The sequence below is a fragment of the Actinomadura meridiana genome (genome assembly GCF_039537545.1).
GTDB lineage: Bacteria > Actinomycetota > Actinomycetes > Streptosporangiales > Streptosporangiaceae > Spirillospora > Spirillospora meridiana.
The window spans coordinates 115,344-200,914 of record NZ_BAABAS010000012.1 but is presented as its reverse complement, the minus strand read 5'-3'; the positions used below and the strand labels follow the sequence as shown (position 1 = coordinate 200,914).

Here is an 85,571-nt window from a genome sequence, read left to right as displayed (position 1 = left end):
ACACCTCGCCAAAGCCATCCACGTCCTACAAGCCCACGAAACTCACGCCTCCTGAAAAAGGCTCACTGATCGCACTTTGCTGAGCCCACCGGCTACCACAACATAGGCGTCCATGGTCAGCAGGGCCTTGAAGACTTTTGGACGCAACCGGCCGTCATCGAAACCGAGGCCGGCGTTCTCCATCATCGCGTGGATCGCCTTCGCCGTCATCGGCCCGTAGGTTCCGGAGATGTCTCCGGGGTTGTAGCCCTTGCAGTAGCACGCGCTTTGGGCGATCTTGACCATGTTAAGGTTCTGCTCGGTGCCGGTGATCTCTCCGTGCGCGGTGAGCGCCGCCAGCGTGGCGGGACCGAAGGAGTCGGAAAGCGGCGCCACGCCCAACTCGTGCTGAAGGGCACGCGTTAGAGCGTACATCGTGGACCAGCCGGTTATCCCGTCCTCATCAACGGGATTGTAACCGGCGACCCCCTTGTAGGCAGAGTTCACCCATTTCTGGGCTCTCAGGACCATCTCATCCACTGTTCATGACCTCCCTGTTGCCTTGTAGGTCGCCTTCTTGAGGCCGATTGTGCAGCACGGATTGTATAAGTGATGTAGATCACTCATTGCGTCGGACTGCGCCGTAAATCCAATGAACCATGGGGCCCACGGACCATGTCATCGACCATTTCGGTTCTCCTTCTGGGCTACTGCCGGAGGGCTTCCTGGGGTTCGATTCGCGCCGCGCGCATCGCCGGATACATGCCCGCGAGGAGCCCGACGGCGGCGCCAATGAGGGGGGCGGGGAAGACCGACACCGGCTCCAGCACGGCCGTCCACTGCTTGGCGAGGGCGACGGCTACGACGGTGATGATCGCGAGGGCCGTGCCGATCAGCCCGCCGAGGAGCCCGAGGGCGGTCGATTCGACGAGGAACTGAACGGCGATGTGCCGGGGCCGCGCGCCGAGCGCTCGCCGCAACCCGATCTCGCCGGTCCGTTCGAACACCGCCACGATCGTGGTGTTGGCGATGCCGATGGCTCCAATCACCAGGCAGATGGTCGCGAGCAGCAGAAACAGGCCGGTGAGCTCGTCGGTCACTTTGCCGCGCAGGACCTTGGGGGCGGGCGGGGGGATCGCGGTCAGCAGGTCCGGCCGGTCGGGCCGCAGGGCACGTGGTGCCAGCCCGGCGATGACCTCGGCCGCGCCGAGCCGCGTCCTGATGATCATCTGGCCCTGGCCATCGACGGGCGGCGGGCCGAAGACACGCCTGGCCGTCTGGCGCGGGACGACGACGCCGGCCACCAGCTCCGGAAGCTGCTCGGTGTCGCCGATGATGCCGATCACGGTGAACGCGCGGTTGTTGATGAACACCGCGGGACCGGCGTCCAGCCTGCTGATGCCGAGTCGCTTGGCGGCCGTGGCGCCGAGCATGGCGACCGGCTCGGCCCGTCCCTCGTGGAAGGCGTTGAACGGCACGCCCTGGCTGATGGTCGCCTCGGCCGCGCCCAGGGTTCCGGCGGAGGCCGCGAAGACGGGAACGATCCCGCCCATGTCGGCTTCGGATCCCGGCCGGACGATGGGCGACGCGCTGATGAGGGGGTCGGCACCGAACCGGATCTGCCGCCAGGTGCCCGCCGTGACCACGCCGTTGAGGCGGCGCACCCGGCGGTCGCTGTCGGCTGGGATCGTCTCGACGGCGGCGCCGTCCGTACCTCCGCCGGCGGCGAGGTCCGGGCCGGCCTGCCCGTCGACGGCCGTGACGGTGACTGTAGTGGCGGTCAGGGAGTTGAACTGCTTGCCGATCTGCCCCGACGCCGTTGCCGTCAGGCCGAGAATCGCGACGAACGCGCCCACGCCGAGGACCGTCCCCAGCATGGTCAGCACCGATCTGCCCGGTCGCTGGGTGAGGCCGGCGCCCGCCTCGGCGACGAGGTCCCGCCAGCCGAGCCGGGGCGGTGGGACGGGCGCCCGCCAGGGTGTCCGGGACCTTCTCACCGCGCCCCCTCGTCGGTGAGCCGCCCGTCCCTGATCGTCACGACCCGTCCGGCCCGCCCCGCCACGGCGGGGTCGTGGGTGATGGTGAGCACGGTCTGGCCGGCGGTGTGGAGGTCTTCGAGTAGCCCGAGGATGGTGGCCGCGGTCGCGGTATCGAGGTTGCCGGTCGGTTCGTCGCAGAGCAACAGGCGTGGCCTGTTCACCAGTGCCCGGGCGATCGCGACGCGCTGCCGCTCGCCGCCGGAGAGCGTGGTCGGCGGGGCGTCTGTGCGGTGTTCCAGTCCGACTTGGCGCAGCGCCGACCTCGCCGCGTCCAGGCGGCGTGCGCGCGGTGTCCCGCCGTACAACTGGGCCAGCAGGACGTTCTCCAGCGCACTGCGGTGCGGGAGCAGATGGAACGACTGGAAGACGAACCCGATCCGCTGGCCGCGGACGGCGGCCCGTTCGGCGTCGCGAAGTTCCGCCACGTCCAGCCCGTCGAGTCCGTAACTGCCGTCCGTGGGTCGGTCCAGCAGGCCGAGCAGGTTGAGCAGGGTCGACTTCCCGGAGCCGGATGGGCCGACGATCACCACGTACTCGCCCCTGGCGACCGTCAGGTTCACGTCGTGAAGCGCGGTGACCGGCGGTGGGCCGGGATAGGTTCGGCCGACCCCGCGCAGGAGGATCGCCGGGGTCACCGGCCCACCACGACCAAGTCGCCCGCGCCGAGCGCCGCACCGTCGGGGGTGACCTCGACGAACCCGTCCGCCGACAGTCCGGTGGTGACGGGGACGCGGCGCCGTTCTCCCGCCGCGGTCACCACCGTCACCGATGTCCGCCCGTCGGCGGCGGCGCTGATCGCGGCCTCCGGGACCGCGAGCACCTTGTCGTCGGTGGCGGTGACGGTGACGGTGATCCGCGCCTCCTCGCCGTCGGACTCGGCGGTCCAGCCGGACGGCGCCTTGAGATACACCGGCACGTAGGGGGCGCTGCGGTCCTTGTCGCCCTTCGGGGTGACGACCTTGCCGACGGCCGAGACCGTGGCGCGGTACTGCTTGCCGGTCTCCTCGGCGAACACCTCGGCCCGCTGCCCGACCTTCACCATTCCCGAGGTCGACAGGTCCATCTTGCCGACCAGCCGGAGCCCGCCAATCGTGACGGTCAGCAACGCGCCCGATACCCGGCCGCCGACGTGCCCGGCCACGCGGGAGATCCGCGCAGGGAAGGCGGGAACGGGGCCGGGGATGCCTGCCGCCGCGCGAACCGGGGACGACCCGTCGCCGTAGCGGCCGCTGCGGTCCCGCCTCCGGCCTCGCTCGGGCGCGTGACGTCTGTCGCGTCAGCCACCGTACTGCTTCACTAGTTCCTGAAGCCGGCGCGCCCGGGAGGCGTTCTGCTTCTTCTCGCCTTCCAGGGACTCGGCGTTTTTCTCTATCTCCATGTTCTGTAGTTCGGATTCGACGGCGAACACCTTGCCGAGGAAGTTGGTCTTGTAGTTGCAGTCGACCGAGGCGCGCGCGGCCTTGATCTCCGGCGCGCTCGCTTTCTGGTCGGTGTCGTCCTCCTTGACGAACTCCAGGCCCGCATGCCACGGATCGACGTAGCGGTATCCCTGCTCCCGCACGCATGTGGACCAGGCAGAGGAGGCCGCGAGGACCCGCGGTTCGTTCTTCAGGCGGAGGAAGGTCGCGGAGGAGAGCCGGTTGGCGAGACCGCCCTGCCTTCTGGTCTCGTTCTTGACGGCTCGGTCGGCTTCTCCCATGCACCCCCCGGCGGGTATCTGCATGCCCCGGTAGCTCACACCTTGACCTCCGGCCCGGCTGCCTTGCAGGACCGTGCGCTCCTCCGGAGGAACATCGTCCAGTGACTGGGGCTCGGCGGCGCCCATGGTCCAGTCCGGCATGCCGAATCCGGCCCGCTCCGCCACCGCGCGGTCCGTAATTCCGTACCGCCGGGTGAACGAATGCCGGTTGAAGCGGATCCGCATCTGGATCGATCCGGTGATGTCGCCCGACGACTCCTGCGGAAATCCGAACCTCTTCATACAGGCGTTGGTGAGCAGAATGCCCAGCGCTCCCTGCTGCGCGGTAAGAGTGTCGGACGGCATATACGCCTCAAGGGGAAGGTGTAGCTGGGCCATGCCGGTCGGCGTGGGCGTCGGGACGGGCTTCGCCTCGACCTCCGCCTCCGGTGAGGTGCCGCAGGCGGTGAGCACCAGGCATGCCAGCACGACGGTGCCGAAGACTCGCGACGACGGAGAGCCGAACATGTCTTTCACGGAACTCCAAATCAACTCGTGCACAGGGGAAGATCGACCGCCTCCCCGCTCCCGCCGGAACGGGGCGGGAACGGGGAGACCAGAGGCTAACTGCAGGAGTTGATCGTGATGGACGCCTCGTTGTTCCGGAGGTGGTAATAGGAGTTACCCTCAGTGAGGTTTCCCGCGTATCCCCGGTTCAGGTAGTTTCCGTCACCTGTCAGGTGGGGGTAGATGTAGGTGGTCACCTGGCAGTTCGAGGTGTGGTTCCCCATTGACGCCGCGTTGTTGCGGACGACCTTTCCGTCGCCGGCCGAGCCGAAACTCCCGCTGTCGGAGAACTTGTTGCCCCCGAGATCATTGTCCACCTTGGAGGAGGGCCGCCAGCTGGCGTTCCACAGGCCCTGCGAGTAGTAAAGGCAGTAGTACTTTCCGCATGGCTGCCCCCATGACCCCCACGTGTCGATCTTGAGGGAGTATCCGGCGTAGGCCGGGGCCGCGGTCAACAGCGATCCTGCCGCGGATAAGGCGATGGCCGCACCGGCAGCGGCGCACTTCTGTGCGAACTTCACGAGTCTCTCTCCTGTCGGGCATGCGGTCAGACAGCATTTAACCTGCTGCGATGACCGGATAGCTGATAGCGGAGCAGACCACGAACTCTTGCCCGGCGGGGTACGACCTAGAAATTCTGTGGTTTTGATCACTCAGAGAGAATGAAAGCAGAGAGTTGGAGGCGTTGTCCACCACGAATCTGCCCACCTGCGGTCAGGGCGGTTAAGTACCTGGTCAGAAGCCTTTTCCCAGAGCGGCCACGGAACCGCCCTGCACTCCTGCGTGACGGTGACACTCGCGAGCGCCGCACGTCGGACATGTCAGAGGAACAGGTCCTCATCACCCCTGCGAGGGGTCGCAACACCTGCTGACCATCTTCCGAAGTCCCGCGCAAGTATCGGGGTGTGATCGGTATGCGCGAATGGTTGTGATCTGCCAACAACGCGGCCGCCGGGTTACAGGATTGGGAAGCGGGACGGGATTGTTAGTTGGCAGCGGTGGGTGGTGGGGTTGTGGGTGCAGCCATGCGCATGGTTCCCCGTAGGGGGTACCACGCGCATGGCTGCACGATCACCGTCCGATCCGGAGCCGTCCGATCCGGAGTCATCCCAAACGCTCGTTGCGTTCGCGGTCCAGAGTTGTGTGTCCGGCGTTGCAGGCGTGATCGTGACCTGGATCGTGACCTGGTTGTTTTCCTTGTTGTGACACATCTGGACGGCGAAGGCGTCCAGCAGGCGCCGCAAGGTCGGCTCAGGTAGCAGGTCGAAGTCGACCGTGCCGGTCGGGCAGCGGTCCAGCAACTCCGGGCACGGCGCCACCGGGGTCGCGTCCCGTAGTTCGCGCAGTGCCGCTTGTTTGGCCTCCAGGTCCGCGCCGATGCTCGTGGTGCGTTCGTTGATGGAATTGACGAAGGCCGGTGAGGGATCGTCGGCGGCCTCCAGCGAGTCCAGGACACGCTCTTTGCGGCGTTTCAACTCCGCGATCTGTCGCTCGACCGCCACCAGCCGTTCCCGGTGCTCGTGAATATGGGTGTCATCGAGCCGGGCGAGCAGGACGCGCAAGCGCTCGCGACGGTGGGGCCCGAAGATCTCACGGTTGAAGAACTCGGTCAGGCCCGCCATGAGCGGCTCCTCACGAACCCAGATGCTCGCCGGATGCCCTTCAGGACGGTAAGCACGAGCGGGACGGCAGATGTAGTAGATCCGCCCCCGGCTTTCCTTGCCGAACATCCGGCGCCCGCACAATCCGCAGGTCATATAGGAGCGGAAAGCATACGAGCGACGGGTGCCGGTGTGCGCGGTGTTGGGCCCCGGACGGCTACGTGACCCCTCCCTGTCACGGGCGACCCTCTGGGCGGCAGTGAAGGTCTCGATACTCACCAACTCGGGGTGAGTGGGTGCGCTGGACCAGATCCACGCCTCGGGCGGGTTGTTGCGGCCCCCGGCCGAGGTGGTCGCCTTGCGGTTCCACACCATGTAGCCGGTGTACTTGGGATTGGTCAGCACCTCCCGGACCGAGGAGTAGGTCCACCTGCCCACCGTGCGATGCTTCGCGGTCGCCACAGGCGGCGGATACCGATCCAGATCCAAGTTGAGTCGGTCGGCGATGGCCTGATAGCCCAAACGCTCACCGGCGCGGATCTCGAAAATGGTCCGCACCACCGGGCCCCGCACCGGGTCGGGAGCCAGCACATGCTTGGTCGCTCCCTGCTCCCGGCGAGCAGCGACCGGGTGCGGAACCTTGTCGGCCAGGTACCCGTACGGAGGGCGCCCGACGTTGAAGCCTTGCTCGGTGTGGGCCTCGAACCCGCCCCAGGATTTCTCCAGCATCTCCAGGACGTACCACTCGGCCACACCCTGCTTCACCCGCCGCGTGAGCACCTGAGACGAGCGCTTCCCGTTCAGGGCTATCGGCTCGTCGGACGCCCACAGCGGTATGCCGAGCTTCTCCAGGGTGTTCTCGATCTGGGTGCCGACGTAGGTGCGGCGCGCGATCCGGTCGACCGACTCACAGATCACCGCGTCGAACCGCCGGTCGACCTGGGTCGCTTCCAGCAGGAGGTCTTGAATGCCGCCGTCACGTGGAACCGGGATGTTGAACCGCTCGTGCCCTCGTCCGAACCCGCGGGCGGCAAGGTCCTCCCCCCGCATGCGCGGGGCCGACTGCTTCAGGTGCACCGTGCAGGGCGATCCGGGGACCATCGCCGCGTGCGCGGGGCCGACGTCGCGGTCGGCGTCGGCCCGTGCCCGGTCGAGGGGCCATCTCCGCGCGGGGATGGTTCCCGCAACGTGTTCGGCCCGTTGCAGGTCCCCAGGCGGCCCCGCGCACGCGGGGATGGTTCGTTCAAGTGCTGGGAGACCAACGCCCACACGTTGTCGGCCCAGCGCACGCAGGGATGGTCGGTCAGGCCGTAGGTGACACGCTTCCCGATCGCCAGGGTGTGCACGATCTGGAGACGCTCGAACAGCGCCAGCGTCCGGCCGACAGATCCATGGCGCCCGCGGCGGCGGCACGTTCATGGACCACGTCGGCGGTCAGGTGACCGTCCGCCTCGGCGAGCACGGTCAGGATGAGGGCGCGGCCGGAACGACACGCGAACCGGGATCGATGGACGAGGCGACACGTTCTGACCATGGCCGAGCGCTATGGGACCCGTGGGAGGGTTGTTCTCCGGATGGCCGAGGCGGCAGGCTGTGAGCCGAGGAGAGGGGGCGGCGATGGAGCGAGCCGACGCGATGGTGCTGTTCGGGATCACCGGGAATCTGGCGTACAAGATGCTGCTGCCGGCGTTGTACCAGCTGACGGCGGACGGGGTGCTGGACGAGCCTATCGTGGGGGTCGCCAAGACCGACCTCGACCTGGCCGGGCTGCGGAGTCGGGCCCGTGAGGCCTGTGAGGCCAAGCACGACAAGGTGGACGACGCGGCGTTCGAGAAGTTCGCCGGGAACCTCCGGCTCGTCGCGGGCGACTACACCGACGGCGCCACCTTCGATGCGATCCGTGGCGAGGTCGGCGACGCGGGGTTCCTCACTCACTATCTTGCGGTTCCTCCTTCGCTGTTCGCGACGGTCGCCGAGGGCCTGGCCAAGGTCGACCTGAACCGGAACGCCCGGATGGTCGTCGAGAAGCCGTTCGGCAACGACCTGGAGTCGGCGCGGGCGTTGAACACCGAGTTGCTGAAGTTCTTCGACGAGGACCATCTGAGGCGCGTCGACCACTTCCTCGGCAAGGAGCCGATCGAGGACCTGCTGATGTTCCGGTTCGAGAACATGCTCCTGGAGCCGATCTGGAACCGTCACTACGTCGACAACGTGCAGATCACGATGGCCGAGGACTTCGACGTCGCCGACCGTGGCTCGTTCTACGACGCCAACGGCACGATCCGCGATGTCGTCCAGAACCACCTTCTGCAGATCCTCGCGCTCCTGGCCATGGACACGCCGCCGTCGATCGACGCACGCGCCTTCATCGACGAGAAGTGGCGGGTGCTGCGCGCCGTCGAGGCCGTCGCGCCCGGCGATGTCGTCCGCGGTCAGTACGACGGCTACCTCGCCACCGAAGGCGTCCGCGAGGGTTCGACCACCGAGACCTACGCCGCGCTGCGCCTGCGCATCAACAACTGGCGCTGGGCCGACGTCCCGTTCTACATCCGCTCCGGTAAGGCACTGGGCACCACCGACCTGGAAGTGGTCGCCCAACTCCGCACCCCGCCCATCAGCTTCTTCGACGGCGCCCCGGAGCCCAATCTGATCCGCTTCCGCATCCAGCCCGATGCCGGGGTCACATTCGACCTGCTCGCCAAGGTCCCCGGGCGCGACAGCACCCGGCAAGTCCCGCTCAGCGTGGACTTCACCAAGGTCCTGGGCCCGATGGAAGCGGCCTACCAGCGCATCCTTACCGACGCTATGACCGGCGACCCCCGCCGCTTCGTCCGATTCGACCTGGCCGAAGAGTCCTGGCGCATCATCCAGCCCGTCCTCGACCTCCCCACCCAGCCCCTCCCCTACGCCAAAGGAACCTGGGGGCCGGACGAAGCCACCACCTTCGTTCCCGGCGGCTGGCACGAAATCTCCACCACCTTCGACTGATGCGTACGGGGGCTGGATATGGGCCCGAGGCCGACGACAACGATGATGTCGAGAAGCCGCAGACCGCCTCCCTCACCCGCGCCCAGTCAAACGCCGTGGCACGGGTTCCCCCCGACCAGCCAAGCACCACCCGAGATGTTGCCGTTCTCCCGGTCCAGCGCCTCGAAGAACCTCGGCCACGGATTCAGACGATCAGAAGACTGTGAACCGGCACGGGATCGTTAGGCGGGCGGCCGATGGGGCGACCGTGAGCGCCGGACTGGGGCGGACCCGTAGGGGGTACATCACAAATCGGTGCGCGTGTCCATCGTGTTCGCTCCCACCGCGGAACAGCCGCCGCGCTAGGTCGGGGTCGCGTCTCAGGTTGGTTGCTTTGGTTGGAGGTGCGGCCCGTGGTTCGGGGCGGGGGGATCAGCGGTGGTGGTTTGTGTCGTGGTCTAGTTCTTTGAATAGGGCCGCTGATCGCGTTGCGGTGGTCTTGGACCAGCGGGTGGTGCTTAGTGTTGCCAAGGCCAGGATGCCGATGCCGAGACCGAGCGTCAGCCACCAGACGGGGTGCTCGGCGTTGGTGTACGCCGAGTCGGCCGCCGCCAGGGACGGTCCGACTAGTGTTCCGGCGATTGCTACGCCCAGTGCGGTGCCGGACTGGCGTCCGACGGAGACCAGGGAGCTTGCGGTCCCGGTCATTGAGCGGGGCATCCCGGACACTGCCGTGTTCGTGATCGGGGGGTTTGCGGTGCCGAGGAACAGGCCGAACAGGAGGTAGATCGCGAGGACGGCGATTAGCGGCGTGTCTGGTGTCAGGCACAGCGATGTGGCGCCGCCGAGGACCAGCGCCGAGCCGGCGGCCAGCAGTGGCAGGCGCGGGCCGCGGGCGCCGACCAGGCGGCCGGTGAACGGTGAGAGCAGCATGATGAGTCCCCCGACGGGCAGCATGCACAGCCCGGCTGTCAGTGCCGACATGCCGTGTACGTCCTGTAGGTACTGGGTCGTCACGAACAGGAACCCGCCGAAGGCGCACAATGCGAACACAGCCATCACGAGCGCCGCGCTGAACGACACGCTGCGGAACAGGCGTAGTTCCAGCAGTGGGTCGCGGCGCCGCGGCTCGTAGACGAGGATGGTCAGCACGCTGAACGCCGCGATGGTGAACAGGCCGATGATGATCGGCGAGCCCCATCCCAGTCGCCTGGACTCGATGACCGCGTAGACCACGCTACCGAGTAGTGCTGTCACCAGGAATTGCCCCACCGGGTCGAAACGGCGGGCCTGGTCGGCCCGCGAGTCGGGGATGAACAGTGCGGTACAGACGATCATTACGGCGACGATCGGGACGTTCACCCAGAACACCGCGCGCCAGCCGACGGCGCTCACCAGCGCGCCGCCCAGGATCGGGCCCAACGCCAGCGACAGGCCCGAGATCGCGTCGAACACGCCGATGACCCGGGCCCGCTCGGCACGGCCGGGAAACGTGTGCACGGTGATCGCCAGCGCGACCGGGTTGAGCATCGTCCCGCCGACGGCCTGCAGCACCCGCGCCGCGACCAGCCAGCCGACGCTCGGCGCCAGGCCGCACAGGAGCGACCCGAGGCCGAAGACGGTCAGCCCGACCTGGAAGACCCGACGGCGGCCGAGCCGGTCGGCGGTGGACCCGCCCAGCACCAGGAATCCCGCCAGGACGAGCGTGTAGGCGTCCAACGTCCATTGCAGGTCGGTCTGCGTGGCATTCAGATCGCGGCGAATCGCAGGTAACGCGACGTTGACGATCGAGATGTCCATGACGACGACGAACACGCTTAGACAGCATGTCGCCAACACGAGCAAACGGCGGCGCTGGCCGAGTTCAGCGTCCGCGGTCGTCGACACCAGATTGGTCATGACTGGCGACGTTAGAATTTAGAGCATGCTCGAAGTCAACCCATCGGAATCCGCGTCCATCCCGCTGGCGGGCTTGAGCATCGCCGAGGCCGCGCGCCGCACCGGGGTCAGCGCGCACACCCTGCGCTACTACGAGCGCGTCGGGCTGGTCGTCACCCCCGTCGACCGCACCGCCGGTGGCCGACGACGCTACCGGCAGATCGACCTCGACTGGATCACCATCTGCACCAGGCTGCGAGCCACCGGCATGCCCATCAAGACCATCCGCCGCTACGCCGAACTGGTCGCCGAGGGTTCCGGCAACGAACGCGAGCGCCTGTCCCTGCTGGAGACCCAGCGCCGCGACGTGCTGGCCAAACTCGCCGAACTACAGGAAAGCCTCGAACTCATAGACCACAAGATCGACGTTTACCAGACCCGCCTGGCCGCCGGTGACGCCGACCGCCTCTGGGCCCCAGGCCTCTGAGCCGCCGCCACCCACATTCCTATTCGGGTCCGAGTACCGCGATGCGCGTTCTGCCTGAACGGAGCATCGGGAGGGGGACGAGCCGGTGCCAAGAGTCAGGGTTACGGATCAGCAGGCTGCCAGGGCGGCTTGGAAATCGGGTAAATCCGTCGAGGGGCTGTCGGGTGGGACGGTCCGAAGGCAGACGTGATCGTGACTTCATGCTCCACGCCGGAGCGCATCCTTGGTGGGAGCGGGGCGTGCGTGTCAGTGCCAGGCTGGGTTTGGTGGGGACTTGGATTCCAGCCACTTGCTGTCTGTTACGGCTTGGACGGTGTGCGGGACGCTGGTCGGGTGGAGCAGGGTCTGGCCGGGGGCGAGGTGGGTCCGCGCGTCGGCGACCGTTCCGACTAGGGAGCCGCTCAGTAGGTAAATGTAGCTGTCGTGCTGGTGCTCGGGTGAGCGGACGCCTGCCGGATAGTAGACCTCCTAGAGCATTCCCTGCCTTCCATGGAGACGGAGGCGGACCAGGCCCCGCCCGCCTATCAGAGGAAGTCCCTCGACATTGGTCAGAGGCTGCCATGTGGCGGTTTCTGTGCTGGGCATCGGGTGTTCCTTAGGCGGCTTGTGGTTGGGGCGGTTGCGGGGTGCCAGCCCAGGGTGGGATTAGGGTTCGGGTGTCGTGGAGGATCTGGCGGTAGTCGTGTTCGTTGAACTCGTAGGGCAGTTCGAGGCGCAGTTCGCTTACTTCGGCCACGGCGACGTCGGCGTGCAGGCGTTCGGCGATTTCGGCGGACGGGCCGACGAGGTCGGGGGCGAAGCGGATGCGGTGCTCGCCGTGCACGGTGAGCGGGCGCTCGTGGCGGCTTGTCTGGTATTCGCGGTAGCGCTTTCGGGTTGGCGCGTCGGCGCTGTCTAAGGGGACGATCACTCTGCCGAACGCGATCCTGCCGGGTCGTCCGGGTGGCAGTAGGTGTCGGTAGAGGGCGATCTGCTCGCGTTGCTGTTCGGCGTGGGCATGGGCTCCAGTGACGGGACGGCTGCCAGGAGTTCCCGCGTGTAGGGGTGCTTCGGTGCGTCGAAGACGGCGTCAGTGTCGGCCAGTTCGACGATCCTGCCGTCTCGCATGACCGCGACACGGTCGCTGACCTGGCGCACGACGGCCAGGTCGTGGGAGACGAAGATCAGGGTCAGGTCGAACTCGGTCTGGAGGTCCGCCAGCAGCTCCAGGACGCGGGCCTGGGTGGAGACGTCCAGGGAGGTGACCGGCTCGTCGCAGACCAGCAGGTGGGGGCGCAGGGCCAGGGCGCGGGCGATGCCGATTCGCTGCCGCTGGCCTCCGGAGAACTCGTGCGGATGGCCGTCGTAGCGCGCCGTGTCCAGTCCGACGCGGGCCATCAGGGCGCGGGCCGCCTTCTCGGGCGCGGCCTCGCCGTGGACGCGCAGCGGCTCGGCGACGCTCTCGCCCACCGTGCGCCGCGGGTTCAGCGACGCGCCAGGGTCCTGGAAGATCATTTGCAGGTCGCGGCGGAGCGGGCGCAGGCGCCGCTCCGGCATCGCGGCCAGGTCGTGACCGCCGAACGCGATGCCGCCGGAGGTCGGTTCCAGCAACCGCACGACCAGCCGCGCCAGCGTGCTCTTGCCGCTGCCGCTCTCGCCCACGACTCCCAGGGTCTCGCCGCGCCGCACGTCGAACGTGACGCCGTCCACGGCCGGGATGTTCCGGCGGCGCAGCGGTGGTCCGAGGACGAAGTCGCGCCGCAGGTCCGTGACGCGCAGCAGCGGCTCGGCCAGTGGCGGGGCTGGTCTGTGCGGCCGTGGCGTGTCGATTCTGGGGACGGCGGCCAGCAGTTCGCGGGTGTGACGGGCCTGCGGCTCGTGCAGGACGCCGCTCACCGGGCCATGCTCGACGGCCCGCCCCTCGTGCAGGACGAGGACCTCGTCCGCGCATCCGGCGATCACCCCGAAGTCGTGGCTGACCAGCACCAACGCCATCCCCGTCTCGGTGCGCAGCTCGTTCAGCAGGGCGAGGATCTGGGCCTGGACGGTCACGTCGAGCGCGGTGGTCGGCTCGTCCGCGACCAGGATCCGCGGTTCCAGGGCGAGGGCCATGGCGATCAGGGCGCGCTGGCGCATGCCGCCGGAGAACTCGTGCGGGTAGGCGCGGGCGCGGCGGGCGGCGTCGGGGATGCCGACCCGGTCGAGCACCGCGACGGCCTTGGCCCGCGCGGCCTTTCGGGTGGCACCGGTGTGGACGCGGTAGACCTCGGCGATCTGGTCGCCGACGCGCAGGTAGGGGTCGAGGGACGACAGCGGGTCCTGGAAGACCATGGCGATCCGGCCGCCGCGCAACCGCCGCAACTCCGGCTCAGGCGCCGCCAGCACGTCGGTCTCGCCGACGACGATCTCGCCGGTCACCTCCGCGCCGTCGTTGAGCCGGAGCAGCGACATCGCCAGGGTGCTCTTGCCCGACCCCGACTCCCCCACCACGCCGAGGGCCCGTCCCGCCGCCAGGTCGAACGAGACGCCCCTGACCGCCTGGAATCCGCCGAATCGCACCCGCAGGTCGCGGACCCGCAGGACCGGGCTCATGCCAGCCTCACCCGCGGGTCGACGAACGCGTGCAGCAGGTCGGCGACGGTGTTGGCGAGGACGACGACGGCTCCGGCGAGCACCGTCACCCCGACCACGACCGGCAGGTCGACCGTGTTGACCGACTCGACGGTGAGCTTGCCGATCCCGGGCAGCCCGAACATCGTCTCGGTGAGCACGGCGGCGGTCATGACCTGCGCGACCTCCACCGCGGTGAGGGTGACGAGCGGGCTCAGGGCGCCGCGCAGCGCGTGCCGTCCGATCACCTGGCGCTCCCGCAGCCCATAGGCGCGGAACGTGCGGATGTGATCCTCCATCAGCGTCTCCAGGACACCGGCCCGGCTGATGCGGGCGTAGACGGCCGCCTGGATGAGGGCGAGCGCCGTCCACGGGAGGACGAGGTCGCGCGCCCACTCCCCCGGGTTCTCGGTCAGCGGCACGTAAGCCGGAAACGGCAGCCACTGAAGATAGGCGCAGAACACCAGGAGCAGCACCAGGCCGATCAGGAACACCGGAGTGGACCATCCGAGCAGGGTCACGCCGGTCAGCAGCCGTTCGGTGAGCCGCCCTCGGCGCAGCGCCGACAGCAACCCGGCCGAGATGCCGAGCAGCAGGGCGAGCATCTCCGCGCCGAAGGCGAGGGACGCCGAGACGGGCAGCCGGTCCGTCAGCATCGTCCTGACGGGCTGGTCGGTCTGGAAGGAGTAGCCGAGGCAGGGGGCGGCGCAGTGGTCCACGTCAGGACCGGCGGAGTAGTCGCGGCCCACGACGAGCCCTTCGAGGAAGTGCCAGTACTGGAGCTGGACGGGGTCGTCCAGGCCGAGCTTCTGCTGCGTCCGCGCCAGCCGTTCGGCGTCGCAGCCCCGGCCGCAGGCGAGCACGGCCGGGTCGCCCGGCGTCAGGTAGAAGAGTCCGTACACGATCGCGGACAGCGCCAGCAGCACCACGACGGCGGCGCCCACCCGGCGCGCCAGGAACCAGATCATCCGGTGCTCCGGTGGATCGTCATGACCTGGCGCTCCAGCGGGGGTCCATGGCCTTGCGGACGCCCTCGGCGAGCACGGTGAAGGCCAGCAGCGTGACGAACAGCAGCGCGCCCGGGACGATCACGTACGCGGGGACGGTGCGGAACCAGGTCGTCGCGGTGGACAGCATCTGCCCCCACGACGGCGTCGGCGGCCGTACCCCCCGCGCCGAGGAACGAGAGCCCGGCCTCGCTGACCATGTTGAGCGGCACCTTGAGCGCGGCGAGCACCAGCAGCGGCGCGGTCAGCCCCGGCAGCACCTCGCGGACGGCGATACGACCCGGCCGCGCGCCGCTGAGCCGGGCCGCGTCCACGTACTCCCGGGTGCGCAGCGACAGCGCCTGGCTCCGGGTGACACGGGCGACGTTCCCCCAGCTGACGGCGGTGATGACGCACGCGAGCAGCAACGGGCGGGGCATCGACTGCGGGACGATCGCCATCAGCGCCAGCGCCAGCAGGAAGGACGGGAACGCCAGCGACAGCTCGATCAGGCGGCTCAGCACGGCGTCGGCCCAGCGTCCGCCGAAACCGGCGGCGAGCCCGACGGCGACGCCGACCAGCAGCTCCAGCACGGTGGCGCCCAGCGCGACGCCGAGCGAGACGCGGGCGCCGTACACGACGCGGGCGAACACGTCCCGTCCCGTCGCGGGTTCGACGCCCAGCCAGTGGTCGCCGCTCACCCCGCCGAACGCGCCGTGCGGCACCCCGCCGCGGGCCGAGTCGAGCAACTCGCTGTGAAAGGTCGTGGGGTCCTGCCCCTCCAGGGCGCACAGGAGCGGCGCGGCGAGCGCGACCGTGACCATCGCGATCACGGTCGCCAGTCCGGCCATCGCCGCCCGGTCCGCCCGCAGCCGCCGCCATGTCTGCCGCTCCCGGGGCGGGAGGTTCCGCTGCGGCTCCGCCCCGGGAGCGACGTCCTTCTCCAGCAGTGTCACGGCTGGGCGTTCACTTCACCGAGACCGTGGAGACGTCGTACCAGCCGCGCCACTGGTCGAGGTAGGCGTTCTTGACGCCCTTGCCGTACAGCACCACGGTCCGGGGATGGTAGAGCGGCACGAGCAGCGCCTTCGTGCCGATCTCGGCGTCCAGCGCGCCCCATCTCGGCGCGGCCCGCGCCGGGTCGGTGAGCTGGTTGATCGCGTCGATCTCCGCGTTGACCGCCGGGTCGTCGAACTGGGCGAGGTTGTAGTTGCCGCCGCCGCGCAGGATCTGCCGGCCGTCGAAGATCGGGATGAGGAACGGGCCGCCGGCGGGCCAGTCGGCGCCCCACGACTGGAGGGTGAGCGGCGGCTGCGTCGCGGGCTTGCCCGTGATCGTGCGGTAGTCCTCCTCGCCGAGCGGCTTCTGCTTGACGGTGACGCCCGCCTGCTTGAGGGCGTCCTGGACGGCCGCGGCGACCTTGGGCCCGTAGCCGCCGCCGTCGGAGTTGGGGAAGGCCAGCTCGACGGTCAGCCCGTTCGCGTGCCCCGCCTGGGCCAGCAACTCCTTGGCCTTGGCCGGATTCCCGGACTGACCGGCCGGAAAGTGGTCGTACGGCCGGTGCCCGAACGCCTTGCCCTCGGGCAGGAAGGTGGTGGCCGGAGACGCGAGCGCGCTGCCGCCGATGGCGTTGACGACCGACTGCCGGTTGATCGCGTAGGCGAACGCCTGCCGCACGCGGACGTCGTCGAAGGGCTTCTTGGTGGCGTCGAAGGCCAGGTACTTGGTCTCCCCGAAGACGCCCCTGGCCACCCGCTTGGCGAGGCCCTGGTCGCCGCCCAGCCGGGCGAGCTGCTCGGGCCCCACCGGGGTGTCGGTGGTGATCGCCCTGGCGTCCGCGCCCGCGCCGCTGACCAGCCGCTGGTTGATGACGGTCGCGTCCAGTCCCGAGGTGACCTCGATGCGGTCGGGGCAGGCCAGCCGCTGGCCGTCGACGGAACGAGACCAGTGCGGGTTGCGTGTGAGGACCAGCTTCTTGCCCGGTTCGTATTTGTCGACCTTGTAGGGGCCGCTGGAGACCGGGGCGTTCTTGTACTTGGTGCCGGTGTCCTTGGCCTTCGGCACCGGGGCGAACTGTGTCGCGGTGGCCAGGTAGGAGAAGTCGCCGTGCGGCTGCCGCAGCCGGAAGACGATCGTCCTGGGGTTCGGCGTCTCGATCGACTTCAGGTCGCCGCCGCCGTTGTAGGGACCCTTGTAGCCGGTGCCGCCGATCAGCCAGTCGTGCAGGTACGGCGCGCCGCCCGGCAGGTCGGGCGAGAACGAGCGCTCGATGCCGTACTTGACGTCCGCGGAGGTGATGGGCGTGCCGTCGTCGAACTTCAGCCCGTCCTTCAGGGTGAACGTCCAGGTCTTGGCGTTGTCGCTGGGTGTGCCCAGGTCGGTGGCCAGATCCGGGACGGGTCTGGTGCCCGCCTCCCCGGCGACCCGCTGCCGCGTGGTGAGCGTCCGGTAGACCAGCGTCGGAAGCGCTCCGCCCCCGGAGGTGTAGAGCCGCGCGGGGTCGAACTCGTCCAGCCCGCCCTGGTTGAGCACGGTGAGCGTGCCGCCCTGGCAGTCGCCGGGGTCGAAGGCGGACGACCCGCCGGAGCCGGAGTCGCCGCCGCACGCCGCTCCGGCCGAGGTGATCGCCAGAGCCGTGGCGGCAAGCAGGACGGTTCGTCTCAGCCTCATGGGGGGAGCCTCGTCTATGTTCGACTTTTCCTACCAAAATACCATGCTTTTTACGTGGGGTACGGCAGCAGGTCCCCGTTGATCTCCTCCCAGGCCGCGCGCAGGTCGGCGAGCACACCGGGACGGCGCCGGGCCAGGTCGGCCTGTTCCCTCGGGTCGTAGGCCAGGTTGTGGAGCGTCTCGCCGTCGGGGGTGCGCAGGTACTTCCAGTCGCCGCGGCGCAGCGCCCGTTCCTGCCTGGTCCGCCAGAACAGGTCGCCGCCCGGTGGCCGCGCGCCCCTGAGGAGGTACGGCAGAAGACTGCGGCCGTCGAGCGGATGTTCGCCGCTCGGCGCGACGCCGGCGGCCTCCAGAAGCGTGGCGGTCCAGTCGTGGGTGACGACGGGCACGTGGCTGACCTGGCCGGGCCGGATCGCGGCGGGCCAGCGCAGGATGGTCGGCACCCGGATACCGCCCTCCTGCAAACCGCCTTTGTTCCCCGACAGCGGCCACTGGTGGGACCAGCGTTCGCCGCCGTTGTCGCTGAAGAACAGCACGAGGGTGTCCCTCTCCCGGCCCGCGCCGCGCAGGGCGCGCAGGACCCGTCCGGTGGCGGCGTCCAGGCTCTCGACCATCTTCCGGTAGGTGTCCAGCGAGCCGCCGTCGTCGTGCCACAGCGCCCTGGGGTCGCCCGCCTTCGCGCGGGCGGTGATCTGGGCGCTCACGTCCCGGTCGCCGGGCGCCTCCCACGGCCAGTGGGGAGTGGTGAAGTTGAGGTTCAGCAGCCACGGCCGACCGTGATCCTGCTGGACGAACTCGGCGGCGCGCTCGGCGATGGTGTCGGTGTAGTAGTCCAGGGACTCGACCGGCACCTCCCCCTCGTACAGATCCGCCGTCGTGCCCGAGACCTTGGAGTAGTAGTCCACGGCCCCGGACAGGTTGCCGAAGAACACGTCCCAACCCGACTTGAGCGGGCTGTACCAGGGCAGGAAGCCGCAGTGCCACTTGCCGAACATGGCGGTGGCGTAGCCGTCCTTCTTCAGCAGGGACGCCAGGGTGGGATGCTCGGGCGGGATCCCGATGAGCTTGTCGGGACGCGCGATGGGCTCCTCCAGGCCACCGCGCAGCCGTCCCGGATAGCGACCGGTGTACAGCGCGAACCGGGTAGGCGAGCAAACAGCGGCTGCCGAGTACCCCTGAGTGAACCGCACCCCCTGCCCGGCGAGCCGGTCCAGGTTGGGCGTCCGGATCGAGGGCGAACCGTAGCTGCCCAGATCGGCCCACCCAAGATCGTCGGCAATGACGACCAGAAGGTTGGGGCGAGCAGGCCGCCGCCCACCGGAGACAGCACGGAACTCCCGCTCACCCGTCCCGGCAACCGCCGTACCACCCGGCAACACCGCCCCCGCGGCAACCCCGGCGGCCACCGCTCCGGCTCCGGCCAACTCCCGCCGACTCAGCCCCCCACCTTCAGCGTCACGCCCGTCTCGCATCGCCACCACTCTCCTCAACAAAACCGATCGGAATAACATGAAAAAACGACAACGGGCCTCCGCCCGATGTCATCGGAAGGAGCTGCTCTACCCGGAGACGTGTCCGGGGATCAGGCGGTACGCGAGGTCAGTGCAGCCGATGGACGCGGCTGGCGCGGAAGACGAGTGGAGAGATCCCAGCGGCGGAGTCCATGTCGTGGACGCGCGACGCCAGACACCGTGGCCACCCGACCGGATCCGCTACTCGACGGCGCGGTCGTACGCATTTCATACCGTTAAGGTAGGAAAAGTTCATCCATCCGTCAACGGACGATCAGTGCGCCCCGCCGTGACCCCCATCACGCGGTGCCGCTGTCGGACTTCCACGGGGACGCGAGGTCCCGGGCGCCGGTAAGGCAGCAGCCCGGGACCTCGACTCATGTGCGTCCGGCCGTACCCTCGGCCGGTGTTGTCAACTGGCTGGTGGTGGTGAGGCGGTCGCTGTTGGCCCTGTCGTGTCGGTGGGGATTCGGCTAGCGGAGGTCGTGGATGAGGGCGCCGATTATGCGGTCGACATCTTCCGACTCGTACTCGTCGGTGTCGATGAGGAGGGTTACGCCTCGTTCGGCGTCTTCGGTGAAGGCGTTTCTGAACTCGTGAGCGCTCAACATGCTTCCGCTGTGTCCCCAGGTGACGGGGTCTTCGGTGAATCCATAGCGCTCTATGCCCAGGCCGTAGCCCTCGCCCGCGTTGTCGAGGACGGTCTTCTTCATTTCGGCGAGCTGGGCCGGGGCCAGTAGTTTTCCGGTGAGCAGCGCCGTCCAGAACGTCGTCGTGTCGGCGCCGGTGGAGATCAGCTCGCCCGACGCGTCGGCCTCGGTGGTGTTCCATTCCGTCCTGTCCACGACGGCCCCGGCCACCCATTTGTAGCTGCGCAGGTCCGGTTTGCGGATGGTGACGTCGTCGCCGGGCCAGTAGGTGTCGCGTAGTCCGAGCGGCTTGATGATCCGCTCGGTGATCTCGGTGCCGATGTCGCGGCCGGTGACCTTGGTGACGATCAGTCCGGCCAGGTTGTAGTTGGTGTTGGAGTAGGCGAAGCCGGACGGGGCCCGGTCCTTGGGTGGGTCCAGGGGGAGCGCCTGCTGGACGGTCTGGAGAGGCTCGATGTGGTCCCAGCGGCGCGCTTCCTCGTCCTTCCAGTAGTCATTGCCGAGGTAGTCGGGCAGGCCGCTGGTGTGCTGGAGGAGCTGCCGGATGGTGATCGTGCGCCCGTCGTACTTGTCGTTGCGGATGAGGCCGGGCAGGTAGTGGTCCACGGTGTCGGCGAGGTCGATCTTGCCCTCGGCGACGAGCTGGAGCACGACCGTGGCCGTCCACGTCTTGGTGTCGCTGCCGATACGGCTGAACTCGTTGCCGACGACCTTGCGGCCCGTCGCGCGGTCGGCGAGACCGACGCCACCCTGCCAGATACCGCAGTTCGGGCTTTTCACCGTCACGGCGATTCCGGGGACACCGATCTTCCCCAGCTCACTCAGCGCGGTCTCGATGGGTTTTGTGTCGCACTCGCGTGTCTTCGCTGATGCGGCGGGAGCCATTCCCAGGGAGGCCGTGAGCGCCAAGGCCACGACCATACTCGTTTTACCTAGCATGGTTCATCCTTTGATTCCGGTGGTCAGTTTGATTCGTCGATGAGGGCGTCGGCCCGGAAGCGATGGTCCTGACGGAGCCGAAAAGTCCGCCCGCAAGGCGCGCCGACCAGGCAGTCGCGCTGGGTGTCGAACTTGATCTTGCCTTTACCGGCGAACCGAAGCACTCCAGTGGCCACCCAGGTCTCGGGTACCGCTGCCTATACGCGCGCGCTCCTTAGCGCGCGGCTTCCGGCCTGTGGCCAGGCCCGCAACGCTGGCTACCCGCGGACCGCGGGCCAGCTCGATTCGCGGAACGTTCCGTCGAGGCGGAGTTGTTGGCGGCGGCAAGACGGCTTACCTGGTGGTGGGGGGCGCAGCCCGCTTTTCGCTTCGAGGTCAGGGCTCGGTTGGGCTGAGTGCTGGAGGCTTTTCGATTGGGCTGTTTCGCGGGCTATTTGAGGCCCAGGGAGGCTACTAGGTTGCGCATTTCGTCTTCGTAGACGGTGGCCGGGTCGTGGATGAGAGTGCGCAAGTGGCCGTAGGTCTCCAGGGCCAGGAGGCCGTGCATGCGGCCCCAAACGCGCATGGTCAGAGCGAGGGCCGCTGCGGGGAGGTCGGGAAAGTCCTCTTGGACGTGGCCTACGAGCGCGGGGTCGAAGTCCGGCCAGTCGTACGTGTGAGCGTCCACCAGGGCCGGGGCTGCCGGTGGCCACGCGGCGGCGACCAGCTGGGGAGTCCGCGTCGTCCTCGCGGTCTCGACGGCGGGCAGTCCCGCACTCTTGAAGGAGCCGAAAAATGAACACGACCGAACTGATCCAGAAGTACCTCGACGTCTGGAACGAGCGGGACGCCGCCGTCCGGGAGGCGCTGATGAAGGAGGTCCTCACCGAGGACTCCGTCTATTCCGACCCCGACTACGCGGGCCTGCACGGACACGCCGCGCTTTCCGACGCGATCCACAACGCGCACGAGAAGCTCGGCGACCTGCGCTTTACCCTCGACACCGTGATCGGCGTGCACCACGACCGGGCGCTGTTCCGCTGGCGACTGGGCACGGCCGCCACCGGCTATGACGTGGTGGAGTTCAGCGGCGAGCGCGTCCAAAAGCGTCCTGGGCTTCTTCGCATGAGCGGCTGGAGCGCCGCTTGGACCACCTCACCACAACGGCCGGGAGCCAGTTTCGCACCCAACTGGTCGGAGGAGGGTTTTCGCGACCAGAGCGTTCGGCAGACCGTCCGGCTCAGCGTCGGCGGCGACTCGCTGCGGGTGCGCCTGACCAACCGCTACGGAACGGTGCCGTTGCAGGTCGCGGGGGCTTCGGTCGCCGCCACTGCGGGCCGCGCCGCCGTCAGGTCTGGGACCGTGCAGGAGTTGGCCGTTGACGGCAAACCGTCCTTCGCCGTCCCACCCGGTGCCGACCTGGCCACAGACCCGGTGGAGTTCGCCACCAGTGCGCAGGACGCGGTGACCATCACGATGTACCTGGCGGAGCCGTCCGGACCGGCGACGTACCATGCGCAGGCGCTCGCGACGACGTTTCGGGCGAGGGGCGACCAGCTCGTCCACAGCGGCAGCGAACCGTTCACAGAGACGTCGCAGTCCTGGTACTACCTGAGCGGGGTCGACGTGACCGGGGCGTCGGGTGACGGCATCATGGTGCTCGGCGACTCGCTCGTGGACGGAACGGGCGGCACCCCGGACACCGACCACCGATTCCCCGACCTGCTGGCACGGCGGCTGATCGCGGCGCGACGTCCGCGCGCCGTGCTGAACCAGGGCATCGGCGGCAACCGGGTCACGGTCGACTCACCCTCCCTGGGCGATCGCGCAACCGTCCGGTTCGACCTGGACGTCCTGTCTCAGCCCGGGGTGAGCACCGTCATCGTCCTCGCCGGAATCAACGACATCGCCATCAGCGAGATCGCGGACGAGTCGCCGTTCCCCGTCCTCGCGCCCTACACCGAGGTCTCGGCGGACGAGGTCATCGCCGGGCACCGCGACATGATCGCCCGAGCCCGAGCCGCCGATCTGCGGACGGTCGGGACGACCCTGCCGCCCATGCGCGGCTCGGCCTTCTCCACCGCGCGCAGCGAGGCCGAGCGGACCACGCTCAACACCTGGATCCGCGAGTCGGGCGAATACGACGCGGTCATCGACCTGGCACGGGCGATGGGCGACGTCCTCGCCCCCGCTCACGACTCGGGCGACCACCTGCATCCGAGCGACGCCGGATACCAGGCGATGGCCGACGCCGTGGACCTCACCGTCCTCTGAATTCGGCCGCGCAACTCGCGGTTCTCTCGGCAGGTTGGGAAGCCTTAACGGTCGTTCGCCAGTGCTCGGCGCATACCGGCCAGGCCGTACTCGAAGGCCCGGTCGACATCACCCCCGAGCCGGAAGCTGCCGTTGAGTTCCATTTCTATGAAGCCGGTCGCCCACGCCGTCACCAGGCGCGCGGCCTCCAGTGCCTCCTCGTCCCCGACGAGTTCCCGGGACGCGCGCAACACCGGAGCGGCCGCCCGAGCGAGGGTCTCGGGCGGCGCTTCCGCGGCGAGCATCAGCCGGAATCCCTCCGGCCAGGACTGGGCGAACTGCCGGTAGCCGCGCGCCATCCCCTCGATCGACCCGTCCGCCGACTCCAGCCGGACGGCCAGGTCGTCGATGGTGGCCTCGGCGACGGCGGCCAGGAGAGCCGCGCGATTGCTGACGTGCTTGTACAACGACGGGGCACGCACCCCCACCCGTTCTGCGACGCTCTGCATGGTCAACTGCCGCTGACCACCCACCTCCAGCAGGTCACGTCCCGCCGCGACGATCTCCGCGAACGAGGTCTTCTCAGGGGTCGGCATCGTCCGTCCTCCCACACGAAGGCTATTGACGTTAGCCATCATAGCTATCTATCGTAGCCATCACAGCCTTCGTCCGAACTATTGGAGACGCACCATGAAACTCGCCCCTCACCTGCACCGCCTCGGTAACGACATCGTCGCGTGCTACCTCATCGACACCCCCGAGGGCATCACGCTCATCGACGCCGGGCTCCCCGGCCACTGGCGCGACCTACAGCGCGAACTCCGCCTCCTCGACAAGAGCGTCGACGACATCCGCGGGCTCGTGCTGACCCACGGCGACTCCGACCACATCGGCTTCGCCGAACGCCTACGCCGCGACCACGGCGTCCCGGTCTTCGTGCACGCCGCCGACGCGGACCGCACCCGCACGGGAGAAAAGCCCAAGGTCGCGTTCGGCCCCATGCGGTTCGCCGCAACGCTCGGCTTCTTCGCCTACTCCATCCGCAAGAACGGCCTGCGTCCCCGCTACGTCAGCGAAGTCACCGAGATCGCAGACGGCGACGTCCTGGACCTGCCTGGCAACCCGGTCATCGTGGGCATGCCGGGACACTCCCCTGGCAGCGTGGCAGTGCACGTCCCTCTGGCCGACGCCGTCTTCGTCGGCGACGCACTGACCACCCGACACGTCCTCACCGGACGCAGCGGCCCCCAACCCGCGCCCTTCACCGACGACCCGACCCAGGCGCTCGCCTCCCTCGACCGAATCACCGAACTCTCAGCATCCTGGATACTCCCCGGCCACGGTGCCCCCTGGAACACCTCACCAGCTCAGGTCAGCCAGGCAATCAAGAAGACCTGAACAACCCGCCCAAGGACCCGACCGCCAGGCGTTTCCTGGGATGTCCTGCCTTGATCGCGTGTGGGATCCTGTATGGGCCGGCCGCCGTGCACGCGGTGCTCCCAGGCCCGCGATGCGAGGGGACGGCGACGTGTCCGACTTCGACGATCTGGTGTCGGCCGAGCGGCGCAGGCTCAACAAGCAGGCGGCCGCGCACGCCGCGAGCGAGAACGCCCGGCGCCACGGCGAACTCCCCGAGTGGCAACGGGTCGTCGCCCGCATCCAGGACCTGCTGGCAGCCTCAGCACGCCACCTTCGGGACGCCGCCGTCCCACCCCTCCCCGTGCTGGAGGCGCACAAGCCCAACGAACGATTGCAGCTCGCAGGACTCCTCCTGGCAGGCCGCGTCGTGATCGTCGGCCACCGCTGGCCCCTCGGACCCTTCACCCTGGACGCCGACGGCCACGCCTACCCGACAACCCGCACGGAACCGCTGATCCCCAAGTACCCCCTCTCGCAGAACCCCGCGCTCAACAAGAAGCTGCGCAAGGCCCGGCTCCGAACCGGCCTGGCGGCCGACCAACAGGTGATGTGGGCGAACAAGAACCCGTTCATCCTCGACCCGTCCACAGGCGTGGAAACCGGCCGCGTCGCCTGCTTCGGCAAGGGCCAGGACGGCACTCCGCTACTAGCCTCGTCCGACCCCACCACCGGCCAGCCCCTGGAACCCTTCCTGGCGAAGGCCGTCGCCCAATTCATCACCCACAACACCCACCCCTGACCCAGCACCCACGCAGTCGTGCGCCTGGGACGCGTTGTTGGTTGTGCTGTGCGGTGGTCAGGCCCTCTAGGTCGCCGAAGTGGTTGGTCGTGTCGATGAGGATCTTTCCGTCCAGCGGGCCTGCCTCTTCCAGGGCGGCGGGGATCGCGCTCCAGGGCACCGAGAGGATCACCACGTCACCGAACGCGGCGGCTTCGGCGGCCGTCCCGGTTCGGGCGCGTGGGCCGATCGCGGTGGCGCGGTCGGCGAGGCGGGACGGGTCGCGGCTGAAGGAGAGGAGGACCTCGTGGCCCGCGTCGGCCAGGAGGCGGGCGGCGTTTCCGCCGATCTTTCCGGCACCGATGACGCCGATTCTCATACCGTCTCCTTCGGGTAGCCGTAGGCGTGCCAGTTGTCCATGACGTGCCGTTGCAGGTCCTTGGACCAGCTGTGGGCGAAGTCGGACGCGGTCGGCCGGTCCTCGGCGGAGAACCGGTCGGCGATCAGACAGTTGTGGACGACCTTGGTGGCGTGGTAGCTGAGCCGCTCGTTGGCGTCCAGGTAGATGGGCAGAATGTTCTGCGACTCGTTGGAGAAATGGACCTCGCCGTGTTCGGGATGGGCGCGGCTGGCGAACGCCCAGATCACCTGGCGCGGGTCGGCGATGTCGATGTCGTCCTCCAGCAGCAGCAGTTTGGGGACGCCGAAGGCGAGCTTGCCCGCGCCGAACACGACCTCGCCGACCCGCTGGGCCATGTCCTTGGACGACAGGCCGGTCCGTTCGTGCCAGTCGGGGTTGAGCGAAACCACCCACCAGTGGTTCGCGGACTCCAGTACCCCCCAGCAGGCGGCGACGGGTACGTCCGCCTGCCGCAGGACGTGGGTCATCTCGGCGGCGTGCGGCATGCCCCATCCGGTGTGGTCCTCCTCGACCGGTGCGCCCGCGACGGCGACCGGGAGGATGGCGTCGTCGCGGTAGGTCACGGCGGTGACGTGCAGGACGGGTTTCGGGGACGAGCTGCTGCGGTCGATGTAGCCGGGGTACTCGCCCATCGGGCCCTCCTCGGCGGTGTCGGTGTGCGAGACGTGCCCCTCGATGATGATCTCGGCGGTGGCCGGGACGAGCAGGTCGACGGTCTCGGCCCGCACCATCTCCAGCGGCTCACCGAAGTAGGCGCCCATGTAGTGCGACTCGTCCTCGCCCTGGGCGAGCGGCATCCCGCCGACGTAGGGCAGGCCGGGTTCGACGCCGAGCGCGACGGCGATCGGCATGGGCTCGCCGCGTTCCTCCCACTGCGCCTTGATGATGCCGAGGTGCTGCGGCGGCGGGATCAGGCAGGACAGCCGGTTCCGGTTGAGCAGCATCATCCGGTTGATCGACCAGTTCGTCCAGGTGCCGTCCGGTGTCTTGGCGATGTTCATGCCGTATGTCTGGATGTAGCGTCCGCCGTCCCCGTCGTGGATCAGTGGGGTGGGGAACTTGAGTAGGTCAATGTCGTCGCCGAGCATGATGTTCTGCTTGCACGGCCCGGTCTCCAGCACCTTCGGCGGGATCGGCTCGCGGGTTCGGGCGTCGGCCAGTGCGGTGATGACGTCGGCGCCACGGGCGTCGGCGGGCAGACCGAGTGCCAGGGCGATCCGGCTGTAGGTCAGCCCGCGCCGCGCGGACAGTCCGCCGGGTGCTGCCAGAACACGGAAGCCCTTCTCGATGCCCTTGATGTTGGTGAACAGCGGTGCCGGTGCGCGCAGCTCGTACGAGCGGCGTGCGACCGCGCCCATTTCCAGCTTCCAGTCGACTTCCTTGCCGATCCGCTGGACTTCGCCGATCTCGTCGAGTGCGTCAATGAATTCGCGCAGGCTGCGTAGATGCTTCAACAAGTTTCCTCTCATTGGCGATGTGCCGCTAGGAAGGTCTATTCGCCCCAGCGGGGCAGGTCCGGGACGTCGATCCCGAACAGGTCGAGCGCGCGGGCGGCGGTGTGGTCGACGATGTCGTCCACGCTGGCCGGATGCGTGTAGAAGGCCGGGACGGGCGGCATCACAATCGCGCCCGATTCGGTGGCGGCCGTCATCGCCCGCAAATGGCCGAGCGTCAGCGGCGTCTCGCGGACGAGCAGCACCAGCCGCCGCCGCTCCTTGAGCGTCACGTCGGCCGCCCGCGTCAGCAGGTTGTCGTTGTTGCAGTGGGCCACGGCCGACAGAGTGCGGACCGAACAAGGCGCCACGAGCATCCCGCCGGTCGGGAACGAGCCCGACGCGATAGCGGCGCCCACGTCCGCCGGACGGTAGGTCACATCGGCCAGCGCCGACAGATCCCGGGCGGACAGGTTGGTCTCATAGGCGCGCGTCTGCTGCCCGGCAGGCGTCACCACCAGGTGCGTCTCGACGCCTGCCTTGCGCGCCAACTCCAGCACGCGCACCCCGTAGGCGATGCCGGTCGCACCGCTGATCCCGACGACAAGCCGTCTCGGCCCCTCGCCGTTCACCCGAACACCTCACCGTGGCCTTGGACGAATGCGTCCGATGCCCGCGACTGCGTTATCAGCGACGTGCCTGCGATCCCCTCAGCGCCTTTCATCACGATCACCACTTGGTACTCCTTCGCATTGCGTCCTCCGCGAGCCATCCGCCGACCGTCTCCCAGACCGCGTGCGCCTCCGGGCTTTTGGGGGGCACGCTGGACAACGGCGATGCGCCTAGAACCGGCAATGGCCATGCCTCGTCCGCCGTGCATTGCCGACCGACGGAACGGGCGGCACGGCTATACCGCTGGTCGGCCCGGTGGGATCGCCTTGTCGCTGGCGTGGCTCGACGTCGCCGCCCGCTGGTAGTAGTCGGCGAGGTGGCGCCGACCCGTGATCGGCGAGAGCACGTCATTGGTGAGCACGGTGAGCGGGAATTCGATGACCCCGTGCACGCGCAGCGGAGTCAGCCGACGCATCATCGCCAAGCCCGACTTGATGAGCACGGCCGGGACGTGGGTGACGCGCGGCGTCGCGCCCAACGCGCGGAAGGCTTCCTGAGCGATCTGCTCGTGTGTGAGGACGTCCGGGCCGCCGATCTCGACCTCGTCGGCGTCAGTGGTCAGGGCATCGGCCGCGGCCGCCGCGACGTCGGCGACGTCGATGGGGTTGATGCGGAAGCGGCCGTCACCGAAAACGTAGACACGTCCTTTGCGGGCCATGCCGAGGTACTCGTCGAAGTCGGAGAAGAAGCCGTTCGGGAACAGGATCGTGAAAGCCATTCCGGAGCTGCGCAGGTCCTTCTCGAACGCGCGCTTGGCGCGGACGAGTTGCAGCTTCTCCAGTGCGGGCGCGCGGACCACGGAGGAGTACACGAACTTGCCGACCCCGGCCTGGACGGCCTCGTCCAGCAGGTTCCGGTTGGCTCCGTAGTCCACGTCCCAGCAGGTCTGCTTGCTCTTCTTGCCCACGAGCCCGATGGCGCTGACGACCGCGTCGATGCCGTCGCAGCAGCCCGCGAGTGCCTCCCGGTCGGTGGCGTCGGCCGTGAACACGTCGTCGACCGCGTCGCTGACAGGCTCCAACCGTGCCGCGTTCCGGGCCAGCGCCCGGACGTAATGGCCACGGTCCTTCAGCTCGCGGACGATCTGCCTTCCCAAATTGCCGGTCGAACCGGCGACGAGAACTCTCATCACTCCGTCCCTTCCTTTCGTTGATGCCGCGCGCACCCTCATGAGCGGTCTTCGATGAGATCGGCGAGCGCGTCCAACGTCTCGTCGACGGGCAACGACGTGTCCAGGAGCCGGTGCAGCATGAGCCCGTCCAGCAACGCGACGATGACGGTGGCCGCGCCGGTGCGTCTCGCCTCGGACCAGGACGGATGAAGTTCTCCGAGCCGTTCACCGATCCGCGCCCGCGCCTGGCGCAAGCCGTCGCGCAGAACCTCGCCCATCGCGGGGTCGCGCAGGGCGCCCGGCATGAGTTCCACCGCCAGCCGCATCATCCGGCCGTCGCCGGGCGTGGCCGAGACCAGGGCGCGGACGGTGTCCAGGGCGGCGGCGAAGTCCGGGGCGTCCAGGAGGGCGTCGATGATCGGGGTGATGATCTCGTCGGCCGCCCTGCTCGCGATGGCCGAGTGCAGGCCGGGCAGTCCGCCGAAGTGGTAGTGGATCAGCCCGATGTTGGTGCCGGCCCGCTCCGCCACCGCACGCGTGGTCACCGCGGGCCAGCCGCCGTCCACCAGCAGCGAGACGCCCGCATCTATCAACTGCTCGCGGCGGCGGCGTCCACGGCCCGAAGTTGCACGATCGACCAAGTTAGTCACACGACCAAGTTAGCACGTCCAGTAGGTGGTTGCTGGATCAGTGGACACCGCCCGCTTCCCGCTGGGGCGCTGCGGCTCGGAATGTGAGTCGGAGGTTGAGTCATTCGTTCCTATCCACCGTGTCGCGGCCGTTGCGATCATCCGGCCCATGACGTCGAGATCGTCCCTTCGCCATGGGCCGCCGTCCGCGCCGCCCGTCTTTCCCGTCCGCGAACGGCGCCACCGGGGTGAGTTCGCGTGAGCGCGGAGAGGGTCGGCGTGCGCCGGATCGCGTCCGTGGTCGCGTCCGCTATGGCGCTGGGGCTCCTGGTGGGAGTCGGCCCCGGACAACCAGGGCCTGCGCTGGCGGCGGAACGAAGAGGTTCACCAGCGGGAAACCCCGGTGATTCGGCGGAGAGCGTCGCGTTGGCCAAGGCCCGCCGAACCAAGAAGCCGGTTCCGGTACCGGCGTTGACCACGGAGACCACGGACGTCACCGCCAAGCCCGGCGGACGTCTGGTGGCGACGATCCACAACAAACCGGTGCGGACGCGGGTCGGTGGAAAGTGGAAGCCGATCGACCCCTCGTTGCGAAAACTGGCCGACGGCTCGGTGGCACCACGGGTCGTGACGTCCAACCTGCGGTTCTCCGGAGGCGGGACACGGCCGCTGGTCCGCATGTCCAGCGCGGGCAAGCAACTGGAACTGACCTGGCCTGGACGGTTGCCGGTCCCGGTGGTGCGTAGTGCCACGGCCGTGTACGAATCGGTGCTGCCAGGTGTGGATCTCCGGATGACCGCGACGGATACCGGGTTCACCCAGTTGCTCGTGGTGAAGTCGGCGAAGGCGGCCCAGAATCCGGCATTGGCGCGGTTGACGCTGGGCCTTGGAAACAGCGACCTGAACGTCCAGGTGGGCAAGGACGGTTCGTTGGCGGCGGTCGATCCCGCCAGCGGCGGGACGGTGTTCACCGCGGCCGCGCCCGTGATGTACGACTCGACGACGGCCGGGCGCGAGGGCGCGGGCCTGGACCAGTCCGGACGCGCCAGGACCAGTGCGTCCCCGACCCCGACCGGGTCGCCAAAGGTTCAGCCTCCCGGGCATGCCAGCGAGCATGTGGCGCGGCTGGCACTCGGAACCAAGCCCGGGAGCCGTTCGCTGACGTTGACGCCCGATCGGACCCTGCTCGCAGATCCGGACACGGTGTATCCGGTCACGATCGATCCGAACTGGCAAACGCCGCATGCCGGTGGCTGGGCGGGGATCTCGAAGCACTGGTCGAACAATTCCTATTGGAAGTTCAGCGACGACTTCGGGACCGGCTACTGCCCAGATACGCGGACCTGTGTGGCCGGAGACGTCAAGCGCGTGCTGTACGCGATGCCGATCAAGGGTGGTCCGCTGGTCGGCAAGCACATCCTGTACGCCGAGTTCGGGGTCCACGAGTCCTGGGCGTACAACTGCACGGCTCGGCCGGTTCAGTTGTACGCGACGAACCGGATCAGTTCGCACACGACGTGGGGCAATTCGAGTTCGTCGGCGTTCTGGCCCGACCATCTACAGACGATCAATGCCGCGAAGGGCTGGAGTTCGAGCTGTCCGGCGGGGTATCTGGAGTTCGGCGGGACGAGTTCGACCACGCTGCGAAGCAAGGTCCAGGCCGCGGCGAACGGCAACTGGTACGACGTGACGCTGGGGTTGAAGGCGCAGGACGAGGGGTCGTCCTACGGCTACGAATGGAAGCGTTTCGCCAGCGACGCGTTCCTGCGCGTGGAGTACAACCTGCCGCCTCGGCAGATTCCGATGTCGGCCCTGTCGATGTCGCCGGGGTCGGCATGCCAGGCCTCCACGGTCGCGATCACCAAGTGGCCGCAGGTCACGGCGAGGCCGACCGACCCGGACGACGACCGGATCGGGGTCCAGTTCGCCGCCGCCTGGACCGGTGGCGACGGGGTGTTCAAGCGGCGCTGGTGGTCGACCGGCGCGGAGGGCACCCGGCCGCCGTCGAATTCGTTCAAGGCGTCGGGGTCGTTGTTCTCGATGACGTTGCCGTCGTCGTCCATTCCGCGCGATCAGACGGTGGGCTGGGAAGCGCGTGCCTGGGACGGCGCCGAGTGGGGCCCGTGGAGTTCGAGTGGGCCGTCGCCCACCGATTGCTATTTCCGAGTCGACACATCCCGTCCTGTAGGCCCGGCGCTGTCGTCGGAGTCGTTCCCTGGCTCCCCGGACGCGACCGCCGATCTGCCGTGGACCAACGGCGTCGGCCGGTACGGCACCTTCACCATGGACAGCGCCTCGACCGATGTCGTGAAGTACCAGTACGCGCTCGACCAGATGCCGTCCTCGGCACACGAGAAGGCGACGTCGAATGGCGCGGCACAGTCGGTCCATCTTCTGATGACCACGGAGGGGCCGCATTTCTTCGCGGCCCGCGCACTGGACGCGGCGGGGAACGCCTCCGAACCGACCGTCTACTACTTCCTTGTTTCCAAGGGCGATCCGCAACGGTCGGGATGGTCGATGGACGATCCGGCCGGAACCGCCCGGCTGGCGGCGACGGGCCGTCCCATCACCGCGACGGCCTCGTCGTCGGGCGTGACGGTCGGCGCCCCCGGACACACCGGCCAGGGCCTGCGTCTGTCGGGCACGGTCGGCACGGACGGCGGCCCCGAGGCGTACGCGGCCACCGACGCGGCGGTGCTCGACACCGACGACAGCTTCACTGTTTCGGCCTGGGCCAATCTCGCGGACGGGCCCGGCGCGTACGCCGATCACAGCCTCATCAGCCAGAACGGCACCCTCGCGGGCGCGTTCGAACTCGGTGTGGTGGATGGAGCCTGGACCTTCCAACTGCGTTCGGAGGACACCGGCGGCGTGAACGGCCCAGGCGCACCAAACCCATGGACAGCGGCCCGGTCAACGAAACCGGTGGCAACAGGCCAATGGACGCACGTGACCGGCGTCTACAACGCGGCAGCCAAGACCGCCACGGTCTACGTTGACGGGGAAGCGTCGGCTCCAGTCGCCGTCCCGGCATCGTGGAACGCCCGCGGTCCGCTCCAACTCGGCCGATACCTGCACCACACCCTCCGCACCGAGTACGTCGACGGATGGCAGGGCGGTATCGACGACGTGCGCGTCTGGGATCGGGCGCTACCAACCGCCGACGTAGCCGACCTGGCCGCCGGTCACGCGATGACGACCGGGCTGTCGCCCCGGGCGGTGTGGCCGCTGGACGAGACGTCCGGCACAACGCTCACCAGCACCCCCGTCACCTCGGACGCGGTCGTGTCGGGCCAGGTCACCGCCGGTGTGAAGGGAGCCCAGGGCACCGCGGTGCGTTTCGGCGCGGGCGGCTACGCGCGCACCGACAGGCCGCAGGTCGACGCGACCCGCAGCTTCGCCGTGGCGGCATGGGTCCGGCTCGCACCTCCTCCCGCCGATGATCCCTCGCACATGGTGCTCATCCAGAACGGCGTGCACAATGGCGAATTCGTCCTCTATTACTCCACGTGGTACAAGCGCTGGGTTTTCGGCCGTTACAGTTCTGACTCCTCCACCGCAGCGCTGACACGGGCGATGCAACCGGACTGCACGGTGGGGTCGAACGACTCCAACGGCGTCCCGTGCATGGGGCCGACGACCGGCCAGTGGACCCACCTCGTGGGCGTCTCGGACGCCAGGTCGCACCAGTTGCGGCTGTACGTCAACGGCTACCTGGTCTCGACGACCGGCTACACCCAGACGTCCGCGTGGCCCAACCCGGGGCCGTTGCAGATCGGTGCGAACAACACCGAAGGCACCAACGACCAGTTCTTCGGCGGCGACATCGACGACGTGCGGGTCTTCGACCGGGTCGTCAGCGGACCGGAGGTGGAGCAACTCGTCCAGCGGCGGCCGACGCTGGCGGGCCGGTGGAAGCTCAACCAGGCGTCCGGCATCCCGCCCGTCTCACCGGACGACCTGACCGCCAACCCCGTCACCTTGTCGGGGAACGCGACGATAGATCCGAGTTCCGCTTACGTGGGGAGCGGCGCGCTGAGCCTGGACGGCACCAACGGCTACGCCTCGACCACGGCGTCCCCACTGCACACCGGCCAGAGCTTCACCATCGCGGGATGGGCGCAGACCGCCGGTGCCCCGAACCGGGACATGACGGTGTGGTCGATCGGCGACGGCACCGACAGTGCGTTGACGGTCCGCTGGGACTACCAGAAAACCGTCACCGACCCCTACACCAACGAGACCGTCTACGTGGGGCAGTGGCAGGTGGAAACCGCCGATGACAGCAGCCCCCGGGTGCGAACCGGCGCCGTGCACAGCTACCAGGCGCCAGCGGACGGAGGCAGTCGCTGGAACCACCTGGCGGTGACCTACGACGCTTTCGCCCACCAGCTGTCCCTGTACGCGGACGGGCAACTGGAGGACCAGGTCTGCGACGACGAGGACACCTCCGGGACCTGCACCGACCACGTGTCCTTCACCGGCGCACCCCAACCATTCGAGGCCACCTCGGGCTTGCAGCTCGGACGCGACCGGTCGGGCGGCGCCTGGAGCGAGTACTTCTCCGGTCAACTCGACGACGTGTGGGCCTACCAGGGAGTGCTGAGCCAGGGGCAGATCGGCAAGTTGGCCGACGGCGAGGAGTTGGACAGCTCGTCCGGCCCCTGACCCGGGCGGCACGTGCGCCGTCCGGCCGAAAGGCCGCCAAACGCCCGGCGAACGCCGGACGCCCGTCCGGGCGCACGAGCGCCCTCCCCCAGGCGCGCCTCCTCAAAGGGTCCGCCCCGATGTCACCGAAGATCCTCACCTGTTTCGTGTGTCAGCCGTCCGGCCTGCGGACGGCGTGATGAGCCGTCCTCCCGGCGTCCCGGGAGGCGGCGGAGAGTTGAGCCGAAATGCGCCTGTCGCCTTCTTCCTGGGGTCGGTCGCTGCCGGTCGTGGCGGCTGCCATGTCGTGCGTGCTGGCGGCGGCGTTGCTCGCGGGCTGCCAGCCGCCGGGTTCGTCGGGTTCGGGCAGGCCCGAGGCGGTGTCGGCCGAGCGGCCGGTCAAGGTCCACAAGGCCAAGGTGCGGCCGCGCGACGCCAAGCCGCAGGCGCGACGGTCAAAGCGCTCCCACCACGGGACGCCGAAAGCGACCTGGCCGAAGGCAGGCACGGCATCCGTGACCCCGACCAGCCAGGACACCAAGGGGCTCGCCGATGAACCACACGCCGTGAAGGCCGGTTCAGCGCCGGTGACCTTGCGGACGACAACGGCGGCGAAGGTACGGGTGCTGGACCACGCGGCGGCGGCGCGGGTCGGACTGGACGGGGTGCTGCTCACCGTGTCCGGTCCGGCAGTCAGCGGCGCCGGACGACACGTGGACGTGAGCCTGGGCTACGGGGCATTCGCCGAAGCCGCAGGCGCCGGATACGGAAGCCGCTTGCGCCTGGTGCAATTGCCGGAATGCGCGTTGTCGACGCCGGACCGACCCGAATGCCGCGTGGCGACACCACTGGCAGGCGGAAACAACGCTGAGACGAAGACCGTGACCGCGAAAGCGGTGACGGCAGGAACAGCGAACGGTTCGACCGTTGTCCTGGCGGCGGCGCCTTCCGAGTCAGGCGGCACCGGGGACTACAAGGCGGCCCCATTGGCGGCCGCGTCGTCGTGGAGCACCTCGGTGAACAGCGGCTCGTTCTCGTGGAACTACGACATGGCGGTACCGGCGGTGCCGGGCGGCCTGGTGCCCCAGGTGGGGTTGTCGTACTCGTCGGGAACGGTGGACGGCCGGACGTCCAACGGCAACAACCAGGCGTCGTGGGCCGGGGACGGGTTCGACCTCGATCCAGGTTTCGTGGAACGGTCGTACAAGTCGTGCGGCGACGACGGAGTGAAGGTCAACGGAATCGACTCGGGCGACCTGTGCTGGGGATACGACAACGCGACGATCAGCTTCCAGGGCCATTCCGGGCAACTGGTTCCCGTGTCGGCGGACGAATGGCGAATCCGAGGAGACGACGGCACCAAGATAGTGCGAGTCCGCGACACCTCACGCGGCAACGGCGACAACGACGGCGAGTACTTCGTCGCCACCACGTCGAATGGCACCCGATACTATTTCGGCTACAACCGCCTGCCGAACTGGGGCTCAGGGGACAAACAAACAAATTCCGTGGAGACGGTCCCGGTGTTCGGCGACGACTCCGACGAACCATGCCACGGGACCGCGTTCGACAGTTCGTGGTGCCAGCAGGGCCGCCGTTGGAACCTGGACCTGGTGATCGACCCGAACGGCAACGACATCACCTACTGGTACAACCCCGAGACCAACAACTACGGCCGGGCCGTGGACGCCGCCAAGGCCACCCCGTACACGCGCGGGGCGACGCTGGACCACATCGAGTACGGGCAGCGCGTCTCCGACATCTACTCCTCCACGGTGAAGCCGATGGCGCGGGTGAACTTCGGCACCGGCGCCCGCTGTCTGGAGCCGACGGCATCGCTGTGCGACCCGGCGAAGATCGACGCCAACAGACAGTACTGGTACGACACGCCCTGGGACATGAACTGCAAGTCCGGAGCAGACTGCACCAATCTCTACAGCCCAACTTTCTGGACGCGCACCCGTCTGGCCAAAGTAACGACGCAGACGCTCCAACCAGATGGCTCCTACAAAGACATCGACTCATGGGCGCTGCACCACCGCTGGGGCGACGCCGACAACGACTACCAGCTGCTTCTGGACTCGATCCAGCACACCGCGACAGCAAGCACGAAAGAAGTCGCCCTCCCGCCGACGACCCTGAAATACACGGTACTCCAGAACCGGCTCGACAAGACCGGGGACGGTCTCGCCCCATTCCTGAAGAAGCGGCTCAGCACGGTCGACGACGAGTCCGGCGGCCAGATCGACGTGAACTATTCGGCGTTCGCGTGCGACTGGGGGAAACTGCCGACACCGCAGTCCAACACCACGCATTGCTTCCCGCAGATGTACCAGCCGTCCAATGACGTGCCGGTGACCACGCAGTGGTTCTCGAAATACGTGGTGCAGTCGGTGATCGCCACCGACCGGACCGGCGGCGCCCCGGACATGGTCACCAGATACTCCTACCTGGACGGCGGCGCCTGGGCGTTCGACGACGATGACGGGCTGACCAAGGAGAAGCTGAAGACCTGGTCACAGTGGCGCGGGCACGGGCATGTGCGGGTGGAGACCGGCGGCGTATCCGGCATGTCCACCCAGACCGACCACTACTTCCTGCGCGGGATGGACGGGGACCGCGACGACCCCTCCGATCCGTCCAGGACGCGAACGGTGACGGTGCCGGACGGCGAGGGCGGCACCATCACCGATGACCAGGCATGGGCGGGTCACGAGTACCGCACCGAGTCGTACGACAAGCCCGGCGGCAAGGTCCTCACCAAATCGGTGAGCACGCCGTGGAAGAAGCAGACCGCGAAGCTCACCCGTTCATGGGGCACGATCACCGCCAATCTCACCGGAACTGCCTCGGCCCGGTCGTTCACCTCGCTCGACGAGGGCGCGGGATCCAGGTGGCGCGAGGTCGCCACCAACACTGTCCATGACGACCGCGGCCGTCCCACCCGGGTGGAGGAACTGGGCGACACCGGCGTGTCCTCCGACGACAAGTGCACCCGCACCACCTACGCCGACAACACCACCAAGTGGATCTTCACCGGGGCGATCCGGACCGAGACGGTCGCGGGGAAGTGCTCGGCGTCCCCCGATCTGGACACCCGGCCGGACGGCACCTCGGCGGTGATCTCCGACATCCGCGTCCGCTACGACGGGCAGGCGTACGGGCAGGCGCCAACCCGGGGGCTCGCGACGCTGACCGAAACCCTGAAATCGCGGCACGGCAACTCCGCGACTTACCTGGACGACGCGGCGACCTACGACACCTACGGCCGCCCGGTGTCCACCACGACGGGCGTGTCCACCAGCGTGTTCGACCCGTCCGACGACAAGGCGGCACCGAAGACCACGGTCGGGACCGGCGACGACGCACCCCGCACCACCACGACCGACTACAGCCCCTCCACGGGACGTCCCGCCAAGGTGGTCATAACCACGCCCCCAGCAACCGCTGGAGAACCGGCGTCCGCCCAAGCAGTCACCACCTACTTCGAGCCACAGCGCGGCCTACCGGTGGTGACGACCGACGCGAACGGACGGCGCACAGACGTCGCCTATGACGCCCTAGGACGGGTCACCGACGTGTGGAAACCCGACCGGTCTCGCGCCAGCGGGCAGTCACCGAACCTGGCGTTCGTCTACCACGACTCCGACGACGCGATCCGCTCAGTGGAAACAAGGACGCTCACCAACACGGGATCGCACGACACCTCCTACACCCTCTACGACGGGTTCGGGCGCGTCCGCCAAACTCAGGCGCCAGGCCCGGACGACGGCCGGATCCTGACCGACGCCTTCTACGACGAACGCGGCCAGGCGGCCCTGACCTACGCCCCCTACTACGCGACCTCGGCACCGTCCGGTGTCCTGTCGAAGGTGGAGGACGCCACCGGCGTGGAGAGCCAGACCGTCCAGACCTTCGACGGGCTGGGCCGGGTGACCCAGGCCAGGCAGGCCTCCGGGGACGGGGCGGCGATCCACAGCCTGTCGACCACCACGACGTCCTACGGCGGGGACAGCGTGACCGTCACCCCACCGCAGGGCGCCACCCCCACCACCACCTTCACCGACGCCGCCGGACACCTCACCGGGCTGCGCCAGTACCACGCCGACGCCCCCACCGGCCCGTACGACAGCACCGCGTACGGCTACGACCCGTCCGGTCACCTGACCAAATTGACCGGCCCGGACGGCAGCGTGTGGACCTGGACTTACGACCAGCTCGGCCACCAGATCAAGGCCACCGACCCCGACACCGGAACCACCACCAAGACCTACGACGACCGTGGGGAACTGACGTCCAGCACCGACGGCCGTGGCAAGACCATCACCCACACCTACGACAACCTCTCCCGCGAACTACAGACCCGCGCCGGTACGGCACTCACCTCGCAGACCTGGGACCCGGCGGGCAACAAGGGCCAGGTAGCCGCCACGACCCGCTACACGACCATCGGCGGCGCCACCTACCCGGTCACCGCCACCGTCAACGCCTACGACGCGCTGTACCGGCCGACGAAGACCACACTGACCGTCCCGTCGATTCCCGGCCAGACCTCAGCGTCGGGATCAGGGACGGGGCTGGCCGGTGACTACACGTCCACGACCGCCTACAACCTGGACGGGACGGTGCGGTCGGTCGGCTACCCCGCCGCGGGCGGCCTGCCCGCCGAGGTCGTCGCCTACACCTACAACTCGCTGCACCAGGTCACCAAGGTCAGTGGCCTGTCGGACTACCTGACCAACCAGACCTACGACCTGCTCGGCAAGCCGCTCCAGTCGACGCTCAACGCCGGCGGCCACACCACCTGGATAACCAACGGATACGAGTTCGGCACCCAGCGGCTGCACTCTTCGCGGACCGACCAGGAGGACGTCACCGGCCCGGCGCGGGCTGCCGTCTACGGCTACCAGACCGCCGGGAACGTCACGTCCATCACCGACGCGTCCCGCACCGGCACCGACACCCAGTGCTTCCAGTACGACCACCTGGCCAGGCTGACCGAAGCATTCACCCCTCGCACCGCCACGTGCCCGTCCACCCCCGACGGGTCGACCCTGGGCGGCCCCGCCCCGTACTGGACGAGCTACACCTACAACACCAGCGGCACGCGCAAGACCGAAACCCAACACGACCCGTCCGGCACCACACCTGGCACCACCCGCACCTACAACTACCCCACGACAGCCAGCGCCCCGCACACCCTCACCGACCTGGCCACCACCACCGCTGGCACCACCACCCACCAGACCTACGACTACGACGCCGCAGGGAACACCACAACCCGGCGCCTTCTCCCCGACGCCCACACCACCGACTCACAATCCCTGACCTGGACCGACGACAACCTGCTGGCCAAGGCTGCCGACACCATCACCACCACCGGCCCGACCAGCACGGTCACCACCACCCGGACCAGCGACTACCTCCAGGACCCCACGGGCGGACGGCTAGCGGAACACGTCCTCGACAGTTCCGACCCCGCCAAGGAGAACACCACCCTCTACCTCGGCAACACCGAACTGAACCTCGTCAGAAACGCCGCCGCACCAACAGCCACCCGCTACTACTCCCTGGGCGCCGCCACCGCGATCCGTACCGACGACGACCACGTCACGTTCCAGATCAACGACCCGCACGGCACCGCGACCACCGGCATCGACGCCGCCACCGGCGCCCTCGACCAGCGCTACCAGACACCGTTCGGCGACGACCGGGGCACCGCCCCCGCCCACTGGGCCGGAACCCGTGGTTTCGTCGGTGGCACCAAGGACACCGGCACCGGCCTGACCCTCCTGGGCGCCCGCGACTACGACCCGTCCACCGGACGGTTCATTTCCCCCGACCCGATCCTGGCCCCCGACGACCCGCAATCGCTGGCCACCTACACCTACGCGGGCAACAACCCCGTCACGCTGTCCGACCCGTCCGGCCAACGCCCCAAGGAATGCTCGACAGGCGAGGCCACATGCACCCCGGACAACCACCACATCAACGACCAGCAGGCCACCGCGGACCACGAATGCTCCACCGGCCGCGCCAGCTGCCCCGACAGCACCCCACCCCACGGCAGCACACCCGGCCAGACCGCCCTGCCCGACAGCATCGAGATCTACCCGACCATCTTCGTCCCCCGAAACTGGGCGAAGCGAATGCAGTTCTCCACCGCATTCCTCAAGAGGATCGCCGAGGACTGCAAATACTCCGACTTCTACTGCGACTCCCCCTACGAATACCTGGGCGGCCCCGGCGACTACCCCTACTCCGAATCCGCCCTAGCGCACATCAACCAGATACTCACCACCGACGTCTTCCTCGCTTGCAGCGACGTCGGCGGCTGCCCGGACAGCATGCACGGCCACTGGTACGACGCCGCCCTAGCCAACGCCAGCGACCCTTACACGACCACCTTCGACGCCCCAGGAAAAACCACCGGATCCGGCCGCGCCTCAAGAAAGGCCAAAGGCCGAGAACCCGTCCGCGAGGCCCCCACGGCGTGCAGCTTCACGCCCAGCACAAAAGTCCTCATGCCCGACGGCAAGACCAAACCCATCGGAAAGATCAAACCCGGGGACAAGGTCGAGGCCGCCGACCCCAGGACCGGAAAGCACAAGGGCCCCCGCACCGTCGACGCCACCATCGTCAACCACGACACCGACCTGGCCGACCTCACCGTCCAAACCGCCGACAACAAAACCGCGACCCTCCACACCACCGCCAACCACCCCTTCTGGAACAACACCACCCACACCTGGACCGCCACCGGTGACCTGCGCTACGGCCACCGCCTCAACACGACCGACGGTGACCATCCACGAGTCCTCGCCGTCCGTATCCACCACGACACGGCGGACATGTACAACCTCACCGTCCGCCAACTCCACACGTACTACGTGCTGGCCGGAACCACGCCGGTCCTCGTTCACAATCACGGCGAGGCTTGCCCCACCGGGGGATCGGAGCACGACCCCGTCGACGATGCCATCCGTAATTCGGAACTCGATCCCGGCGTCGCGTCCCCCTGGGACTATCCCACCCGCGCCGGACATGATCCGGTGGACCTGTCGACCCAGTGGGGACTCATCAGACGCAGCCCCGCTCCCTGGTCGGCGCGGAAACCTGGCACCAACACCGACGTGGCGCTCACCAGAGGACAGAAAGCGAAAAAGGTGACCCACCTGATCCTCGACATCCTCTCGAAATTCGGCGCCTTGGGCTGATCACCCAAAAAGGAGGGCCCGGGGAGACGACCCTGGGCCCTCCATCGCATCTACGTCCACATTGATCTGCTCGGCATTTCCGGGCGGCTTCTTTCTGAACAACGGTCTGCCCGAGGGGATGGTCAAGGGCCGTCGTGTGATCGCGTGGGCGGGAGGTTTGTCGCGGGGCGGGGTTGTGGGGGTGGGGGTCGTAAGATCGTTTTGTGATGGTCGGGAGGGGCGCCGAGGTCGGGCGGGTCGAGCGGCTGGTGGACGAGGTGCGGGCCGGTGCGGGTGGGGCGCTGGTGGTGCGGGGCGAGCCCGGGATCGGGAAGTCGGCACTGCTGGACTACGCGGCCGAGCGGGCGGCGCGGGACATGCTGGTGCTGCGGGTCACGGGTATCGAGGGCGAGGCGGAGATGCCCTACTCGGCGCTCCAGCTTCTGCTTCGTCCGGTGATCGACAAGATGGGTGCGCTGCCCGATCAGCAGGCCAGGGCGCTGCGTGGTGCGTTCGGGACGGGGCCCGCCGAGGATGTGGAGGGGTTTCTGGTCGGGCTCGGCACGGTGGGGTTGCTGGGCGAGGCTGCCGCCGAGCGGTCGGTGCTGTGCGTGGTCGACGACGGGCATTGGATCGACGCCCCGTCGATCGAGGCGGTGCGGTTCGCGGCCCGGCGGATCGGGCGGGACGCGGTCGGGTTCCTGGTGGCGACCGGCGCGAGTTTCAGCACCGCTCGGCGGCTCCCGGCCGCCGATCTGCCCGTCCTGCGACTGGAGGCGTTGCCGACCGAGACGGCGAAGGAGCTGCTGGCCAGGGAGAGTCCGGGGCTGCCGGTTCATCTGCGGGACCGGGTGCTGGCGGCGGCCGGTGGGAATCCGCTCGCTCTGCTGGAGCTTCCGAAGACCGTCCAAGACGACGTGTTGCCCAACGGCGCGCTGCTGCCGGTCACCGATCGGCTGCGGCGCGCCTTCCGGTGGCGGATCGACCGGCTCGGGGAGCGGGCCCGGCTGCTGCTGGTCATGATCGCGGCGGAGGACACCGCGGAGCTGGGGACGGTCATGCGGGGCGCCGCCGAACTGGGCGTGCCAGCCGCGACCCTGACCGAGGTGGAGCAGGCCGGGCTGGTCGTGGTGTCGGGTGGATCGGTGCGTTGCCGGTATCCGCTGGTACGAACCGTGGCCTACAGCGGCGCCTCGTTCACCCAGCAGCAGGCGGTGCACCAGGCCCTGGCGAAGATCCTGGAGGACAGCGCCCCGAACCGGGCGGCGTGGCATCTGGCGGCGGGGACGTTCAGTCCGGACGAGCGGGTCGCCGCCGCGCTGGAACGTACGGCCGAGAGCGCCGTCCGGCGTAACGGGCAGGCCGCGGCGGCAGCGGTCTACCAGCGGGCGGCGCAGCTCAGCGAGGACGACGGCGCCCGGGCCCGGCGGCTGGCGGCCGCGGCGGTGGCGGCGCTGGAGGCCGGGCAACTCGACCGCGCGGAGGAACTGGCCGCCGCCTCGGCACGGCGGGCTCCTTCACCCGTTGTGCTGGCCCGGATCACCGAGGTGCGGGGACGACTCGCGTACGAGCGCGGTCATCCTCTGGCCGCCGCGCGCGTCACCATTGACGGCGCGACCGAGATAGCCGTCCAAGAACCGTCAGAGGCCGCCGGGCTGCTGGTCAGGGCCGCGTACTACGCGGAGCACGGCGTCGACCTCGGTCTGACGGGTGAGGCAGTGGCGCTGCTGGACACGGTGGACGTTCCGGCCGGGCATGACCTGCGGGCGTACATGCAGCAGTCCCGCGTCTCCTTCCAGATCATCACGGGCCAGGCGATCGACCCCGACTTCTTCTCCACGCTGCGCCCCTGCTCGGTGTGGGAGAAGTCGTGGACGGCGCGGATGCTCAACGTCGTCGGGGACGCGGCGGCAGGGCTGGAAATGTCGTCCAGCATGGTCGCCGAGACCCGGGCCGCCGGGATGATGTGGCAGCTCGCGAACGGGATGTTTCACCAGGCGTGTGCGGAAACGGTGCTCGGACGGCACCGCGCCGCGATCGGAACGGCGGAGGCGGCCCTGCCGATCGCGGTCGAGACCGGCCAGGGCCCCTTGGCCGCCTACCTGCACGGGTTGCTGGCCTGGCTCGCCGCACTGGCCGGGGACGGCGAACGCTGCGCCACCCTGGCGGACGAGGCGATCCGGTACGCCCAAGACCACGGGACTCCGCCGAGCGCGGCGGACGCGACCTGGGCGCTCGCGTTGCTGGACCTCGGCCACGGCCGGTTCGAGTCGGCGCTCAGCCGGATGGAGAACCGGTGGCCCGGGTGGCCGCACAGCAGCCCCTGGATCCGTGGCACCGCCGACCACATCGAGGCCGCGGTCCGGGCGGGCGCCCCGGACACCGCCGCTCGGCTGCTCGACGACCTCGAACGGGGCGCGCGCGAGTACCTCGATCCGTGCGCCCCCGCCATCGTGGCCCGCTGCCGCGCCCTGGCCGGACCCGCGGAACAGGCCGAAGAGAACTTCGTGGCGGCGCTGCGGCCCGGGCCATGCGACGACCGGCCGTTCGAACAGGCTCGTACGTTGCTCGCCTTCGGCCGGTGGCTCCGGCGGGAGCACCGCAGGGCCGAGGCACGAGTCCGGCTCAGAGCCGCCCTGGAGATCTTCCAGCGCGCCGGTGCCGTCCCCTGGGCCGAGCAGGCCCAGAGCGAACTCCGCGCCACCGGAGACCGCACCGCCACCGCCACCGCCGTCGACCGCCCCCGCCCGGCCTCGTTACTGACCCCGCAGCAACTCCAGGTCGTCCGTCTCGCCGCGACCGGCGCCACCAACCGCGAGATCGGAACCCAACTCTTTCTCAGCCCACGAACGGTCGCCCAGCACCTCTACCGCGCCTACCCCAAGCTCGGCGTCACCACCCGAACCCAACTCGCGACCCTCGACCTCGACGAATAGCCCGTCCACGACCGTCACCGCCACGACGTCATGCAGCACGCCACTTACCGGCGGCTGGCCGGGGTTGAGATCCAGGCGGCCACAGCGTCCGAGAGCGGGCGCAGGATCCAAATGCGGGTGGACGAGGTATTGCCTCAGGTGTGGGTTGGTGTGGGTTGGTGTGGGTTGGTGTTCGTTTTGGTTCGGTGGGGCTGGGGGTCGGTGTGCGGCGAGGGAGTAGCAGAGGGGTGGTTAGGAGGAGCGCCCCGGCCAGGGCTATGGCGGTGCGGGGGCCGAGCAGCGCGCCCAAGACGCCCCAGGTGGCGGTGAGGAGTGCGATTGTGGCCCTTGTCGTCACCGTCCAGGCGGTCAGCGTGCGGGTGACCCGGGTGGTCGGGGTGCGGTCGAGACGGTAGGTGGCGTGGACGGGATTGAAGACGCCGCAACAGAAGATGAGTCCGAGCTCGACGCCCATCACCAGGAGCAGCCCCGCCGTGCCCGGTCCGAGGAAGGCCAGGCCGATGGGCCAGACGGCACGCAGCGTCCCGAAGGTGACCAGGACCTGGTGCCGTCCGGACCGGGTGACGAGCGGGCGGGCCAGCCGTGAGCCGAGCAGCCCGCCGATCGCGGGGGCGGCGAACGCGAGGCCGTACTGCCAGGGCGCGAATCCGAGTCTGCCGAGCATCAGGACGGCCAGCAGCGCGTCGGCGGCCATGACCAGCCCGTTGAACAAGGCGGTGTTCAGGAACAGTCGGCGCAGGATCGGGTCGGCGAGGATGAAGCGCCAGCCGTCGAGCAGGTCTCCGGCGCGCATGCGCGCGGCGACCCGGCGCTCGGGCCGCGGTTCCTCGCCGCCGGACGCGCGGATGCCCAGGGCCGAGAGCAGGTTCCCACCCGGCCCTGGCCATTCTCCGCACCTACCTCACCGCCACAACCCCCGACCACGACGCCCCCGGCACCTGGACTCCCCACTGGGTCAACCCCCACTGAGCCCCCCCGTCCGCACTCTCTTTGTCGCCCAAATTGAGAGGCGTCGCCGAGCTTGACCTTGACACCGGCGATAACCCGCGCAGCGTGACCGGGCGGTCAGCATGGTGTTTAATGCGGAAGCCGCTCGACGCGCCATTCAGGCCGGTTTTGATGGCGTCGAACTGCACGGCGCCAATGGCTATCTGATTTCGCAGTTCCTGTCGTCCAACGCCAATCTGCGCACTGACCAGTACGGAGGTTCGGTGAGCGGACGGATCAGGTTCGCCATTGAGGCGGCGAGTGCCACCGTCGACGCGGTCGGGGCGCAGCGAACCGGAATCCGGCTGTCCCCCGGCGGGACGTTCTGGGGTGTGGAGGAGAACGACGTCCTCGACCTCTACTCCGCGTTGCTGACCGAACTGGCCCGTCTCCAGGTCGCCTACGTCCACCTTGAGGCCACTGTCGATAAAGAAGTGCTGGTCAAGCTGCGTCGTGCGTGGCCGGGCACGCTCATCATGAATCCGGTGGTCCCGATGGGTGCCAAGCAGACCGGACGGGACGACGCCGACCGCTGGCTCCGCATGGGCGCCGACCTCATCAGCTTCGGACGGGCCTTCATCGCCAATCCCGATCTGGTCGAACGGCTCCGCAACGCCCTCCCCATCTCACCCGTTGACGAGGCCACCTATTACGAGGGCGGCGACGCGGGCTATCTGACCTACCCCACCTATCAGTACTCGGCCTGACAATTACTTCGCGGGGACGCGGAGAGATTCTGCGAGCGTTGTCAGGGCCGCTTCGCTGGACGCTTTGATCAAGACCACGTCGGACGGGCGTAGAAGGCCTTGTAGGAGATCCAGTGCGGCGGCCCTGTCCGGGAGGGCGTGGGTGAAGATGTTCGCGCGGCGGGCGGCGGCGGCCAGTGCGGTGGGGCCGTCGCCGGTGCCGACCACCACGAGGATCGCGATGTTCAGGTCCCCGACCATTTTGCCGATGGCGGCGTGGTGATGCGCGGTCTCGTCGGCCTGGCCGGTCATCTCGCCGAGGACGGCGATCGTCCGGCGGCCGGTCGCCATCGCGGACATGGTGTGCAGCGCCGCCCGCATGGAGGCGGGATTGGCGTTGTAGGCGTCGTCGATGACGGTGACGCCGTCCGGCCGGTCGATGACCTGGAACCGGTGGAGGGAGCGCGGGACGGCGGAGCCGAGCGCGGCGGCGATCCGGTCGGCGGGGACGCCGACGGCGGTCGCGACACTCGCGGCGGCCAGCGCGTTCGCCACCTGATGCTCGCCCGGCAGCCGCAGCCGGACCGGTGCCTCACCGGACGGCGTGTGCAGGACGAAAGAAACATGGCCCTCGGCGTCCAACGTCACGTCCGAGGGCCGGATGTCGGCGTCGTGGCCGTAGAAGAGAACGCCCGCGCGGGTGACGTCCGCCATCGCGGCGACGGCCTTGTCGTCGGCGTTGAGCAGGGCCAGACCGCCGACCTCCAGGTCGGGCAGCGCCCGGACGAGTTCGGACTTCGCCTTCGCGATCCCGGCCAGGCCGCCGAGCGTGCGCAGGTGCGCGGGGGCGACGTTGAGCACCAGGCCGAGCCGTGGCCGCGCCACCCGGGCGAGGTGCGTGATGTCGCCGGGACGCCCGGCGCCCATCTCCAACACGAGGAAACGGGTGTCCCGGTCGGCGCGCAGGATCGTCAGCGGCAGCCCGATCTCGTTGTTGTAGGAGCGGTCGGTGGCGACGGTCGGGCCCTCGTTCTCAAGGATCTGGGCGAGGAGATCCTTGGTCGTGGTCTTGCCGACCGACCCGGTGAGGCCGATGACCACCGGATCCAGACCGTCGCGAACAAAGGCGGCCAACTCCGTGAGCGCGGCGACCACGTCGTCCACCACAACGCAGGGCCCGTCGACGGGACGAGACCCCAGCACGGCGACGGCACCAGCGTCATAAGCACCCGGGGCGAAGTCGTGCCCATCGCTGCGCTCCCCCACGATCGCGACGAACAGCGAGCCCGGGGTGACCTCACGGGAGTCGATGACGGCCGGGCCGGTCACCGTTGTCGCGGGGCCGTGCACGGTCCCCCCGGTGACCTGCGCGATCTCCGCCAGGGTGAGCGGTATCAACCGGCCTCCACGGACTTGCGGCCCTTACGCTCGTGGCGGGCGAAGGCGAGTTCGATGAGGCGGTCGAGGATGTCGGCGTAGGGCATCCCGCTCTCGGCCCAGCCCCGCGCGAACACCGACCGGGTGGTGAAACCGGGCATGGTGTTGATCTCGCCGACATAGAGGGCGGTCTCGTCGTACAGGAAGTCGACCCGGGCCAGCCCGTGGCCGCCGATGGCGCGGAACGCGCGGACGGACATGTCCCGCACCTGGGCCGTGACGTCCGGCGGCAGAACGGCGGGCGAGGTCACCGTGTCGGCGGTGCTCAGGTATTTCTGCGCGTAGTCGGAGAAGTCGCCCGTGACCTTCGCCTCGGACGGCACCGAGGCCCAGGGCTCGTCGGTGTCCCCGATCACTCCGCAGAGCAGTTCCCTGCCGCTGACACCCTGCTCGACCAGGACGACGTCGTCGTACCGCAACGCCTCCTCAACGGCGGCGGCCAGCTCGGACGGCCCGGTGATCCGGGTGATGCCGATGGACGATCCCATGTTCGCGGGCTTGACGAACCGGGGCCAGCCGAGGTCCGCTCCGGCCAGCGACAGCTGATCGTCGGATTCGCGCCACTGCCGTTCGGTGAACCAGGTGAAGGGGACGGACGGCAGCCCTTCGGCGGCGAACGCGCGCCTCATCGCCACCTTGTCCATACCGACGGCGGAGGCAAGGACACCGCATCCGGCATAGGGCAGGTCGAGCGTTTCCAGGTAACCCTGGAGCACTCCGTCCTCCCCAAAGGGTCCGTGCAAGACGGGAAAGACGACATCGACACGCTCATTGGTGTCGGGCCCAACAACCTGGCCGCCGCGTTTGAGTTCCACCTCAACGCCGGTCGCGGTCAGCCGATCCTCAATCGCGGGCCCACTCGTCTTACGGGACGCCGCCTCCTCCACCACCGGCGGCGGGACGAGCAGCCAGCGGCCGTCCCGATCAATCCCGATGACGACCGGGCGGTACCGCCCCTTCGGAAGCTCACGCACGACGGCCAGCGCCGACGCGGCCGACACCTCATGCTCAGCGGACGGCCCACCGAACACGACCCCAACACTGACCCGCTCGTCAAGCACTGTCGCCGTCCCGAAAATGGGCGCCCGCGACGCACGGATCCGACATCAGCATGTCCCCCATCAGCCTTCCCGGTCCGAAATGTTCCTGCGAGAGGCTACGGCGAAGGCGATTATCGGGACACCGGTCATTTCCGCCGTTCGCACCGGGCATTTCAATCGTGAATACCGGGTAATACCGCCCGAAACCTCCGGGGATTTGGCCCGCCTGGTCGTCCAACGGTCCGGACGGCGCCGGACGGTCTCCACCCTGGACCTCATGCACTCGATCACCCGGCACGGCGGGGCGGCGGACGTCGCGCACGGAGCGTACGCCCGTATCGACCTGGGCGCCATAGCCGCGAACGCCGCCGCGCTCGTCGCGGCCGCGAAGGGCACGCCGGTGATGGCGGTCGTGAAGTCGAACGCCTACGGTCACGGCCTGGTCCCGGCCGCCCGCGCCGCGCTGGACGGCGGCGCCGCGCAGCTCGGCGTGGCCCGGATCGAGGAGGCGCTGACGCTGCGGCGCGCGGGGCTCGACGCGCCGATCCTGGCCTGGCTGCCCTGGAATCGGACCGGCTACGACGCCGCCGTGCTGGCCGATGTCGAACTCGGCGTCGACGCGCCGTGGCGGCTGGACGTGATCGCCGAGGCCGCGCGGCACCGGCGTCCGGCCCGGGTGCATCTGGAGATCGACACCGGTCTGTCCCGTGGCGGCGCCACCGAGGACGACTGGCCGCAGCTCGTGCAGGCCGCGCGCCGCGCGCAGGCGGCCGGTCGTATCGAGGTCACGGGGATCTTCTCCCAGTTCGCGTGCGCGGAGGTGCTCGGCCATCCGTCCATCGCCGCGCAGCTCACCGCGTTCGACGACGCCGTCCGATATGCGGCGGCCGCCGGGGTGGAGCCACGGGTGCGGCACATGGCCAACTCGGCGGCGCTGCTCACGCTGCCGGAGAGCCGCTACGACATGGTGCGCGCCGGGCTGGCGCTGTACGGCCTGAACCCGATCCCAGACCCCGCCCCCGGCCTCGCCCTCGGCTCCGGCCCCAGCCCCGGGCGCGGGCCCGGGCCGATCGTGCTGCGACCGGCGATGGGACTGCACTCGACCGTCGCGATGGTCAAGCGCATCCCCGCCGGTTCCGCCGTGATGTACGGGCTGACGTACCGGGTGGGGGTCGACAGCACGATCGCCATCGTCCCCGTCGGATACGCTGACGGGCTGCCCCGCGCGGCGGGCGCCGCCGGGATCGAGCTGACGATCGCCGGTCGCCGCCACCCCATCGCCGGGGTGGTCGGCATGGAGCAGTCCGTGCTGGACGTCGGCCAGAGCATGCCCAGCCCCGGCGACCAGGTGACACTGTTCGGTCCCGGCGGAGACGGAGAACTGACCGTCGTCGAGCTGGCCCGTAGGCTCGACCTCCTGCCCGCCGAGATCCTGTCCCGGATTCCCGCGAGCGTGCCCCGGATCTACCAGCCCTGACGGCGCGGACGCACCCGTCCACCCACCTTTCACTCCGGAGTCCCACAATGCCGATCGTCGTCCCCCGAGCGCTCATCGACCGAGGCGGGCCGGTGCGGCTCATCGTCAGCGGCGGCGGCAGCGGCGGCCACACGTTCCCCGCCGTCACGGTCGTGCGGGCCGCGCGGGTGGCGCTCGGCGTGTACGGGTTGGAACTCCAGGCGCACTGGGTGGGCAGCAGGGGCGGCATCGAGGAGACCGTCGCCGCGCAGGAGGACGTGCCGTTCACCGCGATCCCTACCGGCAAGTTGCGGCGTGCCCGTAACCCGCTGGCCATGCTGTCCGCCGCCAACATCCGGGACGCGGGCAAGGTCCCGGCCGGGGTCATCAAGGCGATCAGCGTGGTCGGGAAGATCGCGCCGGACGCCGTGTTGTGCAGCGGCGGCTACGTTTCCGTACCCGTCGGCCTGGCGGCCCGGGTGCGACGCCGTCCACTGCTGATCCACGAGCAAACAGTGCAGGTGGGGCTCGCCAACCGGATCACCATGCGTGGCGCACGACGAATCGCCCTCAGCGCTGACCCAGCCATGGCCCTGCTGCCCCGCCGCCTGCAAGGACGCGCGGTGGTGACCGGCAACCCCATCCGTCCAGGACTGGGCAACGGCGACCCGTCAGCCGCCGCGCCCCGGCTCGGCTGGAGCGGCTGGACGCCCGCCCTGCCCACGGTCTACGTCACGGGCGGTTCGCTCGGCGCGCGGCAGGTCAACGAACTGGTGGCCGGGGTCCTGCCCGAATTGCTGCGGTCCGCGAACGTCCTGCACCAGGCGGGCTCCCAGTTGGCGGAGGCGGCGCTCGCGGCGGCCGAGACGCTGCCCCCCGAACTGCGGCGCCGCTACCTGGTGCGCGGCTTCATCGGCGACGAGCTGGCCGACGTCCTCGCACTCGCCGACGTGATCGTCGCGCGCAGCGGCGGTGGGACGGTCAGCGAACTCACCGCCCTGGGCAAGCCCTCGGTGCTGATCCCGCTCATCCCGACCGGCGGCGACGAACAGCGCCGAAACGCCGAGCACCTCGCCGAACGCGGAGCCGCCCGCGTCCTGATCGGCCAGGACGCGACCCCGCCCCGCCTGGCCGAGGAACTCCGCGCCCTCCTCACCGACCCGGCATGCCGCTCCACCATGTCCGCCAGAGCCCGCGAAATGGGCCGTCCCGACGCCGCCGACGCCCTGACCACCGAAGTCCTGGCCCTCTGCGCCAGCACCCACAACAGCACGCCCTAACCGCAAGCCCGTCCCGACGAGAAGGCGTCCAACCAACAGCGCAGCCCAACCAACAGCGCGCGTTTACCAGCGGCGCGGGCGGGCCAGCGGCGCGGTCGGGCCAGCGGCGCGGGCACGGCAGCGGCGCGAGCGGGCCAGCGGCGCGGACGGGCCAGCGGCGCGGGCAGGGCAGCGGCGCGAGCGGGTTAGTCGGAGAGGGCGGCGGGGAGGTCGCGGCGGCCGGAGATGCCGAGTTTGCGGTAGGTGCTGGTCAGGTACTGCTCGACGGTGCGTTGGGTGAGCACCATCGTTTCGGCGATCTGGCGGTTGGTGGCGCCGGTCGCGGCGTGTTGCGCGGCGACGCGCTCCTGGGTGGTGAGGGCGTTGACGCCGCTGATGCGGGCGAGGTCGGGGCGTCCGCCGACGCTTCTGAGCTGGCGGGACGCGCGACGTGCGATGGGCATGGCGCCGATCGTGCGGGCCAGGGCGTAGCCGTCCTGGAGGTTGTCGCGGGCCTCGTCGGCGCCGGTCGCCAGACCGACGGTGCCGAGGTCGACCAGCGCCGTCGCGCGGTGCAGGTCCGCCGCGAGCGGGTCGAGGACGGTGACCGCCTCGCGCGCCGCGTCCAGATCCTCGTGGACGAGCCCGTACGCGGCGAGCGCGACGCTGAGGGCGCGCGGCGCGCCCCACTGCCGGGCAAGGTCCACCTCCTCGGTGACCAGGGACGACGACGTGTCCGTGTCACCGAGGGCGGCGCCGCTGCGGGCGGCCTGGGACCGCCATGGCAGCACCGCCGGGTTGTCGACGCCCATGGCCCGCAGGCCGTCCCCGGCCGCCAGGAAGCCTTCCCTGGCCTCGGCGTGCCGCTCGCGGATCACGCTCAGCGCCGCCCTGGCGTAGGCGTACGCGGTCGTCGCCCAGTTCGGGGCCTTCGTCGCTCCGGGGACGCGCTCTCCGATCAGCCGGTCGGCGGCGTCCAGCTCGCCGAGGTCGGCCAGCACGCGCACCAGGGGCGCGATCCCGAGGGCGCCCGCCACGAACGGGTCGTCCAGCGCCGCGTCGATCCGCGTTCTCGCGGTGCTCAGTTCGCCTCGTCCGTGCAGGAGACGTCCGTGCAGGTAGCCCCTGATCGTGGCGTCGCGCGTCATGGCGTGGTGGTCGGGGGCTCGCTCGGTCGTGGTGGGGTCGTCCTCGTCGGCGGTGATCAGCGCGCCCACCGCCAGCAGCCGCAGCCCCGCCTCCCAGGGCTTGTGCGGGTCGATGGCGCCCAGCGCGGCGCGGGCATGGCGGACGCACGCGGCCCGGTCGCGGCCGCGCCGGATCTCGAGCCAGGCGTCGACGACGCCGGTGAGCGCGGTCAGCCGGGCGTCACCGGCGGTCAGCTCCCGCAGCCTCGGCAGCCGCCGCTCGAAGAACTCCGCGAGGCCGCCCGCGGACGCGGACGCGAAGAAGACGCCGAACTCCGCCTCCGCGACCAGCGCGGCCCGTTCCGGCGGCACCTGCGCGCCCGCCTCGTCGACGATCTTCAAAGCGGCGTCGAGGGGACGTCCGGCGGCGGCGTCCAGGTAGGCGAGGTCGACCCCGATCCGGACGCGTAGCGACGGAGCGGCGGCCAACCCGGCGGCCTCGACGAGCGTGGTCTCGGCGGTGGGGTCGCCCGCGGCGGCCTCGGCCGCGCCGACGTCGGTCAGCAGTTCCGCGCGGGCGGCGACCGGCATCGGCTCGGTCAGCGCCCGGCGCAGGTAGCCCAGTTCACGCTGGACGTCGCCGCGGTCCCGGGCCGCCGCGGCTGCGGCGCGGAGCGTGTCCAGCGCCCAGGGCTCACCGGTCACCTCGATGGCCATCAGGTGCGCCGCCGCCCGCTCCGGCGCGGCGTACCGGTCGCCGACGACATGGGCGGCCCGCAGCCGGTGGGACGTCCGCAGCCCGGCGGACATCCCCGCCTCCACCACCGTCCGCGCCAGCGCGTGGACGTATCGCAGCGGCGAGGTGTCCGACAGCACGTCCAGCTTGATCAGCCGGTCGACGGCGCGGGCGGCGTCGGCCAGGTCCAGGTCGGCCAGCTCGGCGACCAGCACCGGCTCGCTCTCCTCGCCCAGCACGGCGACCGCCCGCGCGACGGCCAGCGCGTGCGGCCCGCCGCGATTGATCCAGGGCAGCACCCACCGGCACGCTCCGGCGCGTCCGGCGCCCTCGATCGACGCCGACGACGCGCCGACCGGCGGGACGGAACGCGCGGCCAGCTCCGGCAGCAGCGCGGCCAGCAACGCCGCGTTTCCGCCGGTAGCGCGCAGGCAGCTTTCAACGAACGCCTCGTCGGGACGGGTGCCGAGAGCGTCCGCTATCCAGGGACGCACGTCGGCGGACGTCAGACGGCGCAACCTCCACCGTTCGCACGACGCGGACAGTTCGTCGACCAGCGGACGCACCTCGCTGACCTCTCCCGGAGAGTCGGCCAACACCAAAGCGAGCGGCAGGTCCGCGCTGCGATGCACGAGATAAGCGAGCCAGCGCAGAGACAACGGGTCGCACCACTGGACGTCGTCCACCGTGATCAGAACCGGGGCGGCCGCCATTGCTTTGAGCACATGCGCCGACACCTGTTCGAAGACCGTGAACGGCGAGACCTCCTCCGGCGCCGTGACCTGCGTTGACACCGGGCGTCCGTCCGGCAGTGGCGCGAGTCCGGCGACGGCCTGCCGCAGCACGCCGAAGTCATAGCCCGTCTCCAGGACGGTCGCCCGCCCGGAGAGCACCGTCCAGCCGCGCCGCCTGGCGTCCGCCCGGACCCGGTTCAGCAGAGTGCTCTTGCCCGTTCCCGCCGCCCCTTCGAGCGACACCGCCCGGGACCTGCGCCCGGCGACGGCGTCGAGGGCGGAAGTGAGCATCGCTGTTTCGGAGGCTCGCCCGTACAGCTTTCTGGTGGAACGGCCGCCCGTCCCGAGACCGGCACCCGATTCCCCTGTCTTGGACCACTTCATGGTCACCCCCCGTCGGCGCAAAGTTCCGCACCCTCGCCGACGCTACGGACGGACATCGCCCCCTTCGATCCAGCCAGGGGCCGTTTTTTGGTACAGCAGGCTGTACTGTCCCGTCACCGACCGAACACGCCACGTGATCAGGTCGTGGCGGCCGACAGCAGGACGAGATTCTGGAATTCACGCACAAGGGATCGCGCTTCCGCCTTTGTCGACCTAACATGAGAAAGCGCGGCATGATCTTGATAGTGGACCGGCGGCGCTCGGAGGGCTCCACGGGATGACACGCGATGTGATCAGGCGACGGGCTTTCGTGTTGATGGGCGACCCGCCCAAAGTCGGCGGGTTCCTCGCGGATCTACACTCCCGCGATCTCGCGATTCTCATGATCACCGGACCACCCCGATCGGACCTCGACGAGGCGTCCAGGGCGTTTCTCGATGTGCCGGATCATCCATTCTCCGTCATCGACGAGACCGCCCTTCTGGAGGGCGACGACCTGGCCGGGATCGTCGACCGGATACGGCGCTGGTCAGACCGTTACTCCATCGCCGGCATCTTCGGGGCCAGCGCGGTGTTCGCCGAGGCTGCCGCCATCGTGGCGGACGGCCTGGGCATCCCCGGCGTGGGCATGCGGGCGGCCCGCGTCTGCCGGGACAAACTGCTGCAACGCCATTATCTCGGCGCGTGGAGCCCCGAATCCCGGCTGGCCACCGCCGAGTCGGGTGACGAGGCCGTCGAGTGGGCCGCCAAGTCATTACCGGTGGTCGTCAAACCGCTACACCTGTCGTCCAGCGTCGGGGTGAGGCAGTTCGACGACGCGACCGCGCTGGCTCGCCATCTCGGACGGCTCGGCCCCGGCGACAGACTCCTGATCGAACCACGGGTGAACGGCCGCGAATACAACGTGGACATCATCACCGTTCGGGGCCGCCCGGTCTTCTCAGCGATTACACAGAAAGGGACGAACGAACAGAGCACGCCGTTCTTCGCGGAGCTGGTCCACACGATCCCGCCCGTCAACCTGAACGAGCGGGAGAACGAGCGGCTGCTGGAGACCGCGCGGGACGTCGTCCGGCACCTGCGGTTCGAGACCGGCTGGGCGCACGCCGAATACCGGTTGAACGAGGCGGGCGAGCCGGTGCTGATGGAGATCGCCGCCCGTCCGCCCGGCGACGGCTGCATGGCGCTGTTCCACCTCGCGACCGGCCACCCCTTCGAATCGCTGCTCATCGAGGCGGCCCTCGGCAAGGAAGTCGCCTATCCCGAACCGCGTCGGCGCGTCCGGCAGGTCTATTTCGACCACGCGCCCGGCATCCTCCGAGACGTCACCGTGGAATGGCCGCCCGACGTCTCGACCCGATGGCTCTGCCCCGCCGGAATCTGGCCGCCGCCCCGCCCGCTCCCCCGCCACGCCCCGCCCACCCTGCACGAAGTAATGGTGCAGAAGAACCAGCACGCCACTCTCCGACCCATCGCAGACTCCGGGCACCGGGCGGTGACCGCACTCTTCGACGCACCGTTCGACGCGGACATCGACCTCCTGGACGCCCAGGTCCGCGACGCCGTGACCCTCCACATCGAGACGCACCCACCACGACGATCCGTCCCTGGTGGCCGTCCCCCCACGAGAGACCGGTCCGGCTCGGGGACCGCGATGTGAGATGGACGTTCTGGCTACCCCCCGACGGGCCGCAACGGAACCTCGCACTGATCGTGTTCGTGCACGCCACCGGACGAGGCGCCTACGTCACGGCGGGCGTCCTGTACTTCACCCAGTCGGTACGCCTGCCCGTCGGCCAGGTCGGCATCGGCCTCAGCGTCGCCGGACTGCTCGCCCTGACGGCGGGCCCGCCCATCGGACATCTGGCCGACCGGCGCGGCGCCCGGGGCGTCTTCATGGCGACCCTGGTGTGCGGCGCCGCGGCGATCGCCGCCCTCACCCTCGCCACCGACTTCTGGACGTTCCTGCTCGCGGCGTGCGCGACCGCGTACACCCACACGGCAGGACTGGCGGCGCGCGGACCGCTGGTCGCCGACCATGGCCAGGACCGTCCGCAGGAATTCCGCGGCCATCTGCGCGCGGTGAGCAACGTCGGCATAGCGATCGGCACACTTCCCGCCGGTTGGGCGGCCCAGGTCGGTACCCGCTCGGCCTATCTGACGCTCATTCTCGCGACGGCGGCGTCGTCCCTCTGCGCGGCGGCACTCACCTGGCGCCTGCCGCCGACCCGGCCGATCCCGACCGACCGGGGATCCCGATGGGTCGCGCTCAAGGACGCCCCGTACGCCGCACTGACCGTCCTGGACGGCATTCTCGCCGTCCAGTTCAAGGTGCTCACCATCACGCTTCCGCTCTGGATCGTCACCCGCACCGACGCGCCCACCTGGATGATCGGCGCGACGATGCTGGTCAACACCGCGATGGTCGGATCGCTCCAGGCCCGCGTCACCAGGAATATCAACACCCCGAAGTCCGCCGGACGGGCCATTCGCCGCGCGGGCTTCACCTTCCTCCTGTCGTGCGCCGTCATCGTCATGTCCGCCGGTGCGCCGAAATGGATCGCCGTCGCCACACTGCTGGCCGCCGTCGTCGTCCACACGGTCGGCGAACTGTGGCATGCCGCCGGTGGCTTCGAAGTGTCGTACGCGTTAGCCCCGCCCCACGCGATCGGCCAATACCAGGGCCTCTTCGGCATGGGACTCGGCGCCGCCGACTTCCTCGGCCCGGCGATGGTGACGGCACTGTGCATCCAGTGGGGCCGACCGGGCTGGTTCGTCCTCGGCGCCATTTTCGCTGTGACGGGACTGCTCGTCCCACCGGCCGTCGCCATCGCGGAAGGCCGAACCCGGAGCCCACTGGTCCTCGCCCGTCCCACCGGTGAATGACCCGCCCCGCACCCGACCGCCCGAGCATTTCCACCACGGAGGGGAAGCCTTGTTTGTCAATGGTGACAAAAGGATGCGGGTCACCGTCCTGCACGGAGGCGACAGCGACGAACGCGACCTGTCCCTCGCCTCGGGAGCGGCGGTCGCCGAGACCCTGCTCGCCCGCGGGGACCTGGTCACCCTCGTCGACCCGCTCAACGGCGCGACCGCGATCAACACCACCGCCGACCTGCCCCGGGTCGAACTCGCCCTGGCACCGTCCGACATCACCCCGATGCGCAGACGCAGACGCTGGTACGAGGTGATGACAAGCTCCGAAGTAGCCGCACGACTACGCCAGGCGGACGTCGTCTTCGTCGCCCTGACCGGCGGGTGGGGAGGCGACGGCCACGTCCAGGCGCTCCTGGATCTGATGGAGGTCCGCTACACCGGCCCGGGAGTAGCCGCCGCATCACACGCCCTGGACAAACTGGTAGCCCGCCGACTCCTCCACGCCGCCGGAATCCCCATCGCCCCGGCGGTCGCCGTCCACTCCGCGATCGACGGCGCCCGCGGCCAAGCCGACCTCCACGCCGCCGCCGACCTCGTACGGCGCGGCCCCGCCGTCGCCAAACCGACCCGTGGGGGCGGCAGCCTCTACGTCGAACTCGTCCGGACCATCGACGAACTCCACCGAACCCTCGCCCGCGGCCCCGGCGACATGCTGATCGAACGCTACCTACCGGGCAGGGAGTTCACCGTCGGCGTCATCGGCGACCAGGCCCTGCCGATCATGGAGGTCACCCCACTCACCGCCCTGTTCTCCTACGACGCCAAGCGCCTGCCCGGCCTGCACACCCGCACCTGCCCGGCCTCGATCCCAGAACCCGAGGCCGAGACCCTACGCTCCCTGGCCCTGCGCGCACACCGCGCCATCGGCCTCGACCACCGCGGCTACTCCCGCGTCGACTTCCGCTACGACGGCGCCGGGGACCCCTACTGCCTGGAGGTCAACGCCCTCCCCGGCCTCTCCCAGATCAGCATGTTCCCCGAGGCCGCCGCCACCGCAGGTTGGTCCTTCACCGACCTCGTCACCAGAATCATCACCATGACCCTGACCGCCCCAACCCCCGACATAACCCCCAGCACAACCTGCTGACCCGCCGGGCGCAGCGGACCAGTCACCAGGCCCGCCGCGCCCTGACGGCGTCCGATCACAACCGGTCGAGACGCCCCCGCTTGATCTCCTCCACCAGCACCCCGAACGCCGCCCCACTCACCGCGAGCCGCCCCCCATCCGGATCCTTGGAATCCCTGATCCCAACAACCCCCGACAACCCCGCCACCTCAACACACGCCTCGTCTGACGTACCTCCACTGCGTGAGCTCTTCCGCCACTGCACGATCATGAATACCTCTCCACGTATTGTTCGATGAGAGCGCACGACCCGTCCTCGCTCAGGGCCTTCGCGCCGATACGATCGAACTTAAAGCAAAACTCCCTTGACTCGGCGGGTTCTTCGATAAGCCGCCCACCGTTCTGGGCACCGGCGTACGCGATGTCCCGGCCGTCCAGACTGATCACTTGGAAGCACCCGTCGACTCCGCGATGCGAACCAGCCGAGAAGGGGACGACTCGGACGCTGATGTTGGGCACCATTGTCAGCTTCAGCAGGTACTTCAGCTGGTCTTTCATGACCGCATGGCCGCCGATGACTGTCGCCAGGACGCTCTCGTGGATTAGGGCCATGAGATAAGGGGGGTCTTCGCGGTCCAATATGGCCCGCTTCCGCTTGACCCTTGTGGCCTGGAGGACCTCGAAGTCATCGGTCTCGCTCTCCTGGACCCAGGCCCAGGTGTACTCGTCAGTCTGGAAGGGCGGCGGGATCATACCGCCGTGGAAGATCTTGATCAGGCTGGCCAACTCCGCGTACTTGTAGTACTGGATCAGCCAGTTCGGGTCGTGCGACCGGCGCGCGAAGAAGAGCAGAAGCTCGAAGAGGCGTCCGGTGCCGAAGTGACTGTCGATGATCTTCGCGTGGTCTTCCTGAATCCGGTGCCGCCCGGCCTCCATGTTCGAAACAGTCGAGCGCGCGGCACCGATGATCTTTCCCCACTGCGTCAGCGAGAGTTCCTCGTTCTCCCGGAAAAACCGAAGGTAGTACGAGAGGCAGTGCCACAGGGAGAGCTTCGGGTCGAGTGGATCTCGAACGATCGGCATCGCGCCTCCTGTTTTGTGTTTCCGGCAGGACAACCAGAGGATACGACCGGACGCGCATTGTTAGGGAGGAAACAAAGAAGTGGCAAAGGAGGAAGCCGCAATGCCAATTGACCGTGATTGTCTGCTTATATCCCTGCTGGCATCGAAGGCGGCTGCCGGACTTGCCCGGACTCTCACGAATGCCCGTCTGGAGAAATGGGGCGAGACACACATCTCGGACGACGCTTTTCTGGTGGCGTCCGAGCTGATCAACAATGCGATCATGGAAACGCCGGGGCGTCAGATCACGTACTGGGTGACGCGAGCGGGTGGTGAGATCATGTTCGCCGTCTGGGACTCGTCCGATCGCATGCCGACGGCCCGTCCACCGACCGAGTGCGCGCCCGACTATCTCGATCTCTCGCCGGAGCACTGGGACGACAACGGGGGCTGGGGTCTCAACATCGTCGCCACGCTCGCCGCCACCTGCGGCTATACCAGGGACCCGAGGGGCGGCAAATGGGTCTGGGCCACCCTCAAGACCTGACGAACCCGAGGCGCGAGCACGGTTCCTGCCTGGGCTTATGATCAACTGCATGACGCTTCGGCTCGTGCAGGTGAACTTCAAGGCCCGGGATGACGCCGCCGTCGGACAGTTCTGGGCGGACGCGCTCGGCTGGGGCGTCTCCAGCGAGGGGCCCGGTGTGACGAACGTCGAGCCCGTGGGTTTCAGCTGGCCGGACCCCACCGCCCTCACCGTCGATGTCGTCAGTGTCCCGGATCCCGAAACGGTGAAATACCGCGCGCATCTCGATCTCGCCACCACGTCGAAGGCCCATCAGGCGGAGCTGGTCGAGCGGTTGAAGGATCTCGGTGCGACGCCCGCCGATATTGGTCAGGGCGATGTTCCGTGGACGGTGCTCGCCGACCCGGAGGGCAACCTGTTCTGTGTGCTGGAGCCCCGGGAGATCTATCGGGACACCGGGCCGATCGCGGCGGTGCTGGTCGACTGCGCCGATCCGCGAGCCCTGGCCCGGTTCTGGGACGAGGCGCTGGACTGGACCCTGCACGAGGTGTCCGACGATCACGCGCTGCTGCGTTCCGCCCAGGGCGTCGGGCCGTACCTGAAGTTCCGGCGGAGGCCCGGCGCGGCGAACGTGCGGCACCGCGTTCATGTCGACCTGCTGCCGTTCCCCGTTGAGGACAAGGACGCCGAGGTGGCTCGGCTACGAGCGCTCGGCGCGACCGATGTTGACCTCGGCCAGGGCGACGTCCCGTGGACTGTGCTGGCCGATCCGGAGGGCAACGAGTTCTGCGTCCTCGGGCGGGGCTGACCTCAAGGGCGCAGCGAGAGGTGCGGGGACAGGGCGCGGAGGAAGTCGGCCGCGTCGAACATCGTTCCGGCGGAGGCGACCCCGGTCGTCCTGGTCTGGCCGGTGAGAACGCGGTGGACCGCCTCCACCGCGAGCGGTGCGGTGACGGCGTAGATGTCCCGGCCGCTCACCGTGGCCCGGCGTACCTCGTCGCCGGTGCGTACGACGACGTCGACGAGGAACGTCTGGTCCGAGCGTCCGCGCTCGTCGGTCGCCACCGGTGACGGCGTGTCCGCGCCTGACAGGTCCTCCACTGCTTCGACCGTCATGTACGAGCGCACATCGGGGATCTCCAGATGGCTGGGGATCGTCACGATATCGGCCATGCTGAATTCGCCGATGACGGGGCGTGCGCCCACGGGCTCGGGAAACTCCCACGTCAGGGCGGGCAGGGCGTCCTCGTGGTACTCCATCTTCCCGCCGGTGAAGCGGATCCGTCGGCCGTCCCGCCGGTCATGGGAGACCGTGCCCGAGGCGCGCGTCCCGGCGGTGGGGTGCCAACTGCTCAGTGCGTAGGCGACGTGCGCTTCGTCGGCGGACGTCCAGTCGCCCATCGCGACGGTGGCGAGCAGGTCGGCGAGACCGCCGAAGAAGGCCATCGCGGGGACGACCACCGTCCCGGCGGCTCGGGCCCGGTCCGCGAAATGGGCGAAGGTGTCCGCGTTGGCCTCGATCTCGGCCGCGACGTCCACATACGGGACGCCCGCGCGCAGCGCCGCCTCGATCACCGGGGCGGCCGTCGCGGCGAACGGCCCGGCGCTGTTGATCACGGCGGCGGCGCCGGTCAGCGCGCGGTCGATCGACTCCGGGTCGTCGGCCGACGCGACCCGGGCCGCCAGGTCGGGGAAGGACGCCGCCAGGTCCTCGAGCTTCACGGCGTCGCGTCCGACCAGAACCGGCGTGTATCCGCGTTCCCGCAGCTCCGCCACCAGGAAGCGCCCGGTGTGCCCGTACGCTCCGAACACCGTGATCGTCCCCGGCTGGGCGGACGTCGACGCCGACCCGCCCGCCGACCTTCTGGACGCGGTGCGCGCGGCCCACTCCGCCGGGGCCCGGGTCGCCTCGCTCTGTACGGGCGCGTTCGTGTTGGCGGCCACGGGTCTGCTGGACGGGAAACGCGCGACCACGCACTGGGCGCACACCGGGACCCTGGCCGCCCGCCATCCTCGGGTGTCGGTCGACCCGGACGTCCTCTATGTGGACAACGGCACCGTGCTGACCTCGGCTGGCAAGGCCGCCGCGCTCGACCTGTGCCTGCACCTCGTCCGGCTCGACCACGGCTCGTCCATCACCAACGCGGTCGCCCGCCGTCTGGTCGTGCCGCCGCACCGGGACGGCGGCCAGGCCCAGTTCGTCACGACCCCGGCGCCCGCCCCCACCGAAAACCCTCTCGCCGACCTGTTCCCTTGGGTGATGCGACGGCTGGACCAGCCGCTGACCGTGACCGATCTGGCCCGCCAGGCGCGGATGAGCCCCCGCAACCTGGGTCGCCACTTCAGGTCGACGACGGGGACCACGCCGCTTCGCTGGCTGCTCACCCAGCGAATCCGCCGCGCCCAGGAACTACTGGAGCTCACCGACGACGGCGTCGACGTCATCGCGGCGGCCACCGGCATGGGCACCGCCACGACGCTGCGCCGACACTTCAACCGCACGGTCGGGGTGCCGCCCGACGCCTACCGCCGCACCTTCCGCGCCCGTACCGGACCCCCGTCCTCGCGCTGACGGGCGGCGGGATCTGCCGATCGCCTCGGAATCTCCGGGCTGAAGGTGTCTTGGCCGCCCGCTCGGAGGGTGCGTGCCGCTCGGGGTGGACGCGGTTCGTGTCTGCGCTGATGGGCGGGGGTCGAGCGGGTTTTCCGCGGCCTCCGGATCGGCTGTCAGACCGGGGTCGGCGCTTGTAAGGCGGTGTCCGCGAACAGGCTGACAACACCTTTCTTCTTGAGGACACGTCCGCGATCCGTGGACGGTGGATTCCGCCGCGAGGTTGTTTCTCGGCGGTTCCCCGCCATCAGGAGGTATCGGATGAAGCTGCCCTCATGCGTCGCCGTCATCGGAGCGGCCGCGTTGCTCGGTTCGCTGACGGCGGCGGTCGACACGTCCGCCGCGCAGGCGGCAGACAGGTCCGCCGCGCAGGCCGCCGACGCCCTGCCGCGAGTGAACATGGAGGCCACCGTCAAGGCGGCCCAGATCGACCCGCGGCGGGACGACGACACGCTGACGCCGGGCGCGAAGGCCAGCGTGCTGCTGGTCGAGCGGGCGCTGCGTGACCGGCACCTGCTGGACGCGAAATGGGTGGACGGGTACTTCGGCACCACCACGATCGCCGCCTACGCGAAGTACCAGAAGTCGCTCGGCTACACGGGGCTCGACGCCAGCGGTCTGCCGGGAAAGACGTCGCTCACCAAGCTCGGGGCCGGACGGTTCACGGTCAACCACGTCCTCGTCCCGGGTGCGCGGGTGTCCAGCCGGGGCGCCGTCATCAACACCCGGACGCGGGACATGCTCGCCGCGGCGGAGCGGCTGTTCGGCCGCAGGTTCGCGCTCGACCAGGGGTCCTACAACCCGGGCGGCGACCCGACGTCCGCCGGCACCCACGACGGCGGGGGCGTCGTGGACATCTCGGTGAAGGGGATGAGCGCCGCCACCCGCGTCAAGGCCGCGCGCGCGTTGCGCCAGGTCGGCTTCGCGGCGTGGGTCCGCAGCCCGTCCCAGGGCGACTGGCCGTGGCACATCCACGCCGCCGCCATCAGCGACACCGATCTTTCCAGCGAGGCCCAGCACCAGACCGGTGACTACTACCTGGGCCTGAACGGGCTGTCCGGCCGCGGCGCGGACGACGGCCCGAAGGTCACCATTCGCACCTGGGAGGAATACAAGCGCCAGTGATGGAGTGCAAGCGCCACTGATCCGCCCACTATTCGGGGTTCAAAAAACAAAGGGGAAACGGTAATGAGCACGATGCACAAAGTCCTTACCGCCACGACCGCCGCGCTCGCGATCTGCGGGACGGTGTCGATCGTCGCGTCGCCCGCATCGGCTGCGAGCCGGAACGGCAAGTGCGAGAGCGGCGAGTTCTGCTACTACTTCAACAGCGGCAACAAGGGGTCGATCTCCGACTTCACCGGGTCGGTCGGCGACTACGGGACGACACAGCCCTCCTGCTACGACTTCAAGGGGGCGGGCAACGGCAAGGGCAAGTGCGTCAAGAACAACGCCGCGTCCGTGTGGAACAAAAGCAGCAAGACGGTGCGGGTCTATTTCAACAGCAACTACGGGGGCAAGTACCAGGACTTCAAGGCGGGTGCCAAGGGCAACCTGAACTCGTCCCTGAAGAACCAGAACGCCTCACACGAGTTCGCGCCGAAGTCGCGGACGAACCTGTCGTACGGGCTGTACAAGGCCAGCGGCGGCCGCATCACCTGCGGCTTCGACGGCTACACCACGACCCCCGGACGCCACGAGGGCATCGACATCGCGCGCGGCGTCGGCTCCGACGTCAAGGCCCTGGTCAGCGGCACGATCATCTACATCGCCCGGGGCCACACCGGCAGCTCGGGGCTCTCCACGATCTCCATCTACAACGCCTCGGCGAAGAAGACGGTCATCTACCTGCACAGCGCCCCCCGGTCCTCGCTGCGGGTCGGCCAGTCGATCTCGCGCGGCCAGGTCATCGCCGACGAGTCGTGGCACGGGGTGTCGTCCGCGTCGGGCGCGCACACCCACGTCGAGATGCGGCCCGGCAAGCAGACGCACGCGGCCAAGAGCGTCGGTGACTCGCACCTGGACAACCCGAACCCGACCTCGTTCTGGCACTCCCAGGGCTACAACGTCCGCTAGGACGTCGCGGCCTTCACCGGAGAGGAACACGACTGTGTCGACACGAATCGCGCGACTCGTCGCGGCGTCCGCGGCATTGGCGCTCGGCGGGGCGGTCCTCGTCTCGGCGCCCGCCGCGTCGGCGGCGAGCCGGAACGGCAAGTGCGAGAGCGGCGAGTTCTGCTACTACTTCAACAGCGGCAACAAGGGGTCGATCTCCGACTTCAGCGGATCGGTCGCCGACTACGGCACCGCACAGCCCTCCTGCTACGACTTCAAGGGCGCCGGAAACGGCAAGGGCAAATGCGTCAAGAACGCCGCCGCCTCCGTGTGGAACCGCACCAGCAAAACGGTGCGGGTCTACTACAACAGCAACTACAGCGGCAAGCACCAGGACTTCAAGGCCGGGACCAAGGGCAACCTGAACTCGTCCCTGAAGAACCAGAACGCCTCGCACCAGCTCCTGACCTCCGCGCCGGGCGGGTGCAAGACGGACGGCACCAACAGCAAGCTGCCGACGACGATCCTGGTGTACCGCGTCTCCCTCAACCGGGTGGACCGGGTGACGTTCAAGACGTACGTCAAGAACGTCCTCCCCAACGAATGGGTGACGAGCTGGCCCAAGGAGTCCCTGCGGGCCGGGGCCGTCGCGGTCAAGAGCTACGGCTGGTACTGGGCTTTGCATTCGACGCGCAAGACGTCGGGTGGTCAATGCTTCGACGTTTACGACACCACATCGAGCCAGGTGTACAAGCCGGGGTCGGCCAAGGCGTCGACGAACGCCGCGGTGGACGCGACCTGGGGCACCCGAATGGCTCGAAGCGGAAAGATCCTGCAAGCCCACTACTGCTCGACGACGACCGCGTGCGGGGGGTGGGTGACCGGCGACTGGATGTCGCAGTACGGCTCTCGTGACAAGGCCAACGCGGGCTGGAGCTACTCCAAGATCCTGAAGGCCTACTACAACGGGATCGTCCTCGACTGACCCAGAGGACGGTTCGGCCTGGTTCCCCGCCGTTACGCTCAACGGCGGGGAACCAACGCTATTCGACGATGATCTGAAAATTGACCGGACGACTGCCGGGAAACGCGACCTTTCCGTCGGCGTCCACCATCTTGAACCGCACGTAGCACAGGCCCGGTTTCTTTGGAGTGGTGATGTCGGTCCGGATGTCGACCATCTGCCCCGGGCGCGTGTCCTTGATCGGCACTTCGGAGATGGTCTGGCATTGGGTGGCCTGCTGCGGAAGGTCGAGTCGGCGCAGCGAATACCCCTCCCACGGCACTTTCCCGGCGTTCTTGAGCCGCCACACCTTGGCGATGGTCTTGTCACGGCCGACGCGCGTGCAGTCGGGCAACGTCATGTCCGCGACGAACGCCGCCGCGTCGCCCTTGTGCAACGGCGGCGCGGCCGGTGGATTGTGCGGGGCCACCGGGCAGTCGGTCGGGGCCCGGCCGGTCTTCGGCCGGGCGCCGGAAGCCGTCGAACCGTCCTTGTCGGGCGGGGAATCCCGGCTCTGGGCGACGACGATGACGACGGCCCCGGCACTCACGGCCACCAACGCCAGCGCGATCGGCACCGGGCCGCGCAGGCGCGACCGTCCCCGACCGCGCCGGGGAGGAGGCGCCCGCAGGACGTCGTCCGAGCCCCCGCCGAGCGGCGGCGGCACGGGCCGCGCGGGTTCCGTCGGCTCGCCGATCGGCCGAGGCACCTTCGCCTCAATGGCGAGCCCCATGGGTTGCAGTTCCGCCGCCCCGCCCGCGGCTGGCGGCACGGCGGTTGACGCGGCCGGGGGCACGGTGGGTGGCGCGGCGGGGGGCACGCCCGGGGGCGGGTGCGCGGCTGGCGGCGCGGGCCCGTCGGGTGACACCGCCCCGGCGTTGTCGAGCTTCACGGCCCCCGCGGATCGCACCGTCCGGTTCGCGTCCTCCCAGCGTGCGCGGTACGCGGCGGGGTCGGCGCCGCATGCCTTGACGAACTCGACCGTGGTTCCCCAACTCGGGAGCCTGTTGCCCTTTGTTGCCTCGTGCAACGTCGTATGGGAGATCGCCCCCGACCGGCCGGACATCTCCCTGAAAGGCGGATTTCCAACCGATTCACGCAGTTCCCGGAGAGCCGTCGCGAAGTTCGCGATCGCCTCCGCCTGTGCACGCATGTCGTCCACCGGCCGAAGCTAACAGCGCTTCCCGTCTCCGCTCAACCTTCGTCCGATACTGGACGCGCACGACCAGGCAAAACACAGACGTTCCGCACAATGTTGAGATCATCCGTACACCTACCCGCTACCAGAAGCGTCGTCCCGAGCGGCAACGGGCGCGGAACGCTCAGTGATCGACAGGTGATCATTCATTTCGCGTTGATTTCAACTACCCGCGGCGCAACGTCCAATTCAACGACACAACGCTCACTCAGCAGACGGCGGGGACGAGCACCGAGCAGACGCGCGGCGTGGCCGGGTCACGACGATGATCCCTGCCCCCGACAGAGACCGGCCCGCACCCTGTCCACGACACGCCCGCACACGGGCCCGGACACCACGGGCCGGACACACAGCCCAGGCACACGGTCCGGGCAATTGGTCTCCTATCTCATCGCGGACGCCGGAGGCAACCGGGGGTTTCGCCACATTTGGCCACGCGACCGTCCCCCCGATGGGAGAGTCCATGCAGGACCAAATGGTGCAATATTCTGATGTCTTTCGGGGAAAGGATGGACATGTACCGACGGACGGGTATTTCAATCTTGATGGTCTCGGGTGCGATGCTTATGGGCGCATGCGGGTCCGGCGGCGGTTCGAAGGCTTCCGAGAGTTCGTCGCCCACCGTCGACGCCCCGGCCACGAGCGGCACCCCGGCCACGAGCGGCACCCCGGCTACGAGCGGCACCCCGGCTACAGGTGGCGCGTCCGTCACGCCGAGCGGCGGTCCGATCTATCTCGGGCCCGCCGGGTACGGGGCCGTCAAGCTCGGCATGAAGCGGGCGGACGCCGAGGCCACCGGGCTGATCACCGTCAAGTCCGAACCGCAGGGCGAGATCGGGTGCGGCACGTTCGACTTCAAGGAGTTCCCGCAGAAGGGGCCGAACTCCGGAGGAAACTTCTCCCCCCAGCTCGGCGTAGCGTCGATCTTCGCCGTGGGCGACATGCGCACCCCGGAGGGCATCACGACCGGATCGGCGGCCGCCGAGGTCGAGAAGGCGTACCCGGAGCTGAAGAAAGGGCCCAACGCCTCTTTCGTCGCGGTTCCCGGCAACCCCGAGGCCGTGTACACGTTCCTGATCGAGAACGGGCGCGTCCGGCAACTCGTCCTCGATCTCGCCACTCAGACCTGCCACAACTGAGGCTGGAATCGAACTCGTTCCCCAGACACGTCCGAACATTCGGGTGGGCCGCCGCATCCCAACGAACACCGTGGTGGGCGACGAGGAGAGCATGTGGGGGATTGGCAGATCTCCGGGTTCCGCGAGGTGCGGGAACTCGGTGCGGGAGCGTAGGGACGGGTCGTCCTGGCGGTGCACGAGGAGTCCGGTTTCCCGGTCGCGGTGAAGTACGTCCCGGTGCGGGCGGACGGCGGCGCGCCGGACGGGCTGCGGCACGAGGCCGAGAGGCTGGCCCGGGTGTCCAGCCCGCATGTCGCCCGGCTGTACCGGCTGGTCGAGAGCGAGCGGGGCAGCGCGATCGTGATGGAGGCGGTGAACGGCGTCCCCCTCAAGACGATCCTCAAGCGGCACGGGCCGCTTGAGGCGACGGCCGCGCTGACCGTGCTGAAGGGGTCGCTTCTCGGCTTGGCGGCGGCGCACGCGGTCGGTGTCGTCCACCGGGACTACAAGCCCGCGAACGTGGTGGTGCCCGAGGACGGGTGCAGCAAGCTCATCGACTTCGGCATCGCCTCCGTCGCCGGTTCGGCGTCGCGATCGGGCACGCCGTCCTATATGGCGCCCGAGCAGTGGCTGGAGGGGCACGCCGGGCCGTCCGCCGACGTCTACGCCGCGACGTGCGTCTTCTACGAGTGCATGACGGGGACGCGTCCGTTCAGGGCCGACCCCGCGGTCGGGCTGCGCGGCCAGCACCTCACGGCGCCCGTTCCACTGGACGATCTGCCGGATCCGTTGCGGCCGCTGGTCACCAGGGGCTTGGCCAAGGACCCGATCGACCGCCACGCCGGGGCATTGGACTTCGTCGCGGACTTGGAGGACACCGCGCACGCCGCGTACGGCGACGACTGGGAACACCGCGGCATCCGTACCCCCGCCGTGGCCGCGGCGGCGCTTTCCATGCTGTTCCCGCTCACCGCCGCCGGACTCTCGATCCCGGCGGGGGCCGGCCTCGCCGGCAAGGAGAAGCCCGGCTATCTCGGTGCGGTCTGCGACAGCGTCCTGTGAGGTGGCGCCAGGTGTGCGGCGGGGTGGCCTGGCCAGGCGGTGAGGAGTTCGACGGCCGCGCGGTGGGCCGCGACTGGGTCGATCATTCGGCGGCAGCAGGTGAGCGCCTCGGCCGCCAGCGGTTCGAAGCGGCCGTCGTCGTGGCGTGGCAGTTCTCGGGCGATCCGGGTCAGCACGCGGGCGCGGGACTCCGGGAAGCGGGCGCGGACGGCCGCCTTGCGTGCGGCGTCGATGTCTCCGGCGACTGTCAGCGCTCCCGCGTAGTCAGCGAGAGCGGCGGCGTTCCACCACGAGTGGCCGATGGCGTCCGCCGTGGTCAACGCCTCTTCGGCCAGTAGCAGGTTTGTGCGTACGGCGCCGCGCAGCAGGGCCTCCGCCCGCCACAGTGGATCCTCGATCGTGCGTGCCAGCGGGACGGCGACGTCAAGGTTTCCCGTCAGGAAGAAGACATGTACTGCGGCGGCGAGGGCCTCCGCGCGCCAGGCGAGGTAGGGCACTTCGCGGGCGGCGACGACGGCGTTTTCGGCGATCTCTTCCGCTTGTTCGGACGCTCCGGCGCGGGCCAGCGGTGTCGCGATTCCGGTGAGGGCTTCGGCGCGGGCCCACGGGTCGCCGATGTCGTGTGCCACGTCCGTCCCGGCGTTGACGTCACCGGCGGTGGCTAGGGCGGTGGCTGTTTCGGCGAGTGCGGTGACGTCTCGTCCTGGGAAACCGACTTGGGCGCAGTGCCGCCGCGCCGATTCCGCGATTTCGTGCGCGTGTCCGGGCTGGTTTGCCGCGCTCAGGCGTCGGGAGATTCGCGCGAGCGCCGTGACCCGTCGCTCACCGACCCCGATGGTTTCGGCGGTCGCGAGCGCTTGGCCGATGTCGCCGCCGACCGCCGCCGTGACGGCGATCACCGCGAGCGCCTCGGCGCGTGACCAGGCGTCGGGGACGGCGTCGGCCCGGCGCAGCGCCGTCCGCACAAGGTCTCGTGCCGGGCCCTCACCCGCGAGGACGTCGGCGATCGCGCACAGGGCCGCGACCTGCGGGCCCGGCTCGGCCACGGCGCCCGCGCCGGTGATCGCCGTCTCCGTCCGGTCCGCCCTGGTCAGCGCGGCGAGCAGGCCTGGGACGTGCGGGCCGGTCAGTTCCACCGGGTCCGCGCCGACGCGCAGCAGTTCGTTGATCGCCGGGGACGTCATGACACCGCCCGATGGTCACGGGCGAGCTGCTGGACTCGTTCGCGGTAGAGGCTGAGGGCGAGCAGACCGAACGTCAGGTGCGGGCGCCGTCCCTGCGCGGTCTGCTCGGCGGCCAGCGCGTCGATCAACTCCGGTTCCACGAGGTCCTCCAGACGGGCACGGTGCTCTCGGACGAGGTCGACGAGGGGCCCGGAACGGAACATCCGCTGGTCCAGATAATGCGGGCCGGACGGGTATCGGGTGCCGGTGAGCCAGTAGGCGGACGGAGGTCTGCGCGCGAGCGTCCCGCCGGACGTCCCGGCCTCGGGGAACTCCAGCAACGACGGCCACAGCCGCGCGACGCAGTACCGGTGCAGGCGGCTGCCCAGTTTCCAGCGTCGCGGAAGCGCTCGCACCGCCTGGACCCAGCCGGGATCGAGGAACGGCGCCCGCCATCGGACGTGCCCGTCCACCGACGCCAGCTCGGCACTGACCTTGTGCAGGGCGTACTGGTTCAGGAAGAACTCGTCGGCCCGATCGAGGGCGGAGCCGGACGACGCGCGGAGCACGCTACCCACCCGGGCGCGGAGCACGCTGTCGACCCGAGCGCGGAGCACGCTGCTGACCTGGGCGCGGAGCGCGCTGTCGACCCGGGCTCGGATGGCCTCCGGGTTCAGTGCCTCGCGGAGCGCGGGGTGGACCATCCTTAGCTCGCGCGACGTCAGCGGGACGGGGAACTCGCGTGTGATGAGTTCGGTTGCTCGGCGTCCTGGCAAGGCCGCCTGGCGTAGCGCGGACAGCCCGCGCCGGGCGGCGTAGTAGCTTCGCGCGTACTCGCCACCCATCCCGAGCAATATCGGTGACCCGAAACCGGATGCGGCGACCCGCAGATGCTCCAACCCCGCGCGGTTGGTCAACGGCAGCGATCCGATACCGGCGGCGTCACCGTCGCGGGATCCGTCCAGGAGCGTCTGCCCTTCGACCTTAGTCACCACGATCGGCAGGCCGTAGCGGCGGGCGATGGCCGAGGCGACCACCCGGTCGAACGAGCCCGGCACCCCGGAGACGAACAGCGTCGGACGGTGGCCGAGGCGCAGCAGCGCCGCGAGCAGCACCCGCGAGTCCAGGCCGCCGGACATTGACAGGCCGCACTCGGAACCGGCGTCCCCACGCACGGCGTCGACCAGGGCCAACACCGCCGATGCCGCATCGGGATCGGCTGGGACGGGCTCGGGTGCCGGACGGGAGTCGAGCCCGCCGCCGTCCCGGTCTCCGCGCATTGTGCTCACCGTTCCGGGACGCAGCCGCTGGACGCCGGGATGGAACGTGTGGTCCCCGAGCGGGTGCGCGAACACGAGGAAATCGGCCACGGCACGGTGGTTCCAGGCGAAGGGCAACGTGGCGGCAACATCCGCTATGCCGGGGCCGTGGGTCGCCGGTCCGTGGTGGTAGGCGACCGCGACGGAACGGGACGAAACAACGACGTCCCCGGCGGCGATGACGAAGCTGCCTCCGGCGTCCACCAGCCGTTCGGCTCGGCCCTCGCGCATGGCGGCGCGGATGGCGGCGTCGTCCAACCGGCAGTGCCCGTGGATACGCACCGGCCCGTCGGGGCCCGTCACACGCCCGCCTCTGCTTCGAGCGCCGCCAGCACCACGTCGGTCACGGCCATGGTGTTCGCCTGGCAGGATGCGGTGACCGTGCTGGCGAACGTCCCGTTCTCGGTCCATTTGTTGACCGCTGCGCCCCCACCGCACAACCGGAAGTAGGAACAGGAGTCGCGGCACATCGACCGTCCCCGCTCGATGTCGTCCGCCAGCTGCCGGAACCCCGGCGACCAGCCGGACTCGGACAGGGTGGCGCCGGGGTCCAGCACGTTGCCGAGGACGAAGTCGTCGTAGTCGGGGGCCTTCCAGCCGAGCAGTTCCGGGGAGAAGCTGCTCATCCGGCCGCCGGTGTCGACGGAGAGCAGGCACAGCGGTTCGACCTGGTCGTTGCGGACGCCGGGGCCCGTCGACAGGATCGCGTCCCGCGCGGCGGCGAACCGGCGCACCGGAATTCCGGTGCGTTCCTGCCAGCGGTACATCTCGTCCAGGAAGTCGGTGTACGCGGCGCGGAAGTCGTGCTGCCCGAACAGCCCCGAGCGGTGCTCGCCCTCCGTCTCCTCCGGGTTGAGCCCGACCGACGCCGGACGCACCTCTTCCACGAACGACAGATATTCGTCCCGCTGGGCCAGGGTCAGCTCACTGATCACCGAGATGATCCAGAAGGGGATGCCGCGCGCACGCAGGACGTCGATGCCCTTCATCGTCCGCGCGTGAGTGCCCTTTCCAGTACGAGTACGCCGGTTGGCGTCGTGCAGGACGGCTGGCCCGTCGACGCTGACGCCCACGTCGAAGCCGAACTCCTCGAACAGATCGCACCACCGGTCGGTGACCAAGGTGCCGTTGGTCTGCAACGAGAAACGCAGTTCCGTGGACCCGCCGAGGGCTACTCGAAGCGCGGTACACGCCTCCCGGTAGAAGGAAAGCGGTGCCGTCAACGGTTCGCCCGCGTGCCACCGGATCTCCAACCGGTCGTCCAACATCCCGCACGCCGCCAGCACCCGTCCCACCGCCTCGACCACCTCAAGGGACATCACCGTGCGGACGTCGCGGTCGGGTAGATAGCAGTAGGCACAGTCGATGTTGCAGAAACCCGTCGGCTGGAGGATGACCCGCCGGACCGGGCCGAGGCCGGGCGCCGCCGTCATGCGAACGCCACCGCGCGACGGGGCACCGAGTCCGGCAGCCCGTTGATCGTCAGCAGCGAGACGTCCGGCAGCCCCCGGTCATTGGTGGCGCCGTCGTGGATCGTGTTCTGGGTGTTGCAGAGATACGCCTGCCCCGGCGCGAGCCGCACGCGCAGGATCGGATAGTCGGGGAAATGGCGGAAGAAGGTGTCCTTGAGCCCCACCGACGATTCGGGCGGGGGTTCGCCCTCGGCGTCGAGCAGTTCCAGCAGGCTCCGGACGGGCAGGTTGACGAAATTCAGGAACCGGTCGGTGAATCCGACGTTGATCGAACACAAGGTCATCGCACCGTCGCGGCTGCCGAAGGGAAGCCGCTGATGGCTGTCGATGTGCAGGCCCATGAAGCCGTTCAGGCCCTCATTGAAGGCGGTGGACAGCTGGTCAGGACGGTGGACGACCACGTCGACGGCCCCGAGTGACTCCGGCACCAGGCCCTGCCGCTCGTACAGCAGTCCGAGGATCTTCTCCTGGAAACCGCGCAACGCCGCCTGCTGGTCATGGTCGGTGTCGGTGCCGCCGTCGATGCCCGGGAGGATCCGCTCGTGGGCCTCCGTCACGAGGTCCTCGCCGAAGTCGGTCACCGACACCGCCGAGGCAAGGCTCACCGGTTCCGCCGGGAAGAGCACGGCCGCCTCGTCAAGCCGCAGGGGCCGCCAGTCGTCCCGCGCCACCACGGCGCCGAGGGCGGCGGGCTGGGACGCGGCGCCCTCCAGCGGCCGGACGCCGGAACTGATCTCGAAACTGTTCTGGGTACAGGAATCGGACAGCAGATTGACGCCGAGTCCCCGGCGCAGCCCCGTCATCGGATCACTCTCTTCCCGTTGAAGCCGTCAACGCCGGGAAGGGTGGCGCCCCGGGACGCGATGTCGCGCGGAACGCCACCCGCTCGTCCGGTCAGCTGTCCCAGGATCCCCAGGGCGGGTTGCAGGAACCGCGCTCGGAGACGTCCAGTTCGTCGTGGAGCCTTTGCACTCGTCCTTCGATCGTCAGGTCAATGGAGCCGGGCTTGGCGGAGCTGCTCAACGGTGCGGAAGCCGCACCGAGTCCCGCCAGCAGCCGACCCGCCAGATTGGTGTCCTTCTCCACCAACTTCACCTCTTTTCGAGCCAAACGCCAGGATTGACGCAGAACCTACCTGCCTGCGTGCGTCATCACCACAGCCCGCTCGGCGCGTCCCGCTCACTGACCGTAAGCGGACAGCCGGGTTTACACCCCATGCCGCCTGCGTGTACCAGCGTCCAGTTACCGACCGCGACCGTGCGGGCGGACGACCCGCCGCGCCAGCGATCCGGCGAACACGACCCGAGCCGTCCCCTTACGGATGAGCTGGATCAGGCAATAGCCGCGGAGCCCCAATGGCAGTGCGAAAAGGACCACCATCCAGATGTTCATGGCCAGGTCTCCGGCGGGAACCTCTTCGTCGCCATACCGGTTGGTCGAGTAGATCCCCATCGGAATGATGGAGAAAATGAGATAGACAGTCACCATCGCGTCGATGAGAGCGCAATGAACCGCATGGTACTTGACATTCCGGTTCTTGCTGAACAACAGCAAAAGACTGCCGAAGAACGGCATGAAGTAGGCCAGCACCGAGGCACCTCGAAGGGGCTCGTCCGGCTGCGGCGGCCATTGCGCGTTCTGCCGTTGCGGCTCACCACGCGGAGGCGCGAAGGGCACCGGCGGAACCGGGGATGGCCACGGCATTGGCGGCACTTCGGGACGCGCGGGCGGAGGCGTCACCATACCGCCAGGGTGTGGACGAAAGGACGACGGCGACCTGGCGGGCGGCTGCCAAGGCGGCGCCGGAGTTTCGACCCGAGAGGCGCCGACCCCCGCACGCTCGATCTCGGCCATGGCTAGCCGCGCCTTGGCCGTCACCGATCGGCTGTCGTCCTGAAGCATCATGCCCAGCCGCTCGTACGCGAGCCGCCCGACCTCGTCCCCCGCGAGCGCCAAATCCCTGAGGAGATCGACGGCGGCGAGACGCACGCTGTGCAGCGGATGTGAGGCTGCGGAGGCGACTTCTTCCGGCAGTTCCGGAGGCCGGGCCGTGCGCGGACTGTAGGCGACGATGAGTTCCCCACTCACGTCGGAGAACTTGGTGGGCGTCTGTTTGGGATTCTCCGCGGTGACTTTGGAATAGGCGTAGTCGTAGAGTTCGTCGACGGAGATCCGTCCGTCCCCGTTGTAGTCGGCCTCGCCGCTGGTCAGCCCGTCGACGAGCGCCGCCGTGAAGATCGACGGTCGGCCGCGCCGCTCCCTCCCGGCGGCCTCCATCGAGATCTCCCTGGTCACATGCCGTTCGTCGAGTTCGAAGGAGTACTCCAGCGCCGAGGACGAGGAGAGGATCGCCCGTCCGGAGCCGCTGAGCCGTTCGGTGATCCCGACACCGCCACCGCCACCGCCACCGCCGCCGTCGCCACGCATGACCATTCCCTCAACGAACGCGCCGCTGTAGCAGCAGTCCAGAAGCAGAATGATGTTGCGCGACATGCTCCGCGCCATCTGCTCGCCGACGAAGGTCGACGCGACCGCAGTGGACCCGAGCCGGTTGATCCGGGTGTTGGTCGTCGCGAAATACAGCCGACCGGCATCGTCCTTGACGCCGTGGCAGGAGACGTACAGCAGAAGGACATCATCCGGCTGCCGGTCGCAGAAGAGGTCCTCTATCGCCGCGTTGACCTCGTGCGCGGGCTTGTTGAAGATGCGCGACACCTGGAAGTCGCCGATCTGCGCCTCGGACAGCGCCGACGCCAGGGCCTCGACGTCATGCGCGGGCGACCGCAGCTCGCTCAGATCCGCGGCCTCATACTGATCCGCCGCTATGAGGAGGGCCCGTCGCTTCGGCCCGTCGACCCCGCCCGGGCCTATTCGCCGCGCGCCAGTAGCCATTCGACCAGTCGCTCTCGCTCTGCCGGGGTCGCGGCGGACAGTTCGATGGACGTGTCACCGCTGCTGATCTTGACCTTTCCCTTACGGGGACCGAGCCAGCCGAAGATCCCGGTCACGAGCGCCCTGGACGCGGCGGACCCGGAGATCGCGACGAGCAGGGTGGCGAGGGTGACCGCGGCCCCCGACTTCGCGCCCCGCGGCGCCCGCGCGGGCGGCAGAGACGCGGCGAGCCCGAGCCGCCGAAGATCCCGCAGCAACTGGCGACTCAGCCGATCAAGCCGTAGCTGATCCGAATTGTCCTCCGATATCTCGATCAATACGCTCGACGCCATGGACCACCCTTCATAAAGATCCTTTTCTTGCCGCCTTCACCTCTTGTTTCATTGACGCGAGCGATCAGTTCTGGGTGGCCCCGCGCACGTCTCGATTGGGAGTACACTCACTGGTAACCCGAAGAAGTCACCACAAATATGGTCATCACACAGAAAAAGGCCGCACAAGGACAGCCCTAAAGATCAGAAAGTCGCCGTCCCAGACAGATCGCCGTCCCAGACCGTTCGTCGTGCCAGACAGATCGCCGTCCCAGACAGATCGCCGTCCCAGACCGTTCGTCGTGCCAGGCGGATCGCCGTGCCAGACAGATCGTCGTGCCAGACCGACCGTCGTGCCGGACGGTTCGTCGTGCCGGACGGGCGGGGGCAGAACGGGTGGGGGCAGGTCAGTCGGCGATGAGCTTCTCGCGGGCGAACCGTTCGACCAGCACGGGTACGAAGTCGCGGACGGGCTGGTCGTCGAAGCGCCGGTAGATCAGCTTGACGGCCTGCGTCACCTGCTCGGGCGGACGCCGTCCGGCGAGGCTGCGGATGAGGCGGTCGACGACCTCCCGCATGATGTGCTCCTCGTGCTCCAGGGGGTTGCCGGACGGCGTCATCGGCAGACCGCCCCGGCCGGGAGGCGGCTGGGCCAGGAAGTGCTCCGGCAGCCGGGAGTACCCCAGCGAGCACGGGCCCACCTGCGGCTGCGTGGAGTCCAGCGCCGCAAGCTGGGCCTTGATCGCGACGCTGACCAGGGACACCAGCAACGCGACGTCGTCGTCCCCGCCCAGCCAGACGCGCACCCAGCCGCTGCCGGGCGTGGTCAGCACCGACGCCCAGTCCTCGAAGGTCGCGCGCATGCGCTGGACGAGAGGCCAGGTCAGATACAGCTCGACCTGGTCACGACCGTGCAGGTGGACGATCTGGTCGCCACCGCAGGCGAACGCTGGACCACGGCCGCACGCGGCCCGGCACATTCGCAACGAGGGCCAACCGCTCAGCTGCTCCACCACGCAGTCGGCCAGACAGATCCGCAGACCACCGGTCCCGCCCATACCCGTAGCATCCAGCGTCCACTGGCATGATCAGTAGCCCATCGCCCCAATCGTTATCAGAATGGCTTCCCAGCCGCCATATCGGCGTTGACCGTCCCTAACAACGACCTAGTAAGGGCGCAGCTGGACGCCCTCACGGCCCACAATCCGGCGCGGACTTTACGGCCTGCCCCTGAGCGACAAAAAGGGTCGTCCGACTTTGCCCTCAGGACTCCTCGGTGAGAGTGACCAGGAGGTCATTGAGGTGGGTGACGAAGGAAGCCGGATCTTCGACGCGGGCGCCCATGGTGAGGACGGCCTGGTTGAAAAGCACATGGGCCCAGTCGGCGAGCCTCGGATCGTCGGGATGGGCGTTCAGCCGCCGGACGATCGGATGCTCGGGGTTGAGCTCCAGCACGGGCTGGTTCGGCAGGCCCGTCCCCCGCATGCGCTGCGCCAGGTTGATGTCGGTGTCGGGCTCGGCCGCGACGATGCAGGCGGGGGACGTCGTCAGCCGGTTGGTGACGCGCACGTCCCACGCCTTCCCGTCCAGCAACTCCTTGACCTTGGCGATCAGGTCGGCGTGGGCCTCGGCCGCCTCCTCGATTCCCTCCTTCTCCTCGGCGGTGTCGCCGAGGTCGGGCGGGGCGCCCTGCGCGACCGACTGGAGGCGGTGCCCGTCGAACTCCTGCATCAGACCGCCGACGACCCAGTTGTCCACGGCCTCGCCGAGCAGCAGCACCTCGACGCCCTTGGCGCGGAACGCCTCCAGGTGCGGGCTGGCGGTGGCGGCGGCGAAGGACGGGGCGAGCAGGTAGTAGATCGTGTCCTGGCCGTCCTTCATGCGACCGATGTAGTCGCGGAACGAGACGTCGGCGTTCTCGGTGCTGGAATGGGTGGACGTGAAACGCAGCAGTTCGGCGACGTCCTGACGGTTGGAGTAGTCGTCGGCGATGCCCTCCTTCAGGACGGTGCCGAATTCCTTCCAGAACCCCGCGTACTTCTCGGGCTCCTTCTCGGCCAGGTCCTTCAGGAGTTTCAGTACCTTCTTGGTCGCACTTGACCGGATGTGCTCCACAGCCAGACTGCTCTGCAAGATCTCGCGGGACACATTGAGCGGCAGATCACTCGAATCAATGATCCCGGACACGAACCGCAGGTAGTCGGGCATCAACTGACCGTCATCATCCATGATGAAGACCCGTTGGACGTGCAGCCGCACTTTCCGGCGGGCGTCCCGCACCCACAGGTCATAGGGCGCGTTGGACGGGACGAACAGCAGCAGCGTGTAGTCGTAGCGCCCTTCCACCTTGGAATGCAGATGGGTCAGCGGCTCGGAGAAATCACCGGTGATGTGCCGGTAGTAGTCGTGGTAGTCCTTCTCGACGAGCTCGCTCTTGGGACGACGCCACAACGCCGACGCCTCGTTGACGGCGGACTCGTCCTCGGAACCTTCGGACCCCTCGACCGGCATCAGGATCGGCACCCCGACATGGTCGGAGTACCGCTGGACGATCGTGCGCAGCCGGAAACTGTTGAGCAGATCCGTCTCGCCCTCGCGAAGGTGCAGGACGATCGTCGTACCGGGCTCGTCGCGTTCGGCGGCACTCAGCGAGTACTCCCCGGCCCCGTCCGACTCCCATCTGACGGCCTGGTCGGCGTCCAGCCCCGCCCGGCGCGTGACCAGCACGACCCGTTCGGCGACCACGAACGCCGAGTAGAACCCGACCCCGAACTGACCGATGAGGTTGGCGTCGGCCCGCTGGTCGCCGGTCAGGCCGCGCAGGAACTCCATCGTCCCGGACCTGGCGATGGTCCCGATGTTCTCGATGACCTCGTCACGGCCCATGCCGATACCGTTGTCGGCGATGGTGATGGTCTTCGCGTCCGCGTCGAACCCGACCCGGATCCAGGGCTTTTCGGCGTTCTCCTCCGCCCTTTGCTGGGAGAACCGCTCGAACCGCAGCCGGTCGATCGCGTCCGAAGCATTGGAGATCAGCTCCCGTAGGAAAATCTCCTTGTTGCTGTAGAGCGAATTGGCCATGAGGTTCAGAAGCTGCGTCACCTCGGCCTGGAAGCTGAAGCTCTCCTGCTCCTCCTGCAACACCACAGAATCCCTCCGTCTGGTCCCTGCCACGCCGTCCGGGCCCGTCCACTCTAAACAACCCCGGCGACCCCGGCGGGACCTTCGTAGAATGCACGGTGCCCACGATCCAGGACACGGCCGACTGGCCGAACCTCGTCCACGCCTACGGCGCCGCCACGAACCTCCCGGACGTATTGGAACAGCTCGGCTCGGACGACCCAGAAGCAGCAGAACGCGCCATTCACGCCCTCTCAGGCACCATCTACCACCAGGGTCGGGTCTATCCCGCCACGGCGCCCGCCGTCACCGTCCTCTACGAGTTCGTCCAAGACCCGGACACACACCACCGCCCCCGCGTCCTCGCCCTCCTCTCCACCATCGCCCATTCAATCCACGACCTGGAAGAACACGACGAGACGGAGTACGACGACCCCGACCTGGCGACCGTCCTCGATTGGGCCCAAGCCGCCCACAACGCCGTGAAGACAGGCATCCCAACGCTCCAGAGCCTCCTGAACGACCCCGACCCAGCCGTCCGCGCCGCCGCCCCCTACGTCCTGGCCGACTTCCCGGAACAAGCCCCCGACCTGATGCCGCGCCTCCAGGAAGCCGCAGCCACAGAGCAGGACGCAGGCGCCGCCGCCAGCATGATCCTGGCCATCGGCACCATCGGCGAGCAACAGGACCACCCGCCACTCGCCTGGCTACGACACCAACTCCAAGACCCCCGCCACGAAGTGCGCGCAGCCGCCGCACTGCCCCTGCTCTGGTGCGGCGCGAACGACGACGTAGCTCACGCCATCACCTCAGAGATTCAGGCTGCCGCCTCAGCACTCGACGGCCAGCTCTGGGTAGAGGACGGCGGCCGCACCGCATTTCTCATCTCCGGGTTTGAGGACCGTCCCACCCCACAGATTCAGCTCGCCCGAGACGCCCTAACGGCACCGAACGCACACGCCGTCCTCCGCGCGGGCGAGGTAATGCGCACCTGGCGAGCCGCACCCGCCGAACTACTCCCGCCCCTCGCAAGACTCCTCAACAACCCCGAACTCGCTCAGGAGGCCGTCTGGCAGATAAAACAAGGCGGCCCAGACATCTCCCTAATCACAGATGCTCTCCTCCCCCTCCTCCACGACCCCAACGACCTGATCGCAGGCAGCGCCTTGGAGGCCCTCGCCCGTACAGGCGACGCACGCTGCGTCCAAGCCCTGACCACCGACCTGGCAGAACCACACCTGTCCTACAACCCCGCCCCAGCACTTAACGGCCTAAAGAACCACGCAGAAGAGCTACTCCCGCCCATCCAGCAATTCCTAGCCGAACCAAAGAAAGGCCCACGCTTCGCTGGCAACTACCTAACGAACGTCTTGCTCGGACTCACCACTTGGGGAGACCACGCACTCCCACTCCTCCCAGAGATGATGTCCCTCCTAGAAAAACGCAAGGCCGTCCCCGCAGCCGCACGTGCCCTGGCCGCCCTGGGCCCCGCCGCAGCCGACGCCGTCCCCCTTCTGCGCCGCTACCTGGGCCGCAAACACGGCCCCGAGACCAGCCGAAACGCCGCGTGGGCGATCTGGCAGATAACCGGCGACGGCACGGAACCAATCCGTTTCCTAGCCAGCACAATCCGCTCCGGCCTCGACGACGAGGACGCCGAACGGCTCTACACCCTCGGCTCCGCCGCCGAACCCGCACTCCCATTCCTGGACGAAACCACCCCCGGCGCCGCCGCCCTCATACACCGCATCACAGGCGACACACCCCGAACACTCCCTCACCTCCTGAACGCCGTAGCCCCCACCCCAACTGGCATGCTCGCAATCCGTTGCCTAGCCGACCTCGGCCAGATCGCAACCCCAGCCGCCCCGCACATCCAAGAAATCGCGGAAAGCCCCCGCGTCCTGGCAGGCGGCCGGAGCAGCGACATCCTCACCACAGACCGCGCCTACCAGCAGACCGCCGAGACCGCCCTGACCCGAATCCGACAGGCCGCCCATCAGGCAGGACGGGTGACGCGGATCTTGGACTGACCGTGCGGGAGCTGTTCCCAGTCGTCCATGAAACGAGCGCTGAACCCGTGCTTCTCGGCGAGGGAGATCAACGTCTCGGTCCGGTAGTAGAAGTCCTCCCGCAGCACATGATGTTCGGGCCCCTCGGTCCGGTCGAAGGTGAAGTCGAAGAAGCCACCCGGCACGAGGACGCGCCCGACATGAACAAGGCATTCGTCGATGACCTCGATCGGCGAATGACTGAAAACACTGTGCGCATGCACTACAGAGAAGTGCTCAGACGGCAGAAACCGCAGCTTCAAATCATTGACCAGCGTGAGATGCGGCAGCTTCTCACGCAGATCCTGCCGGACGAGTATGTTCTGCGCGGCGAGCAAGATATCTGGTGAGATATCGAGGCCGTAGTAGTTCCCGGCATCAAGGTAGTCAATGAAACGCCATCCCGCCCGCAGATTGCCGCACCCGATCTCCAGCAACCGGTCATCGGGCTTGAGTCCGTGTTCAATCAGGTAGTCGGCCTGCATCCGCCCCAGCGCGAGCCACCGCTCATGGCTACGGCTCCCAACGGCGGCCTCCGGATCCTTGGCCACATCAGATCTCATCACGGCCCGGTAGTAGGCCACATGGTCACGGCTGACCAGCCGAAACTTCAGATCTCGCCCCACCCTGCCCAGATAGGACCTGATCTTGTCCGGATTCTTGGCGGCGTACCGAAGCTGGTACGCCAGGCTCGCCCGATTTCTCCGTTTGGGCGGGAGCGGTTCGCTCATCGGAATCGTCCTCTGAAAGGCACCGGGGCCGTCCTCGCCGACCCCCTACCCCCATGCCACCCCCGATAAGCCGAACTCGCCAACGGTCAGCGGGGCAGATTCCGTCCGCCCACCACAGAAAGAACTTCGCCACTCACATACCCGTCCGCGGCCGATCCCAGATAGGCGACCGCGGGCTGGGGGGATGACCAGGTGATCCGCCACGGCGACTCCGACCCTTGGAACCCAGCCAGACGGGCGTCCCATTGCTGCGGGTGATCGGCGATCTAGGTCCATGCGGCCCCACGGGCCGGTGGTGCCAGACCTTTTCACGTCCGCTCTGGGGCGGGTCATCCGCCCGGGGCGTCCTCGGCTTCCCAGCGCAGCAGGTCGCCCGGCTGGCACTTGAGCACCTCGCAGAGCGCGGCGAGCGTCGTGAAGCGCACGGCCTTGGCACGGCCGTTCTTGAGCACCGCCAGGTTGGCGGGCGTGATCCCGACGCGGTCCGCGAGCTCACCTACGGACATCTTCCGTTTGGCCAGCATCACGTCGATGTCGACGGCGATCGGCATCAGATCACCTCGTCCAGCTCGGCCTGCATCTGCGCCGCTTCGACATCGCGAGCGACGGCCTGGGCGAGCAGCATCCGCAGCACGAGCACGAGGAGCGCGCCGCCCAGAATGGCCACGCCAATCCCGCCCATGATGACGGTGACGCCCGGGTCGTCCCGCTGGTCCGGCGCGTTGATGGCCGTGACCGCGAACCACACGAGGGCGGCCGCCACTATCGCGCCGATGATGACGTCCACGTACCGGAAGGCGTCGTGGGAGAACACGGTTCCGCGCCGCACCATCGTCACCAGCCGCCATACGCAGACCAGGGTGACCTGGACCGTCCCGATGCCCAGGATCGTGATCAAGCGCAGCGGGGTCAGCGGGAGCGACCCGTCCTCGGGGTCGTTCCCGCTGACCAACGTCCACACCATCAACACCTGCACGGACACGGTGCCGGTGAGCACCACCGCGAGCACAACACGCAACGCGCGCACTGCCAGCTTTCCCATGACCCACTCTCCCATCGAATTACGATGGCAATCTATCGAATTTCGATAGATGAGGCAAGGGCTGGACGGAGGGCGGGCGGCGGCTTCGCATCGTGGCGGGAACGCCGCGACCTCCCATGGCATGGCGGTTGCGCGAACGGTCTTGATCTTGTCGAAGTCAACCTCACTTGAGCACAAACCACACAGACGGCACAAACCGGACGCCATCCGCCTACGCCGAAGCCCCCCACAGGCGTGCGCCTTGCGCATCGGTCAAATGTCGTGGACTCGACCGAGGACGTCGACCCGACATTGGTAGCCACTTCGGCCCGCGATGCCGGTAAGTGTGAGCGCTCCGCGATCCTCTCCGCGTTCTCGGTCGCCCTGGTGAGTTCACCAGGGCGGTGGTTCGTCAAAGGAACGGGGGATGGCCGGGATATCGGCTGAGATGTCCAGGCAGGGCCAGCCCAGGGGACGGTGGTGGGGCAGGTCAGCCGCGATGGCCTTCGCACGGGGCCGTAGAACGGGACCGTGTGGGGCGAGTTCTGGATCTTCTAACAGCGGCATGATGGCGCGGGCGGCGGCGTGCCGGATGTCGGGATCGGGATCGGGATCGGGATCGTCCAGCAGGTCCCGCACAACCGCGAACAACGCCGGACGGGTCGCGCGGACGGCGAGTTGGGCGGGCGTGGGCGGGAAGCCGAAGCGGCGGGCGCTCTCCTCGGCGACTTGGCCGACGTCGGCGGTCACGCTGCCGATCAGCTCCAGCAGTTCGGCCCGCAACGGTCGCGGCGGCGGATTTCGGTAGAGATCGGCGGGCAGCATCACGCTCGCAGTGGCTGGATGGCGGAGCAGGGCCGCCACCACCAGGATCGCCGGAGCGGTCGCCTCGGCGACGGAGCACTGGTGGTTGATCACCTCACCCAGCTCACGCACCGCGCGTGCCTGCTGGGCAGGCACACCTTGCGCCAAAACGGTCAGCAGCTCATCGACCGGCCGGACACCCCCGGACTCCTGGCCAGGGCCGAAGAACACCTTCAGCTGGTCCCAATCGGTATCCGCGATCAACTCCTGCGGGACGGCCAAGCTGTCCACAATTCCTCCCTTTCAAAGGGCATGACCCGGAACGTACGGGCCCTCGCCCGAGGCGATCCTGCACCGCCATCGAATCGAAACGAAGGCCGGCCCCCCTACCGCTACGCGACACCCAGCATCGCTGGCCCTTCACCGTCACTGAGTCTCATCGACATCACCGCGCCCGCGATCCCGCAACCGTCACTCAAACCGACGCACCAACGTTCCTACTTCTCACGGCCGCAACCATAGGAGGCGACGGTGTCGGTTGGCCGGGGTCGGGGCCGAATAGGCAGTGGCCGAAGCGCGGGAAGGTGGCCGGTCATCGCATCGCCGCGGGGCGTCGTCCGGCCAGATAGTCCCGGACGGTGCCGTAGGAGATGGTGGCGGCGTGCTCGTCGAGGATTTGTTCCCAGATTCGCTGGACCCGGGGGCGTTGGTCAGGGCGGGCGGCGAGTTCCTCTTGGAGGAGAGCATCGATCACCTGGTGCAGGGGGCCGAGTTGGGGCGGTTCACAGATGAAGGTTCTGCGACGGAGCGGCGTCCCTGAGTCCAGGGCCCGGCGGACGGTGTGACGACTCCGTTCCCGAGCACGATCCTCGCGAGGCCGGGCAGGAGAGGGGCGTGGTGACGTTCCTGACCCAGCGGCGGTTGGCGAACCTGGCGCCCGACACCCGCCCGCTTCCCTCAGTCGCCGCCTATGACCAGCTACTGCGCCATCGACCACCCGGATCGGAGACCGCCTCATTACTCAGCACCGTCACCGCGGAATGGCCGAACAGGCCGCTCAAGCTTCGATCGAGCAGGCAGAAAGCGGGAGTGCTGCGGTGTCTCCGGCAGGCGGCGACACCGACCCTGTCAATGTTCAGCACAGCCGTGTCCACGTCCCGCTTCCAGGACAGATCCTGCCGGCCGACAGCATCCGGATACTCAGCGAGAGAAACGTGCAGCAAGGTGTCATCGTCATCACCGATCAGCACCCCATAGGCGTCCAACCCCGGACCCGGCCAGGACCGGGCTTGCCATGCCTCTTCCACAGAGGCAACCACGGCGCGCTGCCGATCGGCCGTTCCGACCCTCCAGGTCCCGAACAACCCCGTCGCCGCGATTCGCGCGTCCGGCGCCCTGCCGAAATCAACGCGCATGCGTCGACCTCCCCAGTCAGCAGTGAACGATCGCTTCCCACAGCACATCCTGAACCCTGAAGCACAGTTGAGGTCAAACTCCTCATCCCGCCGGCCGCTTGCGTCCTCGCTAGTACGGCGGAGGCAGCGCCGGCACCGCTGCCCTGCGGTCGCGAACGCTCTCACTTCTAGCCAACATTTTCCCAGCTCAAGATCGCCAACCGCCGCCCAACCCAACCGACAAACGCTGCTGCTACTCGCTAGCGAAGCCAGTCAAGCTCCCGCGACCAGCACGAGCCCGGCGGCGCTGCACTCGTCGTCCTGCTCCGGCATGCATGCCTCCGCTGACCGCGATAGCACCGGCAATGTCGTCGCCGCGCCGGATCAGTCGTGAGCCCGCGCCAGGAACGATGGGTGGTGGGTGGGGTGCTGCCGGGGGTTAGGCGGCTTGGAGTTGGGGTGGGGGGCGGCTGGTGGTGGGGGCGGTTCGTCGGTGGGGTGGTGGGTGGAGTTGGTAGGTGTAGCGGCCGTTGTGGGGGTCTCGGGTGATGGTGATTTGTTTGGGGTGGGTGTGTTTGTAGCGGTTGTGCCAGCCGCAGCACAGGGTGAGGTGGTCGATGTCGGTGGGGCTGTTTCCCAGGGCCCAGCCGTGGACGTGGTCGACTTCGCACAGCGTCCCAGGTATCTCGCAGCCCTGTACGGCGCAGGTGGGGTACATGGTGTGCAGGACGCGGCGTTGCGCGGGGGTGGCTATGCGGACGGTGTGGCCGAGGTAGAGGGGGTGGTGGCCCGAGCCGAGGAGGAGGGGGGACACCCCGGCGTTGAGGGCGATGCGGCGGGCGTGTTCGGCG

At 68.8% G+C, this 85,571-nt stretch carries 69 protein-coding genes and 1 pseudogene (1 of these 70 only partly in view); 23 read left to right on the top strand and 47 right to left on the bottom strand.

The window, feature by feature from the left end; translation table 11 throughout:
- Positions 1-42: 42 nt before the first annotated feature.
- From ABD808_RS21170 to ABD808_RS21140, 7 genes are all read right to left on the bottom strand, one after another.
- On the bottom strand, positions 43-510 hold the full coding sequence (locus ABD808_RS21170) for a peptidoglycan-binding domain-containing protein (RefSeq protein ID WP_344899306.1): 468 nt from the start codon (positions 508-510) through the stop codon (positions 43-45).
- Between the two features lie 176 nt (positions 511-686).
- Positions 687-1,976: an ABC transporter permease gene (locus ABD808_RS21165; protein ID WP_344899292.1), complete on the bottom strand. Its 1,290-nt coding sequence runs from the start codon at positions 1,974-1,976 to the stop codon at positions 687-689.
- Positions 1,973-2,653 (bottom strand): ABC transporter ATP-binding protein, encoded by a 681-nt coding sequence (locus ABD808_RS21160; protein WP_344899290.1) that lies wholly within the window; start codon positions 2,651-2,653, stop codon positions 1,973-1,975. Before ABD808_RS21160 ends, ABD808_RS21165 begins: the two co-directional genes overlap by 4 nt.
- Positions 2,650-3,159: an efflux RND transporter periplasmic adaptor subunit gene (locus tag ABD808_RS21155; RefSeq protein WP_344899288.1), complete on the bottom strand. Its 510-nt coding sequence runs from the start codon at positions 3,157-3,159 to the stop codon at positions 2,650-2,652. The genes ABD808_RS21160 and ABD808_RS21155 overlap by 4 nt, the downstream gene beginning before the upstream one ends.
- Before the next feature lie 135 nt (positions 3,160-3,294).
- Positions 3,295-4,224 (bottom strand): hypothetical protein, encoded by a 930-nt coding sequence (locus ABD808_RS21150; RefSeq protein ID WP_344899286.1) that lies wholly within the window; start codon positions 4,222-4,224, stop codon positions 3,295-3,297.
- Positions 4,225-4,319: 95 nt separating this feature from the next.
- Positions 4,320-4,784 (bottom strand): hypothetical protein, encoded by a 465-nt coding sequence (locus tag ABD808_RS21145; protein WP_344899284.1) that lies wholly within the window; start codon positions 4,782-4,784, stop codon positions 4,320-4,322.
- Positions 4,785-5,219: 435 nt separating this feature from the next.
- Positions 5,220-6,941, bottom strand: coding sequence for a recombinase family protein (locus tag ABD808_RS21140; protein WP_344899282.1), 1,722 nt, complete (start codon positions 6,939-6,941; stop codon positions 5,220-5,222).
- 540 nt (positions 6,942-7,481) lie between these two features.
- Here ABD808_RS21140 and zwf point away from each other — a divergent pair.
- Positions 7,482-8,852 (top strand): glucose-6-phosphate dehydrogenase, encoded by a 1,371-nt coding sequence (zwf, locus tag ABD808_RS21135; RefSeq protein WP_344899280.1) that lies wholly within the window; start codon positions 7,482-7,484, stop codon positions 8,850-8,852.
- 411 nt (positions 8,853-9,263) lie between these two features.
- On the opposite strand, the gene ABD808_RS21130 is transcribed toward zwf, so the two are convergent.
- The gene (locus ABD808_RS21130) at positions 9,264-10,730 is read right to left on the bottom strand and encodes an MFS transporter (RefSeq protein ID WP_344899278.1); all 1,467 of its coding nucleotides are present in this window, start codon (positions 10,728-10,730) and stop codon (positions 9,264-9,266) included.
- A gap of 25 nt (positions 10,731-10,755) precedes the next feature.
- Between ABD808_RS21130 and ABD808_RS21125 the strand changes: the two genes are divergently transcribed.
- On the top strand, positions 10,756-11,196 hold the full coding sequence (locus ABD808_RS21125) for a MerR family transcriptional regulator (RefSeq protein WP_344899276.1): 441 nt from the start codon (positions 10,756-10,758) through the stop codon (positions 11,194-11,196).
- 246 nt (positions 11,197-11,442) lie between these two features.
- On the opposite strand, the pseudogene ABD808_RS38550 reads toward ABD808_RS21125, so the two are convergent.
- From ABD808_RS38550 to ABD808_RS21085, 9 genes and pseudogenes are all read right to left on the bottom strand, one after another.
- Positions 11,443-11,643, bottom strand: a pseudogene (locus ABD808_RS38550) (cupin domain-containing protein); the annotation flags it as partial.
- Positions 11,644-11,791: 148 nt separating this feature from the next.
- Entirely contained in the window at positions 11,792-12,106 is a 315-nt protein-coding gene (locus ABD808_RS21120) for a hypothetical protein (protein ID WP_344899274.1), read from the bottom strand.
- A complete protein-coding gene (locus ABD808_RS21115) occupies positions 12,103-13,767 on the bottom strand; it encodes a dipeptide ABC transporter ATP-binding protein (protein WP_344899272.1) in 1,665 nt (554 codons plus the stop codon). The genes ABD808_RS21120 and ABD808_RS21115 overlap by 4 nt, the downstream gene beginning before the upstream one ends.
- On the bottom strand, positions 13,764-14,753 hold the full coding sequence (locus tag ABD808_RS21110) for an ABC transporter permease (protein ID WP_344899270.1): 990 nt from the start codon (positions 14,751-14,753) through the stop codon (positions 13,764-13,766). Before ABD808_RS21110 ends, ABD808_RS21115 begins: the two co-directional genes overlap by 4 nt.
- Complete coding sequence (locus ABD808_RS21105; protein ID WP_344899268.1) at positions 14,750-15,727, bottom strand: ABC transporter permease; 978 nt, start codon at positions 15,725-15,727, stop codon at positions 14,750-14,752. Before ABD808_RS21105 ends, ABD808_RS21110 begins: the two co-directional genes overlap by 4 nt.
- 10 nt (positions 15,728-15,737) lie before the next feature.
- Positions 15,738-17,441 carry an ABC transporter substrate-binding protein gene (locus ABD808_RS21100; protein ID WP_344899266.1) on the bottom strand — a complete coding sequence of 568 codons (1,704 nt, stop codon included), beginning with the start codon at positions 17,439-17,441 and terminating at the stop codon, positions 15,738-15,740.
- 50 nt (positions 17,442-17,491) lie between these two features.
- Positions 17,492-18,913: a sulfatase-like hydrolase/transferase gene (locus tag ABD808_RS21095; protein WP_344899264.1), complete on the bottom strand. Its 1,422-nt coding sequence runs from the start codon at positions 18,911-18,913 to the stop codon at positions 17,492-17,494.
- A 512-nt stretch (positions 18,914-19,425) separates the two neighbouring features.
- Entirely contained in the window at positions 19,426-20,511 is a 1,086-nt protein-coding gene (locus ABD808_RS21090; protein WP_344899262.1) for a serine hydrolase domain-containing protein, read from the bottom strand.
- A gap of 460 nt (positions 20,512-20,971) precedes the next feature.
- Positions 20,972-21,208: a WHG domain-containing protein gene (locus ABD808_RS21085; RefSeq protein ID WP_344899260.1), complete on the bottom strand. Its 237-nt coding sequence runs from the start codon at positions 21,206-21,208 to the stop codon at positions 20,972-20,974.
- 107 nt (positions 21,209-21,315) lie between these two features.
- On the opposite strand from ABD808_RS21085, the gene ABD808_RS21080 reads away from it, so the two are divergent.
- Entirely contained in the window at positions 21,316-22,794 is a 1,479-nt protein-coding gene (locus ABD808_RS21080) for a GDSL-type esterase/lipase family protein (protein ID WP_344899258.1), read from the top strand.
- A gap of 44 nt (positions 22,795-22,838) precedes the next feature.
- Here ABD808_RS21080 and ABD808_RS21075 read toward each other — a convergent pair whose 3' ends face one another.
- Positions 22,839-23,369, bottom strand: a complete 531-nt coding sequence (locus tag ABD808_RS21075; RefSeq protein WP_344899256.1) for a TetR/AcrR family transcriptional regulator — start codon at positions 23,367-23,369, stop codon at positions 22,839-22,841.
- Between the two features lie 94 nt (positions 23,370-23,463).
- Here ABD808_RS21075 and ABD808_RS21070 point away from each other — a divergent pair, with 94 nt between their 5' ends.
- Positions 23,464-24,171 carry an MBL fold metallo-hydrolase gene (locus tag ABD808_RS21070; RefSeq protein WP_344899254.1) on the top strand — a complete coding sequence of 236 codons (708 nt, stop codon included), beginning with the start codon at positions 23,464-23,466 and terminating at the stop codon, positions 24,169-24,171.
- A gap of 130 nt (positions 24,172-24,301) precedes the next feature.
- Positions 24,302-24,931, top strand: a complete 630-nt coding sequence (locus tag ABD808_RS21065) for a hypothetical protein (RefSeq protein ID WP_344899252.1) — start codon at positions 24,302-24,304, stop codon at positions 24,929-24,931.
- Here ABD808_RS21065 and ABD808_RS21060 read toward each other — a convergent pair.
- From ABD808_RS21060 to ABD808_RS21040, 5 genes are all read right to left on the bottom strand, one after another.
- Complete coding sequence (locus ABD808_RS21060; RefSeq protein ID WP_344899250.1) at positions 24,909-25,289, bottom strand: NADPH-dependent F420 reductase; 381 nt, start codon at positions 25,287-25,289, stop codon at positions 24,909-24,911. The two genes, ABD808_RS21065 and ABD808_RS21060, sit on opposite strands and share 23 nt — an antisense overlap.
- A complete protein-coding gene (locus ABD808_RS21055) occupies positions 25,286-26,785 on the bottom strand; it encodes a UbiD family decarboxylase (RefSeq protein ID WP_344899248.1) in 1,500 nt (499 codons plus the stop codon). Before ABD808_RS21055 ends, ABD808_RS21060 begins: the two co-directional genes overlap by 4 nt.
- A 38-nt stretch (positions 26,786-26,823) precedes the next feature.
- Positions 26,824-27,396, bottom strand: a complete 573-nt coding sequence (locus ABD808_RS21050; protein WP_344899246.1) for a UbiX family flavin prenyltransferase — start codon at positions 27,394-27,396, stop codon at positions 26,824-26,826.
- Positions 27,397-27,671: 275 nt separating this feature from the next.
- A complete protein-coding gene (locus ABD808_RS21045; RefSeq protein WP_344899244.1) occupies positions 27,672-28,565 on the bottom strand; it encodes an SDR family oxidoreductase in 894 nt (297 codons plus the stop codon).
- A 38-nt stretch (positions 28,566-28,603) separates the two neighbouring features.
- Positions 28,604-29,197 (bottom strand): TetR/AcrR family transcriptional regulator, encoded by a 594-nt coding sequence (locus tag ABD808_RS21040; RefSeq protein WP_344899242.1) that lies wholly within the window; start codon positions 29,195-29,197, stop codon positions 28,604-28,606.
- 237 nt (positions 29,198-29,434) lie between these two features.
- On the opposite strand from ABD808_RS21040, the gene ABD808_RS21035 reads away from it, so the two are divergent.
- The 3 genes from ABD808_RS21035 to ABD808_RS21025 all read left to right on the top strand — a co-directional run bounded on the left by ABD808_RS21035 (position 29,435) and on the right by ABD808_RS21025 (position 43,958).
- The gene (locus ABD808_RS21035; RefSeq protein ID WP_344899240.1) at positions 29,435-33,847 is read left to right on the top strand and encodes a LamG domain-containing protein; all 4,413 of its coding nucleotides are present in this window, start codon (positions 29,435-29,437) and stop codon (positions 33,845-33,847) included.
- A 269-nt stretch (positions 33,848-34,116) separates the two neighbouring features.
- Entirely contained in the window at positions 34,117-41,043 is a 6,927-nt protein-coding gene (locus ABD808_RS21030; protein WP_344899238.1) for a polymorphic toxin-type HINT domain-containing protein, read from the top strand.
- Positions 41,044-41,249: 206 nt separating this feature from the next.
- Complete coding sequence (locus tag ABD808_RS21025) at positions 41,250-43,958, top strand: helix-turn-helix transcriptional regulator (RefSeq protein WP_344899304.1); 2,709 nt, start codon at positions 41,250-41,252, stop codon at positions 43,956-43,958.
- Positions 43,959-43,986: 28 nt separating this feature from the next.
- Here ABD808_RS21025 and ABD808_RS21020 read toward each other — a convergent pair whose 3' ends face one another.
- A complete protein-coding gene (locus tag ABD808_RS21020) occupies positions 43,987-44,751 on the bottom strand; it encodes an MFS transporter (RefSeq protein ID WP_344899236.1) in 765 nt (254 codons plus the stop codon).
- A gap of 277 nt (positions 44,752-45,028) precedes the next feature.
- Between ABD808_RS21020 and ABD808_RS21015 the strand changes: the two genes are divergently transcribed.
- Positions 45,029-45,652: an oxidoreductase gene (locus ABD808_RS21015; RefSeq protein ID WP_344899234.1), complete on the top strand. Its 624-nt coding sequence runs from the start codon at positions 45,029-45,031 to the stop codon at positions 45,650-45,652.
- Positions 45,653-45,655: 3 nt separating this feature from the next.
- On the opposite strand, the gene ABD808_RS21010 is transcribed toward ABD808_RS21015, so the two are convergent.
- Together ABD808_RS21010 and ABD808_RS21005 are read right to left on the bottom strand one after the other, a co-directional pair.
- Positions 45,656-47,029, bottom strand: coding sequence for a UDP-N-acetylmuramoyl-tripeptide--D-alanyl-D-alanine ligase (locus tag ABD808_RS21010; RefSeq protein WP_344899232.1), 1,374 nt, complete (start codon positions 47,027-47,029; stop codon positions 45,656-45,658).
- Positions 47,026-48,129: a D-alanine--D-alanine ligase family protein gene (locus tag ABD808_RS21005; protein ID WP_344899230.1), complete on the bottom strand. Its 1,104-nt coding sequence runs from the start codon at positions 48,127-48,129 to the stop codon at positions 47,026-47,028. Before ABD808_RS21005 ends, ABD808_RS21010 begins: the two co-directional genes overlap by 4 nt.
- Positions 48,130-48,385: 256 nt before the next feature.
- On the opposite strand from ABD808_RS21005, the gene alr reads away from it, so the two are divergent.
- Complete coding sequence (gene alr / locus ABD808_RS21000) at positions 48,386-49,585, top strand: alanine racemase (protein WP_344899228.1); 1,200 nt, start codon at positions 48,386-48,388, stop codon at positions 49,583-49,585.
- A 47-nt stretch (positions 49,586-49,632) separates the two neighbouring features.
- Positions 49,633-50,844 (top strand): UDP-N-acetylglucosamine--N-acetylmuramyl-(pentapeptide) pyrophosphoryl-undecaprenol N-acetylglucosamine transferase, encoded by a 1,212-nt coding sequence (locus tag ABD808_RS20995; RefSeq protein WP_344899226.1) that lies wholly within the window; start codon positions 49,633-49,635, stop codon positions 50,842-50,844.
- Positions 50,845-51,029: 185 nt separating this feature from the next.
- Here the strand turns inward: ABD808_RS20995 and ABD808_RS20990 are convergent, their stop codons facing one another.
- Positions 51,030-53,804 carry an AAA family ATPase gene (locus ABD808_RS20990; RefSeq protein ID WP_344899224.1) on the bottom strand — a complete coding sequence of 925 codons (2,775 nt, stop codon included), beginning with the start codon at positions 53,802-53,804 and terminating at the stop codon, positions 51,030-51,032.
- 277 nt (positions 53,805-54,081) lie between these two features.
- On the opposite strand from ABD808_RS20990, the gene ABD808_RS20985 reads away from it, so the two are divergent.
- The 3 genes from ABD808_RS20985 (at position 54,082) to ABD808_RS20975 (ending at position 57,828) form a co-directional block, all read left to right on the top strand.
- Complete coding sequence (locus ABD808_RS20985; protein WP_344899222.1) at positions 54,082-55,464, top strand: ATP-grasp domain-containing protein; 1,383 nt, start codon at positions 54,082-54,084, stop codon at positions 55,462-55,464.
- Entirely contained in the window at positions 55,461-56,690 is a 1,230-nt protein-coding gene (locus tag ABD808_RS20980) for an MFS transporter (RefSeq protein WP_344899220.1), read from the top strand. The genes ABD808_RS20985 and ABD808_RS20980 overlap by 4 nt, the downstream gene beginning before the upstream one ends.
- Positions 56,691-56,763: 73 nt before the next feature.
- A complete protein-coding gene (locus ABD808_RS20975; RefSeq protein ID WP_344899218.1) occupies positions 56,764-57,828 on the top strand; it encodes a D-alanine--D-alanine ligase family protein in 1,065 nt (354 codons plus the stop codon).
- A gap of 55 nt (positions 57,829-57,883) precedes the next feature.
- Here ABD808_RS20975 and ABD808_RS20970 read toward each other — a convergent pair whose 3' ends face one another.
- Entirely contained in the window at positions 57,884-58,078 is a 195-nt protein-coding gene (locus ABD808_RS20970) for a DUF397 domain-containing protein (RefSeq protein ID WP_344899216.1), read from the bottom strand.
- Complete coding sequence (locus tag ABD808_RS20965) at positions 58,075-58,890, bottom strand: helix-turn-helix domain-containing protein (protein ID WP_344899214.1); 816 nt, start codon at positions 58,888-58,890, stop codon at positions 58,075-58,077. Before ABD808_RS20965 ends, ABD808_RS20970 begins: the two co-directional genes overlap by 4 nt.
- A 79-nt stretch (positions 58,891-58,969) precedes the next feature.
- On the opposite strand from ABD808_RS20965, the gene ABD808_RS20960 reads away from it, so the two are divergent.
- Together ABD808_RS20960 and ABD808_RS20955 are read left to right on the top strand one after the other, a co-directional pair.
- Positions 58,970-59,416, top strand: a complete 447-nt coding sequence (locus ABD808_RS20960; protein WP_344899212.1) for an ATP-binding protein — start codon at positions 58,970-58,972, stop codon at positions 59,414-59,416.
- A gap of 49 nt (positions 59,417-59,465) precedes the next feature.
- Positions 59,466-60,203, top strand: coding sequence for a VOC family protein (locus ABD808_RS20955; RefSeq protein WP_344899210.1), 738 nt, complete (start codon positions 59,466-59,468; stop codon positions 60,201-60,203).
- Between the two features lie 2 nt (positions 60,204-60,205).
- Here ABD808_RS20955 and ABD808_RS20950 read toward each other — a convergent pair whose 3' ends face one another.
- Positions 60,206-61,207 (bottom strand): saccharopine dehydrogenase family protein, encoded by a 1,002-nt coding sequence (locus ABD808_RS20950; protein ID WP_344899208.1) that lies wholly within the window; start codon positions 61,205-61,207, stop codon positions 60,206-60,208.
- Here ABD808_RS20950 and ABD808_RS20945 point away from each other — a divergent pair.
- The 4 genes from ABD808_RS20945 (at position 61,185) to ABD808_RS20930 (ending at position 65,046) form a co-directional block, all read left to right on the top strand.
- The gene (locus ABD808_RS20945) at positions 61,185-61,967 is read left to right on the top strand and encodes a helix-turn-helix domain-containing protein (RefSeq protein ID WP_344899206.1); all 783 of its coding nucleotides are present in this window, start codon (positions 61,185-61,187) and stop codon (positions 61,965-61,967) included. The genes ABD808_RS20950 and ABD808_RS20945 overlap by 23 nt on opposite strands.
- A 300-nt stretch (positions 61,968-62,267) precedes the next feature.
- Positions 62,268-63,131 (top strand): peptidoglycan-binding domain-containing protein, encoded by an 864-nt coding sequence (locus ABD808_RS20940; protein ID WP_344899204.1) that lies wholly within the window; start codon positions 62,268-62,270, stop codon positions 63,129-63,131.
- Between the two features lie 63 nt (positions 63,132-63,194).
- Entirely contained in the window at positions 63,195-64,082 is an 888-nt protein-coding gene (locus tag ABD808_RS20935; RefSeq protein ID WP_344899202.1) for a peptidase inhibitor family I36 protein, read from the top strand.
- 34 nt (positions 64,083-64,116) lie between these two features.
- Positions 64,117-65,046: a SpoIID/LytB domain-containing protein gene (locus tag ABD808_RS20930; protein WP_344899200.1), complete on the top strand. Its 930-nt coding sequence runs from the start codon at positions 64,117-64,119 to the stop codon at positions 65,044-65,046.
- Between the two features lie 58 nt (positions 65,047-65,104).
- On the opposite strand, the gene ABD808_RS20925 is transcribed toward ABD808_RS20930, so the two are convergent.
- On the bottom strand, positions 65,105-66,217 hold the full coding sequence (locus ABD808_RS20925) for an NBR1-Ig-like domain-containing protein (RefSeq protein WP_344899302.1): 1,113 nt from the start codon (positions 66,215-66,217) through the stop codon (positions 65,105-65,107).
- Between the two features lie 611 nt (positions 66,218-66,828).
- Between ABD808_RS20925 and ABD808_RS20920 the strand changes: the two genes are divergently transcribed.
- Entirely contained in the window at positions 66,829-67,401 is a 573-nt protein-coding gene (locus ABD808_RS20920) for a hypothetical protein (protein ID WP_344899198.1), read from the top strand.
- Positions 67,402-67,566: 165 nt separating this feature from the next.
- On the top strand, positions 67,567-68,442 hold the full coding sequence (locus ABD808_RS20915) for a serine/threonine-protein kinase (protein ID WP_344899300.1): 876 nt from the start codon (positions 67,567-67,569) through the stop codon (positions 68,440-68,442).
- Here ABD808_RS20915 and ABD808_RS20910 read toward each other — a convergent pair.
- From ABD808_RS20910 to htpG, 9 genes are all read right to left on the bottom strand, one after another.
- Entirely contained in the window at positions 68,409-69,626 is a 1,218-nt protein-coding gene (locus ABD808_RS20910) for a hypothetical protein (RefSeq protein WP_344899196.1), read from the bottom strand. The genes ABD808_RS20915 and ABD808_RS20910 overlap by 34 nt on opposite strands.
- On the bottom strand, positions 69,623-71,227 hold the full coding sequence (locus ABD808_RS20905; protein ID WP_344899194.1) for an asparagine synthase-related protein: 1,605 nt from the start codon (positions 71,225-71,227) through the stop codon (positions 69,623-69,625). Before ABD808_RS20905 ends, ABD808_RS20910 begins: the two co-directional genes overlap by 4 nt.
- On the bottom strand, positions 71,224-72,357 hold the full coding sequence (gene grrM, locus ABD808_RS20900; RefSeq protein WP_344899192.1) for a cyclophane-forming radical SAM/SPASM peptide maturase GrrM/OscB: 1,134 nt from the start codon (positions 72,355-72,357) through the stop codon (positions 71,224-71,226). The genes ABD808_RS20905 and grrM overlap by 4 nt, the downstream gene beginning before the upstream one ends.
- Entirely contained in the window at positions 72,354-73,199 is an 846-nt protein-coding gene (locus ABD808_RS20895; protein WP_344899190.1) for a hypothetical protein, read from the bottom strand. Before ABD808_RS20895 ends, grrM begins: the two co-directional genes overlap by 4 nt.
- Before the next feature lie 91 nt (positions 73,200-73,290).
- Positions 73,291-73,482, bottom strand: coding sequence for a hypothetical protein (locus ABD808_RS20890; RefSeq protein ID WP_344899188.1), 192 nt, complete (start codon positions 73,480-73,482; stop codon positions 73,291-73,293).
- Positions 73,483-73,638: 156 nt separating this feature from the next.
- Positions 73,639-75,288, bottom strand: coding sequence for a caspase, EACC1-associated type (locus ABD808_RS20885; protein WP_344899186.1), 1,650 nt, complete (start codon positions 75,286-75,288; stop codon positions 73,639-73,641).
- Entirely contained in the window at positions 75,264-75,545 is a 282-nt protein-coding gene (locus tag ABD808_RS20880) for an effector-associated constant component EACC1 (protein ID WP_344899184.1), read from the bottom strand. Before ABD808_RS20880 ends, ABD808_RS20885 begins: the two co-directional genes overlap by 25 nt.
- Before the next feature lie 461 nt (positions 75,546-76,006).
- A complete protein-coding gene (locus tag ABD808_RS20875) occupies positions 76,007-76,657 on the bottom strand; it encodes a three-helix bundle dimerization domain-containing protein (protein WP_344899181.1) in 651 nt (216 codons plus the stop codon).
- Between the two features lie 205 nt (positions 76,658-76,862).
- Positions 76,863-78,746 (bottom strand): molecular chaperone HtpG, encoded by a 1,884-nt coding sequence (gene htpG / locus ABD808_RS20870; RefSeq protein ID WP_344899179.1) that lies wholly within the window; start codon positions 78,744-78,746, stop codon positions 76,863-76,865.
- 92 nt (positions 78,747-78,838) lie between these two features.
- On the opposite strand from htpG, the gene ABD808_RS20865 reads away from it, so the two are divergent.
- Positions 78,839-80,752 carry a HEAT repeat domain-containing protein gene (locus ABD808_RS20865; protein ID WP_344899177.1) on the top strand — a complete coding sequence of 638 codons (1,914 nt, stop codon included), beginning with the start codon at positions 78,839-78,841 and terminating at the stop codon, positions 80,750-80,752.
- On the opposite strand, the gene ABD808_RS20860 is transcribed toward ABD808_RS20865, so the two are convergent.
- The 7 genes from ABD808_RS20860 to ABD808_RS20830 form a co-directional block, all read right to left on the bottom strand.
- Positions 80,719-81,501, bottom strand: coding sequence for a class I SAM-dependent methyltransferase (locus ABD808_RS20860; protein WP_344899175.1), 783 nt, complete (start codon positions 81,499-81,501; stop codon positions 80,719-80,721). The genes ABD808_RS20865 and ABD808_RS20860 overlap by 34 nt on opposite strands.
- Positions 81,502-81,830: 329 nt before the next feature.
- Entirely contained in the window at positions 81,831-82,052 is a 222-nt protein-coding gene (locus tag ABD808_RS20855) for a helix-turn-helix domain-containing protein (protein WP_344899173.1), read from the bottom strand.
- Positions 82,052-82,543: a DUF2975 domain-containing protein gene (locus ABD808_RS20850; protein WP_344899171.1), complete on the bottom strand. Its 492-nt coding sequence runs from the start codon at positions 82,541-82,543 to the stop codon at positions 82,052-82,054. Before ABD808_RS20850 ends, ABD808_RS20855 begins: the two co-directional genes overlap by 1 nt.
- 372 nt (positions 82,544-82,915) lie before the next feature.
- Positions 82,916-83,617 (bottom strand): hypothetical protein, encoded by a 702-nt coding sequence (locus tag ABD808_RS20845; RefSeq protein ID WP_344899169.1) that lies wholly within the window; start codon positions 83,615-83,617, stop codon positions 82,916-82,918.
- A 301-nt stretch (positions 83,618-83,918) separates the two neighbouring features.
- Positions 83,919-84,080: a hypothetical protein gene (locus ABD808_RS20840; protein WP_344899167.1), complete on the bottom strand. Its 162-nt coding sequence runs from the start codon at positions 84,078-84,080 to the stop codon at positions 83,919-83,921.
- A gap of 214 nt (positions 84,081-84,294) precedes the next feature.
- Positions 84,295-84,741 (bottom strand): hypothetical protein, encoded by a 447-nt coding sequence (locus tag ABD808_RS20835; RefSeq protein ID WP_344899165.1) that lies wholly within the window; start codon positions 84,739-84,741, stop codon positions 84,295-84,297.
- Between the two features lie 418 nt (positions 84,742-85,159).
- Positions 85,160-85,571, bottom strand: partial view of an HNH endonuclease signature motif containing protein gene (locus ABD808_RS20830; protein ID WP_344899163.1) — the end only. 839 nt of this gene lie beyond the right edge of the window; 412 of the gene's 1,251 nt are visible here — the last part of the coding sequence; the start codon falls outside the window, past its right edge; the stop codon is at positions 85,160-85,162.

Bases quoted from the DNA above. Each gene is read 5' to 3' on its own strand.
- ABD808_RS20850 (WP_344899171.1), bottom strand. From the start codon at position 82,543: ATGGGAAAGCTGGCAGTGCGCGCGTTGCGTGTTGTGCTCGCGGTGGTG.
- ABD808_RS20965 (WP_344899214.1), bottom strand. From the start codon at position 58,890: ATGCCGATCGTTCGAGATCCACTCGACCCGAAGCTCTCCCTGTGGCAC.
- ABD808_RS20985 (WP_344899222.1), top strand. From the start codon at position 54,082: ATGACACGCGATGTGATCAGGCGACGGGCTTTCGTGTTGATGGGCGAC.
- ABD808_RS20970 (WP_344899216.1), bottom strand. From the start codon at position 58,078: ATGATCGTGCAGTGGCGGAAGAGCTCACGCAGTGGAGGTACGTCAGAC.
- ABD808_RS21110 (WP_344899270.1), bottom strand. From the start codon at position 14,753: ATGATCTGGTTCCTGGCGCGCCGGGTGGGCGCCGCCGTCGTGGTGCTG.
- ABD808_RS20875 (WP_344899181.1), bottom strand. From the start codon at position 76,657: ATGGGCGGGACCGGTGGTCTGCGGATCTGTCTGGCCGACTGCGTGGTG.
- ABD808_RS20855 (WP_344899173.1), bottom strand. From the start codon at position 82,052: ATGCCGATCGCCGTCGACATCGACGTGATGCTGGCCAAACGGAAGATG.
- ABD808_RS20910 (WP_344899196.1), bottom strand. From the start codon at position 69,626: ATGACGTCCCCGGCGATCAACGAACTGCTGCGCGTCGGCGCGGACCCG.
- ABD808_RS21130 (WP_344899278.1), bottom strand. From the start codon at position 10,730: ATGACCAATCTGGTGTCGACGACCGCGGACGCTGAACTCGGCCAGCGC.
- ABD808_RS21170 (WP_344899306.1), bottom strand. From the start codon at position 510: ATGGTCCTGAGAGCCCAGAAATGGGTGAACTCTGCCTACAAGGGGGTC.
- ABD808_RS20995 (WP_344899226.1), top strand. From the start codon at position 49,633: ATGCCGATCGTCGTCCCCCGAGCGCTCATCGACCGAGGCGGGCCGGTG.
- ABD808_RS20885 (WP_344899186.1), bottom strand. From the start codon at position 75,288: ATGGCTACTGGCGCGCGGCGAATAGGCCCGGGCGGGGTCGACGGGCCG.
- ABD808_RS20860 (WP_344899175.1), bottom strand. From the start codon at position 81,501: ATGAGCGAACCGCTCCCGCCCAAACGGAGAAATCGGGCGAGCCTGGCG.
- ABD808_RS20990 (WP_344899224.1), bottom strand. From the start codon at position 53,804: ATGAAGTGGTCCAAGACAGGGGAATCGGGTGCCGGTCTCGGGACGGGC.
- ABD808_RS21020 (WP_344899236.1), bottom strand. From the start codon at position 44,751: ATGCGCGCCGGAGACCTGCTCGACGGCTGGCGCTTCATCCTCGCCGAC.
- ABD808_RS21095 (WP_344899264.1), bottom strand. From the start codon at position 18,913: ATGCGAGACGGGCGTGACGCTGAAGGTGGGGGGCTGAGTCGGCGGGAG.
- alr (WP_344899228.1), top strand. From the start codon at position 48,386: ATGCACTCGATCACCCGGCACGGCGGGGCGGCGGACGTCGCGCACGGA.
- ABD808_RS20940 (WP_344899204.1), top strand. From the start codon at position 62,268: ATGAAGCTGCCCTCATGCGTCGCCGTCATCGGAGCGGCCGCGTTGCTC.
- ABD808_RS20835 (WP_344899165.1), bottom strand. From the start codon at position 84,741: ATGCGCGTTGATTTCGGCAGGGCGCCGGACGCGCGAATCGCGGCGACG.
- ABD808_RS21080 (WP_344899258.1), top strand. From the start codon at position 21,316: ATGAACACGACCGAACTGATCCAGAAGTACCTCGACGTCTGGAACGAG.
- ABD808_RS21045 (WP_344899244.1), bottom strand. From the start codon at position 28,565: ATGAGAGTTCTCGTCGCCGGTTCGACCGGCAATTTGGGAAGGCAGATC.
- ABD808_RS21060 (WP_344899250.1), bottom strand. From the start codon at position 25,289: ATGAGAATCGGCGTCATCGGTGCCGGAAAGATCGGCGGAAACGCCGCC.
- zwf (WP_344899280.1), top strand. From the start codon at position 7,482: ATGGAGCGAGCCGACGCGATGGTGCTGTTCGGGATCACCGGGAATCTG.
- ABD808_RS20925 (WP_344899302.1), bottom strand. From the start codon at position 66,217: ATGCGTGCACAGGCGGAGGCGATCGCGAACTTCGCGACGGCTCTCCGG.
- ABD808_RS21015 (WP_344899234.1), top strand. From the start codon at position 45,029: ATGGTGTTTAATGCGGAAGCCGCTCGACGCGCCATTCAGGCCGGTTTT.
- ABD808_RS21070 (WP_344899254.1), top strand. From the start codon at position 23,464: ATGAAACTCGCCCCTCACCTGCACCGCCTCGGTAACGACATCGTCGCG.
- ABD808_RS20975 (WP_344899218.1), top strand. From the start codon at position 56,764: ATGCGGGTCACCGTCCTGCACGGAGGCGACAGCGACGAACGCGACCTG.
- grrM (WP_344899192.1), bottom strand. From the start codon at position 72,357: ATGACGGCGGCGCCCGGCCTCGGCCCGGTCCGGCGGGTCATCCTCCAG.
- ABD808_RS20895 (WP_344899190.1), bottom strand. From the start codon at position 73,199: ATGACGGGGCTGCGCCGGGGACTCGGCGTCAATCTGCTGTCCGATTCC.
- ABD808_RS21100 (WP_344899266.1), bottom strand. From the start codon at position 17,441: ATGAGGCTGAGACGAACCGTCCTGCTTGCCGCCACGGCTCTGGCGATC.
- ABD808_RS21125 (WP_344899276.1), top strand. From the start codon at position 10,756: ATGCTCGAAGTCAACCCATCGGAATCCGCGTCCATCCCGCTGGCGGGC.
- ABD808_RS21150 (WP_344899286.1), bottom strand. From the start codon at position 4,224: ATGTTCGGCTCTCCGTCGTCGCGAGTCTTCGGCACCGTCGTGCTGGCA.
- ABD808_RS21115 (WP_344899272.1), bottom strand. From the start codon at position 13,767: ATGAGCCCGGTCCTGCGGGTCCGCGACCTGCGGGTGCGATTCGGCGGA.
- ABD808_RS21025 (WP_344899304.1), top strand. From the start codon at position 41,250: ATGGTCGGGAGGGGCGCCGAGGTCGGGCGGGTCGAGCGGCTGGTGGAC.
- ABD808_RS20935 (WP_344899202.1), top strand. From the start codon at position 63,195: ATGAGCACGATGCACAAAGTCCTTACCGCCACGACCGCCGCGCTCGCG.
- ABD808_RS20955 (WP_344899210.1), top strand. From the start codon at position 59,466: ATGACGCTTCGGCTCGTGCAGGTGAACTTCAAGGCCCGGGATGACGCC.
- ABD808_RS20920 (WP_344899198.1), top strand. From the start codon at position 66,829: ATGGGCGCATGCGGGTCCGGCGGCGGTTCGAAGGCTTCCGAGAGTTCG.
- ABD808_RS21075 (WP_344899256.1), bottom strand. From the start codon at position 23,369: ATGCCGACCCCTGAGAAGACCTCGTTCGCGGAGATCGTCGCGGCGGGA.